Source organism: Streptomyces sp. NBC_00569, from assembly GCF_036345255.1.
GTDB lineage: Bacteria > Actinomycetota > Actinomycetes > Streptomycetales > Streptomycetaceae > Streptomyces.
Genome location: NZ_CP107783.1, coordinates 7,495,001 through 7,609,629, shown reverse-complemented (window position 1 = coordinate 7,609,629; position 114,629 = coordinate 7,495,001). Strand labels below are relative to the sequence as shown.

96 protein-coding genes, 2 rRNA genes and 2 pseudogenes (1 of these 100 cut by a window edge) are annotated in these 114,629 nt (G+C 70.5%); 36 read left to right on the top strand and 64 right to left on the bottom strand.

All coding sequences use genetic code 11. The features are described 5' to 3' along the window. The 3 genes in view from hmgA to OHO83_RS34240 are tightly spaced (at most 39 nt apart) and all read left to right on the top strand, a layout consistent with a single transcriptional unit that may run on beyond the window. Positions 1–19, top strand: partial view of a homogentisate 1,2-dioxygenase gene (gene hmgA, locus OHO83_RS34250; protein WP_266668814.1) — the final stretch only. 1,298 nt of this gene lie to the left of the window's left edge; the window shows 19 of its 1,317 coding nt (coding positions 1,299–1,317); its start codon lies off the left edge, out of view; the stop codon is at positions 17–19. Positions 20–58: 39 nt separating this feature from the next. Next, positions 59–808, top strand: a complete 750-nt coding sequence (locus OHO83_RS34245; protein ID WP_329435870.1) for a GntR family transcriptional regulator — start codon at positions 59–61, stop codon at positions 806–808. Positions 809–820: 12 nt separating this feature from the next. Then, positions 821–2,041, top strand: a complete 1,221-nt coding sequence (locus OHO83_RS34240) for a type ISP restriction/modification enzyme (protein ID WP_330280214.1) — start codon at positions 821–823, stop codon at positions 2,039–2,041. 21 nt (positions 2,042–2,062) lie between these two features. On the opposite strand, the gene OHO83_RS34235 is transcribed toward OHO83_RS34240, so the two are convergent. Continuing rightward, the gene (locus OHO83_RS34235) at positions 2,063–2,773 is read right to left on the bottom strand and encodes a TetR/AcrR family transcriptional regulator (protein ID WP_329435868.1); all 711 of its coding nucleotides are present in this window, start codon (positions 2,771–2,773) and stop codon (positions 2,063–2,065) included. Positions 2,774–2,836: 63 nt separating this feature from the next. Here OHO83_RS34235 and OHO83_RS34230 point away from each other — a divergent pair, with 63 nt between their 5' ends. Further along, the gene (locus OHO83_RS34230) at positions 2,837–3,787 is read left to right on the top strand and encodes an ATP-binding cassette domain-containing protein (protein WP_330280213.1); all 951 of its coding nucleotides are present in this window, start codon (positions 2,837–2,839) and stop codon (positions 3,785–3,787) included. 43 nt (positions 3,788–3,830) lie between these two features. After that, complete coding sequence (locus tag OHO83_RS34225; RefSeq protein WP_330280212.1) at positions 3,831–4,616, top strand: ABC transporter permease; 786 nt, start codon at positions 3,831–3,833, stop codon at positions 4,614–4,616. A gap of 17 nt (positions 4,617–4,633) precedes the next feature. Here the strand turns inward: OHO83_RS34225 and OHO83_RS34220 are convergent, their stop codons facing one another. Together OHO83_RS34220 and OHO83_RS34215 are read right to left on the bottom strand one after the other, a co-directional pair. Further along, entirely contained in the window at positions 4,634–6,382 is a 1,749-nt protein-coding gene (locus tag OHO83_RS34220) for an amidohydrolase (protein WP_266668822.1), read from the bottom strand. 505 nt (positions 6,383–6,887) lie between these two features. Continuing rightward, positions 6,888–7,160 (bottom strand): hypothetical protein, encoded by a 273-nt coding sequence (locus OHO83_RS34215; protein WP_116502944.1) that lies wholly within the window; start codon positions 7,158–7,160, stop codon positions 6,888–6,890. Positions 7,161–7,501: 341 nt separating this feature from the next. Between OHO83_RS34215 and OHO83_RS34210 the strand changes: the two genes are divergently transcribed. Then, positions 7,502–9,049 (top strand): serine/threonine-protein kinase, encoded by a 1,548-nt coding sequence (locus tag OHO83_RS34210; protein WP_330280824.1) that lies wholly within the window; start codon positions 7,502–7,504, stop codon positions 9,047–9,049. Between the two features lie 32 nt (positions 9,050–9,081). On the opposite strand, the gene OHO83_RS34205 is transcribed toward OHO83_RS34210, so the two are convergent. Then, the gene (locus OHO83_RS34205; RefSeq protein WP_266668825.1) at positions 9,082–9,891 is read right to left on the bottom strand and encodes an SGNH/GDSL hydrolase family protein; all 810 of its coding nucleotides are present in this window, start codon (positions 9,889–9,891) and stop codon (positions 9,082–9,084) included. A gap of 441 nt (positions 9,892–10,332) precedes the next feature. On the opposite strand from OHO83_RS34205, the gene OHO83_RS34200 reads away from it, so the two are divergent. The 6 genes from OHO83_RS34200 to OHO83_RS34175 all read left to right on the top strand — a co-directional run bounded on the left by OHO83_RS34200 (position 10,333) and on the right by OHO83_RS34175 (position 18,671). After that, positions 10,333–10,671: a hypothetical protein gene (locus OHO83_RS34200; RefSeq protein ID WP_330280211.1), complete on the top strand. Its 339-nt coding sequence runs from the start codon at positions 10,333–10,335 to the stop codon at positions 10,669–10,671. Position 10,672: 1 nt separating this feature from the next. Continuing rightward, the gene (locus OHO83_RS34195) at positions 10,673–11,767 is read left to right on the top strand and encodes a GNAT family N-acetyltransferase (protein ID WP_266668829.1); all 1,095 of its coding nucleotides are present in this window, start codon (positions 10,673–10,675) and stop codon (positions 11,765–11,767) included. Positions 11,768–12,117: 350 nt separating this feature from the next. Continuing rightward, positions 12,118–12,918: a glycosyltransferase family 2 protein gene (locus OHO83_RS34190; RefSeq protein ID WP_266668830.1), complete on the top strand. Its 801-nt coding sequence runs from the start codon at positions 12,118–12,120 to the stop codon at positions 12,916–12,918. After that, positions 12,915–13,928 (top strand): glycosyltransferase family 2 protein, encoded by a 1,014-nt coding sequence (locus OHO83_RS34185; protein WP_330280210.1) that lies wholly within the window; start codon positions 12,915–12,917, stop codon positions 13,926–13,928. The genes OHO83_RS34190 and OHO83_RS34185 overlap by 4 nt, the downstream gene beginning before the upstream one ends. Next, positions 13,925–14,725: a polysaccharide deacetylase family protein gene (locus OHO83_RS34180; RefSeq protein WP_266668832.1), complete on the top strand. Its 801-nt coding sequence runs from the start codon at positions 13,925–13,927 to the stop codon at positions 14,723–14,725. The genes OHO83_RS34185 and OHO83_RS34180 overlap by 4 nt, the downstream gene beginning before the upstream one ends. Further along, positions 14,718–18,671, top strand: a complete 3,954-nt coding sequence (locus tag OHO83_RS34175) for a lipopolysaccharide biosynthesis protein (protein ID WP_443066071.1) — start codon at positions 14,718–14,720, stop codon at positions 18,669–18,671. The genes OHO83_RS34180 and OHO83_RS34175 overlap by 8 nt, the downstream gene beginning before the upstream one ends. 39 nt (positions 18,672–18,710) lie before the next feature. Here the strand turns inward: OHO83_RS34175 and OHO83_RS34170 are convergent, their stop codons facing one another. Further along, entirely contained in the window at positions 18,711–20,135 is a 1,425-nt protein-coding gene (locus OHO83_RS34170; RefSeq protein ID WP_330280209.1) for a GH39 family glycosyl hydrolase, read from the bottom strand. 154 nt (positions 20,136–20,289) lie between these two features. On the opposite strand from OHO83_RS34170, the gene OHO83_RS34165 reads away from it, so the two are divergent. Beyond that, the gene (locus tag OHO83_RS34165; protein WP_266668834.1) at positions 20,290–21,384 is read left to right on the top strand and encodes a DUF5925 domain-containing protein; all 1,095 of its coding nucleotides are present in this window, start codon (positions 20,290–20,292) and stop codon (positions 21,382–21,384) included. A 36-nt stretch (positions 21,385–21,420) separates the two neighbouring features. On the opposite strand, the gene OHO83_RS34160 is transcribed toward OHO83_RS34165, so the two are convergent. Next, complete coding sequence (locus OHO83_RS34160) at positions 21,421–21,801, bottom strand: GntR family transcriptional regulator (RefSeq protein WP_330280208.1); 381 nt, start codon at positions 21,799–21,801, stop codon at positions 21,421–21,423. Between the two features lie 70 nt (positions 21,802–21,871). On the opposite strand from OHO83_RS34160, the gene OHO83_RS34155 reads away from it, so the two are divergent. Then, a complete protein-coding gene (locus OHO83_RS34155) occupies positions 21,872–22,792 on the top strand; it encodes a GNAT family N-acetyltransferase (protein WP_330280207.1) in 921 nt (306 codons plus the stop codon). Continuing rightward, the gene (locus tag OHO83_RS34150) at positions 22,773–23,273 is read left to right on the top strand and encodes a DUF402 domain-containing protein (protein WP_266668839.1); all 501 of its coding nucleotides are present in this window, start codon (positions 22,773–22,775) and stop codon (positions 23,271–23,273) included. The genes OHO83_RS34155 and OHO83_RS34150 overlap by 20 nt, the downstream gene beginning before the upstream one ends. Here OHO83_RS34150 and OHO83_RS34145 read toward each other — a convergent pair. Beyond that, the gene (locus OHO83_RS34145) at positions 23,270–23,905 is read right to left on the bottom strand and encodes a class I SAM-dependent methyltransferase (protein WP_330280206.1); all 636 of its coding nucleotides are present in this window, start codon (positions 23,903–23,905) and stop codon (positions 23,270–23,272) included. The two genes, OHO83_RS34150 and OHO83_RS34145, sit on opposite strands and share 4 nt — an antisense overlap. Positions 23,906–24,015: 110 nt before the next feature. Between OHO83_RS34145 and OHO83_RS34140 the strand changes: the two genes are divergently transcribed. Further along, entirely contained in the window at positions 24,016–24,156 is a 141-nt protein-coding gene (locus OHO83_RS34140) for a hypothetical protein (RefSeq protein ID WP_326713761.1), read from the top strand. Positions 24,157–24,175: 19 nt separating this feature from the next. On the opposite strand, the gene OHO83_RS34135 is transcribed toward OHO83_RS34140, so the two are convergent. After that, complete coding sequence (locus OHO83_RS34135; protein WP_330280205.1) at positions 24,176–24,655, bottom strand: GNAT family N-acetyltransferase; 480 nt, start codon at positions 24,653–24,655, stop codon at positions 24,176–24,178. A gap of 266 nt (positions 24,656–24,921) precedes the next feature. Next, the gene (locus OHO83_RS34130) at positions 24,922–25,251 is read right to left on the bottom strand and encodes a hypothetical protein (protein ID WP_266668844.1); all 330 of its coding nucleotides are present in this window, start codon (positions 25,249–25,251) and stop codon (positions 24,922–24,924) included. A 581-nt stretch (positions 25,252–25,832) separates the two neighbouring features. Here OHO83_RS34130 and OHO83_RS34125 point away from each other — a divergent pair. Together OHO83_RS34125 and OHO83_RS34120 are read left to right on the top strand one after the other, a co-directional pair. After that, on the top strand, positions 25,833–26,246 hold the full coding sequence (locus OHO83_RS34125) for a hypothetical protein (RefSeq protein ID WP_330280845.1): 414 nt from the start codon (positions 25,833–25,835) through the stop codon (positions 26,244–26,246). Between the two features lie 176 nt (positions 26,247–26,422). Further along, positions 26,423–27,013, top strand: a pseudogene (locus tag OHO83_RS34120) (XRE family transcriptional regulator); the annotation flags it as partial. On the opposite strand, the gene OHO83_RS34115 reads toward OHO83_RS34120, so the two are convergent. Further along, positions 26,997–27,785 carry an NUDIX domain-containing protein gene (locus OHO83_RS34115; RefSeq protein ID WP_330280204.1) on the bottom strand — a complete coding sequence of 263 codons (789 nt, stop codon included), beginning with the start codon at positions 27,783–27,785 and terminating at the stop codon, positions 26,997–26,999. The pseudogene OHO83_RS34120 and the gene OHO83_RS34115 sit on opposite strands and share 17 nt — an antisense overlap. 587 nt (positions 27,786–28,372) lie before the next feature. On the opposite strand from OHO83_RS34115, the gene OHO83_RS34110 reads away from it, so the two are divergent. From OHO83_RS34110 to OHO83_RS34100, 3 genes are all read left to right on the top strand, one after another. Continuing rightward, positions 28,373–28,735, top strand: coding sequence for a Pepco domain-containing protein (locus OHO83_RS34110; protein ID WP_330280203.1), 363 nt, complete (start codon positions 28,373–28,375; stop codon positions 28,733–28,735). A 16-nt stretch (positions 28,736–28,751) separates the two neighbouring features. Next, entirely contained in the window at positions 28,752–33,518 is a 4,767-nt protein-coding gene (locus tag OHO83_RS34105; RefSeq protein WP_330280202.1) for a wHTH domain-containing protein, read from the top strand. Positions 33,519–34,560: 1,042 nt separating this feature from the next. Beyond that, positions 34,561–35,550, top strand: coding sequence for a lytic polysaccharide monooxygenase (locus OHO83_RS34100; protein ID WP_266668846.1), 990 nt, complete (start codon positions 34,561–34,563; stop codon positions 35,548–35,550). 76 nt (positions 35,551–35,626) lie between these two features. Here the strand turns inward: OHO83_RS34100 and OHO83_RS34095 are convergent, their stop codons facing one another. Together OHO83_RS34095 and OHO83_RS34090 are read right to left on the bottom strand one after the other, a co-directional pair. Then, positions 35,627–36,490, bottom strand: a complete 864-nt coding sequence (locus OHO83_RS34095; RefSeq protein ID WP_330280201.1) for an esterase/lipase family protein — start codon at positions 36,488–36,490, stop codon at positions 35,627–35,629. A 172-nt stretch (positions 36,491–36,662) separates the two neighbouring features. Next, positions 36,663–37,109, bottom strand: coding sequence for a MarR family winged helix-turn-helix transcriptional regulator (locus OHO83_RS34090; RefSeq protein WP_266668850.1), 447 nt, complete (start codon positions 37,107–37,109; stop codon positions 36,663–36,665). Between the two features lie 117 nt (positions 37,110–37,226). Between OHO83_RS34090 and OHO83_RS34085 the strand changes: the two genes are divergently transcribed. Next, positions 37,227–37,601: a cupin domain-containing protein gene (locus tag OHO83_RS34085; RefSeq protein ID WP_266668852.1), complete on the top strand. Its 375-nt coding sequence runs from the start codon at positions 37,227–37,229 to the stop codon at positions 37,599–37,601. Between the two features lie 4 nt (positions 37,602–37,605). On the opposite strand, the gene OHO83_RS34080 is transcribed toward OHO83_RS34085, so the two are convergent. Then, positions 37,606–38,580 (bottom strand): DNA polymerase Y family protein, encoded by a 975-nt coding sequence (locus tag OHO83_RS34080; RefSeq protein ID WP_330280200.1) that lies wholly within the window; start codon positions 38,578–38,580, stop codon positions 37,606–37,608. Beyond that, positions 38,577–42,092 carry a DNA polymerase III subunit alpha gene (locus OHO83_RS34075; RefSeq protein ID WP_330280199.1) on the bottom strand — a complete coding sequence of 1,172 codons (3,516 nt, stop codon included), beginning with the start codon at positions 42,090–42,092 and terminating at the stop codon, positions 38,577–38,579. Before OHO83_RS34075 ends, OHO83_RS34080 begins: the two co-directional genes overlap by 4 nt. A gap of 164 nt (positions 42,093–42,256) precedes the next feature. Between OHO83_RS34075 and OHO83_RS34070 the strand changes: the two genes are divergently transcribed. Beyond that, positions 42,257–43,330, top strand: coding sequence for a DUF3533 domain-containing protein (locus tag OHO83_RS34070; protein ID WP_330280198.1), 1,074 nt, complete (start codon positions 42,257–42,259; stop codon positions 43,328–43,330). 68 nt (positions 43,331–43,398) lie between these two features. Here the strand turns inward: OHO83_RS34070 and OHO83_RS34065 are convergent, their stop codons facing one another. The 11 genes from OHO83_RS34065 to OHO83_RS34015 all read right to left on the bottom strand — a co-directional run bounded on the left by OHO83_RS34065 (position 43,399) and on the right by OHO83_RS34015 (position 55,602). Next, positions 43,399–44,481, bottom strand: coding sequence for a S1 family peptidase (locus OHO83_RS34065; RefSeq protein ID WP_266668859.1), 1,083 nt, complete (start codon positions 44,479–44,481; stop codon positions 43,399–43,401). Positions 44,482–44,718: 237 nt separating this feature from the next. Continuing rightward, complete coding sequence (locus tag OHO83_RS34060) at positions 44,719–45,552, bottom strand: slipin family protein (protein WP_329435833.1); 834 nt, start codon at positions 45,550–45,552, stop codon at positions 44,719–44,721. Positions 45,553–45,754: 202 nt separating this feature from the next. Next, the gene (locus OHO83_RS34055) at positions 45,755–46,660 is read right to left on the bottom strand and encodes a S1 family peptidase (RefSeq protein WP_266668863.1); all 906 of its coding nucleotides are present in this window, start codon (positions 46,658–46,660) and stop codon (positions 45,755–45,757) included. 255 nt (positions 46,661–46,915) lie between these two features. Further along, positions 46,916–47,704 carry a DUF1684 domain-containing protein gene (locus OHO83_RS34050; protein WP_266668865.1) on the bottom strand — a complete coding sequence of 263 codons (789 nt, stop codon included), beginning with the start codon at positions 47,702–47,704 and terminating at the stop codon, positions 46,916–46,918. After that, a complete protein-coding gene (locus OHO83_RS34045; protein ID WP_266668867.1) occupies positions 47,701–49,059 on the bottom strand; it encodes an NtaA/DmoA family FMN-dependent monooxygenase in 1,359 nt (452 codons plus the stop codon). Before OHO83_RS34045 ends, OHO83_RS34050 begins: the two co-directional genes overlap by 4 nt. After that, positions 49,056–50,138, bottom strand: a complete 1,083-nt coding sequence (locus OHO83_RS34040; protein WP_329435830.1) for an LLM class flavin-dependent oxidoreductase — start codon at positions 50,136–50,138, stop codon at positions 49,056–49,058. The genes OHO83_RS34045 and OHO83_RS34040 overlap by 4 nt, the downstream gene beginning before the upstream one ends. 47 nt (positions 50,139–50,185) lie before the next feature. Then, positions 50,186–51,157 carry an ABC transporter substrate-binding protein gene (locus OHO83_RS34035; protein WP_266668871.1) on the bottom strand — a complete coding sequence of 324 codons (972 nt, stop codon included), beginning with the start codon at positions 51,155–51,157 and terminating at the stop codon, positions 50,186–50,188. Between the two features lie 57 nt (positions 51,158–51,214). Then, positions 51,215–52,018, bottom strand: coding sequence for an amino acid ABC transporter ATP-binding protein (locus OHO83_RS34030; protein WP_266676234.1), 804 nt, complete (start codon positions 52,016–52,018; stop codon positions 51,215–51,217). A gap of 23 nt (positions 52,019–52,041) precedes the next feature. Further along, positions 52,042–52,938: an amino acid ABC transporter permease gene (locus OHO83_RS34025; RefSeq protein WP_266668873.1), complete on the bottom strand. Its 897-nt coding sequence runs from the start codon at positions 52,936–52,938 to the stop codon at positions 52,042–52,044. A gap of 43 nt (positions 52,939–52,981) precedes the next feature. Then, positions 52,982–54,739 carry an FAD/NAD(P)-binding protein gene (locus OHO83_RS34020; protein WP_330280197.1) on the bottom strand — a complete coding sequence of 586 codons (1,758 nt, stop codon included), beginning with the start codon at positions 54,737–54,739 and terminating at the stop codon, positions 52,982–52,984. After that, positions 54,736–55,602, bottom strand: a complete 867-nt coding sequence (locus OHO83_RS34015; RefSeq protein WP_266668876.1) for an amino acid ABC transporter permease — start codon at positions 55,600–55,602, stop codon at positions 54,736–54,738. Before OHO83_RS34015 ends, OHO83_RS34020 begins: the two co-directional genes overlap by 4 nt. 533 nt (positions 55,603–56,135) lie before the next feature. Between OHO83_RS34015 and OHO83_RS34010 the strand changes: the two genes are divergently transcribed. Beyond that, entirely contained in the window at positions 56,136–57,098 is a 963-nt protein-coding gene (locus tag OHO83_RS34010; protein WP_266668878.1) for an ABC transporter substrate-binding protein, read from the top strand. Positions 57,099–57,142: 44 nt separating this feature from the next. Here OHO83_RS34010 and OHO83_RS34005 read toward each other — a convergent pair whose 3' ends face one another. Then, positions 57,143–58,480, bottom strand: a complete 1,338-nt coding sequence (locus tag OHO83_RS34005; RefSeq protein ID WP_330280196.1) for a DUF5685 family protein — start codon at positions 58,478–58,480, stop codon at positions 57,143–57,145. Between the two features lie 290 nt (positions 58,481–58,770). Here OHO83_RS34005 and OHO83_RS34000 point away from each other — a divergent pair, with 290 nt between their 5' ends. After that, on the top strand, positions 58,771–59,214 hold the full coding sequence (locus OHO83_RS34000; protein ID WP_116502912.1) for a cell division protein SepF: 444 nt from the start codon (positions 58,771–58,773) through the stop codon (positions 59,212–59,214). A gap of 56 nt (positions 59,215–59,270) precedes the next feature. Here the strand turns inward: OHO83_RS34000 and OHO83_RS33995 are convergent, their stop codons facing one another. Beyond that, entirely contained in the window at positions 59,271–60,902 is a 1,632-nt protein-coding gene (locus OHO83_RS33995) for an MFS transporter (RefSeq protein WP_330280195.1), read from the bottom strand. A gap of 376 nt (positions 60,903–61,278) precedes the next feature. Between OHO83_RS33995 and OHO83_RS33990 the strand changes: the two genes are divergently transcribed. Both OHO83_RS33990 and OHO83_RS33985 read left to right on the top strand, forming a co-directional pair. Continuing rightward, positions 61,279–62,319, top strand: a complete 1,041-nt coding sequence (locus OHO83_RS33990) for a hypothetical protein (protein ID WP_330280822.1) — start codon at positions 61,279–61,281, stop codon at positions 62,317–62,319. Positions 62,320–62,580: 261 nt separating this feature from the next. After that, positions 62,581–63,606: a phosphatase PAP2 family protein gene (locus tag OHO83_RS33985; RefSeq protein WP_266668885.1), complete on the top strand. Its 1,026-nt coding sequence runs from the start codon at positions 62,581–62,583 to the stop codon at positions 63,604–63,606. A gap of 111 nt (positions 63,607–63,717) precedes the next feature. Here OHO83_RS33985 and OHO83_RS33980 read toward each other — a convergent pair whose 3' ends face one another. Continuing rightward, complete coding sequence (locus tag OHO83_RS33980) at positions 63,718–63,933, bottom strand: I78 family peptidase inhibitor (RefSeq protein ID WP_116502908.1); 216 nt, start codon at positions 63,931–63,933, stop codon at positions 63,718–63,720. Positions 63,934–64,344: 411 nt separating this feature from the next. Between OHO83_RS33980 and ctaD the strand changes: the two are divergent. Further along, positions 64,345–66,012: pseudogene (gene ctaD / locus OHO83_RS33975) on the top strand (aa3-type cytochrome oxidase subunit I); the annotation flags it as partial. On the opposite strand, the gene OHO83_RS33970 reads toward ctaD, so the two are convergent. The 4 genes from OHO83_RS33970 to OHO83_RS33955 all read right to left on the bottom strand — a co-directional run bounded on the left by OHO83_RS33970 (position 65,927) and on the right by OHO83_RS33955 (position 70,110). Then, a complete protein-coding gene (locus OHO83_RS33970) occupies positions 65,927–66,970 on the bottom strand; it encodes a helix-turn-helix transcriptional regulator (RefSeq protein ID WP_330280194.1) in 1,044 nt (347 codons plus the stop codon). The pseudogene ctaD and the gene OHO83_RS33970 overlap by 86 nt on opposite strands. Before the next feature lie 55 nt (positions 66,971–67,025). After that, the gene (locus tag OHO83_RS33965) at positions 67,026–67,874 is read right to left on the bottom strand and encodes a hypothetical protein (protein ID WP_330280193.1); all 849 of its coding nucleotides are present in this window, start codon (positions 67,872–67,874) and stop codon (positions 67,026–67,028) included. Continuing rightward, positions 67,871–69,139, bottom strand: a complete 1,269-nt coding sequence (locus OHO83_RS33960) for a glycosyltransferase family 4 protein (RefSeq protein WP_266668888.1) — start codon at positions 69,137–69,139, stop codon at positions 67,871–67,873. Before OHO83_RS33960 ends, OHO83_RS33965 begins: the two co-directional genes overlap by 4 nt. A 371-nt stretch (positions 69,140–69,510) precedes the next feature. Further along, a complete protein-coding gene (locus OHO83_RS33955) occupies positions 69,511–70,110 on the bottom strand; it encodes a transglycosylase family protein (protein ID WP_405636542.1) in 600 nt (199 codons plus the stop codon). A 393-nt stretch (positions 70,111–70,503) separates the two neighbouring features. Here OHO83_RS33955 and OHO83_RS33950 point away from each other — a divergent pair, with 393 nt between their 5' ends. Both OHO83_RS33950 and OHO83_RS33945 read left to right on the top strand, forming a co-directional pair. Continuing rightward, the gene (locus OHO83_RS33950; protein ID WP_266668890.1) at positions 70,504–71,331 is read left to right on the top strand and encodes a hypothetical protein; all 828 of its coding nucleotides are present in this window, start codon (positions 70,504–70,506) and stop codon (positions 71,329–71,331) included. Between the two features lie 227 nt (positions 71,332–71,558). Beyond that, positions 71,559–71,873, top strand: a complete 315-nt coding sequence (locus tag OHO83_RS33945; protein ID WP_405601803.1) for a hypothetical protein — start codon at positions 71,559–71,561, stop codon at positions 71,871–71,873. Positions 71,874–71,902: 29 nt separating this feature from the next. Here the strand turns inward: OHO83_RS33945 and der are convergent, their stop codons facing one another. From der to OHO83_RS33915, 6 genes are all read right to left on the bottom strand, one after another. Continuing rightward, positions 71,903–73,375 (bottom strand): ribosome biogenesis GTPase Der, encoded by a 1,473-nt coding sequence (gene der, locus OHO83_RS33940; protein WP_329435818.1) that lies wholly within the window; start codon positions 73,373–73,375, stop codon positions 71,903–71,905. 77 nt (positions 73,376–73,452) lie between these two features. After that, positions 73,453–74,040, bottom strand: a complete 588-nt coding sequence (locus OHO83_RS33935) for a lysophospholipid acyltransferase family protein (protein ID WP_375998506.1) — start codon at positions 74,038–74,040, stop codon at positions 73,453–73,455. Between the two features lie 59 nt (positions 74,041–74,099). Beyond that, a complete protein-coding gene (cmk, locus tag OHO83_RS33930) occupies positions 74,100–74,804 on the bottom strand; it encodes a (d)CMP kinase (protein ID WP_266668897.1) in 705 nt (234 codons plus the stop codon). 112 nt (positions 74,805–74,916) lie between these two features. Beyond that, positions 74,917–76,002, bottom strand: coding sequence for a prephenate dehydrogenase (locus OHO83_RS33925; RefSeq protein WP_266668899.1), 1,086 nt, complete (start codon positions 76,000–76,002; stop codon positions 74,917–74,919). After that, positions 75,999–76,361, bottom strand: coding sequence for a chorismate mutase (gene aroH / locus OHO83_RS33920; RefSeq protein ID WP_266668901.1), 363 nt, complete (start codon positions 76,359–76,361; stop codon positions 75,999–76,001). The genes OHO83_RS33925 and aroH overlap by 4 nt, the downstream gene beginning before the upstream one ends. A 145-nt stretch (positions 76,362–76,506) precedes the next feature. Continuing rightward, positions 76,507–76,923, bottom strand: coding sequence for a YidB family protein (locus tag OHO83_RS33915; protein ID WP_330280192.1), 417 nt, complete (start codon positions 76,921–76,923; stop codon positions 76,507–76,509). Between the two features lie 189 nt (positions 76,924–77,112). Here OHO83_RS33915 and OHO83_RS33910 point away from each other — a divergent pair, with 189 nt between their 5' ends. After that, positions 77,113–77,859, top strand: coding sequence for a nucleotidyltransferase domain-containing protein (locus OHO83_RS33910; protein ID WP_330280191.1), 747 nt, complete (start codon positions 77,113–77,115; stop codon positions 77,857–77,859). On the opposite strand, the gene OHO83_RS33905 is transcribed toward OHO83_RS33910, so the two are convergent. The 12 genes from OHO83_RS33905 to OHO83_RS33850 all read right to left on the bottom strand — a co-directional run bounded on the left by OHO83_RS33905 (position 77,785) and on the right by OHO83_RS33850 (position 91,492). Beyond that, positions 77,785–78,636, bottom strand: a complete 852-nt coding sequence (locus OHO83_RS33905) for a nucleotidyltransferase domain-containing protein (RefSeq protein WP_330280190.1) — start codon at positions 78,634–78,636, stop codon at positions 77,785–77,787. The genes OHO83_RS33910 and OHO83_RS33905 overlap by 75 nt on opposite strands. Before the next feature lie 21 nt (positions 78,637–78,657). After that, positions 78,658–79,662, bottom strand: coding sequence for an ADP-ribosylglycohydrolase family protein (locus OHO83_RS33900; protein ID WP_330280189.1), 1,005 nt, complete (start codon positions 79,660–79,662; stop codon positions 78,658–78,660). Next, entirely contained in the window at positions 79,659–80,390 is a 732-nt protein-coding gene (locus OHO83_RS33895; RefSeq protein WP_330280820.1) for an NUDIX hydrolase, read from the bottom strand. Before OHO83_RS33895 ends, OHO83_RS33900 begins: the two co-directional genes overlap by 4 nt. 95 nt (positions 80,391–80,485) lie before the next feature. Then, a complete protein-coding gene (locus tag OHO83_RS33890; protein WP_330280188.1) occupies positions 80,486–81,676 on the bottom strand; it encodes a pseudouridine synthase in 1,191 nt (396 codons plus the stop codon). A gap of 12 nt (positions 81,677–81,688) precedes the next feature. Continuing rightward, entirely contained in the window at positions 81,689–82,342 is a 654-nt protein-coding gene (gene scpB / locus OHO83_RS33885) for an SMC-Scp complex subunit ScpB (protein WP_266668911.1), read from the bottom strand. Next, positions 82,339–83,544: a segregation and condensation protein A gene (locus OHO83_RS33880; protein WP_330280187.1), complete on the bottom strand. Its 1,206-nt coding sequence runs from the start codon at positions 83,542–83,544 to the stop codon at positions 82,339–82,341. Before OHO83_RS33880 ends, scpB begins: the two co-directional genes overlap by 4 nt. 16 nt (positions 83,545–83,560) lie before the next feature. Beyond that, on the bottom strand, positions 83,561–84,112 hold the full coding sequence (locus tag OHO83_RS33875; protein ID WP_266668915.1) for a hypothetical protein: 552 nt from the start codon (positions 84,110–84,112) through the stop codon (positions 83,561–83,563). After that, entirely contained in the window at positions 84,097–85,266 is a 1,170-nt protein-coding gene (locus OHO83_RS33870; protein ID WP_116502892.1) for a ParA family protein, read from the bottom strand. The genes OHO83_RS33875 and OHO83_RS33870 overlap by 16 nt, the downstream gene beginning before the upstream one ends. 346 nt (positions 85,267–85,612) lie before the next feature. Continuing rightward, entirely contained in the window at positions 85,613–86,728 is a 1,116-nt protein-coding gene (gene ald / locus OHO83_RS33865; protein WP_266668917.1) for an alanine dehydrogenase, read from the bottom strand. A gap of 144 nt (positions 86,729–86,872) precedes the next feature. After that, positions 86,873–88,912, bottom strand: a complete 2,040-nt coding sequence (locus OHO83_RS33860) for a tetratricopeptide repeat protein (protein WP_266668919.1) — start codon at positions 88,910–88,912, stop codon at positions 86,873–86,875. 181 nt (positions 88,913–89,093) lie between these two features. Next, a complete protein-coding gene (locus tag OHO83_RS33855) occupies positions 89,094–89,723 on the bottom strand; it encodes an NUDIX hydrolase (protein WP_329435809.1) in 630 nt (209 codons plus the stop codon). A gap of 95 nt (positions 89,724–89,818) precedes the next feature. After that, positions 89,819–91,492 (bottom strand): CTP synthase, encoded by a 1,674-nt coding sequence (locus OHO83_RS33850; RefSeq protein ID WP_266668923.1) that lies wholly within the window; start codon positions 91,490–91,492, stop codon positions 89,819–89,821. Positions 91,493–91,950: 458 nt separating this feature from the next. Here OHO83_RS33850 and OHO83_RS33845 point away from each other — a divergent pair, with 458 nt between their 5' ends. Both OHO83_RS33845 and OHO83_RS33840 read left to right on the top strand, forming a co-directional pair. After that, positions 91,951–93,759, top strand: a complete 1,809-nt coding sequence (locus tag OHO83_RS33845; protein WP_266676242.1) for a glycoside hydrolase family 15 protein — start codon at positions 91,951–91,953, stop codon at positions 93,757–93,759. A 126-nt stretch (positions 93,760–93,885) separates the two neighbouring features. After that, positions 93,886–95,556, top strand: a complete 1,671-nt coding sequence (locus OHO83_RS33840; RefSeq protein WP_266668953.1) for a PucR family transcriptional regulator — start codon at positions 93,886–93,888, stop codon at positions 95,554–95,556. A gap of 24 nt (positions 95,557–95,580) precedes the next feature. Here the strand turns inward: OHO83_RS33840 and OHO83_RS33835 are convergent, their stop codons facing one another. The 3 genes from OHO83_RS33835 to recN all read right to left on the bottom strand — a co-directional run bounded on the left by OHO83_RS33835 (position 95,581) and on the right by recN (position 99,420). Continuing rightward, positions 95,581–96,750 (bottom strand): glycosyltransferase family 4 protein, encoded by a 1,170-nt coding sequence (locus OHO83_RS33835; RefSeq protein ID WP_329435808.1) that lies wholly within the window; start codon positions 96,748–96,750, stop codon positions 95,581–95,583. A gap of 165 nt (positions 96,751–96,915) precedes the next feature. Then, positions 96,916–97,695 carry a hypothetical protein gene (locus OHO83_RS33830; RefSeq protein ID WP_266668957.1) on the bottom strand — a complete coding sequence of 260 codons (780 nt, stop codon included), beginning with the start codon at positions 97,693–97,695 and terminating at the stop codon, positions 96,916–96,918. Between the two features lie 6 nt (positions 97,696–97,701). Continuing rightward, positions 97,702–99,420 carry a DNA repair protein RecN gene (gene recN / locus OHO83_RS33825; protein ID WP_266676244.1) on the bottom strand — a complete coding sequence of 573 codons (1,719 nt, stop codon included), beginning with the start codon at positions 99,418–99,420 and terminating at the stop codon, positions 97,702–97,704. Positions 99,421–99,648: 228 nt separating this feature from the next. Between recN and OHO83_RS33820 the strand changes: the two genes are divergently transcribed. Continuing rightward, positions 99,649–100,995, top strand: a complete 1,347-nt coding sequence (locus OHO83_RS33820; protein ID WP_329435804.1) for an ABC transporter permease — start codon at positions 99,649–99,651, stop codon at positions 100,993–100,995. Between the two features lie 16 nt (positions 100,996–101,011). On the opposite strand, the gene OHO83_RS33815 is transcribed toward OHO83_RS33820, so the two are convergent. The 3 genes from OHO83_RS33815 to OHO83_RS33805 are packed head-to-tail and all read right to left on the bottom strand — an operon-like array spanning position 101,012 to position 103,030. Beyond that, on the bottom strand, positions 101,012–101,917 hold the full coding sequence (locus OHO83_RS33815; RefSeq protein ID WP_266668961.1) for an NAD kinase: 906 nt from the start codon (positions 101,915–101,917) through the stop codon (positions 101,012–101,014). Beyond that, positions 101,914–102,729: a TlyA family RNA methyltransferase gene (locus OHO83_RS33810; RefSeq protein ID WP_266668963.1), complete on the bottom strand. Its 816-nt coding sequence runs from the start codon at positions 102,727–102,729 to the stop codon at positions 101,914–101,916. The genes OHO83_RS33815 and OHO83_RS33810 overlap by 4 nt, the downstream gene beginning before the upstream one ends. A 7-nt stretch (positions 102,730–102,736) precedes the next feature. Further along, positions 102,737–103,030 (bottom strand): hypothetical protein, encoded by a 294-nt coding sequence (locus OHO83_RS33805; RefSeq protein WP_266668965.1) that lies wholly within the window; start codon positions 103,028–103,030, stop codon positions 102,737–102,739. Between the two features lie 42 nt (positions 103,031–103,072). Between OHO83_RS33805 and OHO83_RS33800 the strand changes: the two genes are divergently transcribed. After that, positions 103,073–103,420 (top strand): SCP2 sterol-binding domain-containing protein, encoded by a 348-nt coding sequence (locus OHO83_RS33800; protein WP_266668967.1) that lies wholly within the window; start codon positions 103,073–103,075, stop codon positions 103,418–103,420. Here the strand turns inward: OHO83_RS33800 and OHO83_RS33795 are convergent. The 4 genes from OHO83_RS33795 to OHO83_RS33780 form a co-directional block, all read right to left on the bottom strand. Beyond that, on the bottom strand, positions 103,404–104,297 hold the full coding sequence (locus OHO83_RS33795; protein ID WP_266668969.1) for an ABC transporter ATP-binding protein: 894 nt from the start codon (positions 104,295–104,297) through the stop codon (positions 103,404–103,406). The genes OHO83_RS33800 and OHO83_RS33795 overlap by 17 nt on opposite strands. Beyond that, positions 104,294–105,322: a FecCD family ABC transporter permease gene (locus tag OHO83_RS33790; protein ID WP_330280186.1), complete on the bottom strand. Its 1,029-nt coding sequence runs from the start codon at positions 105,320–105,322 to the stop codon at positions 104,294–104,296. The genes OHO83_RS33795 and OHO83_RS33790 overlap by 4 nt, the downstream gene beginning before the upstream one ends. Then, positions 105,319–106,362: a FecCD family ABC transporter permease gene (locus tag OHO83_RS33785; protein ID WP_266668973.1), complete on the bottom strand. Its 1,044-nt coding sequence runs from the start codon at positions 106,360–106,362 to the stop codon at positions 105,319–105,321. The genes OHO83_RS33790 and OHO83_RS33785 overlap by 4 nt, the downstream gene beginning before the upstream one ends. A gap of 154 nt (positions 106,363–106,516) precedes the next feature. Continuing rightward, complete coding sequence (locus OHO83_RS33780; protein ID WP_266668975.1) at positions 106,517–107,545, bottom strand: HAD hydrolase-like protein; 1,029 nt, start codon at positions 107,543–107,545, stop codon at positions 106,517–106,519. Between the two features lie 72 nt (positions 107,546–107,617). On the opposite strand from OHO83_RS33780, the gene OHO83_RS33775 reads away from it, so the two are divergent. Next, positions 107,618–108,907: a DUF1015 domain-containing protein gene (locus tag OHO83_RS33775; RefSeq protein WP_266668977.1), complete on the top strand. Its 1,290-nt coding sequence runs from the start codon at positions 107,618–107,620 to the stop codon at positions 108,905–108,907. A 113-nt stretch (positions 108,908–109,020) separates the two neighbouring features. Here OHO83_RS33775 and OHO83_RS33770 read toward each other — a convergent pair whose 3' ends face one another. From OHO83_RS33770 to OHO83_RS33755, 4 genes are all read right to left on the bottom strand, one after another. Next, a complete protein-coding gene (locus tag OHO83_RS33770; protein ID WP_266676246.1) occupies positions 109,021–109,848 on the bottom strand; it encodes a hypothetical protein in 828 nt (275 codons plus the stop codon). Beyond that, entirely contained in the window at positions 109,740–111,104 is a 1,365-nt protein-coding gene (locus tag OHO83_RS33765) for a hypothetical protein (RefSeq protein ID WP_330280819.1), read from the bottom strand. Before OHO83_RS33765 ends, OHO83_RS33770 begins: the two co-directional genes overlap by 109 nt. Before the next feature lie 144 nt (positions 111,105–111,248). Beyond that, a 5S ribosomal RNA gene (gene rrf, locus OHO83_RS33760) occupies positions 111,249–111,365 on the bottom strand. A gap of 140 nt (positions 111,366–111,505) precedes the next feature. Then, positions 111,506–114,627 (bottom strand): 23S ribosomal RNA (locus tag OHO83_RS33755). Positions 114,628–114,629 lie beyond the last annotated feature (2 nt).

The following is a 114,629-nucleotide window of genomic DNA, read 5'->3' as shown; positions in this document are numbered from 1 at the left end:
CTTCAGGCCGTCGCACTGAGCCGTTGCACTGAACGCGCCCGACCGATACGGATAGCCCGTGACCTCTTTCGCGCCGGACTCGATCGTCCTGAACCGCAAGCTGCCGCTCTGGTATCAGGTGTCGCAGTCCTTGCGCGCCTCCATACTGGGGCGCTCCCCCGACGACCCGCTGCGCCTGCCCACCGAGGAACAGCTCGCGGGGCATTACGGGGTGAGCGTCCTGACCATGCGGCAGGCACTCAAGGAGCTGGAGGACGAGGGGCTCATCACGCGGCACCGCAGGCGCGGCACCTTCATCGAGCCGGCCGCGCGGCGGGGAGCGCCCGTGCGCCTGCTCGGCTCGGTCGACGCCATCGTGGCCCAGCAGTCCGGCATGACGACCGAACTGCTGGATCACGGCACGGTTCCGGTTCCCGGCACGGTCGCCGAGTACTTTCCGCAGGCCGAGACCGTGGCCACGTACCACCGGCTGCGCTGCGACGAGAAGACCGGCGAGCCGACGAACCACGCCCGCAACTACATCAGGGCCGACCTCGCCGACCGTGTCGATCTGGGCGACCTGGTGCGCTGGCCGATGACGAAGGTCCTGCGCGACATCGTCGGCGTGCGCATCAGCCGGATCACCGACACCGTCGAGGCCCGGCTCGCGGACCCGGAGACGGCCAGACTGCTCCAAGTGCCGCTGCTCAGCCCGATCCTGCACTACACGGGCATCACCTACGACGAGGACGGCCGGCCGCTGGACGTCGCCGTCATCCACTACCGCGGCGACCGGTTCTCCTTCACGGTCACTCTCGACGCGCACTGAGCGCGTCGTACGATGCCGGGCGTGACGCCCGACAGCCTCGAAAGCCTTGTTGACGCGCCGCTGCTCGCGGACCTCATGCCGTGGTCCGTCGCGCCCCTGCGCCTGGGCCGCGCCTGGCCGCTGGCGCCGGACCCGGCTTCCCTGAAGGCCCGTTGGTCCGCGTTCGTGAAGGCCGGGGCGGCGGAGCGCGAGTCGCTGCTGGAACCGAGCCGGGCGCGCACCCTGCGTACGGCCGTCGCCCAGCTTCCCGGCCGGCGCACCCCGACGGACGACCTGACCCACGCCGAGGGTCCCTGCCCCGAACCCGTCCGGGTGCTGCACGCGCCCTTCGACGAGCAGTGGCTGATACCGGACCACCGGCTGATCGACGCGGCCCGTCCGGAGCTGTGGCGGGTGGCGGACGGGAGCCAGCTGTTCCTCGTCGAGCAGGGGTTCGTGCCCGGGGCGGGCGGGCCCGCGGTGCTCGCCTGCGCGATCCTGCCCGAGGGCCGCTCCCCCGCGGGACGCCCCGGCCGCATCCGCCCGCTGTACCGGCGTCCCGAAGGGCGCGAACCGAATGTGACGCCCGGCCTGCTGACCGAGCTCTCCGGCCGGTTGGGGCACGAGGTCGGGGCGCGCGACCTGCTCGCCTGGACCCTCGCCGTGGCGCGGCCCTCCCCGCGGGGCCCGCGGGTCCCGCTCACGGACGACGCGGGAGTGTGGGCCTCGGGCACGGCGCTCGGCGAGCGGATCCTGTGGCTGCTGCGCCGCGGCGGCGAGGGCGACCGTCCCAGACTCCCCGGGGGCCGCCGCCCGTACGTGCGCGCCCCGCTCCCGGACCGCCCCACCGAGCTGCTCTACGACCGCGAGGAGGAGGCCCTGCTCGTCGGCGACGGCCGTATCTCCCCGGTCCCCGCCGAGGCCTGGGACTTCCAGGTGAGCGGGGTGCGGGTGATCGAGCAGTGGTTCGCGCGCAGGACCGTGGCCGCCGAGCCGGGGACGCTGGACGGGATCCGCCCCGGCACCTGGCCGCAGTCGTGGACGTCGGAGCTGCTGGAGATCGTCACGGTACTCGCGCTGCTGGCCGAACTGCGGTCGCAGCAGGAGGAGTTGATGGCGGACTTCGGTTCGCTCATCACGGCGGCGGACCTGGTCGGGGCGCGCGTCCTGCCGCCGGCGCCGGCCGCGCTCAGGCCGGCTTCGGTCCTCGACCATCACGAGGAGGGCCCGGGCGGCCAGTTCGCGCTGCTCTGAGGCCCGGTGCTCCTGCCGGAGTCAGGAGGGCACGAACCCGTCGAGGGTGCGCCCGAGGGCCCGCTCGAAGGCCGCTTCCATGTCGACGGGCCCGGTGCTCTGGGCGAACGCGGCGGCCAGGTGCGGATAGTCGCCGGTCGCGATCCGGCTGACGAGGTAGGCGGTCCGCGCGGCGAACTCCTGCTCCTGCGACCAGGGCAGCGAACGGGTCCGCTCGGCGGAGGCGATCTCGTTGGCGACGTAGAAGGTCACGACGCCGGTGAGGGACGCGACGAGTTCCATCTTCGTCCCGGCCGGCAGGTCGACCGGTTCGAGGCAGGTCATGCAGTACTCCAGGTACCGCAGCGCGTTGGGGCTGAAGCCGTAGACGGGTGACATGAGCCGGGGCATCCACGGGTGCCGGATCATCAGGGCGCGGGCCTGCCGGGCGAGGGCGAGCAGGTCGGCGCGCCAGTCGCCGGTCGGCTCGGTCAGGTCGTACTCGGCGCTCACCGCGTCGACCATCAGCTCGTAGAGGTCGTCCTTCCTCGGCACGTAGTTGTAGAGCGACATCGTGCCCAGGCCCAGTTCGCCGGCGATCCGCCGCATCGAGACGGCGTCGATCCCGTCCGCGTCCGCGACGCGCACGGCGGCGGCCGCGATGTCGCCCCTGCTGTATGCGGGTTTCGGGCCACGTCCCGCGCGCTCGGGGCGCGCCCAGATCACTTCCGGTTCGGCCGCTCGGCCCGTCATCGATCATCACCTCGCCCACCATCGTAGTTACGTACACCGTACGTAGTGCGCTACGGTGGCCCCATGACTTCTACGTACGCCGTACTTAGTGAAGGTCTGGAGAAGCGTTACGGCTCCGGGGACCAGATGGTCCACGCCCTGCGGGGCCTCGATCTCGCCGTCGAGGAGGGCACGGTCTGCGGGCTGCTCGGGCCGAACGGCGCGGGCAAGACGACAGCCATCCGGGTGCTCACCACCCTGCTGCGGCCCGACGCGGGGTCCGCGCGTGTCGCGGGCCACGACGTCCTGACCGAGGCGCCGGCCGTACGCCGCCGGATCGGCGTCACCGGGCAGTACGCGTCGGTCGACGGCGACCTCACCGGGCGCGAGAACCTGCGCCTGTTCGCCCGCCTCCTGCGGCTGCCGAGGAGCCGCGCCGACGAACTGCTCGACCGCTTCGGCCTCACCGCGGCGGCCGACCGCACGGCCCGTACGTACTCCGGCGGCATGCGCCGCCGCCTCGACCTCGCGGCGAGCCTGCTCACGCGGCCCGCCGTGCTCTTCCTCGACGAGCCCACGACCGGCCTCGACCCGCACAGCAGGAGCGCCATCTGGGACGCGGTCCGCGAGCTGACCGGCCGGGGCACGACCGTGCTGCTCACCACGCAGTATCTGGAGGAGGCCGATCAGCTCGCCGACTCCGTGGTCCTGATCGACGGGGGACGCGCCGCCCACCGCGGAACCCCCGCCGAACTCAAGGCGCAGACCGGCAGTTACGCGGAGGTGGTGGTCGCCGAGGACGCGGCCCTGCACGCCGCCGCCGTCGTCCTCGACCAGCTCACCGGCGCCGAGCCCACCCTCGACCCGGACCGCAGGGCGGTCGGCGTCGTCACCCTCGACCAGGCCCTGACCCTCCCCCGCATCGTCCGCGAACTGGACGCGTCGGGCGTCCCGATCGTCGACGCGACCCTGCGCCCGCCGACCCTCGACGAGGCCTTCCTGCGCCTCACCGGCGGCCGGGAGCTCGTCGCATGACCGCACCGCTTGCCACCCCCAACTCCCCCTCGGAGGCGACCTGATGACCACCGCGCTCCTGTACGACGGCACGGCGATGCTCGGCCGGCACCTCCAGCGGATCCGGCACGCGCCCGCGATCCTCGTGATGACGCAGACGATGCCGATCGTCTTCCTGCTCTTCTTCGGATACGTCTTCGGCAGCGCCCTGGCGATGCCCGGCGCGGACTACCGCGCCTTCCTGGTGCCGGGCATGCTCGTCGCGACCGCCGCGAACGGGATCATGACCGGGATGTTCACGGCGGCCCAGGACTCGCACCGGGGCGTGATGGACCGCTTCCGTACGCTGCCGATGACCCGCGCGGCCGTCCCGCTCGGGCAGGCGGCGGCCGACATCGTGACGACGGCGGCCGGTCTCGTGCCGCTGCTCCTCGTCGGGCTCGCGATGGGCTGGCGCATCGAGGGCGGCGCGCTCGAAGCGGCGGGCGCCTTCGGCCTGTTGCTGCTGTTCCGCTTCGCCACGACGTGGGTCGGCATCCTGCTCGGGCTTCTCTCGCACAGCGAGGAGGCGGCGGGCCAGCTCGGCGGCGCGACGTTCATGCTGCCCCTGCTGTCGAACGCGTACATCCCTACGGCGGGCTTCCCCGGCTGGGTGCGCGTCCTCGCCGAGTGGAACCCGATCAGCGCGGTCGCCACGGCCGCACGCGACCTGTTCGGCAACGCCCCCGTGCCCGGCGGCTCCTCGTGGCCGGTGGCGCACCCGGTGGCCGGCTCGCTCGCCTGGTGCGCCGTGCTGCTCGCGGTGTGCGTGCCGCTCGGCGTCCGCCGGTACACGACCGGCGGGCGCTGAGCGACCTGCGGGCCGGTCTACTTCTGCGGAGCGAGCTCGGGTCCCAGGGAGGAGAACTTCTCCTTCGAGACGACCCTCTGGGGCGGCCAGGTGATGTTCTTCGGGGGCCACTTCTGGCCCGTCTTCGCCAGGAACCACTGCGGGGGCTCGTACATGGGCGGCTCATAGCCGTCCGGCAGGGCCGTCTTCCACTCGATGCCCTTGGTGCGCTCCTTGAACTCGTCCTTGAGCGCCTTGAGCCGCTCGGGCTGCGTGATCAGGTCGACCGCCGTCGCCGCCAGGTACTTCGCGGCCGCGATCACCGCGGCCTGACCGGGCGCCGCGGCGGCGCACGCCGCGGTGGACCAGGTGTGGAACTTGCCGCCGATCGGCGCGAGCGCAGCACCCATCGACACGGTCGGCACGTTCCAGCTGATGTCGGCGACGTCCGTCGAACCGCCGCCCAGGAAAACGGGGTTCGGCGGGGTCAGTTCGGCGACCTTGTCGTGCATGCCGACCTCCGGAAGCCCCAGGGACTTCTGCAGGTCCTTCGCCAGCCGGTGCGCCTCGGCGGTGAACGCGGGCGGGCCGATCTGCCGCATGTTGTCGTACAGCAGTTCCGCGGCCGCCTTGTTGGGCAGCTGGTTCCAGCAGGCGGAGGTGATGCGGTGCTGCACCTTCGTCTGCGAGGCCTTGGCCGCGGCCTCGGAGATCGCGATCACCTTGTCCAGCAGCACCTGGACGCGGGCCGGGCTGCCCTCGCGCACGTAGTAGGAGATCTCGGCGATCTCGGGGGTCACGTTCGGGATGTCGCCGCCGTTGTTGATGACCCAGTGCAGGCGCGCGGCCGGCGCCATGTTCTCCTCGCGCAGGAACTCCGACATCGTGGCCATCATCACGGCGGCGTCCAGCGCCGACTTGTTGCCCAGCGGAGTGCCGCCGTGGCCCGCGACCCCGAGGAACGTGAAGGTCACGGCGGTCATGGCGTTGCTGGTGCCCCAGCCGGTGGCGTTGGCGGTGGAGGGGTGCCAGTCGAGGAACGCGTCGAGCCCGTCGTACACGCCCCTGCTGACCGCGTACGTCTTCCCGATCAGCGCCTCCTCGGCCGTGGAGCCGAAGAACTTCACCGTGACCGGCAGCTTGTGCTTCTTCGCCGCCTGCGCGACCGCGGCCGCGGCTGCCGCCGCCGCGGTGCCGAGGGCGCTGTGCCCGCAGCCGTGGCCGGGCCCGTAGCTCGGGGAGAAGGGGTCGTGGATGTACTCGCGCGGATCGTGGTGGCCGACACCCTTGTTCTGGGAGAGCCCGGGCAGCGCGTCGTACTCGCCGCTGAAGCCGAGGACCGGGCCACCGCTGCCGTACGAGAAGGTCGCCGTGAACGCCGTCGGGAAGCCGGCCGTCCCGAACTGGACGTCGAATCCCGCCTTTTCGAGGAACCCGGCTTCGGCGACCGAGGAGTTCCACTCGCGCAGCGACAGCTCCGCGTTCTCCCAGATCTCCTCGTTCAGGCCCGTGATGCGGGAGGAGTTGGAGGTGATCCACCCGAGGGCGGAGGACTTGGCCGCACTGTCCTCGGCGAGGCCCTCGGGCGCCTTGTACGCACCGGCCTCCTCGACGATGGAGTCGGCGGCCGCGGCCATCGCCGGGTCGGCCTCGGCGGTCATGGCGGCGGTCACTCCGGCCGCGCCGAGCAGTTGCATGATGCGGCGCCTGCTGAGCTGCGGGCCGGCGGCGGTCCGGGTCGTCCCGTGCTCGTGTTCGTGCTCGTGCTGGTCGTGCAGGTCACACACGCGCGTACCTCCGGGGGTGAGGTTTCCGTGTACAGGCCAAACGATCAGGATCAGGCGCAACATTGGCCCCGGAACATTGCCCCGTCAACATCCGTGCATGACAAAGCTGTTACGCACCGGACATGGATGACTGCACGCGGCGATGCCCGCGGGGGGCGTCAACAGGCCCCGGAACGACGAAAAACCGACCGTGCGGAGGGCACGCGTCGGGAGTGAAAGGAGATGTACGGCGGCGCAGGGGTGCCAGGGATGCGGGCGGCGCACCGGGAGTGGGAAGGGTGCGTCTCACATGCCGTGGTGGCGCGCGTCAGCGCCGTTTCAGTGCCGGGCGGTCCGATGGGGAGAGCGGTGCCGGGGCGGCAGGAGACTTCTGTCCCGCGTCAGGCGAACACACCTGAATGACGCCGCGTGCCGTGGGGATGACGGTCGCGGAGATCGCGGCGCCGTGCCGGTTGGGCATGGCCGCCTGAGCGCGGGACCGGGCTGTGCCGGTGATGACCGCCTGTCAGCGGCGGCCGCCGAACAGCGAGCGGCGCAGTCGCCGCAGTGGCGCGAAGAGCGAGACCCGGCTCACTCGCGCGCCCCTGCTGCTGCGCTCGTGCGCGACGTCACGCGAGGTGAGCTCACGCATCAGCGACGTCGCCTCGGCCGCCTCGCGCTGCGGGACGGCAGGGCCGCCGAGCACCGAGAGATGGCGGTCGAGTCGCGAGCTGGTCGCGCTGCTCCCGCAGGTGATCGCAGGCACACGTGGCCTGCTGCGCACTGTTATCTGTTCCATGTCACTCCCCACCCGTACGAGGGCACCCGGCCCGGGCAGGTTAACCCTATCGCCCCGCCGCGACACTCGTGTATCCCGGTCGCAGGATTCACCTCCCCTATAAGGAGGTTGACGATTACTCACCGAATACAACTGATTCCAGGGCGAGTTGGACATGGCGGGCAGGAACGGTCACGTCCGGAACGTGGGCGATGTCACGGACACTGGGCTAGCTTTGTGGAGAATCGCACCGCTACGGATGGGGGTCGCCCGTGAGCGAGAATCCGGGCCGTGGAGAGACCGGCGAAGCGCGTGTGATCGCGGAGCGCTACCGGCTGCTGAGCCCCCTGGGCGAGGGCGGCATGGGCACCGTCTGGCGCGCCCGTGACGAGGTCCTGGGCCGCGAGGTCGCCGTCAAGGAGGTGCGCGCCCCGGCCGGGCTCCCGACGAGCGAGGTCGACCGGATGTACGCCCGCCTGGAGCGGGAGGCCTGGGCGGCGGCGCGTATCTCGCACCGGAACGTGGTCACCGTGTACGACGTGGCGACCGAGGAGGGGCGCCCCTGGATCGTGATGGAACTGGTGCGCGGGCTCTCCCTGTCCGACCTCCTGGACGCCGAGGGCCCGGTGCCCCCGCGACGCGCGGCGCACATCGGGGCCGAGGTGGTCTCCGCGCTGCGCGCCGCGCACGAGGCGGGCGTCCTGCACCGGGACGTGAAGCCGGGCAACGTACTGATCGCGAACGACGGACGCGTCGTCCTGACGGACTTCGGCATCGCCATGGTCGAGGGCAGCTCGGCGCTCACGATGACCGGCGAGGTGGTCGGCTCGCCCGAATTCCTCGCTCCGGAAAGAGCGTTGGGTCGCACACCGGGCCCCGAGTCCGACCTGTGGTCGCTCGGGGTCCTGCTGTACGCGGCCGTCGAGGGGCAGTCGCCGTTCCGGCAGGAGACGCCGCTGAACACGCTGCGGGCGGTCGTGGACGAGGAGCTGCCGCCCGCCCACCGCGCGGGCCCGCTGGCACCCGTCATCGAGGGGCTGTTGCGCAAGGATCCGGCCGAGCGGACGCCGGCGGCCGACGCCGAGCGCGATCTGCGGCTGGTGGGCGCGGGCGGCACGCCCCGCGCGGGTACGGTCCCGGCGTCCCCGGAGTCGACGCCGACGCAGACGTCGTGGCAGAGAACGCCGCCGACCCCCGTTCCTGCCGGATTCACCTCGGGGCACGGCGCGACGCCCTCCCCGGATCCGGCCACGCCGCATCCGGAACGCCCCCGCCGCTCCGCCGCCGTCCTGCTCGCCGGCGTCGTGGCGCTGCTCCTGGCGCTCGGCGGCCTCACGTACGCGCTGATGAACCGGGGTGACGGGAGCGGCAACTCCGGGGACGACAGCGCACGTTCCGGCGGAAGCACCTCCAGCGCCCCGCGCAGCCCGTCGGACGATGATTCGAAGGGTGGCGGAGCGGGATCGCCCAGCGGGGACGACACCGGCAGCAAGGGCGGCAGCGGCGAGCACTCGACGCCGCCGCCGCAGTCCGTACGCGTCAGCGTCTCGGCGGTGCGCGGGAGTTACAGCGGTGCCTGCCCACCGCCGGCAGGTGAGGCTCCGGCCTTCAGGGCGACTTTCACGGTGGGCCGCGTGCCCGTCGACGTCCAGTACCGCTGGGTGACGGAGAGCGGCGAGTCGAGCGACCCGGGGTGGAAGACGCTCAGCTTCACGTCCGGCGGCCCGAAGACCAGGTCGGTCGATCATGTCGAGACGGGCTACACGGACGGGGCCACGCTCCACAACCAGGTGAGTGTGGAGGTGCGCGACCCCGTCCGTGCCACGTCGAACTGGGTGGCGTACTCGGTGACGTGCAAGACGGAGTCCCCTACGGGCGGGACCTCCCCTTCGCCGTCATCGTCGTACTAGGTGAGCGGACGTGCGGGGCGGTACTCGAAGTACTAGGCGGTCGCGCTGAACACGGGCAGGTAGCCGCCGGACTGGCCGGCCGCGGTGGGGTGGTAGGACTCGCCGGGGTCCAGCCAGTTGACGCTGTGCAGCCAGGCGCTGCCCGAGCAGATCTCGTGACCGGTGAAGGTCGAGGTCACGTTGCCGAACGTGAAGCCGTGGTCGGCGGCCCGCTTGGCGGTGGTGGAGTTGATCAGGTCGGCCGCGCCGTTGATCGCGGCGCGCTCGGTCTCGGTCAGGCCCGCGATGCAGGAGCCGTTGAGCTGGTAGAAGCGCGGGTATCCCAGGACGACGACATGGGCGGCCGGTGCCCTCGCGGTGATCGCGGAGTACACCGAGTCGAGCTGGCCGGGCAGGGTGTTCTGGACGTACGCCTTGGCCTGGTTGACGCGGGCGACACAGGTCGACTCGGACTGCAGGACGCAGGTGGTCATGACGTCCGCGAAGCCCGCGTCGTTGCCGCCGATCGACAGCGAGACGAGGCCGGTGCCGGGGCCGAGCGGGCCCAGCTGTCCGGCGAGAACGTCACCCGTGCGAGCTCCCGAGCAGGCGGTGAAGCTGAAGCTCGAGGGTGAGTGGGCGGCCGCCCAGAGTGCGGGGTAGGCCTTCGTACTGCGCTTGCAGGAGCCGCTGGAGCTGTCGTAGCTGCCGGCACCCACGCCGGACGAGTAGGAGTCTCCGAGGGCCACATAGCCCGTGGCCGCTGCCTGTTCGGATGCCTGGGCCGCTGTCGCTCCGGTGAGGGCGACGCCGGCCGCAAAGAGGATTGAGGTCACGTACGCCGTAATTCGGAAACGTCTCATGAAAACCTCCTTTAGCAGGATCTCTGCCACAACTGTGGTAGCACGCCCCACAGTTCACGGGAAGTGTTCATGTCAACTTTTCCTCGTACGCCTCGCGAGAGTTCGCCCGGCGTTCGATTACAGGTACATGTCAGATCTATGACATACCCTCAACTTCCTTGCGCTACGCCCGTAGACCGGCCAGCCCCAACTGCACCCGTGTGAACGCGACTTCCCCCGTGACACACCAGGTCTCCGGGGAACGTGTGTATGACATCTGCGCACTCTCTGCGCGTCTTGACTGAGGCCCCGGGACTGCGCGACATTGAAGCCCGGCATCCGGCGCTTCGGGGGGCAAAGTCGCCAATGCAGACCATCGGCATCAAGCCACCGTCATCAGACAGAGCACCGTCACCTGCGCAGTGGGGACGTAGCAGGGACGTATCACCCCTGATAGCAGGAGTGGCCGCTGCCGTCGCAGGGGTGGGCGCGGTACTGGCGCTCGCGGACATATCGTCGCCGCTGCGCGGCCCGTTGACGCTCTTCTTCCTGATCGCGGCGCCGGGCGCCGCGATCGGTTCGGCGTTGCGCGGACTCGATCCGTGGGGCCGCTGGATCTCCGCCGTCGCGGGAGCGTTCGCGCTCGACCTGCTCGTGGCCGAGGCGATGATCGCCACGCACCGCTGGTCGGTGACCGGCGGGATCGTCACGATCGCGGCGATCAGCGTCGCCGGCCTCCTCGCACCCATGGTCCCCGCGCGACGGCTGCCCGGCCGCGCACCGGGAAGGCGGGACTCCTGACGTGGACATCACCCTGCACCGGCCCGGCGAGCTGACCGCCGCCGACCGGGCCGCCTGGACCGCCATGCAGTCCAAGGCGCATCTGCACGGCACGCCGGAGCTGGCGAACCCTTTCCTCTCGCCCGAGTTCACCCTCGCGATGGGCCGCTGCCGGCGTGGGGTGCGGATCGCCGTCGCCCGCGAGGACGGCGAACCCGCGGCGTTCTTCCCGTTCCAGAGATCCGTGAGCGGCGTCGGCAGAGCCGTCGGCCTCGGCGTCTCCGACAGTCAGGGCCTGGTGCACGGACCCGGCTTCGAGTGGAACGCCCGCGACCTGCTGCGGGCCTGCGGGCTCTCGGTATGGGAGTTCGACCACCTGGCGGGAGGCCAGGAGCCGTTCGAGGCGGAGGCCTCCGGCAGCTTCCCTTCCCCGGTCATGGACGTCGACCAGGGGTACGAGACGTATCTGCGCCAACTGCGCGAGCGGTCGCCGAAGTTCATCAGGACGACGCTGGCCAAGGAACGCAAGCTGGGCCGGGACGCCGGCGAGGTGCGCTACGTGCACGACGAGCGCGACCCGCGGGCCCTGGCGACGCTGATGGAGTGGAAGTCGGCCCAGTACCGCAGGACCGGCCGCAGCGACCGCTTCGCGCACGCCTGGATCACCCGCCTCGCCCAGCAGCTCTTCCACACCTCTTCGGAGCCGTTCGCCGGGGTCCTGTCGGTCCTGTACGCGAGCGGGCGGCCGGTCGCCGCCCACTTCGGGCTCCGCTCGGAGCGCGTGCTCGCCTGCTGGTTCCCGGCCTACGACCCGGCGTTCGCGAAGTTCTCGCCCGGGCTGATCCTGCATCTGCGCATGGCCGAGGCGGCCGCCGCCGACGGCATCGCCTATCTGGATCTCGGCCGCGGCCAGAAGGAATACAAGGACTCCCTCAAGACACGGGAACTGACCGTGCACGAGGGGTGGGTGACGCGCCGTCATCCGGTCGCTCTCGGACACCGGGCGCGCCGCGCTCCGGTCCGGGCGCTGCGTAACACCGTGCTGTCCCGGCCCGAGTTCTTCGAGCCGGCCGACAAACTCCTGAGACGGGTGGGGAAAATCCGTTCGGGGAGTTGAGGACGAGAGCCAGGTAAAGGTCAAAACAACAGAAAGGTGAGGCCTGGAATACAGGCCTTGCCCTACAGTCTCAAGCATCAATACCGTCGTACATCCACCCGCATCGGACCATCGACGCAATAGCGATCTGGGGGAGGGCTCGAGATCGCGATGGTCGGGCGCGGGGCGCGGTAGGGGGGTGCCGTGCTCGGTGACCGAAATTCAGCCGAGTCGCGTGCCGCGGGGCCGATTCAGTCGATCGGTCTATTTTGCCAGCTCACCCGGCCTGTACAGAGCTCTATTTGTCATGGCCGTAAGTGAGAACCCCCCTTTCGAACCGGACAGACCACCGGACGAGAGGGACCAGACTCATGAGTTCTTTTGTGCGTCCTGCGATATCCAGCCAGTACAGGGCGATCTCGACCCATCTCGCGATTGCGCCGCCGGTGAGCGTCGTGATCCCGGCCATGAATGAGGCGGAAAACCTTCCGTACGTATTCAAGACACTTCCCGACTGGATCCACGAAGTGGTTCTCGTCGACGGGAATTCCACCGACAACACGGTGGCAGTCGCCCGCGAACTGCGGCCCGACGTGGTCGTCGTCCCGCAGCGCGGCAAGGGCAAGGGCGACGCACTGATCACCGGCTTCGAGGCGTGCACCGGGGACATCATCGTGATGGTCGACGCGGACGGTTCCGCGGACGGCCAGGAGATCGTCTCCTACGTCTCCGCCCTGGTCTCGGGCGCCGACTTCGCCAAGGGCTCCCGCTTCGCCAACGGCGGCGGCACCGACGACATGACGCCGATCCGCAAGCTCGGAAACTGGGCGCTGTGCACGGTCGTCAACAAGAAGTTCGGCGCCCGCTACACCGACCTCTGCTACGGCTACAACGCGTTCTGGAGGCACTGCCTCGACCAGATCGACCTCGACTGCACCGGCTTCGAGGTCGAGACCCTGATGAACATCCGGGTCGTCAAGGCCGGCCTCAAGGTCCAGGAGATACCGAGCCACGAGTATCTGCGGATCCATGGCGCGAGCAACCTGCGGGCCGTGCGGGACGGGCTCCGGGTCCTCAAGGTGATCCTCGCGGAGCGCTCGACCCGGCGCGCCCGGCGTCGCCGCCGGACGCAGGCGACCACGCTCAACACGGGCCGGGGAGAGGTGTCTTGAGCGCTAACGCCCCGCACGGCGGCGTGTCCGTCGTGATCTGCGTCTACACCGAGGACCGCTGGGAGGACATCCTCGCCGCGGTGTCCTCGGTGCGGGCGCAGTCGCTGCCCGCGCTCGAGACGCTGCTGGTGGTCGACCACCATCCGGCTCTCCTGGAGCGTCTCGGCAAGGAGTTCAAGCAGTCCGAGGACGTCCGTGTGCTCGCCAACGCGGGCCCCCGCGGCCTGTCCGCGGGACGCAACACGGGCATCGCGCTCTCGCGCGGCGGGATCATCGCGTTCCTCGACGACGACGCGGTCGCGGAGCGGGACTGGCTGCGTCACTTCGCCGCCGGGTACGACGATCCCCTGGTCATGGCGGTGGGCGGCCGCACGGAACCCGTCTGGGCCTCGGGCCGCCGCCCCGCGTGGTTCCCGGAGGAGTTCGACTGGGTCGTCGGCTGTACGTACAAGGGGCTGCCGCGCGGGAAGGTCCGGGTGCGCAACGTGCTCGGCGGGAACGCCTCGTTCCGGCGGTCCGCGTTCGACGCGGCGGGCGGCTTCGCGACGGGCATCGGCCGCGACGGCGACAAGCGGCCGCTCGGCTGCGAGGAGACGGAGCTGTGCATCCGGCTCAGCCGCGCCAGGCCGGACGCGGTGCTCCTGATCGACGACCGGGCGGTGATCCACCACCGGGTCCCCGCGGGCCGCGAGCGCTTCGCCTACTTCCGCACCCGGGCGTACGCCGAGGGGCTTTCCAAGGCGCTGGTCACGCAGAGCGTGGGAGCGGAAAAGGGCCTCGAGTCCGAGCGGCGCTACGCCACGCGGGTCCTGCCGGCCGGAGTGGCGCGCGGGGTACGGGACTTCTTCCTGGCGCGGCCGGGGGGCGCGGGGCGGGCCGGGGCGATCGTGGTCGGCGTCCTCACGACGGCCGGCGGGTACGCGCTCGGCAGTCTCCGGGCGCGCAGGACGGGCGCGACGTTCTCGGTCGTGGGGATCGGGGCCGCCGAGGGGAGTGGAGGGCCGTCATGAACACGCCAGTGCCCATCCTCATGTACCACTCGGTGGCGCGTGAGCCGAACGACGCGACGCGTGAGCTGTCGGTGACGCCCGAGGCGTTCGCCGAACAGCTCGCGGCGGTCGCCGACCTCGGCCTCACTCCCCTGACGACCGCCGAACTCGCCGCGATCTGGCGCTCCCCGGGGCGCGCCCTGCCGGATCGGCCCGTCCTCATCACCTTCGACGACGGCTACGAGGGCGTGCACCGCCACGCGCTCCCCGTCCTCGCCGAGCACGGCTTCCCGTCGACGCTGTTCGTGTCGACGGGCTGGCTGCGCGGGGCGTACGACACCGGGGGCGGGCTCGACACGATGCTCGGCTGGGACGAGGTGCGCGCCCTCGCCGGTGCCGGGACGGAGATCGGCGGGCACAGCCACACGCATCCGCAGCTCGACCAGCTCGACGACGACGCGCTCGGGTTCGAGCTGCTGCGCTGCAAGGAGATCGTCGCCGACGAACTCGGCTCGGTGCCGCGGTCGTTCGCGTATCCGTACGGCTACTCCAGCCGACGGGTGCGGGCCGCCGTGCGCGGGGCCGGCTTCGCCCAGTCCCTGGCGGTCGGCAACGGCCTGGCCCGGCGGCGGCAGGGCCCGTACGCCCTCCAGCGCGTCACCGTGCGCCGCGCCACCGGTATCGAGGAGTTCGCGCGGCTCGTGGAGGGCCGTGCGATCGCCCGCAACTTCGCCGGGGACCGTGCCCTCACCAAGGGGTACGCCCTGGTCCGCAGAGCCCGACAGGTCCGCCGGAAGGCAATCCGAACCCGTGTCTGACACGACCACCGCCCAGGCCGCCACGACCACACCGACGACCGAGCCCCAGCGGCCGGCCGGCCGCAAGCTGCGGCTGCCCGGCATGGGCAAGAGCGGCAGGGGCAACAAGGGCGGCATGAGGCCGGGGGGCGGGAACCAGCTGTTCCGCAATGCCTATGCCCTGATGCTCAACACCGGCATCTCCGGAGTGCTAGGCGTCGGCTTCTGGCTGGCCGCCGCCCGCTACTACTCGGCGGACTCCGTGGGCCAGGGCTCGGCGGCCATCGCGGCGATGAAGTTCCTCGCGGGGCTGACCGCGGTGACCCTGACGGGGGCGCTGGCCCGCTTCATCCCGATCGCGGGGCGGCGCACCGGCAGCTTCATCTTCCGTACGTACGCGGGGAGTTCGCTCGCCGTCGCGTGCGCGGCGCTGGTCTTCCTGCTGACGCTGGACGTCTGGGGGCCGTCGTACCGGTTCCTGCACGGCCCGGTCAACGGGCTCGGGTTCGTCGCCGCCGTGGTCGCCTGGTCGGTGCTCACGCTCCAGGACGGCGTGCTGACCGGGCTGCGCAGCGCGCTGTGGGTGCCGGTCGGCAACACCGTCTTCTCCACGGTCAAGCTGGGCCTGCTGCTCGCGTTCGCCGTGGCGATCCCCACGACCGGCGTCTTCGTCTCGTGGGTCGTGGCCATCGCGACGTCCGTGATCCCGCTGGGCTGGCTGGTGTTCCGGCGCCTGGTGCCGCGGCACGTCGAGCTCACGGCGCACCGGACGGACCCGCCGACGCTGCGCGAGGTGGGCCGCTTCCTGGCGGGCGACTACACGGGCTCCCTGTTCTCGCTCGCCGTCGTCTATCTCGTCCCGGTCCTGATCGCCTCGCAGGTCAGCTCCGCCGACAACGCGTACTTCTACATCACCACCACCATCGGCGGCACCGTCAACCTGCTCGCCATCAACATGGGCGCCTCACTGACGGTGGAGGGCTCGCACGACCCCGCGCAGCTCGCGGCGAACACCCGGGCCGCGCTGCGCCGGATGGCGCGGATCATGCTGCCGATCTGCGGGCTGCTGTTCCTCGCGGCGCCGCTGGTCCTGCACGTCTTCGGCGACGACTACGCGCACGCGGCGACGCCGCTGCTGCGCTGGTTCGCGGTCGGCGCGGCCCTGCGCGTGGTCATGGAGACGTACTTCGCGGTGCTGCGCGCGCAGAGCCGGACGGCCGGACTCGCCTGGCTGCAGGGCCTGTTGTGCGTCCTGGTCCTCGGTCTGACACTGCTGCTCCTGCCCCGGATGGGCCTGACGGGCGCGGGCGTCGCGGAGATCTCCAGCCTGGCCGTGATCATGGCGATCGCCGCCCCGAAGCTGTACCGCATCGTGCGGACCGCTCCCCCGGCGCCGGCCGTCGTGGCGGCCCCGGACGGCGACCTGGCCGACCTCGGCACCGCGGACGTGGCCCCGGGGGTCAAGTGGCAGGGCCCCGGGCAGGCGCTGCGCGGCACGCTCGACTCCGACACACTGCACCTCGCGGTGCAGCTCAATCTGGACCATCAGGAGCGGCGCCCCGACGTGCGGCCGGGGCCCGCGACACCCGCGCACGGGGCGCCGGCGGCGGGGGGCGGGGAGGTCGACATGGGGAACCGGCCGACCTGGACGCTGAAGTCCCCACCACCACCGGCGCCGAGACCGCCCGCCGAGCCGGACCCCGCCCCGTCCCCTGCCTCATCCGAAACTTCCGCCACGTCGGAGGCTTCTGAGACCTCGGACATCGCCGGCACCTCAGAGGTCGCCGGCACCTCAGAGGTCGCCGGTACCTCAGGTGTCGCCGGTACCTCAGGTGTCGCCGGTACCTCAGGTGTCGCCGGTACCTCTGACACGTCAGGCGCCTTTGACAAGGCAGTTCTCGCCCTGCCTGCCACACCCGCGCCCACCCCCCGGCCCCTGCGGGACCGGCTCGCGCTGCCGAGCCCGCGCGTCGTCGTCCTGGCGCTGCTGCTGGTCGCCGCGCTCGGGCTGTACTGGGGACCCGTACTCGGCCTGGGCGACGGCGATCTCGACGGGATGGGCGGGCTCGGGCTCATCTCGGTGCTGCCGCCCACGACGCTGCTCGGCGCGGCGCTCCTGATCGGCGTGTTCGCGTCCCTCCTGTGGCTCGAACGCCCGCACAAATGGCTGCTGTTGCTGACGCTGCTCGCCACGGTCGTCTCGCTGCACGCCCTGCCCGCCGTGATCGAGGCCGAGCCGCGGTTCGCGACGGCGTGGCAGCACCTGGGCTTCATGGAGTACATCGGCAGGACCGGCTCGGCGGTGCCCGACCTGGACGCGCGCTGGAGCTGGCCGGGGTTCTTCGCCGCCGCGACGTTCGTCGCCAAGGCGTGCGGCGTCACGGACATGACGGAGGTCATCCGCTGGTGGCCGCTCGCCATGCAACTGCTCTACCTGGCACCGATGTTCCTGCTGACGCGCTCGATGCGGGCGAGCTGGCGCGCCCGGTGGACCGGACTGTGGATCTTCGTGCTCAGTGGCTGGGTCGGCCAGGACTACTTCTCCCCGCAGGGCTTCACCTACCTCCTCTACCTGGCCTTCGTCGCCATCCTGCTGGTGTGGTTCCGGGCGCCGCGGGTGCTGTGGACCAGGCGGCGGCCCGGCGAGCTGGAGGTCGAACCCACCGACCGGCGCCAGCGGGCGGTGCTGCTGCTCGTCCTGATCGGCCTGTTCGCGGCGACGGTCCCGGCCCACCAGCTCACCCCGTTCGTGATGCTCGGGGTCCTCGCGGTCCTGGTGCTCGTGGGCCGCTGCGAGCTGCGCGGCCTGCCGATCCTGTTCGCGGTCCTGGTCGCCGTCTGGGTCTCGTTCCTCGCGGAGCCTTACTGGTCGGGCCACTTCGACGAGCTGTTCGGAGGGCTCGGCGGCGTCGGCGGCAACGTGTCGTCGTCGGTCTCCGGACGTATCCAGGGCGGCAGTTCGGCCCACAAACTCGTCCTCTACGCGCGCGTGCTGCTCGCCGGCGGCGTGATGGCGTTCGCGTGCTGGGGCTGGTGGCGGCGGCGCGAGGCCACGTACCGGGAGCGCTCCCTCCTCGTCCTCACGTTCGTCCCGTTCCTGGGCTTCGGCATGCAGTCGTACGGCGGCGAGATGGCGCTGCGCGTCTTCATGTTCGCCCTGCCGGGTGCCGCGCTGCTCGCCGGGCTCGCGCTGTTCCCGCGCACCGGGATCACCGCGAAGGAACGCGACCGCGACCGGGTGAGCCTCGCGCCCCTCGCCGCGCTGCTGGCCGGCCTGATCCTGATGGGCGGGTTCCTCGTGGCGCGCTGGGGCAACGAGCCGTTCGAGCGGATCAGGCCGGGCGAGGTCGCGGCGATGGACTACGTCTACGCGCACGACGACCCGACGGTCCGCCTCTTGTGGATGAGCAACGACACCGTCGACAACGTCACGCCCGCGATGCCGTGGGGCACGCGTGACATGGAGAAGGTGCAGTACGTTCCCACCCTCGCCCCCGTCGACCCCGTTCTCGTCTCCAGCCTGGTGAAGGCGCTCAAGGACGCCGGCCCGAACTCGTACCTCGTGATCAACAAGAGTCAGGTCGTCTATCTGCAGATGGACGTCGGCTACTCGAAGACCTGGGAGACGCGGCTCCTCCGCAACCTCGACGACCGCCAGGAGCTGACGAAGGTCCTCGTCAACGACGACGTCACGATGTACACGCTGCGCAAGCAGCCGAGCGGTGAGGTCCCGAAGGCCGCGCCGGGGCCGATCGGCCCGCAGATCACCTGGACCTCGTGGTCCGTGGTGGGCGGGCTCGCGGCCGTCGCCCTGGTCCTGCTGCTCGGGGCGCGCGAGATCGTGCGGGTGGCGGTACGGCCGGGTGTGCGGCAACTGCGCCGGCTGCAGAGCAGTTTCTGGTTCTCGCTGCCGCTGCTGGCGGTGCTGCTCGCGTCCATCCTCCAGAGGTTCCTGACGATGGCGTAGGCCCTGCGGGCCTCAAGAGCAGTCGGTGGCTCGGGTGGACTATTTCCGCTCGAGCCACTTCACTTCGTAGGCACCCATCTCGAACCGCTTCCCGTCGACCTTCGCGCTGATCTTCCGGTCCAGAGTGTTCACCACTACGGCCGTCCTGTCGTCGGCGAGCACCCGCACGTTCGGCACGTCGTCCGCGGCGACCGGCACCGTCTTGTACTCGGTGCCGGGCGGGAACGCCTTGTGGAAGCGGGAGATCAGGTCGTACATGGGCAGTTTCGTACCGCCGCCGTCCGACTGCGTGGGCGTCCACAGGCAGCCGGCGCACGTCGTGCCCGTCTTCTCCTCCGGGTTCCAGTAGAAGCCGGAGGACGCGCCTCCCTTGGCCATCGCGACGAGGCCGGACGCCTGGACGGCGACGCGGTGCGGCTCGCTCCAGCCCTTGCGGTCGTCGTTCCGGTCGCCGGGCTCGACGTAGTACTCGGCCCACCACAGGGGCAGGCCATGGGTCTGCCGCTCCACCCACCTGCCGACGGCGGTGAGTTTGTCGGTGGCCTTGAACGCGTCGGGCAGCAACTCGTCGTCGACGGTGTAGCTGGAGCCGTCGACGACGACGAAGTCGGCGCCCGCCTTGTTCTTGTTCCAGTAGTCGAAGGCGTCGAGGACACGCTGGTCCATGCTGCCCCAGGGCCCCTTCACGTCCGCCGACGCGTTCTCGGTCCGGCGCGGGTCGACGCTGTCCATCACCAGGTAGGGCCCGCCGACCATGATGTCCTTGTCGACCTTCTTGAGGGCCTTGTAGACGAGGTTGTACAGCTCCGTGTAGCCCTCGTAGTCCCAGCGCTGCTTCCCGTTGTTCCAGAAGCCCTTGAACTCGTTCCAGACGATGAAGTGGCGCACGTCCGGGTAGCGCCTGGCGACCGTCGCGGCGAGCGCGGCGAAGTCCTTGAAGTGCGCGCGGTCGGGCGCGGTCTCCAGGGACTGCCGGCTCCAGTCCGTGTTGCCGGCCCCCGCCTTGCCGCCCTTCATCCAGTCCGGGGAGCAGCACAGGGTGACGACGGGGGTGCCGCCCGACTTCCTGACGAAGTCGATCCGGCGGTCCATCTCGTCGAAGTCGTAACGGCCCTTGACCGGCTCCGGGTTCCCGGCGCCCCAGCCCATGATGTGCTGGATCTGCGGAACTCCCTGGCCGGTGAGCATGTCCTCGACCCGCCGCGTCGCGCCGTCGTCGCCCTCGTCCGCGCTGTACTGGGTGTGTGTGAAGCCCCATCCGACCGCCGGCCCCAGCCCCGCGGGCGGGTCGGACGGGGAGCCGTGCACCTTGTCACCGGCGCTCGTGGTGCCCCTGTCGTCGGCCCGGTCGTCCGGCAGTGTGCTGATCACCGTCAGCACCAGGGCCAGAGCGGCCACCCCCACGCCGAGCAGAGCGGTGAGCCGCCACCACCCTGCCCCCGAATTCCACCCATGCCGTCCCATCAAGGGCAAGAGTATCTACGGTCCTTCGCGGAGGGACAGACTCCGTTGCGACAGGGTGGTAACGGGGAACGGGGGCGGTCCGCCGTGCGGGCAAGCGTGTGACGCGCTGCGGAAATCCCGTGCGGGAGCGCCGTGCGTGGCAGATCATGGCGGCATGTCTGCGAACCCACACGACGCGCTGCCGATCCGGCTCAACGTCGACGACAGCGACTCTCCGGCCGACGTCGTCGACGCGCTGTTCCTCGGCCGTTTCGCGACGGGCGAGCAGCCGCACTCGCACGCGGCGAACATCGACCGGGTGCGGTCGGGGGCCACGCTCCTGCCGCCCGACGCGGTGGTCCTGCGCTCCGCGCGCGACGACGACCGCAGCGCGATGCTCGCCGAGGGCGACGGCTGGACCGTCCTCGTCTCCCGCTGGAACAGGGGCGCCGACGTCACCGTGACGGCGACCACCGCGGAGCTCGCCGAGAAGGTGCTCGGGCAGGCCACGGACGGCGCCGCCGACGAACCCGAACCCCAGCCGGAGAACGTGACGATGGGGTTCTGGTACGTCTCGCCCCGGCGCGGGCCGCACCGCACCACGCGGCAGATCTCGGCCGGTACGTGGGACGAGGTGCGGGACAACTACACGGCGCCGGTGGCCGGGGCCATGGACCAGCTGATGAAGACGACCCCGGAGGACATCGCGGGCCGGCTGCTCCTGCTGCACGGGCCGCCCGGCACGGGCAAGACGTCCGCGCTGCGCACGCTGGCCCGGTCGTGGCGGGACTGGTGCCAGGTGGACTGCGTACTGGACCCGGAGCGGCTGTTCTCCGACGTCGGCTATCTCATGGACATCGCGATCGGCGAGGACGACGGCACGGCGAAGGGCCGCTGGCGCCTCCTCCTCCTGGAGGACTGCGACGAGCTCATCCGCGGCGAGGCCAAGCACACGGCGGGGCAGGCGCTCTCACGCCTGCTCAACCTGACGGACGGCCTGCTCGGGCAGGGGCGGAACGTGCTGGTCGGCGTCACGACGAACGAGGACCTGGAGCGTCTCCACCCGGCGGTCGTGCGCCCCGGCCGCTGCCTGGCCCGTATCGAGGTGGGCCCCCTCACCCACCGCGAGTCGGTGGACTGGCTCGGCAGCGAGGAGGGCGTGGGCCGCGACGGCGCGACGCTCGCCGAGCTGTACGCGCTGCGCCGCGGCACCAGCCCGGCGTCGGTCCCGGACCAGCGCGATTCGGCGGACGCGGGGCTGTACCTGTAGGGGCTCAGGACCTGGGTGCCCGGAACTGCCGTGCGGTCACCCCTTGTCCCCGTACAACGCCCGCAGCGCGTCCCGTACCGCGGCGAGTGCCTGCGACTCGGAGAGACCGAGGCGGTGGGCCCGTTCCGCGAACGCGGCGGCCGCCGCCGAGGCCTCCCGGGCCGAGGCGTCACCCGCGGCGGCGACGAAGGTGCCGTTGCGGCCGCGCGTCTCGATGACGCCGTCCGACTCGAGCGCCCGATACGCCTTGGCCACCGTGTTGGCGGCCAGGCCGAGCGTCTCGGCGAGCCCGCGCACCGTCGGCAGTTTGTAGCCGACGGGCAGGGTCCCGGAGAGGGCCTGTCCGGCGATCTGGGCCCGTACCTGTTCGTAGGGCGCCGTCGCCGCGCCAGCATCGATGTCGATCTTCAAGGTCACGGGCCGATTGTCCCGCACCCGGGAAAAATGGGAGGCACCCCGGCGCGCCCCGCGCGTAGCGTGCGGCCGTATGACTGTGATCGTCCGGGCCCTGCGGCCCGAGGACGCGGCCGCGTTCGCCCGGATTCGCCGCGCCGCAGTGCCCGCCATGCTCGCCACCGCCGAGTCGGTCGCCTTCGATCTGGCGCACGCCCATCCGGACGCCCGGTACCGGCCGCTGGTCGCCGAGGCCGACGGCGAGGTCGTCGGCACCGCGCAGGTGGGGATCGCGTACGACAGCCCGGATCCGGGACAGGGCTATGTGAACGTCTATGTCGACCCCGGGCGCACGGGGCTCGGAGCCGGTTCGCTCATCGTGCGGGCGGCGGAGGAGTATCTCGCCGGGGAGGGCGCTGTCGCCGTCTACTCGTGGGTGCTCGACACCCCGCGGGACCGGGCGTTCGCCGCGCGCCACGGCTACCGGGCGAGCCGGCCGGCCCGCTTCCTGCGCCTCGATCTGGCGCACGGCACGCTGCCGCCGCTCGCCGCGCCGCCGGCCGGAGTGACGCTGCGGACCGGCGCGGACTTCGCGGACGACCCGCGTCCGCTGTTCGACCTGGACGCGGAGACGGTGAGCGACGAACCGAGCGACGTGGCCACGGAGTTCACGGACTACGAGCACTGGCTCGACGAGACCTGGCACCATCCGCTGACCGACCACGAACTGACCTCGGTGGCCGTGGCCGACGGCCGGCCCGTGGCGTTCAGCCTGGCCCGCACCGATGGCGAGACCCGCTACACGTCGGGCATGACCGGCACCGCGCGGGAGTTCCGCGGCCGGGGCCTGGCCAAGCTGGCCAAGAACGACTCCCTGCACCGCGCCCGCGAGGCGGGCGTCACGGAGGCGTTCACGGGCAACGACGCGGAGAACGGCCCGATGCTCGCGATCAACAAATGGTTCGGCTACGAGATCTGTGCAACGGAGGTACGCCATGTCCGCACCCTCACCTGAGACGACCGAGTCTCTTGAGGTGGTCCTGCTCAAGGCGGGCCGCACGAAGATCCGTTACCCCGCGGACGTCGTCCGTGACGATGGCACGCGCGTGACCGTCACCGCCGCCTGGGCCTCCCCCGGGGTCAGGGACTTCGGGTTCGTGCGCTTCGGGCCGGGCGACGTCTTCACCGAGCACTACTGGCGGGACCGGTGGTACGCGGTCAAGGAGGTGCGCACCGGCGGCGGCACGCTCAAGGGCTGGTACTGCGACGTGACCCGGCCGGCGGTCCGCGAGGGCGGCGAACTCGTCGTGGAGGACCTCGACCTCGACCTGTGGGTCTCGGCCGACGGCAGTGACGTACTGCGGCTGGACGAGGACGAGTTCGCGGAGAGCGGGCTCGCGGAGAGCGACCCGCACGCGGCGGCGGCCGCGCTCCGCGCCCTCGACGACCTCGAACTCCTCGCGCGCACCGAGGGGTTCGGCCGGCTGCTCGGCTAGGACCGTACGGCCGCGACCACCGCGTACCGGTCGTCCTCGACCTGTCTTCCCCACAACAGCGCGTCGCCGGAGAGCGGTTCGTCCCGGACGTGGGCGGCGAGCGGGGCGAGGGCGCCGGCGAGCCGGGCGGCCGGGATGCCTACGGGGCTGAGCGTTCCCCACACGCCCTCCACCAGGATCAGCCGGCCGCCGGGCCGCAGCAGCGAGAGCCAGTGTGCGAGGGCGCCGTCGAGGTCGGGCAGTGTCCACGCGACGTGCCGCACAAGGACGGCGTCGAAGGTCTCGCCCGCGACGGGCGGCGCCGCGGCGTCCCCGACGAGCACCCGGGCGGCGCGGCCGGCGAGCTTGGCGCGCGCGAGGCCGACCATGGCGGGCGACAGGTCGACCGCGGTCACGCTGTGTCCCTGGTCGGTGGCGAGCAGCGACATGTTGCCCGTGCCGCAGCCCAGGTCGAGCAGGTCGCAGGGGTGGTCCGGCAGCCAGTCCCGCAGGCGCGCGGCCCAGGCCCCGCGCACGGCGGGATCACGCAGACCGCGGTCGGGTTCGTCGTCGAAGGCCGCGGCCTCGGCGTCCCAGTCGACCCGTTCCAGGGGCGCCATGTCCCGATTCGTGGTGTCCTCGCTCACCCTCATGCCCAGATCGTGACACCTGCCACTGACAATTACGCTTCGATGCGTCACCCTCCGGGGAACACGTCTACAGCGGTACCGCAGTGGAACCGGGGTAGGCACAGGAGGCAGTCATGCGCCGTGTGACCATCAACAAGCCCGTGGCGAAGACCAGCACCACCCGTCGGCAGCAGCAGGAAGACGCCGCCGAGCGCCGCCACGACCGTCCGGAAGTGCGCAAGGACATCCGGCGCACGTGGTGGCCCGACGAGTGAGCGGGCCGGGGCGCACGCGTCACGCAGTCCGGTCGGTGGAGAGCCTCTTGCGGTAGTGGATGCGGTCGTAAGGCCCGTCGACGCGCCGCTCCGTCACCTCGTAGCCGTACCGCGGATAGATCTCCTGGTTCTCCCACATCATCGCGTTCGTGTAGAGCCGCACCTCGGGGAGGCCGAGCACGCGTGCGTGCTCGTCGACGAATGCCAGCAGCCGTCGCCCCACGCCCTGTCCATGGGCGTCGGGGTGGACGGCGATGCTGTCGAGGAACAGATGGTCCTCGCGGGGCTCGACGACCACGAGCCCGACGACGGCGGGCGCTCCTCCCTGCTCCCCGTCCACGACGTACACCCTGCCCGCGGCGACCTCGGCGCCATGGTCGGCCTCCATGGGCGCGGGCACCACTCCGATGCGGTCGATGTAGTGGCGGTACGCGGCGTCGGTCACCGTCTTCACGGCGGGCACGTCGGCTGCCACTGCGCGGCGAACTGTGTGAGTCATGGCCGCACAGTACGGGACCTGATCACAGCCTGAGCGCCTCCCCGATCGACAGGAACTCACGGAGACCAGTGGCCCCGACAGGCACCGTCCACACCGAAGGCCTGTGACCGATTCGCCTGGTCAATGCGCGGGCCCAGAACCCTGCGGCCGGAAACGGGGTGATCGTAGATCTCGGCCGGCCGCTGGTGTCTGTGCGGCGGAAGGCATGTGGAGGACGCGGAAGGGGTGCCCTCCCCCGACAGCGGAAGGGCACCCCCTAAGGACGGTCAGCGGTGGTCGTAGCGGTCGTGACCCCAGCGACCGTCACGGTGGTGACCCCAGCGACCGTCACGGCCGTCGCGGTGGTGACCCCAGCGACCGTCACGGTGGTGACCCCAGCGGTGGTCGTAGCGGTCGTGACCCCAGCGACCGTCGTGGTGGTGACCCCGGTGGCCGTCGTGGTCGCCGCGCCTGTGGTCGTCACCGTGGTCGTGACCACGGTCGTACGCGGCATGAGAGACCACCGGAGTCGCGGTGGCGGCGCTGGCGCCTGTGGCGCCGCCCACCAGGACGGCGCCCGCGACGCCCAGCGCGGCGACAAAACGGGAAACCCGCATTCGATGCTCCTTTCACGGCAGGTGCCTGATGCGCCTGCCTGGGTCGGACACATGCATATTCGCGCCCGCAATGCACCGTTACGTCCGACTCGCCATCAAGGGCGCCTTATGTAGCGAAAAATCGCTGAATGGGGAACCGGCATCCGGTGTGTCGGCGTCACGCGCGCGCGTACGGGTGGCGCCCTCGTCCATCAGGGTGAAGCGGAGCGAGCCTCTTCGGGGAGCCGAACGGGGAGCCGACCACCGCGACACCCCTGGATGCCAGTGGACTGTCATGGACCGATTCACCCATGACCCGCAGGTCGACGAGCTCTCTCCGAGCGCCCACCCTGAGCCCCCGATTAGCCCTCCCTTAAACGCACCGTAAAGGCCCAAGAGCGCCTCGCTGACCTGCGATGCAGGTCAGCGAGGCGCCACGACTTACCCCTGATCGTTGGGGAGCCAAATAGGGGGCCATCGAACGCACCATGGCCTGGCCTGCCGACTGCCGACATCTCCAGCGTCGCTACGAGCGGTAGCCATCCATTTCCTGGCCTTCACCAACATCGCCTGCACCGCATCTGCTACCGCAGACTCACCAATTGAGATGGGCTCTGAGCCTCGAACGCATCGACCGGGCGCTCGACATAGCGCGGCGGCGGGAAGCCGAGGAGCAGGAGCGCCGGGAGCGTGCGGCGGCAGAACGGCGGTTCAAGGTTGAGCCGGGTCTGGATCAGCAGATCATCCACCGTGGCGGCTGCGCGAAGTGGGCCGGGAATGGCAGCTTCCTCGACCGGGCGGAGATACTGCTAGCCATTACGATGCGCTCAACGTCCGGCCCTGCACCGTCTGCCGGCCCGACACCGCGCTCGGGGTGCTCGACTGAGCAAAGCCGTCGCACCCTGGAGATATGGCGAGGTGGCACTGGCCGATCAAGGGAAGAGCTCTACGTGAGGCAAACGGTGACTTTCTCGCTCACCCCAGTGTTCAGGTTCTTCCTCTCCTCGATCTTGTAGCTGCCGCCACAGACACCGTTGCTTTGGCCATTTCCTTGGTCATTGCCGTTGCCGTTGCCGTTCCTCCAATCGTTGCCGTTCCTCCAACCGTTGCCGTTCCTCCAACCGTTGCCGTAGCCGTTGCCACACCAGTTGTAATAGCAACCGCCGTCGTTGCCACGCTGGTTGCTACTGGGAAGCACTACGAACTCGCCAAGCGGGCAGCGCATGACGCGGCGGCTCCGATGTACCTCGCCCACGCGATGGGAGAGCAGGCGTACGTACTCTGCGAGGCTGGCCGACCTGCGCTAGGTCTGGAACTGATCCGCGATGCTCAGCGCACCCTCGGCCAGGCTGGATCGCCTCGCCTATGTGCGTGGCTTCATGCCGCTGAGGCGGAGCTGTGCGCCCATGCTGGCATGCCTGACGACTGCCGACGTGCACTCGATGCGGCTATGGCGAGCATCCCCCCGGGAGCCGAGGCTCGGGACCCCGACATGGCGAGCATCTTCTTGAACGGTGGTCACCTAGCCCGATGGCGAGGCAACATCTTGGGCCTGTTGGGGGACGCCGACGCTGTGAACAGCCTGTATGGGGCCCTGGAGGTGGTGGACCCGACTTTTGTCCGTGCGCAAGCCGGACTCCACACTGACCTCGCGCAAGCTCATCTGTCTCGTGCCGAGTTCGAGGATGCGAACACTCATCTGCGGAAGGCACGACTGCTGGCGAGCCGCACCGGTTCGGTGCGGCAGCGCCGCCGCGTCGACCTCCTCAGCGAGCGGCTGTAACTCCTGGCTTGCCGCGACTCGCGAGGATGTAAAGCAAAGCCACGAGGGTGCCGGAGCCCATCAGTTCACCGCGGGCCATGAGCCCCGGAATGTCAGCCAGGGGTACCCACTCGATGTGGCCCGCCTCTTCAAGATCGGTCGGCTCACCAACCCGCTCGGCTCCGCGTCCAACGAAGATCTCGTGAGGTGAGTCGACCATCCCGACCATGGGCTGATAGGTGACGACGTGCTCCACGGACTTCGGGCGCCACCCCGTCTCTTCCACTACTTCTCTCAGTGCCGTGGTCGCAGGATCTTCCCCTTCGTCCACGATGCCGCCCGGGAGTTCCCATCCCCACTGCTTCGGAACGAAGCGGTACCGCCACATCATCAAAACGCGGTCTTGATCGTCCAAGACCGCTGTGACGGCTACGTGGTGGAGCTTCACCACGTGGTGCTCGAAGCGCTCTACGCCGGGAGGCTCCACATCCCAAAGTTGGAGCTTCACCCAGCGGTTGTCATAGAGATCCCGTTCACCGTGAACGACCCATGGCTCCAAGCCTTCGGGCGTACTGACGCTCACCGCTCCAGGAACCCGATACGAACTTCTACCTCGAACCTCCAAGGCCCCTTCTGACAGAAGTCGGGCGAGGACTTGCCGAAGCGCCGTCCGGCCGATGCCGAGCTCCTCCGAGAGGGTTCTCTCTGAGGGCATCTTGTCGCCAGGGGCGTACTCGCCTGACGCGAGTCGAGCGCGAATCGTCTCGTAGACCTTGGCTGTCTTCGGTCCCATCCGTGGCGCACTCTCCATTCTAGGGTGGTGCGTACCAGCGTAACGGGGGAGGGGTGCAGGGTCTCCGGTCGTGTTGATGGGGAACCTCCTAGGTATCTAACGATCTATGTAAGTAGCCGGCGGAGGTCCTGGCGGGGTCGGCGGCCGGCAGACAGCTCGGTGCTCGAATCGTCGACTGGGCATCCCGCGTTGCCGCCCTAGAGGGGCGCGACTGGGCTTGTATCGATACCTGGCGCACGGACACCGGGCTGCATGCCTATTACGAACGGCTGGGGGTTCAAGTCAGCACCGACAGATTCCGATAGTTAAGCCTCCAGGTGTCAGCGCTTGCGCGCTGGTGGGGTGCCGGGCCAGGACCGAGTGAGCCGAGTGAGCCGAGTGAGCCGAGTGAGCCGAGTGAGCGATAACGGCCAGTCGCCCTAGATGTACTGTCCTGCCCCGAGGTCGGCTCACACTTCGTGCCTGCCTTGGCCGCCACGGCTCGATGCGATGCTGGGCAACTACACGAAGATTCGCGAGTAGGGCCTCGTCCAGGTACCTGATGCCTCTATGATGTGTCGATTTCCACATCTGATGCGAGGGAAGTCATGTTCGAAACAGGTCAGGCCGCATACGCCGAGCAGGACGCCATCGTAGAGGGGCTTGACGTGCTGGTGTCCATCGACGACACCGAACCGGCTTCCGGCTCAGGGGACATGGGAATCTTCGGGCGTCGGAGCGAGGACACCCTGGTTCGGCGGATCCCCACCGCCGTCCTGCGGGAGAACCTCCAACGCTCCGTGGACACCTTGCAGCAGGTACTCGCGGATCTCAGAGTGCCCGACGGCGGAATGTCGTTGCAGCAGGCGCAGGTTTCCTTCGAGATCACCGCGACCGGAGGCATCGCCATTGTAGGGACATCAGCCCAAGTGGGAGCCAAGGGAGCGATTACGCTGACCTTCGGCTCCTGAACCGCCGGAGACCGCGATGAACGGCTCGTACCGCGCCTTGCTGATTAGTGTACCGACCTACCGCGACCCCCTCATTGAAGATCTGCCCTTCGTCACGGACGATACGGCGGAGCTGGCGGAGGCGCTGGGCGGCATCGGGTATGACGTGCGCATCCACGACGTCGACGAGACAGACCGGGAGAGCATCGACTACGCCATCGAGGCCTTTTTCCAAGGCGCCTCTCCAGGTGAGACGCTGCTCCTCTACCTCAGCGGCCACGGAGTCCACCACGGCGGCAAGGACTACCTAGTTCCCAAGGGCGCGCGGACGGCCTCCCACGATTTCCGCGGCAAGTGCCTCTCGCTTGACTTCAGCAGCTACGTCGAGCGCAGCGAAGCTGGTGACGTGGTCGTGTTCGTGGATGCTTGCCGCGAGGGCATCGACCTCATGCAGATGTCTGTTGGCAACGCCGTTGGCTGGTCCGACATGCGGGTCACACGCGTCGGCGAGCGCCATTACTGCCACGTTTACGCCTGTTCTCCAGGAGAGCGCGCCCGCTACACCCGTGCGGGAAACAGCACCTTCAGCATCTTCTCCCGTGCTCTCAGCACCGTCGTGGCAGACGAGGCGGGCCCGAGCACGCTGCGCGACCTCAAGGAGCAATTGCAGAGCGCGACGGACGCGCTGACTGCCGAGCACAAGCTGTTTCGTCAGCAGATCAGGGTACGCACCGAGAAGGAGACCGATGATTTTGTCGTCTTCGAGCGACCTGACCGCACCACGCACGGAGCCGGAGGTGAGCATGCCTGGGTGACGGCGGCCCGCAACCACCCCGCATGGAAGCAGATCGGCGACGTCCCCAGCACGGAAGCCATGCGCACGGCCACCGTGGCCCTTGTCGCTCAGATCGCCCCGCAGTCCCTCCGGGACGAGGCCCGATTAACCGAGGACCCCTGGCGGCCGGCCGACTTCGCTGAGCGGATGACCGGAGGAGTGGGCTGGCTATTGTCGAAGGTCCTCAATCCGGAGAAACTGGCACTCTCTCCGGCCGAGGCTGCCCTGCTTGTCGCCGTTCCCTACCTCTACGTGTCGTGCGCGAATCGCGCTGCGGCGCAGGCGCTAGAGGCCCAGCCCACAAACCTCGGCCGCGTGCCGTGTGCAACCCCAGCCCGCGCGAACTACGAGCAGTTTCTCAACAATCAGCAGCGGTTGGTGCGCCGTGCCGCACTCGAGGTCCAGTCACCTGGCGGGAGAGACCGTGCGGCCGATATCGCTTGGTGGCTATTCCGTCGCTGGCTGACCAGAAAGCCCGGCGGATTCCAGGAAGAAATCCTGGACGGCTTGCTCGGCCCCGTGGAGAGCCTATTGGAGGACATCCCGGCCGATGCCGACCGCAAGCTTGTCACCGAACTGTTCGAGCTGAACACCCTGTCGATGCTGCTGCGCTCGCTGCGTACCTCCTACGATACGACCACCATCCGCCCCAAACGCCAGCTGGCAGGCGGTGCCGAGGCCGAACAGCACATCCGCGAGCAACTGCTAGTCGCTCTGCTGACGGTAGCCCACCACTTGGCAATCGACCCCGTCCTGCTACCGGACGTCATCGCGGAGCACCTCGGCATCAGCTACTCCGTGGACATGAAGGAGCTCCACCAAACCATCCAGACAGCACGCTGGGACCAGCATGGGCGTACCCGCGTCCTCAACGCCGCTTGCCACCACCCGGCGGTAGGCCTAGCCCTGCGGCAGCAGGCAGCCGCCCTGGACTCTCTGTTCGGCGCGGTCGACGTCCAGGCCAGCAGCGAACCCCAACTGGAGCCGTTGCAGGATCTGCCGGCGCACGCCACCGCCAACCAAGTGCGGCCAGCAGTCGACGCTGCAGGGACGCCCGCATATGAGTCGACGGACCTGCGCTTCCGTCTCGCCGACGACCGCATTCAGGAACTCCTCATGGGCGAGCAGCTGTACGGGGATCCGGCGCTGGCGATCCGAGAGCTCTACCAGAACGCCCTGGACGCCTGCCGCTACCGAGGGGCCCGCACCCAGTACTTACGGCGACGGCACCCCGAACTCGCTACCTGGTCGGGTCGCATCACATTCAAACAAGATGTAGACGAGCACGGCCGGGCTTACATCGAATGTACTGACAATGGCATCGGTATGGGGCAACGCGAGCTCCGCGAAGTTTTCTCCCACGCCGGTATGCGATTCGCCGACCTGCCCGAGTATCTCGACGAACACGCCGAGTGGCGTGAAGTAGGCATTGAGCTCCATGCCAACAGCCGCTTTGGCATCGGTGTGCTCAGTTACTTCATGATCGCTGACGACATCTCGGTGACCACATGCCGCCTGGACCGCGAAGGCCACCCGGGCCGGCGCCTGCGGGTGGACATCGCCGGCCCAGGGTCCCTCTTCTACATTCGAGACCTGGGGCGGGGCCATGAGGCAGGTACCACCGTGCGGATGTACCTCCGCCCGTCCGCCGAGCTGCCCTCCTGCACCGATCTGTTGCGGCGGTTGCTGTGGATCTCCGAGTACTCGGTGACCGCCCAGGACTTGGAAGCCCGGTTCGAGTGGAAGCCGGACGTGTTGTCGTCCGTGGCCCCATTGGCCGCCGCACAAGACCCGCATGCCAGCAATGCAGTGCGCGCCGCCAACGTCACAGTTGATGCCACGACCCGCCCCGATGTGTGGTGGACGAATGGCAGTGGTGGCATCCTCGCGGACGGCCTGTGGATCGGCGTCCCACTGTATGGAGCCGTGGTTAACCTCACCGGGGAGTATGTGCCGCAACTGACCGTCGACCGCAGACGCGCGTTGGCCTACGACAAAGTTCGTGTCACGCAACGGCTGCGCGAGGAGATCCCGACGTTGCTGCGGGAGGACACCAAGGTCTTCAGCCACAGCTGGCTATCGGAGCTGGTCTCCCACTATCCAGCGCTGGCGGACGAGATAGCCGAGGCCGCAGTAACCGGCCGATACAGCCCCTGGGTGGCGGGAGGACAGGAGCTGGACATCACCGCAGCGGGTTGCTTCCCGATGGACAAGACGCTCATGCAGGGCGATATCTGGTTCGACCGCCCCGCCGTGACCATCCCGGAACTCGTCCTTACATGGCGAGTCAAGTCGTGGGTGGCCGCAGGGGCGTTTCCCGAGGTGGGGCTTACCGACCTCGATTCGGTGGTACGTGCACGGCCCACGGACATCGGTCTGCTCATCGAATCGCCAACCGAAGAGGACCTCAGGGGCAAATTTAGCTGGGAAAGGCACTACGGGGTGGGCTTGATCGATCCCGAACTACCAGTGCCTCTCGGGCACGTGCTGCAGTTCGCATACATGGTGGGGCGCAGTCCGCAAGAAGCGGCGGACAGGCTCACAGAGCTCGGTTTGCGGCTTCAGGACGGTGTGGTGCTGCCCGAGACGGTCACGACTGACGAACTGCTCATTCTCAGCTGTGATCTCGATCAGCAGCCACCGTGGCTGGATGTGGCTGACCCGGTTTCATTGGGACACGTGCTGATGGCGGCTGAGCGGACGAAGCGTCGTCCTGCGGAGGTAGCGGCCAGACTCGCAGAGCTCGGGCTGCGGCTCGTCGAGGGAACGGTGTTGCCCGAAAGCACGGATCCGACTGACTCTTACCTCCTCGGCCGAGGACGCCTCAGAGGTCCGAGCCCGCGGCCGTGGCTGGATGTGACTGAGCCTGTTCCTCTAGGACACGTGCTGGCGGTGGCTCAGCGGACGAAGCGTCGTCCTGCGGAGGTAGTGGCTCGGCTCACGGAGCTCGGGCTGAGACTGCAGGGCGGAGCCGTGCAGCCCGCGGTTGTGAACCCTGACGACCTGATCATCCTGCGTCATAGGGTCAAGCAGCCCATGCTGTGGTGGGACGTCACGAGGTCTGTGCCACCAGCGCACGTGCTCGTAGCCGCCCACGCCGTGGGGCGGTCTCCTGAAGAGGTGGCGGCCAGGCTGGTGCAGCTCGGCCTACGTCTGCACGAGGCGGCCGAGCTCCCCTCCGCCGTGGACCCCGGAGATCTCACCTTGCTCAACGCGGGCATCGATCGAACGCCGGAATGGTTGAATTTCTCGGAGCCGGTTCCGCTGGGGCATGTGCTGGCGGTGGCCGAGCGCACGAAGCGTCGTCCCGCAGAGGTGGCGGACAGACTCACGGAACTCGGGCTGCGCCTTCCAGAGGGCACTGTGTTGCCTGAAGTCATCGAGTTCGATGATCTCTTCATCCTCAGCAAAGAGCAGGACCGGCTTACGCCGTGGCTAGATGCGGCTGACCCAGTTCCGTTGGGGCATGTACTGGCGGTGGCCGAGCGCACGAAGCGTCGTCCCGCAGAGGTGGCGGACAGACTCATGGATCTCGGGCTGCGTCTTACAGAGGGGACGACACTGCCCGAGTCGGTCGAAGTGGATGATGCGACCATCCTCAGCATGGATGTAGATCGGGCAGCGCCATGGCTGGACAAAGCGGCACCGGTGGCACTGAGCCATGTGCTGCGTGCTGCCGTTGAGTTGGGGCGTCGCCCTGCGGAGGTGGCAGCCCGAATCGTGGCACTTGGTTTCCAGGTGGCGGATGGACCTGTCCAGCTCGAGAACATCAAGCTCGAGGATCTCCGGATGTTCGCTGACCGCGACCGCAGAGGAGAGTATGAATGGCTGGACAAGAACGCGCCGGTCGGGCTGAGCCGCGTCTTCCAGGGCGCCGTCCTCAGCGGACGCCCGCTGTCGGAAGTAGTCCATCGCTTTCGTGATTTTGGGTTCGCCCTGACCGATGACGTGATCTACGCCGCCGACTAGTGCCACACTCGGGCAAATTTCGCTCTACTTTGACGGTCTGTCCGGATGCGGACCGGGGGTTCGAATTCAGCCGAGTGCACTCAGGTGAGAGGCCCTGGACTATGAGTCCGGGGCCTCCTGTGTTGAGCCGTACAGCAGCGAAGTGAGTTCCCCTCGTTGCGGATCGCGCGGCGCCATCAGTGCAGGTCAAGGGGGTACTTCCCGCCCGTTTAGTCGTGGCTTCCGGAGCCGTCTGCGCAGGTTCGAATCCTGCCGGGGCACCTTCTATCAGGTGCCCAAAGACCCCGCCATCAGCGCTTTCGCTGAAGACGGGGTCTTCGTGTATCTGGGGACATGTGCAGCCGTATGCCGCGCTGAGCGGCTCCATGTCAGTCTCTGTGGACTATTCGTGGACAGGATCTTGGTGGCATCGCCCCAGGTCAGCCCGCACAAGCGGCGAAGGCCCTCACGGATCCAGGGGCCACGCTCACTCGTTGGGGCTCAGGCCCGTATCTCTCGCAACAAGGCGCCGGCGTCGTCGCGCAATTCCAGGGTGAACCGCCGGCCGAAGCGGCTGAGCAGGCTGGCGAGCTGCGGGTCGATGGCTCCGTTGAGCAGGCCCCTTTCGCTCCTCGATCGGGTCCAGCTCGTTTTGCCCCCAGCTGGTCTCCACCTCGTAGCCGTGCCAGGACGACGAGCGTGACGACCAGCCGGCGCGGACGAAGGCGGCAGCAACGGGCGCGCCCTCGTCGAGGACACCCGAGGTCCCGCATACATGGCGGGCGCTCCCGGGGAGCCAAACGGGGAGCCAAACGACGCGTCACGTACTGGACGCCAGTGGACTGTCACGGACTGCTTTAGGCGTTTCATGCAGGTCAGCGAGCCCACCTTGAGCGCCCACCCTCAGCCCCCGATTAGCCCTCCCTTAAACGCACCATAAAGATCGCCATCGCCCGCCCTCATCAGGCGATTCCGCGGATTTCAGGGGCTAGCTTTCTCACCGCCGGGGCCGTCGCCGCGGCCCGTCCCCCCACCCCTGAACCGCCGTTGAGGAGTCCCACTCATGTCAGTTCGCCGCAAGGCCGCCACGTTCGCCGTCGCAGGTGCCGTCCCGTTCGCCCTGACCGCGCTGGCCGCCGCGCCCGCGTCGGCGCACGGCTCGATGACGGACCCGGTCAGCCGCGTCTCCGCCTGCTACGCGGAGGGCCCGGAGAGCCCGCAGTCCGCGGCGTGCAAGGCCGCCGTCGCGGCCAGTGGCGCGCAGGCCTTCTACGACTGGAACGCGGTCAACATCGCGAACGCCGCGGGCAAGTCGAAGGAGATCATCCCCGACGGCAAGCTGTGCAGCGCGGGCAACGACAAGTACAAGGGGCTCGATCTTCCGCGCGCCGACTGGCCGTCGAGCCCGATGTCGGCGGGCAGCCACACGTTCCACTACAAGGGAACGGCCCCGCACAAGGGCTCGTTCGAGCTGTACATCACCAAGGACTCGTACGACCCGACGAAGCCGCTGAAGTGGTCGGACCTGGAGGCGCAGCCCTTCGTCAAGGTCACCGACCCGAAGATGGAGAACGGCGACTACGTCTTCGACGGTGACGTCCCGGCGCGGTCGGGCCGCCACCTCATCTACTCGATCTGGCAGCGCTCCGACTCCCCCGAGGCCTTCTACACCTGCTCCGACGTGGTGTTCGGCAAGGACAGCGGGGCCGGTGCGACCGCTCCCACCGCCTCCGCGCCCTCCGACCAGGAGATCGCGGACGGCGCGGGCAAGTCGTCCGTGGAGCACCACCACGATGCCGCCGGGGGCAGCGCCGAGCCGCAGGCCGAGGAGTCCGCGGCGCCGGCCGCCGATGCCTCGACGGGCGGCAGCGGGCCCGAGGCGAAGGGCGGCGTCACGAAGCCTCTCGCCGACGAGAACCTCGCCGAGACCGGCGGCGACAGCACCACCCCGTACATCGCGATGGGCGGCGCCGCGGTCCTGGCGGTCGGTGCCGCGACGATGTTCGCGTCGGTGCGGCGCCGCTCCGTGGCGGGCGGGCGCCACAGTCGCTGACGCCCACAGCCGGGCCGCCGTCCCCCTGCCCACTCCTGGGGACGGCGGCCCTTTTGCCTCTCTCGCTGCTCCGGGCTCAACTCACCGCCGAGGCGCAGGTGGTGGCGGTGGCGTGGGCCGGGTCGAGGGCGTTCGCGACCTCGTGGAAGGCGACGCGGTCGATGGTGCCGATGGCGACGTGCTCGGACAGGTCTACGGCGCACAGGTCCTGGAGCTTGACGTTGTGGACGTCGGGGCCGCTCAGGAACTGGGTGCCGTACGGGGTGACGACCTCGTCGTACTTGGTCGCGATGACGGTGTAGTGGACGCCTGGGACGGTGTCCCCGCCCTGGTTGAGCTTGGTGATGAACGGGGAGCCCGCCATCTGGTCGGCGAGGCCGGGGGTGGCGAGGGTCAGCAGGTCACCGGCCCCGGGGAAGTACGGCAGGAGATTGGTCAGGCCGTTCAGGGTGGTGCCGTGGTTGTCGGGCGCGATACCGACGAGGGAGTTCACCTTCGCGGCGCCGCCGAGGAACTTGAGGTAGTAGCGGGGCATCATGCCGCCCTGCGAGTGGCCGACGAGGTCGGCCTTGGGGGCGCCGGTGGCGGCGAGCACCTTGTCGACGAACGTGTCGAGCTGGCCCGCCGACTTGTCGATCGGGCCGAGGCCGTTGAACAGCGGGACGCCGGGCAGCTGTCCGTAGTCGAGCGAGAAGACGCAGTAGCCGCGGTTCACCAGGTAGGGGGCGAGGACGAGCCAGTTGTCGACGGAGTTCCCGAAGGTGCCGTGGACGAGGACGACGGGGCGCGGGTGGGCGGCGGACGGCTTGCAGCTGTAGTTGTTCCAGCCTCTGCTGGGGGCGGCGGCGTGGGCGGCGGCGGGGACCGCGGTGGCCGCGGCCGTGAGCAACAGGGCCGCGGTCAGGGATCTGACCGCACGTTTCCAGTTCCGGGGCAGCATCGTGTGATCTCCTTGCGGCTCAAGGGAGTGGCGATGTGGGGTGCGTGCCCTGTGATCCGGATCACGAGGATGCTGTACTGCCAGTAAATTACGCGCCAGTAGTAAAAGAGTGAAGTTACGCGTCAGTAAAAACTCTTCGTGTCGACTGGACGCTCCCGATGCTGACGTGATGTCACCAGGTGGGCCTGATGGGCCCGTCGGGCGCGACGGCGGTCAACTGGTCGAGCAGCACCCGGGCCTTGCGCTCACCGAGCCGCTCGACCCACGGTCGCACCGCGTCGGCGGCGGACTCCTCCGCGGCCCGCGCGCACGCCCAGCCGCGTTCGGTCATGACGACGAGCCGGGCGCGGGCGTCGTCCGGGTGAGGCCGGCGCTCGACGTAGCCCTTGCGCACCAGCTCGTCGACGAGCTGGCTCGCGGCCTGCTTGGTGACCCCCAGATGCGCGGCGAGGTCGGTGGCGGTCGCGCCGCCCCAGGAGAGCCGCGCGAACGCGAATCCGTGTGCGGGCCGCAGCCCCTCGAAGCCGCGGGCGACGACCCCTTCATGGATGCGTTGCGTCAGTTCCCCGGCGGCGGAGAGCAGGGCGGCGGAGAGGGCCATGGCCTCGGAGTTCTGCACGGAGCCATTCAAACACCCTTGACGATTTGGTCAAGCTGCCTGACTATGTAGTCAAGTTGCTTGACCATTCGACTGGCCGGCCGAGCCACTTGGCCGGCCGAACCACGGGGAGTCGCCATGCCAGTCGTCCGCGCGTCCGAAGCCGCCGTCCACGAGATGCACGGCGTCCGTTTCGTCTCGTACGCCAAGCCCGCCACCGGCAGCAAGGAGCTGTGCGCCTGGCGGGCCGAGATCCCGGCGGGCACCCCGGGTGTCGCCCACACGGTGTCCCGCGAGGAGATCCTGCACGTGCTCAGCGGCAGCCTGCGCTTCACGGTCGACGGGCGCACGGACACGCTCGCCGCGGGCGACACCGCGATCGTCAATCCGGGCGCGACCCTCACCGTCGAGAACCCGGGCGACCTGCCCGCCGCCATGTGGGTCACGACGTCCGTGGGCCTGGAGGCCGTGCTGGCCGACGGCTCGCGCGTCACTCCGCCCTGGGCCCGGTAGGGGCTCACGCCGCGAGCCGGCCGGGCACGATCGCCCCGGGTCCGAACCGCGCCCGGGCCCGGTCGGCCACCGCCTCCAGCGCCCGCGCCTTCTCGTCCGCGGGGTCGAAGGTCAGCTGGCGGGCGGAACCCTCCACCGGGCGGAGCCCCTCCGCCCGCAGACCGAGCGCCCGCACCCTGGCCCGCTGCAGGCCGAGCGCCTCGTACATCCGGTACGCGGCCGTGGACAGCGCGGTCGTGTGCGCGGTGGGCTCGGGAAGCGTACGGCTGCGGGTCGTCGTGGACCGGTCGGCGTAGCGCACGGTGAGGGTCAGCGAGCGGCACACCTGCTTCCCGTCTCGGAGCCGGGCACCCAGCTCGTCGGCGAGGGAGAGCAGGGCGCGGCGGTGCCGGTACGGGTCGAGTTCGTCGCGCGGGAAGGGGCGTTCGGCGGCGGTGGACCGCGTGGCGGCGTTGGGGGTGACCCGGGTGCGGTCGACGCCGCGCGCCCTCTCGTGCAGTTCACGGCCGATGCGGGCGGTGGTGAGCCGTTGCAGGGTGCCCTGCGGGGCGGCCGCCACCCTGTCGACGGTGTCGAGCCCGTATTCGCACAGGGTGCGGGCGGTGGCGGCGCCGACGCCGGGCAGCGCGGCGACCGGCTGCCCGGCGAGGAACTCCGCCACGGCGCCGGGGTCTCCCGGAACCACCCTGGTCACCCCGGGCGAGGCCGTCCGCGCCGCCATCCGCGCCAGCATCGGGCCGGGGCCCGCGCCGATCACACACTCCACCCCGTACAGGGCGAGCGCCCGCACCCTGATCACCGCGGCGAGTTCGACGGCGTCCCGCCCGAAGTAGCGCACCGCCCCGCCCAGGTCCACGAGGGCTGCGTCGGGCGGCAGCGCCTCGACCGTCGGGCTGAACTCGCCCAGCAGAGCGATCAGTTGGGGCAGCACCGCCTCGTACATGGGCGGCAGCAGGAACCGTACGTACAGAGTGGTCATCCCGCGCTCCCGGGGCTCTGGTGCCACAGTTTGCGCGGTGGCCCGGACTGACCGTCGCCCGCCGGGCGCAGGTCGGCCCAGGGGTGCATCTCGTATCCGGTGGCCATGCGGATGCGGCGGCCGTCGACCGGGTCGTCCTCGTCGGACGGCGGCTGTTCGGGCGGCTCCGCCAGCCGCAGCGCCACCGCGTCGAGGCCGCCCTGCCGGCGCACCTCCACCAGGTCCGCGAGGTTCCACGCGGCCGCGCCCACCACGCTGAGGCTGCGCGGGCCGCGCCGCTGGACCGTGCCGCGGACGAGGAGCAGCCACGAGTGGAAGACGGTGTGCGCGCACGCGGCGTGCGCGTCGTCGAAGAAGGCCAGGTCGACCAGGCCCGTGCCGTCGTCCAGGGTCGTGAAGATGACGCGCTTGCCGGAGCGGATCGGCGGGGTCTGCGTGGCGACCTTGGCGCCCGCGACCAGTACGACCCTGCCGTGCTCGGCCTCACGCAGGCGGCGCGCTGTCAGCACCCCCAGCTCCTCGAGGAACTTCTCGTGGTCGCCCATGAGATGGCGGGAGGCGTCCATCCCGAGCACCCCGAGTTCGGCGCTGAGCCGCTCGGCGTCGCCGAGGTCGGGCAGCCCGGCCGGCGCGGTCCCGTGGCCGCCGGACAGAGGCAGTTGGGCACCGCGGGCACCCCGGGGCCCGCGCGTTCCCCGGTGCAGTTCCGTCAGGTGCAGTTGCAGGTCACGCCGGTTGGCGCCGAACGCGTCGAGCCCGCCGACCTGGGCGAGCCGCTGCGCGAGTGGCCGGCTGGGCCTCGCCCGCTCCCAGAAGTCGAGCAGCGAGGAGTACGGCTGCCCCTCCTCGATGCGGGCCGCCTCGGCCTCGCTGATCCCGTGCACGTCGGAGAGCGCGAGCCGCACACCCCACTTCTCCTCTTTGCGACCACCGTCCTCGCGACCGCCGCTCTCGCGACCGCCGCCCCCTTTATCGGACACCAGTTCGATACGGTGAGTGACCGCGGACTTGTTCACGTCCAAGGGAAGGACCGGCACCCCGCGGCGCCGCGCGTCCGCGAGGATCAGCCGCTTCGGGTACATCCCGGGGTCGTGCGTGAGCAACCCCGCGTAGAACGCGGCCGGGTGATGGGCCTTCAGCCACGCCGACTGATAGGTCGGCACCGCGAAGGCGACGGCGTGCGCCTTGCAGAACCCGTACGACCCGAAGGCCTCGACGATCTCCCAGGTGCGGGCGATGGTCTCGGCGTCGTATCCGTGCGCCGCCGCCTGCTGTGCGAACCAGAACCGGATGCGCCCCTGCGCATCGGGGTCGGACAGCCCCCGCCTGACCCGGTCCGCCTCGTCGCGGCCGCATCCCGTCATGATGTTCACGATCTCGATGATCTGCTCGTGGAAGACGACGACCCCGTACGTCTCCTTCAGGGGCCCCTCCAGGTCGCGGTGCGGATAGCGGACCGGGGCGCGCCCGTGCCGCGCCTCGATGAACGGCCGCACCATGTCGGCGGCGACGGGACCCGGGCGGAACAGCGAGATGTCCACCACGAGGTCGTGGAAGGTGGCCGGCTGGAGCCGCCCCACCAGGTCCCTCTGGCCCGGGGACTCGATCTGGAAACAGCCCAGCGTCTCGGTGGACTTGATGAGCCGGTACGTCTCCGGGTCACCGGGCGCCACCGCGTCCAGGTCCACCGTGGAGCCGGTCGCCCGCTCGGTCTCCGCGACCGCGTGCGCCATCGCCGACTGCATCCGCACCCCGAGGACGTCGAGCTTGAGCAGGCCGAGGTCCTCGACGTCCTCCTTGTCGAACTGCGACATGGGGAAGCCCTCGCCGCTGGTCGGCATGACGGGCGTACGGGCGAGCAGCGAGGCGTCCGAGAGCAGCACCCCGCACGGGTGCATGGCGATACCGCGCGGCAGCGCGTCGAGCGCCTCGACCAGCTCCCACATGCGTCCGTACCGGTCCCCGCCCTGCCTGGACTCCCCTGCCAGTTCCCGCAGTTCGGGCAATTCCTCCAGCGCGGCCCGCGCGTCGCGGGCCCTGATGTGCGGGAAGGACTTGGCGATCCGGTCGATGTCGGCCGGGTCCATGGACAAAGCGGCGCCCACATCGCGTACGGCATGGCGGACGCGGTACGTCTCCGGCATCGAGACGGTCGCGACGCGCTCGGCGCCGAACCGGCCGATGATCGCCCGGTAGACCTCCAGGCGCCGGGCGGACTCCACGTCGATGTCGATGTCGGGCAGGACGGAGCGGCGCTTGGACAGGAACCGCTCCATGAGGAGGCCGTGTTCGACCGGGTCCGCGTGCGCGATGCCGAGCAGATGGTTGACCAGGGACCCGGCGCCGGAGCCGCGTGCGGCGACCCGGATGCCCATGTTCCTTACGTCGTCGACGACTTGGGACACCGTCAGGAAGTACGTGGCGAAGCCGTGGTGGGCGATGATGTCCAACTCGCGGTGCATGCGCTCCCAGTACTCCCGTTTCCGGTCGTACCCGAGGCGCAGCATCCCCGCCGCCGCCCGCGACGCGAGGACCCTCTGCGCGGTGCGGCGACCGGCGCCGACGAGCCGCGGTTCGGGGAAGTGCACGGAGCCGATGCCGAGGTCGTCCTCGGGATCGACGCGGCATTCCGCCGCCGCGGCGTTGGTCTGTTCGAGCAGCCGGTACGCGGCGTCGCGGCGGAAGCCCGCCGCCTCCACCACCCGTTCGGCCGTCATCAGCATGGCGTCGGCGTCCTTCAGCCAGCGCTCTCCGCTGTCGAGTTCCTTCCGGGGGTCGACCGGGACGAGGCGGCGCGCGGCGTCGAGGACGTCGGCGACCGGACCGAGGCCCGGGTCGGCGTACCGGACGTCGTTGGTGAGGACGGGGCGGATGCCCTGTTCGGCGGCGAAGCCGACGGTGCGGGCGGCCAGGCGCAGGGATCCGGGGCCCGCGCCCTCGCGGCCGTGGTGGACGGCTTCGAGGCGCAGGGCGTCGCCGTAGATCTCGCGCCAGGGGGCGAGGAGGCGCGCGGCGCGGTCGGGGCGGCCCGCGGCGAGCGCGCGGCCGACGTCGGACGCGGGCCCGAGCAGCACGGTCAGACCGTCGCCGTGGTTGTCCTCCCAGGTCAGCCGGGGCTCGCCGGTGGCGTGGGCGGCGGTGACCAGACGGCACAGGGAGGCCCAGCCCCTCGCTCCCTCGCGGGCGAGGAAGGTCACGCGCGGGGTCGACTCGTCGATGAAGGCACCACCGCGCACGGGCTGCCTGCGCCGCTCGGCCGGGGCGTGGCCCGACGCGGCCGAGGCGGTCGGCGGGGGGCCGCTCACCGCGAGGTCCGTCCCGAACAGTGGCCGTACCCCTGCCTTCACGCAGGCCTTGGCGAACCTGACCGAGCCCGCGAGGGTGTCCCGGTCGGTGAGGGCGAGCGCGTCCATGCCCCGCTCGGAGGCACGCCCGGCCAGCCGCTCCGGGTGCGAGGCCCCGTATCTGAGGGAGAACCCGGAGACGGTGTGCAAATGCGTGAACCCTGGCACGCGCACCTCCTGCACACCTCGAACCGACCTGCCCTCGCCTCCCCACCACCACCATAGACCAAGTATCGAACGTGTGTACGACATCCGGACGGGGCCGCTGCCCCGGGCACCCGTTCAGACCCACCCCGCCTGCGTACGGACCGGGCTCCCCGGACCGTGAGGGCATGACCCAGACAGCCGACACCCCGCCCGGACCCCCGCGCGGGTCCTTCCCCGACGAGGTGAAGAGCGCCGTCACACCGCGGGCCGCGCTGCTCGTCATCGGCGTGATCGCCCTCCAGCTGCTCTTCATCGCTTCCTATGTGGGGGCCCTGCACAACCCGAAGCCGAAGGACGTGGCGTTCGGTGTCACCGCGCCGGTCCCGGCCGTCGCACAGCAGACCGCGGACCGGCTGGACCGGCTCCCCGGCAGTCCGCTCGACCCGCGGACGGTCACCGGGGCGGCCGCGGCCCGCGACAAGGTCATGAACAGGGACGTCTACGGGGCTCTGATCATCGACCCCCGGGGCACCACCGACACCCTCCTGGTCGCCTCCGGCGGCGGCACCGTCCTCTCCTCCGCACTCGACGGGCTCATCACCGCACTGGAGGCGGCCCAGCACCGGACGGTGCGGACCGTCGACGTGGCTCCGGCCTCACCTCAGGACTTCGACGGCCTGTCGTCCTTCTATCTGGTCGTCGGCTGGTGCGTCGGCGGCTATCTGTGCGCCTCGGTCCTGGCGATCAGCACGGGCGCCCGACCCGCCGACCCGCGGCGCACGGTCATCCGGCTGGTCACCATGGCGCTCGTGTCGATCGTCGGCGGGCTCGGCGGCGCCGTGATCGTCGGACCGGTCCTCGGCGCGCTGCCCGGCAGCATCATGGCGCTGTGGGGGCTCGGCGCACTGATCATCTTCGCGGTCGGCGCCGCGACGCTCGCCCTTCAGGGACTCTTCGGCATCGTGGGCATCGGCCTGGCGATCCTGCTCGTGGTGGTCGCGGGCAACCCGAGCGCGGGCGGCGCCTTCCCGCTGCCGATGCTGCCGCCCTTCTGGAAGGCGATCGGCCCGGCACTGCCGCCGGGCGCGGGTACCTGGGTGGCCCGCTCCATCGCCTACTTCAAGGGCAACGCGGTCACCGGGCCGCTTCTGGTGCTGGCCGCGTGGGCGGTCGCCGGCATCGTGATCACGATGGCCGCCTCCGTGTTCCGCGCCAGGCGGAAGCCGGGCCCCGGGGCGCCCCGGACACTCAGAACGTGAGGGGCCGGCCCGTCGGTGACGGGCCGGCCCCCTGTGTCGCGCTGTCGCGCCGACTCACTGTCGTTACGTCAGCCGATCTCGGCGCCGAACGTGGACAGCGCCTCCGTCACCGGCTGGAAGAAGGTCTCCCCGCCGGAGGTGCAGTCGCCGCTGCCGCCCGAGGTGAGGCCGATCGCGGTGTCGCCCGAGAAGAGCGAGCCGCCGCTGTCGCCGGGCTCGGCGCAGACGTCGGTCTGGATGAGTCCGTTGACGACGTCGCCGTTGCCGTAGTTCACGGTGGCGTCCAGGCCGGTGACGGTGCCGTCGTGGACCTGGGTCGTGGAGCCGCTGCGGGTCACCTTCATGCCGACGGTCGCGTCGCCCGCCTTGGTGATCGGCTGCGTGGAGCCGTTGTAGAGGTCGACCTCGCTCGGGTGCTCGACGCCGGCGGCGTACTTGACCAGGCCGAAGTCGTTGTCCGGGAAGCTGGACTGCTCGTTCGCGCCGATCTCCTTGCCGTCGGAGTCCGACCAGGTGGAGATCGCCTCGGTGCAGTGGCCGGCCGTGATGAAGTACGGCTGGCCGCCCTTGACCACGTTGAAGCCGAGGGAGCACCGGCCGCCGCTGCCGGTGATGGCGTCACCGCCCGCGATGAGGGGCTTGAACTCCCCCTTGGTGCGCTGGAGTTCGGCCTTGGCGCCGAGGCCGTCGACGACCTTGCCGAGTTTGTTCCACGCGGCGGTGTCGACCGTGCGGTCGGCGGTGACGACGACCTTGTTGGTGGCCGGGTCGACCGCCCACGAGGTGCCGGGGATCGTCGCGTCCTGCTTCAGGGTGGTGCGGGCGCTCTTGAGCTCGGCCAGGGAGTTCTCGACGACTCTGACCTTGGCTCCGGCCGCCCGCGCGATGTCCGCCGCGTCCTTGTTCAGGACGTTCACGACGAGGTGCTTGGCCTTCGCGTCGTAGTACGTGCCCGCCGAGTCCGCGCCGAGGTCCTTGGTCAGGGACGAGGCGAGATTTCCGGCCTTCGCGATCGACAGGGTCTGCGGGGCCACATCAGGGGTGTCCGTGCTCGCGTTCGCAGTCTGGAAGGTGACTCCCGCGGCGACCAGGGCGGCGATGCCCGCTCCTACCGCGGCGGCACGCCGCTTGGGTATGCGTCGGTGCTTCAACTCTCGTCCTCCTGTGGGGGGTCGGAACCGACCGCTGTGGGGTGAGCCGGTCCCGTAGGTTGACGCGCCCACTATCCCGACGGCCACAGGGGACACACAAGGTCGACTTCAGGACGCGCGTGCGACTGACGCTATGCGCTCCTCCGGCCGCGTGCACCCCCGTCACACGCCTGTCGCACCACGTCGATTCCCACTGCAAACACTCCGCGCAGAGGGGCGGTCCGCAAAGGGTGAGGTCTAGTCCTGTCCTGATTCCGATGTCACCGGGCCGGGAATCGGCGGCTGTTCGGCGCCCGGCTGCCGCACCGCGTCCCCCGGGGTCGCCCGCTCCAGGAAGCGCAGGAGCTCGACCGGGAACGGCAGTACGAGGGTCGAGTTCTTCTCGGCGGCGACGGCCACCACGGTCTGCAGGAGCCGGAGTTGGAGTGCCGCGGGCTGTTCGGACATCTCGGCGGCGGCCTCGGCGAGCTTTCTGGAGGCCTGGAGTTCGGCGTCGGCGTTGATGATCCGGGCGCGCCGCTCACGCTCCGCCTCGGCCTGCCGCGACATCGAGCGCTTCATGGTCTCGGGCAGCGACACGTCCTTGATCTCGACGCGGTCGATCTGCACACCCCAGCCGACAGCCGGGCTGTCGATCATCAACTCGAGTCCCTGGTTGAGCTGTTCGCGGTTCGAGAGGAGGTCGTCGAGGTCGCTCTTGCCGATGATGGACCGCAGTGACGTCTGAGCCATCTGGGAGACGGCGAACCGGTAGTCCTCCACCTGTACGACGGCCTCGGACGCGTCGGTCACCTTGAAGTAGATGACGGCGTCGACCCGCACCGTGACGTTGTCGCGGGTGATGCCGTCCTGTGCGGGCACCGGCATCGTGACGATCTGCATGTTGACCTTACGGAGCCGGTCCACGAACGGCACGATCATCGTGAACCCCGGACCGCGCACATCCGGTCGCAGCCGCCCCAGCCGGAAGACCACTCCCCGCTCGTACTGTTTGACGACACGCGCCGCCGCCGTCGCGTAGATCACGACAGCGCACGCGGCGGCTCCCGCCGCCAGCAGCTGCTCGACCATGGAGGCCTCCAGGGTTCGGACCCAGGCACTCAGGCAGGCTTCTCGAAGGTGCCGCTTTCGAAGGCGGCGCTTTCGACGGTTTCCCCTTCGAAGGTAACTCCGGAACGCGCGCAAGAGCGAGCCCCCGCACGGCAGTTGCCGTGCGGGGGCTCCCTGCTGCCTGCTGCAGGTCAGACCGTGTCCGTCAGTCGACGCCCACGGATCAGTAGACGCTCACTCCGTACGCACTCAGCGCCTCGGTGACCGGCTGGAAGAAGGTCGTACCGCCGGAGGTGCAGTTGCCGCTGCCGCCGGAGGTCAGGCCGTACGCGGTGGAGCCGCCGTAGAGCGGGCCGCCGGAGTCGCCGGGCTCGGCGCAGACCGTGGTCTGGATGAGGCCGGAGACGATGTCGCCGCCGCCGTAGTTCACGGTGGCGTTGAGCGCGGTGACGCGGCCGCTGTGGATACCGGTGGTCGAGCCGCGCCGGGTGACCGTGGTCCCCACGGAAGGCGTGGCCGCACCGGTGATGTCCTGGCTGCCGACCGTTCCGGGCGGGGTCCCCGTGGTGCTGTACCTGACGATGCCGTAGTCGTTGCCCGGGAAGCTGGATCCCGCGGTCGACCCGATCGTCGTCGAGTGGGACGAGTTCGACCACCAGGTACCGGCGCCGTCGGTGCAGTGGCCCGCGGTCAGGAAGTAGTAGGTGCTGCCCGAGCGGACGTTGAAGCCGAGCGAGCAGCGCCAGCTACTCGCATAGATGGCGTCGCCGCCGGAGACCAGCTTCTTGAACGTGCCGGGGGTGCGCTCGATCTTCAGGGCGCCCGCGTTGCTGCCGGCCGCCTTCTGGATCCTGGCGATCTCGGCCTGGGAGACCGTGCTGTCGGCGGTGACGACGACCTGCTTGGTCTTCTGGTCGACCGCCCAGGCGGTGCCGGGTACATCGGACTTCAGGACGGACGTGCCGGCCTGGGTGAGCTGGGTCGCGCTGAAGGTGTGCGCGACGGGCGCGTCCGACGCGCTGGCCGTGGGGACGGCGAGTGCGCCGATGGCGACGAGTCCGGAGGCCACGGAGATCATCCGGGCGCGTCTCGATATGCCACTGCGGGGGGTGGTGCGCTTGATCCTCACTGGTCGTTCCTCCCGAGGGAAGTCGGGGGCCCGCGTGGGGTCGGGGCCCGTGAGGCGCAGCCAGCGGCCCGTCGTTCGGATTCCGGATTCCGGAATGTTCCGAAGATGCGGTGCCCCTGACAAGCGCTGCTCGGGAGTATTCGGCGTTTCAACTGACCGGCACAAGGGCGCCTTTCGGCCGTCCGTCCGGTACACGTCCACATGCCCCGGCGGCTGCTGCGGTGGTTCGCAGGCCGCCGGGGCTCGGCTCCCCTGTCAGACGGAGGTACGCGCGACGAGGTTCCGTTCGCCGGCCTCGATCTTGACCGGCAGGGTGTTGCCGGGCGGTGGGAAGGGGCAGACGAAGTGCTCCGCGAAGGCGCAGGGCGGCAGCACCGCGCGGTTGAAGTCCACGCCCGTACGACCTTCGGCGTCGGGCGCGGCGGGCCGCAGGAAGCGGAACCGGAAGGTCCCGTCGCCGCTGGTGGCGTCGGCGAACACGGCCCACAGCGAGCCGTCCGCCTGCACGGCGACCTGGAGCGTGAGGTCCTGTCCTTCGAGCGTGAAGGCCAGTTCACCGCCCAGGCCGAGGCCGCGCACCTTGCCGTCGGCGTTCTCGACACGGACCGTGCGGCTGGTCCCGTACGGCGTGAAGCGGCCCTCGACCGTCCAGCGGGGGTCGTGGGCGGTGGCCTCGATGCCGCGGAAGCCGCGCCGCGGCCCCGACTGCGGGTCGAAGTCGCGTACGGCCCACAGTCCTTCGCGCACGATCGCGACGAGGCGGCGCTCGCCGAGGCCGACCTGCGCGTCTGCCGTGAGCCGCACCTCACCGGTGAGCGGCTGCCCGTCGCGGGTGAGTCCGTCCCCTGGGGCGGCGGTCAGGACGACCCGGTCGCCGTCGGCCCGCCACTGCCCGGGAATGGCCGGAAGTTTGCCTTCCGGATAGTCGTCGAGCCAGAAAGTGCCGGTGAGGGCGAGCGGTCCGTAGGGCTCGGAGACGGATGCGGTCCGCCGCTCGTGCCACTGCTGCCAGGCGCCGGCTGCGCCGGTCGCGTCGTCGGTCATACGGTCAGGCCTTCCTCGCGTGCGGGGCGTACGGGTTCTCTCAGCCCCAGATGGGAGCGCAGCGTCGTACCGGTGTATTCCGTGCGGTACGCCCCGCGTTCCTGGAGCAGGGGCACCACTTGGTCGACGAATTCGTCCAGGCCGCCCGGGGTCAGGTGCGGTACGAGGATGAAGCCGTCGGCCGCGTCGCTCTGCACGAACTCGTCGAGCTCGGCGGCGACGGCCTGCGGGGTGCCGATGAACGACTGGCGCGCGGTCGTCTCGATGACGGTCTGCCGGATGGACAGGCCCTTGGCGCGCGACAGAGCCCGCCACTGCTCGGCGACGGCACGGGGGTCGCCACGCTTGGTGCGGCCCTGCGAGAGCCCGGAGTCGACGACCGGATCGATGTCCGGCAGCGGCCCGTCGGGGTCGTACGAGGACAGGTCGACGCCCCAGATCTGCTCCAGGGTGAGGAGCGCGTTCTGCGGGGACACCTGCCGGCGCCGGATCCCGGCGGCCCGCTCCTGGGCCTCGGCGGCGGTGTCGCCGAGGACGACGGTGACACCCGGCATGATCTTCAGGTCCCCGGCGGTGCGCCCGTACTTCGCGAGCCGGCCCTTCACATCGGCGTAGAACGCGCGGCCCGCCTCCGGCGTACCGTGTCGCGTGAAGATCACGTCGGCCGCCGACGCCGCGAACTCGCGCCCCTCGGGTGAGTCCCCGGCCTGGATGACGACCGGGTGCCCCTGAGGGGAGCGCGGCAGGGTGAACTCGCCCTCGATGTCGAAGTGCCGACCGGTGTGCGCGAAGGGCCGCGACTGTCCCCCGGGCGTCCAGGAGTCCCACAGTTCGCGGGCCGTGGCGACGAACTCGGCGGCGCGCGTGTACCGGTCCGCCCGGTCGAGGTAGCCGCCGCGGCGGAAGTTCTCGCCGGTGAAGGCGTCGGAGGAGGTGACGACGTTCCAGGCGGCGCGGCCCCCGCTGAGGTGGTCCAGCGTGGCGAACCTGCGAGCGGTCTCGTAGGGCTCGTTGAACGTCGCGTTGACGGTCGCGGCGAGGCCGAGGCGCTCGGTGACGGCCGCGAGGGCGTTCAGGACGGTGAGGGACTCCGGCCGCCCGACGACGTCGAGGTCGTGGACGCGCCCCTTGTGCTCGCGCAGCCGCAGCCCTTCCGCGAGGAAGAAGAAGTCGAACAGGCCGCGCTCGGCGGTTCGGGCGAGGTGCTCGAACGACGCGAAGTCGATCTGGGAGCGCGAGAGCGGATCGGTCCAGACGGTGGTGTTGTTGACCCCCGGGAAGTGGGCGGCCAGATGGATCTGTTTGCTGAGCGGCCTGTGGCCGCGGGGCTTGCGTCGTCCGGCAGTTGTGGTCATGAAGGGTCCCCCGCGAGCGCGGCGTACTGGTTGGCGGGCCGGGCGAGCCCCAGATGCTCCCTGAAGGTGCTGCCCGGATAGAACGTGCGGAACAGGCCGCGGTGCTGGAGCAGCGGCACCGTGCCGTTGACGAGCCGCTCCAGGTCACGGCGCGGCTCGACCGGCGTGAGGTGGAAGCCGTCCACGGCGCCGGCGCGGTGCCAGGCGGCGACGAGGTCGGCGAGGTCGACCGGGCCGCCCCGGTAGAGCGGGCCGAGCTCGCTCGGCAGCGGCCCTCCCCCGCCGTGACCGGGCACGGCCGCGTGCTCCCCGCCGCCGAGGTCGATGCGCAGCGCGGCCAGGACGCGCAGGGCGTCGGGATCGCGGCCGTACTCGGCGGCGCGGCGGCGCAGCCCGGCGCGGACGGCGGCGGCCTGCGCCGGGCCCGCCGCGTTCACCAGGGCGACGTCGGCGTGGCGGGCGGCGACGTCGAACGCGTGCTGCTGCGCGGTGTCGACGACCGTGACGGGGTGGCCCTGCGGCGGGCGCGGCACGATGGAGGGACCGCGCACGGAGAACGTGGCGCCCTGGAAGTCGACGTGGTGCAGCTTCTCCCGGTCGATGAAACGTCCGGTCGCCACGTCGCGGATCTCCGCGTCGTCCTCCCAGCTGTCCCACAACCGGGTTGCCACGTCGGCGACTTCACCGGCCTCGCCCCACAGCTCCGCGGCGGGCGCGGCGGCCCTGCGTCCGAAGAGGCGGGCCTCCTCCTCGGTGGCGGACACCTCGGGCCGCCAGCCGGCGCGGCCCCGGCTCACCCAGTCGAGGGTGGCGACGGCGGCCTGCACATGGAAGGGCTCGGTGTGCGTGGTGGTGACGGTGGGGACGAGGCCGATGCGGGCGGTCGCCGGGGCGACCCGGGACAGCACGGCGAGCGCGTCGGGCCCGGGCCGGCCGAAGGAGTCCCCGAGGGTGACGAAGTCCAGGGCGCCGCGTTCCGCGAGGCGCGTGAGCGTGAGATACGGATCGGCGTCGTAGGTGTCGGGCTGGTCGACGGCCGCCGCGAGATGCAGCAGGCCGCGCCCGGTTGACGTAGTCATGAGCAGGTCCTTGGACGAGGAGAGGAAGGACGGGGGCAGCGGGCGGGCTACGGCTTGGGCAGGCCGGGCGGGTTGATCTCCGACTTCTCGACCGCCTCGGTCGACAGACCCCAGCGCTTCAGGACGCGCCCGTACGACCCGTCCTTGATCACGTGGTCGAGGGCTGCGGCGTACGCGTCGACGAGTCCGCTGTCCTTCTTCGTCGTGGCGGCGATCTTGCCCTGGATCCGGTCCCCGGCACCGGAGAGCGTGCCGATGATCTGCGACTGGCCCGCGGACTCCACGTGGTAGGCGGCGCTGGGGCTCGGGCCGAGGTAGGCGTCGATGCGGCCCGACTGGAGGGCGAGGTAGTAGTCGGTGTCCTTCTGGAAGTACTTGATGGTGACCGGCTTCAGGCCCGCCTTCTCGTCCTGCTTGCTCCAGTCGACGAGGATCTTCTCCTGGTTGGTGCCGGAGGAGACGGCGATGGTCTTCCCGGCCACGTCCTTGGGTTCCTCGACCCGCCAGCTCGTGCCCTTCTTCGCCTCGAACGCGATGTTGTCGAGCCGGTAGGTCGCGAAGTCGTACTTCTCCTTGCGCTCCTCCGTGACGGTGACGTTCGAGAAGACGGCGTCGAACTTGCCGCTGTCGAGGCCGACGAAGAGGTTCTCCCAGGACACCGGGGAGAACTCGATCTTCAGGCCGAGTGTGTCGGCGACCAGGGTCGCGAGGTCGATCTCGGAGCCGATGCGGGTCTTGTCGTCGGTGGCGTAGAAGCCGAGTGGCGGCGAGGCGTCGGCGCTGCCGCCGAGCCTGAGCGTGCCGCGCTTGCGTACCGCGGCCGGCAGCTCGGCCGCGATCGCGTCGACCTTCCTGGCGCGGATGCGGTGCTGGTCGGGCCCGATGTTGATGCCGCCCACCTTCTCGGAACCGCCCTTGCCGGTGCCGGTCGCGGCATCGCTGTCACCCCCGCAGGCGGTGAGCAGGGGCGCGGCCACGAGCGCGGCGACGGACAGGGCGAGGGTGCGGCGGGACAGCATGTGCGAACTCCTGGGTGAGAAAGGCGAGATGGAAGGAGGGTGGAATGGGCGCGAGGGTCAGAGGACCTTGGAGAGGAACGCCTTCGTGCGGTCGTGGCGCGGCGCGTCCAGCACGTCGCCGGGGGCGCCCTGTTCGACGATGCGGCCCTCGTCCATGAAGACGACGGTGTCGGCGACCTCGCGGGCGAAGCCGATCTCGTGGGTGACGACGATCATCGTGGTGCCCTGGAGCGCCAGGTCCTTGATGACGTCGAGGACCTCGCCGACGAGTTCGGGGTCGAGCGCCGACGTCGGCTCGTCGAAGAGCAGCAGCTTCGGTTCGAGGGCCAGTGCGCGGGCGATGGCGACGCGCTGCTGCTGCCCGCCGGAGAGCTGCTTCGGGTAGGCGCCGGCCTTGTCGGCGAGTCCGACCCGGTCGAGCAGCCTGCGCGCGCTGTCGAGCGCGTCTTTGCGGGGACGCTTGAGGGCGGAGACCGGGGCCTCGGTGATGTTCTCCAGGACGGTGAGGTGCGGGAACAGGTTGAAGTTCTGGAAGACGAAGCCGATCTGGGTGCGCTGCCTGAGCACCTCGCGCTCGCGCAGCTCGTACAGCTTGCCCGCCCGTCGCCCACCACCGCCCTTGCCGGAGGCCCTTCGGGCCGAAGCCCTGCTGTCGCGCCGGTAGCCGACGAGGGAGCCGTCGACGCTGATCCAGCCGCTGTCGACCTTCTCCAGGTGGTTGATGGTGCGCAGGAGCGTGGACTTGCCGGAGCCCGACGGGCCCAGGACGACGGTGACCTCGCCGGTGCGCACCTCCAGGTCGATGCCGCGCAGCACTTCCAGCGTGCCGAAGCTCTTGTGGACGGCCTTGATGTCGACCATGGTCCGGTCGGCGCCCGCGTCGCTCATCGGGTGGTTCCCTTCGAGAAGTGTCGTTCTACGTAGTGCTGGAGGACGGAGAGCGCGCTGGTCAGGAGCACGTACCAGACGGTGGCGACCATCAGGAGCGGGACCACGCGCCCGTTGCGGCCGTAGATGACCTGGACCTGGTAGAAGAGCTCGCCGATCGCCATGACGGAGACGATCGAGGTGCCCTTGAAGAGGGAGATCACCTCGTTGGCCGCGTTCGGCAGGATCGAGCGCATGGCCTGCGGCAGGACGATGCGGCGGATCTGCCGCAGCCGGGGGATGCCGAGCGCGGCCGCGGCCTCCAACTGGCCGCTGTCCACGGCCAGTACACCGCCGCGCACGATCTCGGCGGCGTACGCGGCCTGGTGGAGCGCGAGCCCGAGGACGGCGGCGCTCATCGCGCCGACCAGGCCCATCGTGTCGAAGGAGAGGAAGCCGGGCCCGAAGGGGATGCCGAACTGCAGCTCCTTGTACAGATAGGCCAGGTTGAACCAGAAGAGCAGCTGCACGATCAGCGGGATCGAGCGGAACGCCCAGATGTAGCCGAAGGCGACGGCCTGGAGGAACCGGCTGGCGGACAGGCGCATGAAGGCCAGGACGAGGCCGAGCGCGAACCCGAGCGCCGTTCCGTAGAACGTCAGCTGAAGGGTGACCCACACCGCCTTGAGGACCACGTCGGCGGTGAAGTAGTCGGCGAACACCCCCCATTCCCAGCCGCTGTTGGTGATGAATCCGTGCGCGAACTGGGTGAGCAGCACGGCGGTCGCGACGATGGCGGCCCAGCGCCAGGGGTGGCGGACGGGCACCACTTTCAGCGCGGCGGGGTCTTCGGCGCCGCCGGCGGTCGTGGCCGGTGTCGTTCTGTCGATGGGTGGATCACTGGTCAGGGACATGGCGGTTCCTCCGGAACAGGGGAGAGGAGGGGGCGAGCGGGGTTCAGGCTGCGGCGCGACAGGAGAGTTCGCGCAGGAGCGCCAGGACCGCGCGGGCGGTGGCGTCGTTCTGCCGGAACGAGGGGCTGTTCGTGCGCGGCCGTGTGAACGCCCCGGCGCCGCGGGCGTTCGTGTGCGGGCCGAGCGCGAAGCGGCGCGGGTGTGCCGTACCGTCGCGGTGCAGAACGCGCCCGTCCTCGGGGTCGACCGCGAGGAGCCCGGCCGGGGTGGCCCGCGCCCCCTCCTCGTACAGCTCGCGCAGGAGCTGGTCGCGGGTGCGGGCGAGCGTGGGGTGCGGCAGGCGGGCCTCGACGAGGGCGCGGGCCTCGATGACGGATCCGGGCACGGTGGCGCTCGTGGCGCGGAAGACGCCGTCCTCGGCGGTGACCCGCATGTCCGCGCCGGCGAACTTCACGACGCCCGCCCGGGAGAGCGCGAGCAGTTGCCGCAGCCGCGGTCCGGGCGGCCCGGAGGCGAGACAGCTGAAGAAGCCGTGCCACCAGGACCCGATGTCGCCGAGCCGCACGACCTGCCCGTACACGGAGAGCAGACCGAGGAACACGGCGAGGTCGGGGCTGTGCGCGGGGTCGTGGCGGCGTTCGAGGTCCGCGGTGATGTAGCCGCGCAGCCCGTCCTGGAGCTCCTCGTACGAGGTGTGGCGTACGCCGTCCAGCGGATGGTCGAGGGCCGTGAGGTCGAGGCGGTCCGCCGGATCGGGCACGGCGGAGGCCACGAGGGCCTGGAGTTCGGCGCTCAGGGGTTCGACGGCGGCGTACTTCTCCTCGAAGTCGGCCCAGGCGACGGCGGTGCGCCCGGGGTGGGCGGTGAACAGGCGGTGGTAGTGGGCGAAGCCGAGTTCCTTGTCGATGAGGGGCCACACGTCGCGGCGGAAGTCGTATCCGTCGGGGCGGGCGAGGAGTTCGTCGATCTCGGCGGGGCCGAGGAAGCGGGGCAGCGGCGGCCGTTCGCCGGTCCAGTCGTAGCCGATCTTGGAGTGGTAGGGGACGCCGCGCCGCGAACCGACGTGCAGGACAGGCTCGCGTCCCGAGGGGACGTACGTGTCCCCCTCGTACCGCCCGCCGCGCCCCTCCGTCAGGAGCACCATCAGGTCGACGAAGGCCAGGCCGAAGCCGCGGACGAGGACGTCCTCGCCGGGCGCGAGCGCGGACAGGTCACTGTCCGCGGTGAAGTCGGGCGGCAGGTGGACGAGTCCGTGCTCGCGTGCGTACGCGCTCAACTCCCGCTGTTCCTGGTCGAGTTCGGCGTCGAGGTGGCCCTGGGCGAGGACGACGGTGTCGGCGAGGAGGGGGCGGGCACGCCCGTCGAGCCACACCTGCTGGCGGCCCTCGCGGGGGCCGCTGACGCGCAGGGCGCGGCACGGATGGTGCCGGACGGTGACCCCCGGCGGGAGCGCGGCAACGGACCGCTCGTACACCCAGCGCAGATAGGCACCCTGGAGCTGCCGGCCGGCGAACGCGCGGCCGTCGAGGTCCGCCCACTCGTGCAGGGCGGGCCCGGGGAGTACCGGACCGTCGAGTTCGACCGTGTCGTCGGTGAACATCGTGACGTCCTGGGACTGCGAGTTCATCCAGAGCAGCGAGGTCTGCGCCTGCCGCCAGACCCGTCCGCCGCCCGGCGGGAAGGGGTCGACGAGATGGATGTCGAGTTCGAGCCCGGCGTACTCGGGTGCGTTGGCGGCGATCCGCTCCAGGATGCCGGTCCCCCGCGGACCGGCTCCCACGATCACCAGCGAGGGCCTCATCGGGTGCGCTCCGAACCGCGCGCGTAGTGCCGCTCGACGTAGAACTGGCCGGCGCTCAGGAGCGAGGTGACCACGACGTACCAGATGGTGGCGACCAGGAGCATCGGGATGACCTGATAGGTGCGGTGGTAGACGAGCTGCACCGAGTAGAGCAGGTCCTGGACGGCGATGACGCTGACGATGGAGGTGCCCTTGAGGGTGCCGATCAGCATGTTCCCGGCCGGCGGCACGATGGAGCGCATGGCCTGCGGCAGGATGATCCGCCGCCAGCGCCTGAACCGGCTCAGGCCGAGCGCCTGCGCGGCCTCGATCTGCCCGCGGTCGACGGAGAGGATGCCGCCGCGCACCACCTCGGCGGCGTACGCGGCCTCGTGCAGGGTGAGGCCGATGATGGCGACGGTGACCGGCCCGAACAGGTCGACGGTCCTGATGCCGAGGATGTGCGGGTACAGCGCTCCGATGTTGAACCAGAACAGCAGCTGCACGAGGATCGGCATCGACCTGAACAGCCAGACGTAGCCCCAACTCACCGCGCGCAGAACAGGGTTGGCGGACAGACGCATGACGGCGAGCAGGGTGCCCAGGGCGAAGCCGAGCACCATGACGAGGGCGGTCAGCCAGAGAGTGAGACCGAGTCCGCGCAGGACGGACGCCGATGTGAAGTAGTCGGCGACGACGTCCCACTGGAAGGCGTCGTTGCGGATCACCGAATGGGCGGCGAGCGCGAGGAGTGCGAGGACGACGGCGGCGGCGAGCCACTGGCCGGTGCGGGGCCGGCGGACGATGCGGGGCTGTGCCTCACCGGTCTCGGCGGGCGGTCCGGCCGCGGCAGGCGTGGTTTTTGCGAGTGTGTTCGAGGACATGCGAAGGCTCCGTGGGCACTGGAATCCAGCACGGTCTTGCCTTCACACGGAACTTGCGGGCCGAGCCCCTCAGCAGCGGTCCCCTCGCCGAGAGTACGGGGCTCGCTCCGCTCGCTGTCAAGGCTGTCCAGAGTGTGAGCCGTACGTCTCAAGTGAGTTGACGCGGAAACGGATGCCTGTTCCACTTGCCCCATGCATCCGCAGCAGTGGCTGGTCACGCGCTCCCACATCGACTTCGGTCGAGTGTGGTCGGCGTCCTGTTGATGCCCTTCTGACGCCCGCTGCGCGTCTGCTTCTCTCTCTTCTCGGCGCTTTCTGACGCTTCGAGACACACGCTGCGTTTTGAACGTTTCTACGTCTCCCGCATCTCCTGCGTCTTCCGCGCCTTCCCTGTCTTCCGCGTTTCCCGGTGCGCCCAAGTGCGCGCACTCGTCCGCGCCTTCACACACCCACGCGTCCCTCGCGTACCCCTCCCCTCAGCTGTCTCCCCATCCCCGCGTGCCTGTTGTCTTCGAAGGGCAGAACTCCACGCCATGCGTACGACTTTGACGTCCCATCAGCGGCTCACCGCCGCCTTCACGCTGATCACCGCGGCCACGCTGGCACTGACCGGATGCGGCACCGGCGACCCCGGAGCCTCCGCCGGCGGAGCCGCGCCCGCGGGCAAGAGCGGCAAGATCCCCACGACCGACGTGGTGAAGGCCGTCAGGAAAGACGAGGCGGCGGCGAAGCTGCTGCCCGCGGATGTCCGGGCCGACGGCAGGCTGACCGTCGGCGCCTCCGTCGGTGGCACCCCGCCCGGCGCCTTCTACCTGGAGGACGGCAGGACCGCCGCCGGCCAGGACATCGACTTCGCCGACGCCGTCGCCAAGGTCCTCGGGTTGAAGCTGAAGCGGGAGGCGGCCGGTTTCGAGGCGATCCTGCCCGCGCTCGGCAGCGGCAAGTACGACCTGGGCACAGGCAACTTCGGTGTCACGGACGAACGGCGCAGGACGATCGACTTCGTCACGTACATCAATGACGGCCAGGGCTTCGCCGTGCGCAAGGACAGCGACCTGAAGAAGGTCACCGACCTCCGACAGCTGTGCGGCCTGAACGTGGCGACCGGCGCGGGCACCACCTTCGAGGCGACCCTGGAGGAGAACAAGCACCTCTGCACGGACGCCGGGAAGAAGACGTACAGCGTGAAGACGTACGCCGACCAGAGCGCGATCTGGTCGTCCCTCCAGCAGGGCCGGTCCGACGTGGTGATGAGCACCATCAACGGGCTGCGGTACGCCGTCGCACAGCAGGAGGGGCTGAAGTTCCTCAACGAGTACCACCGCCTCGACGTCGGCTTCGCCTTCAAGAAGGGCACGAAGCTGGCGCCGGCGTTCCGGGCGGCGGTGAACAAGCTGATCGCCGACGGGACGTACGACAAGATCCTCAAGAAGTGGGGCACGAGCGAGTCCGCGATCGAGAAGTCGCAGATCTCACCGCCCGAGATCAAGGACTGACCCCGAACCCACGAACCGCGCCCGGCGACCCGCGCCCCGGGGGCTCAACAGTCGCAGCAGGAGCAGCACTCACAGCATTCGCAGATGGAGCACGCCTCGCAGCAGCTGCAGTCGGTGGAGCAGCATTCGCTGCACCAGCCTTCGCGCCTCTTCCGGGACCAGGGCCCCTCGAACTCGTCGGCACAGCACACCTTGCAGGTACAGCAGAGCCCGATGGCCGCGGCGCACCCGGCGAAGAACCCGCGCTTGCCGGGCTTCGGCGGCTGAAAGGACGGCCCGCCGCCGAAGCCACCGGGCCCTCCCGGACCACCGGGACCACCCTGTCCGCCGCCGTACGGATTCTGCGTGCCGTACGGGCCCGAGGACCCGGGCGGCACGTACGGGCCCGATCCGGTGGGCACCCAGGGGCCGGGCGCACCGGGTCCCTGTTGCGGCGTGGACGCGGCCGGAGCGTGCGCGCCGCGCGCGGGGCCGCCGCCGTGAGACGCGTCGGTGCCGTGGGACGCGTCGGTGCCGTGCGCGCAGCCCGACGTACCGAAGGCGCGGTCGACCGAGCGGCGCAGTTCGTGGACGAGCAGCAGGTGCGCGAGCGTGCCGTCGACGAATTCGGCCTCGCGCAGGGCGAGGCGGATGCCGCGCAGTGCGTCGTCGGCGAGGCGGCGTGCCTCGGCGAGGTCCGTGCCGGTCGCCGTGAGCGGGTTCCAGGCACCCGACGTGGCGTCAGCTTCCTTGTCCTCCACGGCGTCCAGGAGGTGCGCGAGCCGCCCGAAGAGCCGGCCGGCCTCGGCGAGCGGCGCCGCGTTGCCGGGGCGTCCGGCGAGGACCGCGGTGTGCGCGAAGGCGGCGGCGGTCGCCGTCTCGGTCGGTTCGGTGACCGTGAGTACCGGGGTGCCGAGGCCGGCGAGCGCCTCGATCCCGATCTGGCGCTCCACGGCGTCGACCAGGACCGCCGTGTCGAACCCCACGTCAGAACCCGTACGGGAACCGGCCTTTCCCCACTTGGCGGCGACCCGGCGGGCCGCCGCGGCCACCGGCCTGCGGGCCAGGAGGCCGTCGCCGTCGGCGACGTGGTCGCGGACCTTCGCCGAGGCGAGGACCAGTGAGACGGCCGCGGCGAGCCGGGCGCCCTCGCCCTGCGCGACGGACGCGGTGCGCATCCCGCGCAGCGGACAGGGCCCCGCCGTGCGCCGTCCCCCGGCGGCGTGTTCGGCCTGAGCCTCCGTCAGAACCGAGATCAACAAACCGTCATAGTTCGTGACGACCCGGGCGAACTGCCCGTGGTCACCGCGCAGCGCCAGGCAGAGTCCGCACAGATGAGCCATCCATTGCGCCTTGAGCCCCTCGCCGAGACGATGGCTGCAAGGCCGGACTATTCCGAACAAGACGACTCCCCCGAGGGTCTCGAAGACGTAAGCTGCGGCATCGTATCGAGGGTGCCGTTCACCCGTACGCCCCGGCCGTCACCCATACGCCGCGAAGAATCATATTTCACTCACTGTCAGCAGCCGTACGGGGTACGACCCTTGGGATTCACGGGACAGCGCTGTGTTGACTCTGCACCAGTAGCGTCACGAAAACCCCGCGCGGCGACTATCCACTTGGCGCACCATCCGCATCATGGACGACCATAGGGATACGAAACGCAGAGGAACCGCTGTGAGAGGAGGCGTCCATGGGATCGGTGCGCAAGGCGAGTGCCTGGCTTGGCCTCGTCGACGACAACGATGACGAGCGTTACTACGACGACGACTACGCCGAGGGGTCCGAGCCCCACACCGGCGCCGCCTGGGTCACGGACCCACGCGTGAAGGTGGCGGCCGACGCCGCCGAGGAGCAGGGCCGCCGCATCGGCACGGTCACCCCGGACGGATTCCGGGACGCCCGTGGCATCGGCGAGATGTTCCGGGAGGGTGTCCCGGTCATCATCAACCTCACGGCCATGGAGCCCGGGGACGCCAAGCGCGTCGTCGACTTCGCGGCCGGGCTCACGTTCGGGCTGCGGGGTTCCATCGAGCGGGTGGCGAACCGGGTGTTCCTGCTGAGCCCCGCCGACACGCAGGTGGTCAACGGTGAGGCGGAGAGCCGTCCGACGGACGGTTTCTTCAACCAGAGTTGAGCGTCACGGGTGGGTAGGGCCCGGCCCCTCGGCCGGGTCACCGCCCGCGGCAGCCGTCACGCGACGGTGGACTCCACGCCGACCCGCTCGGGACCGCGCTGGGGCCCGATCTTCGCCGTGCCCTCCGCGTCCTGCGGGGCAGTGGCTTCGCACTCCATCCGCCGGGGCAGCCGCAGCGCGGCCACCGCACCGAGCAGCAGAAGCCCGGCGCTGACGAACAGCGTCACGTGCAGCCCGTGGACGAAGGCGACCCGGGCGGCGCTGCGCAGCGCCTCACCGGCGGTGCCGCCGAGCCGTGTCGCGACCTGGTACGCCTCGCCGAGCGAGTTGCCCGCGTGGGCGCTCGCGGATCCGGGCACTCCGGCGACCCGGGCGATCCCGGGTGCGTACGCGGCGTTCATCACCGAGCCGAGCAGGGCGATGCCCATGCCCGCGCCCAGCTGGTAGGACGTCTCCCCTATCGCCGCGGCGCCACCCGCGTCCTGCGCCGAGGCCTCGGTGAGCATCGACTCGTACGCCCCGAAGAGGGTGGTCTGCAGGCCGAAGCCGAGAAGGACGAAGCCGAAGGTGAGCAGCGACGGACGGTCGTGCTGTCCCATCAGCGTGAGCATGAGCACCGCGGCCGCGGTGAGGACGAAGCCGGCCGAGACCATGCGGCGCGGTCCGAAACGGCGCAGCTGCGCCGAGCCGAGGACACCCGCGGCCATCGCCGCGAAGGTGAGGGGCAGCAGCCGCACCCCCGTCTCCAGGGGGCTCAGGCCGAGTACCAGCTGGAGATACTGGACGGCGATCAGCTCCAGCCCGACCAGGGCGAGCATGGCGAGGACGATGCAGCCGACCGCGGTGGAGAAGGCCGGCCTGGCGAACATCTTCATGTCGACGAGCGGATGCTCGCGGCGCTTCTGCCGCCGCACGAACACGATCAGCACGGCCGCGCCGACGAGGAGGGGGCCGACGGCGGACGGGTCGAGCAGGTCACGGTCGACGCCGAGCCGCTTCACGCCATAGACGACACCGAGCATTCCGACGGCCGCCATGAGTGCGCCGACCACGTCCCAGGGCCCGTCGGAACGGCCCTTGGACTCGGGAAGTATGAGACGGCCGAGGGGCAGCATGACGGCCATCAGCGGGATGTTGATCAGGAAGACCGAGCCCCACCAGAAGTGCTCGACCATGAAGCCGCCGAGTACCGGTCCGGTGGCGGCGCCTATCGCGGCGACCGCGGACCAGACGCCGATGGCCACGGCCCGCTCGCGCCGGTCGGGAAAGACCGCGCGCAGGATCGACAGGGTCGCGGGCATGATCATCGCGCCGCCAACGCCGAGCAGCGCGCGGGCCAGGATCAGGACGTGCGGTGTCGACGCGAACACGGCGAGAGCGGAGGCCACGCCGAAGAGGCCGTATCCGAGGAGCAGGACGCGTCGGCGTCCGACGCGGTCGCCGAGTGTGCCGAAGAGGATCAGGAGCGCCGCGCAGATCAGCGGATAGGCGTCGACGATCCACAGCAGCTGGACCGCCGAGGGGCGCAGGTCCTGGGTGACGGCGGGGACGGCGACGTGCAGCACGGTCGCGTCGAGGGCGACGAGCAGCAGGCTGGTGCACAGGACGACGAGGACGACCCAGCGGTTGGCGCCTGGCCCTGCGGTCCGCAGGCGAGAGGGCACGGCGGCCGTGGTCGTCCCTGACATATGCGTACCTCCCAGTGGTCCCTCGCGCTCGGCGGATCCGCGGGGTGGGGACTTCCCCGCGGTTGCGGCCGGAAGGAGCGGACTCCCGTGCCCACGCAACGATTGGCGAGTGAGCCGCCAGAGTACGCGAGTCCATTGTGGTGACACGTGGCGGACCTCTCATGTGCCTGACCGTGGAGTGTGGTGTACGCCACGCTCCACCCTGCGACCACGCACCGCGCGTGCGGTCCGGTTGCGCCCGGCGCCGATAATCGACGCCGTGACCGAAGTCGACCTGCAAGAACTGCGGCGTGCGCGGGCCCGGGCGGCCGGTGCGCTGCGCCGTGCGGCGCCCGCGCTCCTTGCCTATGCCGGGGTGCGCGCCCTGGGCCTGCTCATGCTCGCCGTGTGGAGCGCGGCGAAGGGGAAGAGCCCGCACACGCTGCTGACCGCCCGCTGGGACTCGCTCTGGTACACCCGGGTCGCGGATTTCGGCTACGGCTGGGAGGTGCGTCTGCCGGACGGCACCGTGCACTCGAACCTCGCGTTCTTCCCGCTGCTGCCGTGGCTGGAGCGGCTGGTGTCGGCGGTGAGTCCCCTGTCGTACGCGGACGCGGGCCTGCTGGTGAGCTGGCTCGCGTCGCTCTGCGCGGCCTGGGGGATCTTCCTGGTGGCCGAGCTGCTGTACGGGAGGCGGGCCGGGGTCTGCGCGGTCGCGCTGTGGGCGGTGCTCCCGGTCGGGATCGTGCAGTCGATGGCGTACAGCGAGTCCTTGTTCACGGCGCTCGCGGCCTGGTCGCTGTACGCGGTCCTGACCGGACGGTGGGTGAGCGCGGGCCTGCTCGCCTCGCTCGCGGGGCTGACCCGGCCGGTGGGGGCGGCGGTGGTCGCCGCACTCTGGGCGACGGCCGCGGTCCACGTCGTGCGCGACAGGAAGGTCTCCTGGCGCATGGCCGTCGGCGTGCTGCTCGCCCCGCTGGGCGCAGCCGCGTACGTCCTGTGGGTGGGGCACCGCACCGGAGGCGGCCTCTTCGGATATCTCGACGTGCAGGGCCAGTGGGGCAACGGCTTCGACGGCGGCCTCGCCTTCGCCCGCTTCGTCGGCGACAAGTTCACGTCATTCCCCTCGGCGCTCGCGGGGCTCGGCCTCATCGTCGGGGTCGCGCTCGTGATCTGGCTCTACGTGCTGTGCGTACGACGAGGTCAGCCGCTCGCGCTGCTCGTCTACTGCGGGATCGTCGTCGCGCTCGCCCTGTGCGCGTCGGGGTACTTCGGCTCGAAGCCGCGACTGCTCCTGCCCGCCTTCCCGCTCCTGCTGCCGGTCGCGGTGGCGCTCGCCCGCCTGCGAACGAGCAGATCGGCGGCGGTGCTCGGCGGCGTGGCCGTGGCATCGGCGGTCTACGGGGCCTTCTGGCTGAACGGCTCGGGTCCTCCTTGATCGACTCGGCGGGCCCCGGGAGGCCGTCCGATCGCCCCGGGTGATCGGAGGGGGAATTCCGAGGAAGCCGACGGTGAACGAATTCGGGCGCGGCGAAAAACGAATACAAGAAATGATCAATGAAATTGAAGGCGGCACCCCGGTCGGATAGTGATATCCGCAGGGATAATCGCCCCGCTGAGAGCAATCCCACATCACATCGTCATCACAAACCGAGTGATTCGGCCGGGTTCGGCACTCACTCGCTGTAGCGTCGATTGGGTGCGTACCGAACGAAACCTCACCCGTCTGGAGCGGCTCTTCGCCCGCCTCGACCGTGAGCCGGAACGACCGGTCAACCTGGATGTGCCCAGGATGAGCCGGCACAGGGTCGTGCTCTTCGGGGCCACCCTGTCCTTCTACCTCGCCATCGTGGTGGCGGTGTTGACCACGTCCTGGCTGGTCACCTTCGACTGGCAGGTCATGTTCTTCCGGCCGTACCAGCAGTGGCCCGAGATCCACGCGTTCCTGGACTACTGGGTCGTGCTCGGCCAGCGCGGGCCGACCGCGGTGATGGTCATGGCCTGGCTCGGCTGGCGCTCATGGCGCCAGCACACGCTGCGGCCGCTGCTCACGTTCGGTGCCGCGCTGCTGCTCCTGAACATCACCGTGGGCGCCGCCAAGCTCGGCATGGGCCGCCTCGGCCCGCACTACGCGACCACCATCGGCTCGAACGAGATGTGGCAGGGCGGCGATATATTTCCTTCCGGCCACACCGCCAACGCCGTGGTGACCTGGGGAATCCTCGCCTACCTGGCCTCGACGCCGCGCGCCAGGCGCTGGCTGTCGGCCGCCTCCGCCGTGATCTCGCTGAGCGTCGGCCTGACCACTGTCTACCTCGGTACGCACTGGCTCAGCGATGTCTTCCTCGGATGGGCCGCCGGACTGCTCATCCTGCTCGCGCTGCCCTGGGTCGAACCGCTGATCACGCAGGTCGAGGCCTGGATCTTCTCGCTGCGCGAGCTGTGGCGCAACCGTCGTTCCGGTGCGCTCCCGGCGCCCGCCCCGGCCGCCACCACGCCCACGATGGTTCCGCAGCGCGTCTCCCCGCCCGCATCGGAGGAGCCGCCGGTACGCGAACCGGTCGCCGCCTCGCGGGCCGTGCGGCCTCCCGGGCTGCTCGCCCCGGGCCCGCACACCGCGCGCTCCGAGCGCACCCCGGTCACCCCGGCCGGCAGCCGCAGGCCGCCGCACGCCGACCGGGTGCCGCGCGGCACCACGTCCGCCCGCCCGGTCGCCGGCGGCTGACCGCCGCCGGCGCGAGAGCGTCGAAGACCGTGGGGCCGGTACGCACCGCCTGCCCCGCACGCCGAAGGCCCCCGGTTCCGTGACGGAACCGGGGGCCTTCGCGTTGTCCCGTCAGCCCTTCCAGCAGCGGGTCACGGTGCCGTCGGACACCTCGAAGTTCAGGCGTCCCGCGCGGTACTCCATGGTGATGATCGCGCCCGGGGGCAGCGACCTGACCGTGGACCAGCCGCGCTCACGGGCCCGCCGCTCGGCGCCCGGCGCATCGAGGCCGACGTATGTGTCGAGGGTGTCCTGGGGTTCTGCGGGAGGGGTCGGAATGGGTGCCATGACCGCCACGTTAGGCGGCCGGGCCGACGGACACCAGGGCGGACCGCGCCCCGTCACCGGTCCCCCTCCGGTCACGCTTCTGTCACAGGTCCACGACACGCGTTTCACCCGAACTCCGTCACACGTACGAGCGATTCAATGCTCCTTCTGCGCATGTTCTGCGCGCGCCACGGCATAATTCCGCGACTTCACAGAAAGGGTCCGGATAACGTTCCCGAAAATAGCGTCACGACCGCGCCCGGGACCCGCTGAATTCTGATTCCCGGGCGCTCTTCATCAGCTGACGCCCCATCGGAATTGCATGAACGCGACACAGAGCTCCCGTACGCCCCCTGTCGGAGTCGTGGGGACGCGAGCATCATGGCGTGTGCTCGAGGCAGGCCCGGGGCGCGAGAAGCGAGGGGGCAAGCGATGGGTACGACGGACGTGCAGCCCGTGCAGCCGGCGGCAGGAGCGGCGCGGACGAGGACGCCGGGCCGGATCGTCGTGGACTGGCTGACCACCACGGACCACAAGAAGATCGGCCACCTCTACCTGATCACGTCGTTCGCGTTCTTCCTCGCCGGCGGCATCATGGCGCTCCTGATGCGGGCGGAGCTGGCACGGCCCGGCCTTCAGATGCTGTCCAGCGAGGAGTACAACCAGCTCTTCACGATGCACGGCACGATCATGCTGCTGCTCTTCGCGACCCCGACCTTCGCGGGCTTCGCCAACGAGATCATGCCTCTGCAGATCGGCGCCCCCGACGTGGCGTTCCCCCGGCTCAACATGTTCTCGTACTGGCTGTTCCTCTTCGGCGGGCTGATCGTGATCAGCTCCCTGATGGTGCCCGGCGGGGCCGCGGACTTCGGCTGGTTCGCGTATGCCCCGCTCAACAGCCTGACGCGCTCGCCGGGCGTCGGCGCCGACATGTGGATCATGGGTCTGGCGCTCGCGGGCTTCGGCACGATCCTCGGCGCGGTGAACTTCCTGACGACCATCATCGGGATGCGGGCGCCCGGGATGACGATGTTCCGGATGCCGATCTTCACGTGGAACACGCTGTTCACGTCGATCCTCGTGCTGATGGCCTTCCCGGTGCTCGCCGCGGCGCTGCTCGTCCTGGAGGCGGACCGGCGCTTCGGGGCCGTGGTCTTCGAGGCCCAGTTCGGGGGTGCGCTGCTGTGGCAGCACCTCTTCTGGTTCTTCGGCCATCCCGAGGTCTACATCATCGCGCTGCCGTTCTTCGGCATCGTCTCCGAGATCCTCCCGGTCTTCAGCCGCAAGCCGATCTGGGGCTACACGATGCTGGTCGGCGCCACGATGGCCATCACCGGGCTCTCGATCGTCGTGTGGGCGCACCACATGTTCGTGACGGGCGGGGTGCTGCTGCCGTTCTTCTCGTTCATGACGTTCCTGATCGCGGTGCCCACGGGCGTGAAGTTCTTCAACTGGATCGGGACGATGATCAACGGGTCCCTGTCCTTCGAGACCCCGATGCTGTGGTCCGTCGGCTTCCTGGTGACGTTCCTGTTCGGCGGCCTGACCGGCGTCATCCTCGCCGTGCCGCCGCTGGACTTCCATGTGACGGACTCGTACTTCGTGGTCGCGCACTTCCACTACGTCGTGTTCGGCACCGTCGTCTTCGCGACGTTCGGCGGCTTCTACTTCTGGTGGCCCAAGTTCACCGGGAAGATGCTCGACGAGCGGCTCGGGAAGATCCACTTCTGGACGCTGTTCGTCGGCTTCCACACCACGTTCCTGGTGCAGCACTGGCTCGGCGCCGAAGGCATGCCGCGGCGCTACGCCGACTATCTGGCGGCCGACGGGTTCACGGCGCTCAACACGCTGTCGACCGTCGGCTCGTTCCTGCTCGGCCTGTCCACGCTGCCGTTCCTCTACAACGTCTGGAAGACGGCCAGGTACGGCGAGAAGGTCGAGGTGGACGATCCCTGGGGGTACGGGCGTTCGCTGGAGTGGGCGACACCGTGCCCGGCGCCGCGGCACAACTTCGTCACGCTGCCCCGGGTCCGCTCCGAGTCCCCGGCGTTCGATCTGCACCATCCGGCGTTCGCCTCGGCCCGTCCGCTGAGCCGGCCCGTTCCAGTGCCCGGGACAGACGGTCCCGAGCTGACCTGATCACGTCCGTGAGCCCGTCGGGTTCGAGCACCTCGAACTCGAAGCCCGTCAGGATCACGTGGATCGCCATCGCATCGAGGCTCGCCGCCCCGGTGCGCAGCACGCACCTGTCGTCGCCGTCGGCCTCGAGCGTGCCCGCCGACGGGCTGATCCGCTGTGCCGCCTCCTCGACTGGCACCAGGAGCCGGATCGTCGCCGCGTGGGCGTACGGGCCCTGCGAGACACCCTTGGAGACGTACGCGGCGAGGTCGTCGGCGGGTGGCGTGCGCGGGGTGAAGCGCGGCCCGTGCGGCGGCCTCGGCGTGATGCGGTCGACGCGGAACGTGCGCCAGTCCTCCCGGTCGACGTCCCAGGCGACCAGGTACCAGCGGCGCTCGCTGCACACCAGGCGGTGCGGCTCGACGGTGCGGCGCGTGGCGGCGCCCCCGCGGTCCTCGTAGGCGAAGCGCAGCCGCTCCGAGTCCCGGCAGGCGGCGGCGAGTTCGGTCAGGACGGACGGGTCGGCGTCGGAGGGATCCGGGCCGCGGAGCATCGGCACGGTGAACGCGTTGAGGGCGGACACGCGGCGGCGGAGCCGGTCGGGGAGGACCTGTTCGAGCTTGGACAGGGCCCGTACGGATGTCTCGCCGATGCCCTCGACGCCCTGGTCCGCCGAGGTGCGCAGACCGACGGCGACGGCGACGGCCTCGTCGTCGTCGAGGAGCAGCGGCGGCAGCTCGGCGCCGGCGCCCATCCGGTAGCCGCCGCCGGTGCCGGGGCTCGCGTCGACGGGGTAGCCGAGCCCGCGCAGCCGGTCGACGTCACGGCGGACGGTGCGCGGTGTGACGCCGAGCCGGTCCGCGAGGTCGGCGCCCGACCACTCGCGGCGGGCCTGCAGCAGCGAGAGGAGCCGCAGGAGTCGGGCCGAGGTCTCCAGCATGGGCTAGAGTCTGCCCGCGCTCGCGGACACGGAGTCCGCCGGGGTGCCGCGCGGACTACTCGTCGGCCGCCGCGGTCACGAGGACCGCCAGGTCGTTGTCTCTCGTGTAGTACGGCTCCACCGCGATCCGGCCGCGCCCGGTGTCCAGGCGTGCGGTCGGGTAGGTGAAGATCGGCTTCTTGTCGGCGACGTCGTCCAGGAGCCGGGCGACGCGTACCGCGAGTCCGTCCTCGCCCTCCGGGCGCACCCACAGGTCCCAGCGTCCCGCTTCCAGCTCCTCGTACCCGACGCGAAAGGTGAACTCGTCGCCACGCGCGGTCAGTTCGCTGCGGAGCGCCGGCCCGCCGTCCGTGCGTGAACGTATCTCCGCGTACGCCTTGGGGGTGATCGCGGTGCCGTAGATCCGACCGCTGACGGTCATCTCGCCTTCCGTGACGAGCAGTTCGCCCGCCTCGGCGTGCGGGGCGCGCAACCAGCTCCGCACGGTGAGGTTGCCGTGCTTGGTCGCGTAGGGGATGCGGACGGCGACGAAGCCGCGGGAGCCGCTGGGTACCCGGTCGACGAGGGACCGCAGGTCGTTGAGGCCGGGGGCCAGACGCCGCGGCTCCTCGCCGGCCACCTGCGCGAAGACGTCCCAGCGCCCCTCGGGCAGCCGCACGCTGCTGGGCAGCGCCGCCCGGAGGCTGCCGTCGCCCGCCGGGGTCAGCGGCAGGCACACGTCCTCGCCGCTGTCTCGGTCGGTGAGGACCAGATGGGCCGGGTCGGGCCCGCCGTGGTCGGTGACGTCGAAGGTGAGACCGCCCGCCGAGTCGGCGATGCAGTCGGCGCGGGGCGCCGTGGTCCCGTCCCCCACGGACGGCTCGGACGAGGCCGGGAAATCGGCCGAAGCGGTCGGCGGCGTCATGCCGTGCGCTCCTTTCTCTGTTTCGTTCCCTGGGCCGTGGACGCGGAGCGTCCCGCGTCCCGCACCGCGTACACGCCCCCGAGCAGCGCGCCGCGGGTGCGGTGCAGAAGGCCCCTGCCGCGGCGGGCCGTCAGCGAGCCGAACAGCGATTCGTAGCGCTCGGCGATGTGCGCCGGGTCGAACCGCTCGGAGTCCTTGAGCGCGGCGCTCGCCATCCGGGCGCGCAGCGCGTCGTTGTTGATCAGTTCGAGGAGGCCGCCGGAGATCGCCTCGACGTTGCCCACCTCGACCAGACGCCCGTCGACACCGTTGTCGATGATTTCGCCGGGGCCGTGCGGACAGTCGGTGGCGACCACCGGGAGGCCGCAGCGCATCGCCTCGACGATCGTCATGCCGAACGACTCCAGGCTGGAGGTGACGGCGGCGATGGAACCTTTCGCCCACTCCGGTTCGATGGGGTGGGCGGGGCCCATCAGGTACACGTGGTTGTAGAGACCGAGGTCGTCGATCAGGGCGCGGAGCTTGTCCTTCTGCTTTCCGCTGCCGTAGATCCGCAGGCGCCAGTCGGGCCGCTCGGCGCGGACCCGGTCGAAGGCCCTGACCAGCAGGTCGTACCGCTTCACGGGCGCGAGCCGGCCGGCCGCGACCACCCACTTGCCCGAGCCGTCCGCCGGCTCGACGCCGGGCGCGGGAACGGGGTTCGGCACGGACTCGATCCGCACGCCGGGCAGCCGCATCTTCGCGCGGTACGCCCGGGCGTCGGCCTCCGTGGTCGTGGTGAGCGCGTCGAGCCGCGGGTAGACCGCGCGCAACTGCCGGCGCAGCGCGGTGGGGTGGCTGTCGAGCGTGAGGTGTTCCTGGCCGACGCGCAGGGGACCGCGCCGGGTCTGGCGGGCCAGGTGCACATTGAGCCCCGGGCGGGTGCCGACGACGACGTCGGCGTCGATCGCGCGCAGGTGCTCGGCGATCCGCCGGTCGGTGAGCGCGTTGTACTGGTCGTATCGGCCCTCGGCGCGCGGGAACGTCGCGGCGGGGGCGCGGTATTCGGGGCTGTCGCCCTCGTAGCCCGGTGTGCCCTTGCGGATGTCGATGAGGTGCCGGACCCGGATCCTTGGGTCGGCCCTGAAAACCGGCTCGTCACGGTGGCGCAGGACGGAGACCACCTCGACGTCGTGCTGTTCGGCAAGCGTGTTCGCGAGGTTGTACGTCGTCCGAATCGTCCCTCCGATTCCGTACGCGTTGTGAATCAGGAAAGAAATCTGCATGCATCCCCGTATTCCACTGTTCCTCGCGGACAGTCCGTCTCGTCCGCCTACCGCAGGGTTAGACAGGAGTGCGGAGGCAGAGGTTGGGCGTCCTCATCATCTTGTTCCAGAACAGATGCGTGATTGAGAGACGATTCGTGGAACCTTTTGACGATTTCCGACATCAAGGCAGGTAGGAGGGTCGAGGCACCTCGAAGCGGTTCGTGGTCATGTCACCCGCTTGAGTGACCCATCCCGAGCCGTCCTCCCAGCGCGCCACGACATGCGGATGCGACACGTCTTCGGGGGCTCCGGCGGCCGCGCACGCGCGCGGGCGTGGTGATGTACGAACTGCGGCGGGGCGGTCGTGTTCGCCGGTGGGACGGCCGAGCTCAGCCGAGGCTCTTGGCCGACGTCTTCGGGATGAGCAGCACGGTGCCCTTGTTGAGGCGGTCGGGGTGGGTCCCGACCATCTGCTTGTTGGCCTTGTAGAGCGCCCGCCAGCCGCCCTCGAGGCGGTACCGCGTGGCGATCGAGCTGAGGGTCTCGCCCGGCTCGACCACATGGACGCGGCCGTCGAGCGCGAGGACCTTGGAGCAGATCGGCCAGGCACGCCAGCCCTGGGTGCGCAGCACCTTCTCGGCGACCGCGATCTGTTCGGCGCGCGTCGCGAGGTCCGCGCGCGGGGCGTACCCGAGGCCGCCGTTCTCCTTCCAGGTGGACTGCCGGAACTGCAGCCCTCCGTAGTAGGCGTTGCCGCTGTTGATGTGCCAGCGCCCACCGCTCTCGCACTCGGCGAGGCAGCCCCACGGCCACTGCTCCTTGGCGCAGTCGTCCAGCCCGAGGATCAGGCGCCCGGGGCCGGGAGCGGGTGGGGGCGGGACGGCGGCCGCGGCCGCGGGGGTGAGCAGGACGGCGAACAGGGCGGCCGGCAGGGCCGCGAGACGGAAGCGGCGTACGGGGCGCGTGCGGTTCACGGACATGGGGCGCATCGCGTCACGCTAGGCACGCGAGCCCGCGCCCGCGCCGAGCCGCGCCCTGCGCGGACCCGGCCCCACCCGGTCGGCCGCCTCCCGGCCCGCCGTAGGCACACTTTCGCCAACAACTGTTTTCAGCCACCTGCTTCATTACACGATTTCAGGATTTGTCGACCTGTGGGCATGGCGACCTCGCGCTCACCTCTCCGTATCAATCTCCTTACGCGCAAAGGGAGTTGATGTGGAGCAATTCATTCCGGCCGCCGGTTCGCGCCGTGCGTCGGACGGGTCGATTCCGTCCCCTTCCGGGCGTGACCCCCGGCCCAGATCATCCGTTGTCTTCTTTATGAGCCGGGGACCGCCCGGTCGCATTCGCCGCAGCAACACACCGAATCCGAGGAGCCACCCGTGCCGCGCATGCTCGACGTCAGCGACGACGTACGCGCCGAGATCGGCGACGCAGAAGCCGACCGGCTGCTCGCCGGAGAGAACGCCCCGGGTACGTACGACTGCACGTCCTGCCGTACTCCGGGCGATTCGGAACAGGAGCGCACCAGCACCGTCCTGTTCATCGGCGACGAGACCGCCGTCCTGGCCTTCGCCCACTCCACCTGCCTGCCCTCACAGGTCGTCCAGGTGTCCGAGGAACAGCTGCAGGGAGCCGTACGTTCCATCACCGGCGACGGCGGCGCCCCCGCCGCGGCCCCCGCCCCCGCGGCGCAGTCCATCCCCGGGCAGTCCATGCCGGGGCAGGCCGTTCCGGAGCAGGCCGTGCTCGGCGTGACCAGCGGACTCGTCCTGATCTCCGGCGAGCTGCACCCCGCGCTCGTCGTCGAGCCGACCGGGCCGATCGCCCGCCCCGGCTCGACGGGCGGCATCGACGAGTTCCTGACCCTCCTCGTGGAGCAGGGCTTCATGCCGACCGCCCAGGTCGGCGAGGTGCCGCCGGTGCTGCACGGCTGGTCCGTGCTGCTCGCCATGGGCCAGCTGCACGCCGTCCTGCAGCCCGGCACCTTCGGTGCGGGTCAGGTCGCGTGGTGGCAGGCGCACCAGCCGCTGCACGTCACCGACAGCTGGCGCGCGGCGGCGAACAAGACGAACTCCGTCCTCGTCTTCGCCGCCCCGGCCGGCACGATCGGCCGCCAGCCCCGCGAGGACCTGCTGCGCGGCGCCCTCGACAAGGCCGCGGCGAACGGGCTGCTCGTCGGCGCGACGATGCCCCTGGCAGGTACGTGACCCTCAGCCGTGAACCGAGGTGACCGTGGGCCGGGCGCGCGCCCGGCCCACGGTCGTACCCGGCCCCGGACACCGGCCCGTGCACCTCCACGTGCGCTGCCCGCGCCCCCGTCGGCCTGCGAAAGCGCGGACCGGACCGCATCCGCGAGGGTGTGCGGGTCGTTGGCACCTACGTGCACGCATACGACCCCCCTCGCCGCCCGCAGTATCCGACCCCGATCCCCGCCATGCGCGGGACGCACGAATCGGTGGGTGGCCGTTCGGCCACACCGATCTACGACGCCCTGTACTCGGAGTACCGCAGGTCCTTCCGGGCCCTGCCGGGCGACCGCAGCGGCGAAGAGAACCTCTCGTTCTCCGCGTTCGTCTCGGGCGCCTACGCCGTGCACCACAGCAGCAGCCGGCACGGCTCGTCGTACCACGAACCGCAGCAGGTCCACAGCTCACCGCCGACCGGTTCCTGGCACACGAACGGGCGGCAGCACAGCACCGGGAGCAACCTCCCTGCCGCACTGCCGCCCGCTCCACGCCGCGAGCGCTAGGCGCCAAGTCCTTGGCGCCTAGCGCTAGTTCACTTCTTGCGACCGCGCTTCTCGCGCACCCGGACCGAAATGTGGATCGGCGTCCCCTCGAAACCGAACTCCTCGCGGAGGCGCCGCTCCACGAACCGGCGGTAGCCCGCCTCGATGAAGCCGGAGGCGAAGAGCACGAACCGCGGCGGCTTCGTGCCGGCCTGCGTACCGAAGAGGATGCGGGGCTGCTTGCCACCGCGGACCGGGTGCGGGTGCGAGGCCACGAGCTCACCCAGGAAGGCGTTGAGGCGGCCCGTCGGAACGCGCGCCTCCCAGCCGTCGAGGGCCGTCTCGATCGCGGGGACGAGCTTCTCCATGTGACGGCCGGTCGTCGCCGACACGTTCACCCGGGGCGCCCACGCGACCTGCGCGAGCTCCGTCTCGATCTCGCGCTCCAGGTAGTAGCGCCGCTCCTCGTCGAGCGTGTCCCACTTGTTGTACGCGACGACGATCGCGCGGCCCGCCTCGACGGCCATCGTCACGATGCGCTGGTCCTGGATCGAGATCGACTCGGACGCGTCGATCAGAATGACCGCGACCTCCGCCTTCTCGACGGCGGCGGCGGTGCGCAGGGACGCGTAGTAGTCGGCGCCCTGCTGGAGGTGGACCCGCTTGCGGATGCCCGCCGTGTCGACGAACTTCCAGGTCTTGCCGCCGAGCTCGATGAGCTCGTCGACCGGGTCGCGGGTGGTGCCCGCCAGCTCGTTCACGACGACGCGGTCCTCGTTCGCCACCTTGTTCAGGAGGGAGGACTTGCCGACGTTCGGGCGGCCGATGAGGGCGACGCGGCGGGGGCCGCCGATCACGGTGCCGAAGGTCTGCGCCGGAGCGTCGGGCAGCGCCTCGATGACGGCGTCCAGCATGTCGCCGGTGCCGCGGCCGTGCAGGGCCGAGACCGGGTACGGCTCGCCGAGACCGAGGGACCACAGGGCCGTGGCGTCCGCCTCGCCGCTCGGACCGTCTACCTTGTTGGCGCACAGCACCACCGGCTTGCCCGCCTTGCGCAGCAGCCGTACGACCGCCAGGTCGGTGTCGGTGGGGCCGACCGTGGCGTCGACGACGAAGACGACGGCGTCGGCGGTCTCGATCGCGTACTCGGCCTGCGCGGCCACGGACGCGTCGATGCCGAGGACGTCCTGCTCCCAGCCGCCCGTGTCGACGAGCCGGAAGCGGCGGCCCGCCCACTCGGCCTCGTACGAGACGCGGTCGCGGGTGACGCCCGGCTTGTCCTCGACGACGGCTTCACGGCGGCCGATGATGCGGTTCACCAGGGTCGACTTGCCGACATTGGGGCGGCCGACGACGGCGAGTGCGGGCAGCGGGCCGTGGCCCGCCTCCTCGATCGCGCCCTCGACGTCCTCGATGTCGAAGCCCTCTACCGCGGCGAGCTCCATGAACTCCGCGTACTCCGCGTCGCCAAGGGCCCCGTGCTCGTGCTCGGCCGAGCCCTCCGGCTGGATCTGGTCGTTCATGAAGTCCGTACCTCGTTCATCGTGGTGATCGGTGGACCGTCTGATCGCTTACGGCGGTCCACTACTGAAAGTCTCGCTCAGTGCCCGGTGAGGCGCCTGGCGTTTTCCAGGTGGGCGGTGAGCCGTTCCTGGATGCGCACGGTCGCCTCGTCCAGCGCCTTGCGCGTACGCCGCCCGCTGCCGTCGCCCGCCGGGAACGGGTCCCCGAAGACGACGTCGACGCGGCTGCGCAGCGGCGGCAGCGCCTTTATCAGCCGACTGCGCTTGTTCGTGCTTCCCAGGACCGCCACCGGCACGATCGGCGCCCCGCTGCGCACCGCGAAGTACGCGAGGCCGGCCCGCAGGGAGGCGAAGTCGCCGCCCCCTCGGGTGCCCTCCGGGAAGATCCCGAGGACTCCCCCCTCGTCGAGCACGCTCAGCGCACGCGTGATCGCCGTACGGTCCGCCGTCGAGCGGTCCACCTCGACCTGGCCGATGGCGCCCAGGAACGTGCCGAGCGGTCCGACAAAGGCTTCCTTCTTGATCAGGAAGTGCGTCGGCCTGGGCGCGACGCCCATGACCATCGGCCCGTCGACGTTGTGCGCGTGGTTGACGGCCAGGATCACCGGGCCGGTCGCGGGGACCTTCCAGGCGCCGAGGACACGGGGCTTCCACAGCCCGTACATGAGACCGACCCCGATGCGGCGGCCGACCTCCGCGCCTCTTTCCGAAGGGGAAGCCGCGGTCACTTCGCCGCCCGCTTCTCCCCGATGAGGGTGACCACGCACTCGATGACCTGCTGGAGCGTGAGCTCGGACGTGTCCACCTCGACGGCGTCGTCGGCCTTGGCCAGCGGGGACGTCTTGCGGCTGGAGTCCGCGGCGTCGCGCTTGACCAGGGCCTCCTGGGTCGCCTTCACGTCGGCGCCCTTGAGCTCACCGCTGCGGCGGGCCGCGCGGGCCTCCGGCGACGCGGTGAGGAAGATCTTCAGGTCGGCGTCGGGCAGGACGGTCGTACCGATGTCACGGCCCTCGACGACGATGCCCTGCTCGGTCGAGGCGGCGATGGAGCGCTGCAGCTCGGTGATGCGGGCACGCACCTCGGGGACGGCGCTGACGGCGCTGACCTTGGAGGTGACCTCGGTGGTGCGGATGGGACCGGCGACATCGACGCCGTCGACCGTGATCGTCGGGTCGGACGGGTCGGTGCCGGAGACGATCTCGGCCTTTCCGGCCACGGCGGCGATGGCCGTCGGGTCGGTCAGGTCTATGCCGTTGTTCACCATCCACCAGGTGATCGCCCGGTACTGGGCGCCGGTGTCCAGGTAGCTGAGCCCGAGCTGGGCGGCTACGGCCTTGGAGGTGCTCGACTTGCCCGTGCCGGAGGGGCCGTCGATGGCGACGATCACTGCTGCCGGGGCGGCGCTTGCGGCGGTTGCGGCGGTTTCCACGGGGCTGCGGACACCTTTCTCAGTGCACGGGACAGGGAGGCGGGGCGCAAAGGCGCCCCGCACAAGGTTACTGGCTCAGGCACCCTGCCCTTACAGCCCCTGAAGACAGGACCTACTGGCGCATCGCCCAGCCCCGGTCGCGCAGTGCCGCGGTCAGCTTCGGGGCCGCCGCCGGCTGGACCATCAGCTGGACGAAGCCCGCCTGCTGGCCGGTCGCGTGCTCGATGCGGACGTCCTCCACGTTGACGCCCGCGGCGCCCGCGTCGGCGAAGATCCGGGCCAGCTCGCCGGGCTGGTCGGAGATGAGGACCGCCACGGTGTCGTACGCCGCCGGGGCCGCGCCGTGCTTTCCGGGGACGCGGACCTGGCCCGCGTTCCCGCGGCGCAGGACCTCCTCGATGCCGGTGGTGCCCTCGCCACGCTTCGCCTCGTCCGAGGACTGGAGGGAGCGCAGGGCGCTCACCGTCTCGTCGAGGTCGGCGGAGACCGCGGAGAGCAGGTCGGCGACCGGGCCGGGGTTCGCGGAGAGGATGTCGATCCACATGCCGGGGTCGGAGCCCGCGATGCGCGTCACGTCCCGGATGCCCTGGCCGCACAGGCGTACGGCCGACTCCTCTGCGTGCTCAAGGCGGGCCGCGACCATGCTGGAGACCAGGTGCGGCATGTGGGAGACGAGGGCGACGGCGCGGTCGTGGGCGTCCGCGTCCATGACGACGGGGACGGCGCGGCACAGCGCGACGAGTTCCAGCGCGAGGTTCAGGACCTCGGTGTCGGTGTCGCGGGTGGGCGTCAGTACCCAGGGGCGGCCCTCGAAGAGATCCGCGGTGGCCGCGAGGGGTCCGCTGCGCTCGCGGCCCGACATGGGGTGCGTACCGATGTAGGGGCCGAGGTCGAGGCCGAGCGCCTCCAGCTCCCGGCGCGGTCCGCCCTTGACGCTGGCGACGTCGAGGTATCCGCGGGCCACCCCGCGCCCCATCGCGTCGGCCAGGGTCGTCGCGACGTGCGCGGGCGGCACGGCCACCACACAGAGGTCTACGGGTCCCTCGGGCGCCTCGTCGGTGCCCGCGCCGAGCGCGGCGGCGGTGCGGGCCTGCGCCGGGTCGTGGTCGGCTAGGTGCACGTGCACACCGCGCGAAGCGAGCGCCTGGGCCGCGGAGGTGCCGATGAGGCCGGTGCCGATGACGAGGGCGGTCCTCACTGGGCGATGTCCTTGCGCAGGGCGGCTGCGGCGCCGAGGTACACGTGCGCGATCCCGGACTTCGGCAGCTCGGACTCGATGTGGGCGAGGACGCGGACGACGCGCGGCAGCGCTCCCTCGATGTCGAGTTCCTGCGCGCAGATCAGCGGCACGTCGACGATGCCCAGCTTGCGCGCGGCGGCGGCCGGGAAGTCGGAGTGCAGATCGGGGGTGGCCGTGAACCAGATCGAGATCAGCTCGTCGGAGGTCAGCCCGTTCCGCTCAAGGATGGCGGTGAGCAGCTCGCTGACCTGCTCGTCCATGTGTCCGGCTTCGTCCCGTTCCAGTTGGACGGCGCCACGGACCGCTCGTACCGCCACGGTGTCGCTCCTTGCTTGCGTACGTACAGCTGATGAGGTGCCAAGCCTAGTCAGCCCCGCAGTCACCGGCGCGCGGCGCCCGCCTGCCGAGACGGACGCCGCGCACGGTGCGGTACATCGGAGCTTGCGGTCTCCGGCCGGCCGGTCAGAACTTCTGCTCCTTGACCAGCTCGTCGAGCGAGAGGGCCGGCACCTCGCCCCCCGGGGTCAGCTTGTCGACGGCCGTGGGCAGGGCGCTCGCGATGTCGTTCGCCGCCTGGTCGGGGCTGACGCCCGACTCCGCCGCGACCTTCTGCAGCGTGGCGTCCGGCAGGGCCTCCTTGACCTGGTCCGGGGTCACCTGCTCGTTGGAGCCGGTGCCGACCCAGGACTGCGCCTGCCCGCCGAGGCCCGACTTGGCGAGCGTCTCCAGGAGGCCGCCCAGCGGGTTGCCGCCCGCGGAGCCGCCCTGGCCCTGGGTGAACGCCGCCAGGAGCGAGGTGAGGACCCCGCCCGCCGAGCCGCCCGCCTTGTCACCGAGGAGGCCGCCGAGCAGGCTTCCCAGATCGTTGTCACCCGTCATGGTCACGCCTTTCGGGACGTTCTCGAGTCCTTCGTGGACTCGCTTCCGGAGCCCACACAACCCTGCCAATGTGACCCGAAGCACACCTTGCCGCCACTCGGGCGGCCCAGGCCGGCCCGCCCTCCCAAAGATCACGGACGCCCGGAAATTCGCTCCGCTCCGGCCGGGCGCGGACCGTACGCTCCGTTCATGACAGAGGCCCTGGACCTGGTGCGCGACCACACGATCTACTCCTGCGTGATGGGGTCGCGGGCGTTCGGCCTGGCCACGGACGGCAGCGACACCGACCGCCGGGGCATCTTCGTGGCACCTACGCCGCTGTTCTGGCGGTTCGAGAAGCCGCCGACGCATGTGGACGGTCCCTCGGACGAGCAGTTCTCCTGGGAGCTGGAGCGCTTCTGCGAGCTCGCCCTGAAGGCCAATCCGAACATTCTGGAGTGCCTGCACTCGCCGCTCGTCGAGCACGTCACCGACACGGGCCGCGAACTGCTCGCCCTGCGCGAGGCGTTCCTGTCCCGACAGGTCCACGCCACGTTCACCGGCTACGCGATGGGCCAGCGCAAGAAGCTCGACGCGGATGTCCGCCAGTACGGCGCCCCGCGCTGGAAGCACGCGATGCATCTGCTGCGCCTCCTCGCCTCCTGCCGCGACCTGCTCCGCACCGGCCGGCTGACCCTCGACGCCGGCGGGGACCGCGAGGCGCTGCTCGCGGTGAAGCGGGGCGAGGTTTCCTGGGACGACGTGGTGGCCCGGATGGCGCGCCTGGCCGCCGAGTCGGAGGAGGCCGCCACCCGCACCCCACTGCCGGCCGAGCCGGACCGGGCGCGAGTGGCGGACTTCCTGTTCGGGGTGCGCCGGGCGTCAGCCCTTCAGGCGGAGCCGTACGACGAGATCGTGCAGGGCATCGTGCGCGGTCGGGGCGTCCGGCAGCGCTGACCCCTCCTGCGCCGCGTCGAGGACGGCGTGCAGCGCCTCCACGTCGGCGGCCACGCGCGCGTGGTCGATGTCGGCCGCCCCGTGCTCGGCCTCCGCCTTCGCGGCGATGAGCTCCGGCAGATACGCCGGGGCTTCCAACTCGCCCAGGAGCGTGGGCAGATGGGCCTGCACCTCGCCGGAGCGCATCAGGAGGACGCCGGTGAGCAGCGCCCGGAAGGTGTACAGCAGCGGCTTCAGCTCCCGCGTCCTGTCGTACAGCCGCCACTGTGTGGTGGCGAATCCCCGGTAGTGGTGGGCGTGGTGCGGGGTGAGGACGCCCGGCGCGAGCGCCGCGAGTTCGCCGTGGGCCTCGGTGGTGTGCACGACGAGCGGGGACAGCAGCTGCTCCAGCACGTAACCGTTGCGCCGGAGCAGCAGGCGGACGAACTTGCGCAGGTCATGGGTGACGAGGTCCATCTCGAGACCTTCGGTGTCCCACATCCGGGTGCGGGTCTCCTCCGGCTCGCGCAGCCCGAGGAGGGCCTCGGCGGGCAGCAGGTGGACACCGCGCAGGTCGACGTCGGAGTCCCGGGAGGGGAACCCGTAGAGGTGCGCCCCCGAGACCGTCGCGAACAGCAGCGGGTCCGCCTGCCCAGCGACGATCTCCCCGAGCTCGGCGTCAGGCACACCCGCGGCACGCAGGGCGCCCGCGTCACATGCCGCAGGGGACCCATAGGCCGCCAGGGGTCCGCGAGCGGCCATGGGTGCCCCCGTCGTCATGGGTTCCCCCGTCGTCATGGCTTCTTCTGTCGTCATCGATCACGCGTCCCAGAGCGCTCCGAGCGACAGCAGGTCGCTGCGGTACTCGATCCGTTCCGACCAGTCCGCCGGCCACACCTCGTCGCCCAGGTACGCCCCGGCGAACGCTCCCGTGAGGCAGGCGATCGAGTCCGAGTCGCCCGAGGTGCAGGCGGCGCGGCGCAGGGCCGTGACGGGTTCGTCGACGAAGAGCAGGAAGCAGAGCAGGCCCGTGGCGAGCGCCTCCTCGGCGATCCAGCCCGCCCCGGTGGCCAGGCACGGGTCGGTCTCGGGCGACGGCGAGCGCAGCGCTTCCCGGAGCCGTTCTAGCGCGGCCAGGCAGTCGTCCCAGCCGCGCGCGATGAAGTGCTCCGGGCTCGGGTCGGCGGCGTGCGCCCACAGGTCGCCGAGCCACGGCGCGTGGTACTTCTGCCGGTTCTCGTACGCGTACGAGCGCAGCATCCCGACGAGTCCGGCCGGCTCGGCGCCCTGGGCGAGGAGGTGGACGGCATGCGCGGTGAGGTCGGACGCGGCGAGGGCCGTGGGGTGTCCGTGGGTGAGTCCGGACTGCAACTGGGCGGCGCCCGCGCGCTGTTCGTCGCTGAGGCCGGGGACCAGGCCGACCGGCGCGACGCGCATGTTGGCCCCGCAGCCCTTGGACCCGATGCGGCTGGCCTCCTGCCAGGGCTTGCCGCGCGTGAGGAGGTCGCACGCCTGGAGGCAGGTGTTGCCGGGGGCGCGGTTGTTCTCCGGGGACTGATACCAGTCGATGAACTCCTCGCGCACGGGCCGCGTCATGCGCAGCGGCGCGAGCACCCCGCGTTCCATCGCGGTGCGCAGGCCGCGCCCCAGGGCGAGCGTCATCTGGGTGTCGTCGGTGACGATCGCGGGCCTCGGCAGGGCCATCTGCCGCCAGGGCCCGCACTTCGCGAGGATCGACGGCACGTCGTTGAACTCGGTCGGGAAGCCGAGCGCGTCCCCCAGGGCAAGCCCGACGAGGGAGCCGGTCGCCGCACGCTTCTTCATGAGGGTCGTCCTTCCGCGGGGGGCCTGAGCAGGGGCGGGTGCAGGGCGGTGGCGGGCCCTGCCTTGTAGAGCGCGGCGGGCTTGCCGCGGCCGCCGGTGAGCCGGGCGGCGCCGTGTACGGGTTCGACGAAGCCGGAGGTGGCGAGGACCTTGCGCCGGAAGTTCGCGGGATCGAGCCCGGCGCCCCACACCGCTTCGTAGACCCCCCGCAGCTCGCCGAGAGTGAACTCGGGCGGGCAGAAGGCCGTGGCCAGGCAGGTGTTCTCGATGCCGGCGCCGACGCGCTCGTGGGCGTCGGCGAGGATCCGGTCGTGGTCGAAGGCGAGCGGGCCGTACGCGCCCGTGCCGTACGGCAGCCAGTCCGCGCGGGCCGCGTCACCGCCCCCGCGCACCTCGGGCGGGTCGGGCACGAGGGCCGCGAACGCGACGGAGACGACCCGCATCCGGGGGTCGCGGTCCGGGTCGCTGTAGGTGCGCAGCTGTTCCCGGTGCAGCCCGGTGACGTCGGACAGGCCGGTCTCCTCGGCCAGTTCGCGCGCCGCCGCCGTCTCCGCGGACTCGTCGGGCAGGACGAAGCCGCCGGGCAGCGCCAGGCGTCCCGCGTACGGGTCCTGCCCCCGCTCGACGAGCAGCACCCTCAGCGCGCCGTCCCGGATCGTGAAGACGGCCAGATCGACGGTGACGGCGAAGGGCTCGAAGGCGTACTTGTCATAGCCCTGCACGCACACCACCCCCCTCTCTTTATGGTCTTACCGACTATAAAGAGAGGGGGGTGGCACACACAAGGGCCAGGCCCCTGCCGGGGCGGGGTGCCCGGGTGCTTCTAGAGGTCGACCTCCTGCATCAGCATGCCGACCTCGGTGTTGGACAGGCGTCGCAGCCAGCCCGACTTCTGGTCGCCCAGCGCGATCGGCCCGAAGGACACCCGCACCAGCTTGTCGACCGGGAACCCGGCCTCCGCGAGCATGCGCCGCACGATGTGCTTGCGGCCCTCGTGCAGGGTGACCTCGACGAGGTAGTTCTTGCCGGTCTGCTCGACGACGCGGAAGTGGTCCGCCTTCGCGTACCCGTCCTCCAGCTGGATGCCGTCCTTGAGCTGCTTGCCCAGGTCACGCGGGATCGGACCCACGATGTGCGCGAGGTAGGTCTTCTTCACGCCGTACTTGGGATGGGTGAGGCGGTGGGCGAGCTCTCCGTGGTTGGTGAGCAGGATGATGCCCTCGGTCTCGGTGTCGAGCCGCCCGACGTGGAACAGCCGCGTCTCGCGGTTGTTCGTGTAGTCACCCAGGCACTGGCGGCCGTCGGGGTCCTCCATGGTGGAGACGACACCGGCCGGCTTGTTCAGCGCGAAGAACTGGTGCGACTGGGTCGCCACGGTCAGACCGTCGACCTTGATCTCGTCGTTCTCCGGGTCGACACGCAGCCCCTGCTCCAGCACGATCTGGCCGTTGACCTCGACCCGAGCCTGCTCGACGAGCTCCTCACAGGCGCGCCGGGAGCCGTAACCGGCCCGCGCCAGCACCTTCTGGAGCCGCTCGCCCTCCTGCTCGGCGCCCGGGAAGGTCTTGGGGGTCTTGATGTCCGGCCTGCCCGCGTACCGGTCGCGGTTGCGCTCCTCCTGCCGGGCGTCGTACTCCCGAGAGGTCCCCGGAGCGCCGCTGCGACCGCCGCCGCGGGCGCCGGTGCCCTGGGACGTGCGGGGGCCGCCCTTGGCGCCGCCACGCGCTGCCGCGCCGCGGCCCCTCCTCGGTGCGCCGCCGCCGCCGTCGGCGGGGCTCACGTCGTAGCGGCGCTCCTCGGGACGCGGCTTGCTCGGCCGGCCCTGCTTGTCGTCACGGTCGTTGCCGGCACCGCGGTAGTTCCCGCGACCGCCGCCACCGCCGCCACCGCTGCCGCCGCGGCCACCACCGCTGCCGCCGCGACCGCCACCGCTGCTGCCTCGGCCGCCGCTGTTGCCACCACGGCTCCCGCCGTTGTTTCCGCTGCTGTTCCTGCCGCTGCTGCTGCTTCGCATCAAAAGTTCCGTCTAGTCGTCTGCGTCCTCGTAACCCGGTGCATCGGGTGCGTCCGGGTCGAACGACGGGACCCCTTCCTGCGTCTCGGCCTCGATCGCGTCCGCCTCCGGAAGGAAGGGCGCGAGTTCCGGGAGCTCGTCCAGGCCGCGCAGGCCCATCCGCTCCAGAAAGTAGTTCGTCGTCCTGTACAGGATCGCACTTGTTTCGGGTTCCGCGCCCGCCTCCTCGACGAGGCCCCTCTGGAGGAGGGTCCGCATCACGCCGTCACAGTTCACTCCGCGCACGGCGGAGACCCGCGACCGGCTCACCGGCTGGCGGTACGCGACGACCGCGAGGGTCTCCAGAGCCGCCTGGGTGAGCCGGGCCTGCTGCCCGTCGAGCACGAAGCGTTCGACCGCCGCCGCGTACTGCGGCCGGGTGTAGAACCGCCAGCCGCCCGCCACGAGCCTCAGCTCGAATCCGCGGCCCTGGACCGTGTACTCGTCCGCCAGGGCCCGCAGGGCGTCCGCCACGGCCCTGCGCGGCCGGTCCAGGACCTTCGCGAGGTGCTCCTCGGTCGCGGGCTCGTCGACGACCATCAGTACGGCCTCCAGGGCCGGCCCGAGATCCAGCTCGGCGACCCGGTCGGCCCCGGCGACGGCTTCCTGCCCACTCGTGCCCGTCATGACTGCTCCTCCTCCGCCCCGCCCCGCCCGGCCTTCTTCTCTTCACCGTCTTTGTCTGCCGTCCCGGGAGGCCTGTCGAACTCGTCCGTGACCGTCGGCTCCCCGTCGCTCTCCCCACCGGTCCAGCGCACGAGAAGCTCCCCCAGGGCCTCCTCCTGCTCCAGGCTGACGGCCTTCTCCCGGTACAGCTCGAGGAGCGCCAGGAAGCGGGCCACGACGGTCAGGGTGTCGTCGGTGTCCTCCACCAGCACCCGGAAACTCGCCTCGCCCAGCTCCCGCAGCCGCGCCACGACGAGCCCGGCCTGCTCGCGCACGCTGACCAGCGGGGCGTGGATGTGGTCGACGTACACCTGGGGCTTCGGCCTGGGCTGCATCGCCTTCACGGCGAGCCGGGCGAATCCTTCCGCCCCGATGCTGATGACGACTTCCGGCAGCAGCTCGGCGTGGTGCGGCTCGAGACCGACGGTCCGCGGGTAGCGCCGCGCCTCCTCGTCGAGCCGTTCGCTGAAGATGTCGGCGATCTTCTTGTACGCGCGGTACTGGAGCAGCCGGGCGAACAGGAGGTCACGCGCTTCGAGGAGCGCGAGGTCGGCCTCGTCCTCGACCTCGGCGGTCGGCAGCAGCCGGGCGGCCTTGAGATCGAGCAGCGTGGCGGCGACGACGAGGAACTCGGTGGTCTGGTCGAGATCCCACTCGGGCCCCATGGCGCGGATGTGCACCATGAACTCGTCGGTCACTTTGGAGAGCGCGACCTCGGTGACGTCCAGCTTGTGCCTGGAGATCAGCTGGAGGAGCAGGTCGAAGGGCCCCTCGAAGTTGGCCAGCCGTACCTTGAACCGCCCGTCATCGGGCACCGGCTGCTCAGGTTCGGATTCCGGGTCGGAGCCGGCCGCCTTCTCCTGAGGCCCCGGATCAGACTCAGCTACGAACTCCGCCGGAAGTCCAGGTTCTGGCTCTGGCTCTGGCTCTGGCTCTGGCTCAGGAACGAGGTCCGACTCAAGAACGGTCTTTGACCCAGGAACAAGCTCCGGCTCAAGCACGGCCTCCGGCTCAGGACCGAGTGCCGGCTCAGGACCGAGTGCCGGCTCAGGCACTTCCCCCGGCCCCGGCGCCGGGAGGCTCGTCGCCCCCGGGCCCCGGCCCAGCGCGCGTCGCCGCGCGCCCCGGCCGGGCGTGGAGGAGTCGTCGTCGTTCGCGGGCATCAGGCGGACGCTACCGCTACCGCCCGCGCAGTCGGCGTACGAGAATGCTCGCGTCTCCGCGCGATTCCAGGTCGGCCAGCACCACGGCGACCGCCTCGCGGACGATGCGGCCGCGGTCCACGGCGAGCCCGTGCTCCCCGCGGAGCACGAGGCGCGCGTGCTCGAGGTCCATCAGCTCCTCGGCGGAGACATACACCGTGATCTTCTCGTCGTGGCGCTCACGCCCGCTGGGCCGCCGGTTGGCGGCCGCCCGGGAGCGCTTGCGCGACGACCCCGCGGAGGCAGAACCTTCCTGCGCCTGCGGCGGGCGGCGCCCCGCGGGCTTGTCGCCCTCGGTGGCGCGGCTGCGCGACTCGCCCGACTCTTCGTCCGCCGCCGCGTGTTCGGCGCTCTCGCCGCCCTCGCCGCGCTGCTTCTCCTCGGCGGCGACGGCGTCGCTCTCACCCGCCGGTGCGGGCACCCGCGCCTCGCCGTTGACCGGGCGCCTCGGGGAGGAGGCCTGGAGCCCCATTCCCCCGGTCGTACGGAACAGTTCGTCGGCCCCCGGCAGACTCACTCGGCGTGACACCGGGCGAGCACCTCCCTGGCGAGCTGGCGATAGGCGGCCGCGCCGACCGAGTTGGAGGCGTACGTCGTGATCGGCTCACCGGCGACCGTGGTCTCCGGGAAGCGCACGGTCCGGCCGATCACGGTGTGGTAGACGTGATCGTCGAACGCCTCGACCACGCGCGCGAGCACCTCACGGCTGTGCACCGTGCGGGAGTCGTACATCGTGGCGAGGATCCCGTCGAGCTCCAGGTCGGGGTTGAGCCGCTCCTGGACCTTCTCGATCGTCTCCGTGAGGAGCGCGACACCGCGCAGCGCGAAGAACTCGCACTCGAGGGGCACGATCACCTTGTGAGCCGCCGTCAGGGCGTTCACGGTGAGCAGGCCGAGCGAGGGCTGACAGTCGATCACGATGTAGTCGTAGTCGGCCATCAGCGGCTTCAACGCCCGCTGGAGCGTGGACTCGCGCGCGACCTCGCTCACCAACTGCACCTCGGCGGCGGACAGGTCGATGTTGCTCGGCAGCAGGTCCATGTTCGGGACCGCGGTCTTCAGGAGGACCTCGTCCGCGGCCATGCCCCGCTCCATGAGCAGGTTGTAGACCGTCAGGTCGAGTTCCATCGGGTTCACGCCGAGACCGACCGAGAGCGCGCCCTGCGGGTCGAAGTCGACGAGCAGGACCCGGCGTCCGTACTCCGCGAGCGCGGCACCCAGGTTGATGGTCGACGTGGTCTTGCCGACGCCGCCCTTCTGGTTGCACATCGCGATGATCTTCGCGGGGCCGTGGTCGGTCAGCGGGCCTGGGATCGGGAAGTACGGGAGCGGACGCCCGGTCGGGCCGACGCGCTCGCGGCGCTGACGGGCAGCGTCGGGCGCGAGCGTGGCCGCGTACTCGGGGTCCGGCTCGTACTCGGCGTCGGGGTCGTAGAAGTGCCCCTCGGGCAGTTCGTCGTAGTCGGCGAAGTGGGAGCGTTCGCCACTTCGGTCGCCGGCCATGGCGTTCACGTGATGGCCATCCATGCTCTGGGGTGCTGTCTGCGTCTGCAGGGGGCTGCTCTGACGGGCGGCAAAGGTACGGACCGCGACGGAGCCGACAGCCTCGAGCCCCGCGGGACCTTGCTCCCTCGCAACCGTTCCTGGTTGACCACCCCCGGGAGTAAATGTCGACTCATTCACAAGTCGTCTTACCTCCTTGGTGACCAGGAAACTTCTAGATAGGTCAGCGTGGCACCATGCCGACGGTTGGCGACTCTATGGCGTGTCACCACTCCGCAGCAACACAATCCGCCGGACCCGGCCCGATGTGTCGGCAACGGAACACCCTTGTGTCAAGGGTGCACGGCGTCGGTTCGAAGCGTTTCGCGGGTGCGCGAATCGGTTAAAGGGTTACGTTCGAGGCGAGTTGACCAAGTCCGTATTGATGCCCAAGTGATACGCATACGGCCGGACCCCTCACAAGGTCCGGCCGCAGGCGTGAGATTGACGACTTCCGTTGACGGAAGTGGTCGAAGAGTCGTCGACGTCAGCCGAGCAGGGACTCCAGCTCGGTGTACTCGAGGCCGTGGGACTCGGCGACCTCGCGGTAAACGACCTTGCCGTCATGGGTGTTGAGGCCCAGGGCGAGCGCCGGGTCGCGGCGCAGCGCCTCGGCCCAGCCGCGGTTCGCGAGCTCGACGATGTACGGCAGCGTGGCGTTCGTCAGCGCGTACGTCGACGTGTTGGGCACGGCGCCGGGCATGTTGGCGACGCAGTAGAAGACCGAGTTGTGGACCGGGAAGGTCGGCTCGGCGTGCGTCGTCGGGTGCGAGTCCTCGAAGCAGCCACCCTGGTCGATCGCGATGTCGACAAGGACACTTCCCGGCTTCATGCGGGAGACGAGCTCGTTGGTGACCAGCTTCGGGGCCTTGGCGCCCGGGATGAGGACGGCACCGATGACGAGGTCGGCCTCGAGGCACGCCTTCTCGAGCTCGAAGGCGTTGGAGACGACGGTCTGGATCTTCGTACCGAAGATCTTGTCGGCTTCCTTGAGCTTGTTGATGTCGCGGTCGAGCAGGGTCACGTGGAAGCCCATGCCGATGGCGATCTGCGCGGCGTTCCAGCCGGAGACGCCGCCGCCGATGACGACGGCCCTGGCGGCGAGCACGCCCGGGACACCGCCCGGCAGGACACCGCGGCCGCCGTTGGCGGCCATCAGGTGGTAGGCGCCGACCTGCGGGGCCAGGCGGCCCGCGACCTCGGACATCGGGGCGAGCAGCGGGAGAGCGCGGTTCGCGGTCTCGACCGTCTCGTAGGCGATGGCGGTGGTCCCGGACTCCAGGAGCGCGTCCGTGCACTCCTTGGAGGCGGCGAGGTGCAGGTAGGTGAAGAGCGTCTGGTCCTTGCGGAGGCGGTGGTACTCCTCCGCGATCGGCTCCTTGACCTTCAGGAGCAGGTCGGCGGTGGCCCAGACCTCGTCGGCGGTGCCGAGGATCTGCGCACCGGCCGAGACGTACTCGTCGTCCGTGATCGAGGAGCCGACACCGGCGTTCTGCTCGACGAAGACCTGGTGGCCGTTGCGCACGAGCTCGTGCACACCGGCGGGGGTGATGGCCACCCGGAACTCGTTGTTCTTGACCTCGCGGGGGATGCCGACCTTCATCGTCGATCACGGTCCTTGGCTCAGGGATTTCTCGGGCAATGCACTACATACCCGTGCGCTTGGGGGCGCATCGGGAGACACCACGGAAGTACGCGGCGGAGCCAGTCTAATGAAGGATTTCTAGCTGTCTAGCCTTTCAAAGCATCAATCTTCTTCGGATGCACTACGGATTTCGTAGGCATCAGCACCCTGTTCTGGAGTCATTCCTTCGATCGGTAGCTCCTCTCCCAGCATGCGCTCGGCCGCACCGCGGTGCAGCTTCGCCGCCGCGGGGTCGCCGAGCCGGTCGAGCGTGTCGGCCAGGCGGAGCTGCAGCGCGGCCTGCAGCCGCACGTCCTTGGCCTGGCGCGCCCACTCGACCGCTTCCTGGCAGGTGTGCAGCGACTCCTCGGGCCGGCCCGCGTACTCCTGGACACGCGCCATCTCGCTCAACGCCCGCGCCTGCGCCGCGACATCGCCCTCCTTGCGGTATCCGGCGGCGGCCGAGCGCCAGCTGCGCAGCGCGTCGCCGTAGCGGCCCGCGTAGGTGTTCACCGTGCCGATGCGGCCGTGCAGCCGCGCGGCGTCGGCGCGCTCGCCGCGGGTGAGCCGCTGGGCGAGGGCGCGCCCGTACCAGTCGGCGGCCCGGTACCAGTCCCCCAGCTCCTGGTACGTGCCGCCTACGGATTCCATCGCGCGGCCGGTCGCGTACGGGTCCCTGGCTTCGCGCCCGGCGTCCAGAGCGGCCCGGTAGCGGGTGAGCGCCTCCTGGGTACGGCCGGTCCGCGCGTCGAGGTCGGCGAGGTTGAGGAGGGCCGCGGCCTTCTCGCGGGGCAGGTTCCTGCGCTCGGCGACATCGAGGACGAGGCGGTGGATGCCGTAGAGGTCGGGGGCGGCGGCCTCGGTGCCGACGTGCGCGGCCAGGGCCCGCGCCAGGGCCGCCATCAGGCGCCTGGCCAGGGTGTCGAGCTCCCCGTCGGCGACGGCGAGGCGGGCCGCGGCCAGGAGCGCGGGCCGCCGGACCCGCAGCCACTCGGCGCCCGCCGCGGGGCTCGGGAAACGCAGGGCCCGGGGCAGCCCCGCGAGCTTCTTGCGGGCGGGCGAGCCGTCCGGTTCGGTGATCGCGCGGCAGGACTGGAGCAGCCGCACCGTGCGCTCCAGCATGCGGGCGCGGGCGAGCTGCACCTCGCCCGGCCGGTCGTGGGTCTCGGTCAGGCCCCGCAGGAGCGGCATCAGGCAGCCGGGCACCTCGTACTGCGGCAGTTCGGAGTCGATCCGCCCGACGAGGCCGAGCACCGTGAAGTCGTCGAGGGTGGTCTGCGCGGCGGAGACGGAACAGCCGGCCAGCGCGGACGCGGTGTGCGGGTCGACATGGCCCTCGGGAGCGAGGGACAGATAGCGCAGTATCCGGGCGGCGGGCACCGGCAGGGACGCGTAGGCGAGCTGGAAGACGCGGGCGAGCGCGGACCCCTCGTCGGCCTGGGCGTGGAGCTGCTTGGCCAGGTCAGCCACGGCCTCCTTGGGGCGTACGGCGAGCCAGCCGCCGGCCAGCATCAGCGCCGAGGGCTGCGATCCGCACTCCTCGACGAGGGACTCCGCGGAGCGCGGATCGACGGTGATGCGGACCGATCCGGTGTGCCGGCCGAGCAGCTCGAGGGCTGATTTTGTGTCGAGGCCGCCGAGTGTGCAGGGCCGCACGTCGGAGATTCCGGTCAGCGGCCCCTCGGACACGGCGACGACCAGGCAGTCGGGGGTTTCGGGGAGGAGCGGGTCGACCTGTTCGGCGTCCGCCGCGTCGTCGAGGAACAGCACGACCCTGCGGACGGAGAGCCCTTCGCGCAGCCGCTCGGTGAGGTCGTCCTCACTCTCGCCGGGAGGCGCCGACAGATCGAGGGCGTCGAGGAGTTCGCGTGCGGTGCGTTCGGTGGGGACGCGGGTGCCGTCCGGGGCGGTGAGGCGGGTCCGCAGGATGCCGTCCGGGTAGCCGGCGGCGACCTGGCCCAGGAGTTCCTCTGCGAGCGCGGTGCGACCGGATCCCGGGCGGCCCGCGATGAGCAGGACGCGCGCGCGTGGCGCTTTGCGCCCGGCGATAGTGTCGAGTCCCGCGCGCTCGATGTCCGCGCGCAGTTCCTTCAACTCACGGCTGCGGCCCAGGAACTGACTGTTCTTCAGTCCGTCCTTCGGTTCGACCGCCTGATCCGTCACGGGCCACGCTCCGTCCACCTGCGCCGAACCCGCCGGGGTGCGGGCGGGACGCTTTCAGAGCCTAGTTCAGGCGGATCGGCGTTCCCTGGCGGGCGGCGCGGCGGTGTCCCTCAATCGGATCAGCGGATGGTGTGACCGGAGGGGCTGATGGGAATCAGCCCCTCCGGTGCACAGCCCTTACCTATGCCTCGAACGGCCGGGCGGGCCAGGGCGCCTCGGCCGGCCGTAGCGACTCCACGCCGCCACCGGCCTGCACCGCGGTCAGCGCAAGCGCTCCCACCACCAGGCAGTTGTTGTGCAGATCACCGGCCAGCACACCGCGTACGAGCTCCTCCAGGGGGACGCGGGCCAGCTCCATGTCGGCCTCCTCGTCCTCCACCTCGAAGCGCTCGCCCTCCGCCTCGGACAGGTCGCGGGCCAGGAAGATGCGGACGGCCTCGGAACAGCCGCCGGGCGTCGTGTAGACGTCGGTGAGGACGCGCCAGTCCTCCGCCTTGACGTGCGCCTCCTCGTAGAGCTCACGCTGGGCCGCGTGCAGCGGGTTCTCGCCGGGGATGTCGAGGAGTCCGGCCGGGATCTCCCAGAGCTTGTGCCGCACGGGGTGGCGGTACTGCCTGAGGATCAGGACGCGGCCCTGGTCGTCGAGGGCGAGTACGGCGACGGAGCCGGGGTGGACCTGGTAGTCGCGGCGGACGACCGAGCCGCCGGGCATGACCACGTCGTCGGTGCGCACAGAGGTCTTGTTCCCGACGAAGGGGGTCTCGGTCGCCCGGACCTCCCACTCCTCGGCGGTGTCCTTGATCGTCGTCATGTCGACACGTCCTCCTACGCACGTAAACAGAAACCGGGGCACGCACCCCAAAAGGCACGCACCCCGGCAACCGTACAACCCATGTCCTACACGGCTTACTTGGCCTTCTTGCCGTTCACCGCGGCGCCGGTCTTGCGCTCGACGGCCGCCTTCACCAGGCCCGCGAAGAGCGGGTGCGGGCGGGTCGGGCGGGAGCGGAGCTCGGGGTGCGCCTGGGTCGCGACCAGGTAAGGGTGCACCTCGCGCGGGTACTCCACGTACTCCACGAGCTTGCCGTCCGGCGACGTGCCGGAGAACTGCAGACCGGCCTTCTTCTCCAGCTCGGCGCGGTAGGAGTTGTTCACCTCGTAGCGGTGACGGTGGCGCTCCTCGACGTACTCCTTGCCGTCGTACACCTCGCGCGCGATGGAGCCCTCGGCGAGCTTCGCCGGGTACATGCCCAGACGCATGGTGCCGCCCATGTCGCCCTCACCGGCGACGATGTCGAGCTGCTCGGCCATCGTGGAGATGACCGGGTGCGCGGTGGCGGCGTCGAACTCGGTGGAGTTCGCGTCGGGGATGTCGGCCAGGTTCCGCGCGGCCTCGATCACGATGCACTGCAGGCCGAGGCAGAGGCCGAGCAGCGGGATCTTGTTCTCGCGGGCGAACTGGATCGCGCCGACCTTGCCGGACACGCCGCGGTCGCCGAAGCCGCCGGGGATGCAGATCGCGTCCACGTCGGCGAGCTGCTTCTTGGCGCCGGCCGCGGTCTTGCAGTCGTCGGACGCGACCCACTTGATCTTGACGCGGGCCTTGTTGGCGAAGCCGCCGGCGCGCAGCGCCTCGGTCACCGACAGATAGGCGTCGGGCAGGTCGATGTACTTGCCGACGAGCGCCATGACGATCTCGTGGTCGGGGTTGTGGACGCGGTCGAGCAGGTCGTCCCAGGTCGTCCAGTCCACGTCGCGGAACGGCAGGTCCAGCTTGCGGACCACGTAGGCGTCCAGGCCCTCGGTGTGCAGGACCTTCGGGATGTCGTAGATCGACGGGGCGTCGATGGCAGCGACGACGGCCGCCTCGTCGACGTCGCACATCAGGGAGATCTTGCGCTTGATCGCGGTGGGCACCTCGCGGTCGGCGCGCAGGACGATCGCGTCCGGCTGGATACCGATGTTGCGCAGGGCGGCGACCGAGTGCTGGGTCGGCTTGGTCTTCAGCTCGCCGGAGGGGCCGATGTAGGGCAGCAGCGAGATGTGCACGACGAAGACGTTGTCGCGGCCGACCTCGTGACGGACCTGGCGGACGGTCTCCAGGAACGGCAGGGACTCGATGTCACCGACCGTGCCGCCGACCTCGGTGATGACGACGTCGACGTCGTCCGTGGCCATGCGGCGGATGCGGTGCTTGATCTCGTTCGTGATGTGCGGGATGACCTGGACGGTGTCGCCGAGGTACTCGCCGCGCCGCTCCTTGGCGATCACCTGGGAGTAGACCTGGCCGGTGGTGACGTTGGCCGTGCCGTCCAGATCCACGTCGAGGAAGCGCTCGTAGTGGCCGATGTCCAGGTCGGTCTCGGCGCCGTCGTTGGTGACGAACACCTCACCGTGCTGGAACGGGTTCATCGTGCCGGGGTCGACGTTCAGGTACGGGTCGAGCTTCTGCATCGTGACCCGCAGACCACGCGCCTTGAGGAGCGCACCCAGGCTGGATGCCGTCAGGCCCTTGCCGAGGGAGGAGGCGACACCCCCGGTGACGAAGATGTGCTTGGTCGTCGTGGATTTGGGCGTCATGGCCAAGAGGGGGCTCCCGTGGTCGCGGTCTGGAATGCGTACCGGCTTGCCTGGTCCGGAGATTTCCGGGGGTGCCGTCGCTGCGGGTTCGGGGGCTTCGACTGCTTGCAGAAGCGCACCGGTCCACGGGCTACCAGGGTATCAGCGAGTGGGCGAGGCTGCTTCCGGCCACGCTCCGCACATGCCTCACCACAGCATCACCGAAACCTCACCCACCGCTCACCCTTTCGGCCCACCTTCGTTGCCGGGACCGGCGCGCGGATCACTGTGCTGCGTCGTATCCTGCTCGGACACTCGCTGCCGAGCCAGGCCGGCAAACGGCACTACCCCCGCCCGTTACTCCCGGAACAAGAGCTCGTCAGTTCGTTTCTCACGACGACGCACCAACACGAACCCTTGACCGCAGAGACCGCAGAGCGATCGCCCTTCCGGGGGCGTACGTGGCCGTTCGACTGGAGATGCACGTGGCCGGGCGCATCGAGGACTACGCACTCATCGGAGACATGCAGACCGCTGCCCTGGTCTGCCGGGACGGAACAGTCGACTGGCTGTGCCTCCCACGCTTCGACTCGCATGCCATTTTCGCCGGCCTGCTCGGCACCGAGGAACACGGCTTCTGGCGGCTGGGACCGGCGCACGCGCCGGAGGCCGAGCCGCCGACCGCGGCACGCCGGACGTACCGCGGCGATTCCCTGATCCTCGAATCCGAGTGGGACACCCCCCGCGGCACGGTCCGCGTGACCGATTTCATGCCGCCGCGTGACGGCGCGCCGCAGCTGATCCGGATCGTGGAGGGCATCAGCGGCCGCGTCCCGATGCGCTCGGCACTGCGTATGCGTTTCTCCTACGGCCGGATCGTGCCGTGGGTGCACAAGGTCGACGGCCGCACGGTCGCGGTCGCGGGCCCCGACTCCGTGTGGCTCGACTCGACCGCGGAGACGTACGGCAAGGACCTGACGACGTACTCGGACTTCACGGTGGCGCCGGGTGACCGGATCGCGTTCACCCTCTCGTGGCAGCCCTCGCACCAGAGGCCGCCGGCCCTCCCCGACCCGGAGGGGTCCCTGGAGGCGACGGAGGAGTTCTGGGGCGAGTGGGTCGAGCACTGTACGTACCACGGGCCCTACCGCGAGGCCGTGGTCCGTTCGCTGATCACGCTCAAGGCCCTGACGTACGCGCCGACCGGCGGCATCGTCGCCGCTCCGACGACGTCGCTGCCGGAGGAGATCGGCGGTGTCCGCAACTGGGACTACCGCTACACCTGGCTGCGCGACGCGGCGATCACCCTGTCCTCCATGCTGCGCACCGGCTACCGCGAGGAAGCGCGTGCCTGGCGGGACTGGCTGCTTCGCGCGGTCGCCGGCGACCCCGAGAACCTGCAGATCATGTACGGGATCGCGGGCGAGCGTGAGCTCGGCGAGGCGGAGCTCGACTGGCTGCCCGGCTACGAGAACTCGGCGCCGGTGCGGGTCGGCAACGGCGCGGCACACCAGCTCCAGCTCGACGTGTACGGCGAGGTCACCGAGGCGCTGCACCTGGCCCATATGACGGGCCTGACCCGCAACGACTACGCGTCCCTGCTCCAGCTCAAGCTGATCCGCTACCTGGAGAAGCACTGGGACGAGCCGGACGAGGGCATCTGGGAGGTGCGCGGGCCGCGCCGGCACTTCGTTCACTCGAAGGTGATGGCGTGGGTCGCCGTGGACCGCACGATCAAGCTCATCGAGTCGGGTGACGCGGACGGGCCGCTGGAGAAGTGGCGCGAACTGCGCGACGACATCCACCGGGACGTGTGCGAGCGGGGCTACGACAAGGAGCGCAACACGTTCACGCAGTCGTACGGCTCGAAGGAGCTGGACGCCTCGCTGCTCCTGATCCCGCAGATGGGCTTCCTGCCGCCCGACGACAAGCGCGTCATCGGCACGATCGAGGCGATCCAGCGGGAGCTCTCGACGCCGGACGGGTTCATCCTGCGTTACCCGACGACGGGCGAGGACGCGGGCGTCGACGGCCTGGAGGGCGACGAGGGCGCGTTCCTCGCCTGCTCGTTCTGGATGGCCGACGACCTCGCGATGATCGGCCGCGTGGACGAGGCCCGCACGCTCTTCGAGAAGCTCCTGTCGCTGCGTAACGACCTGGGTCTGCTCGCGGAGGAGTGGGACTCGCGTCTGCAGCGCCAGGTCGGCAACTTCCCGCAGGCGTTCAGTCACGTTCCGCTGATCGACACGGCCCTGCGGCTGACGGCCTCGGGGGCATACGGCGGCTAGAGCGGCTTCCTGATCACCGTTCCGGCGGCGCGTTCCCCTGCGGGGCGCGCCGCCGGTGGCATGAACGGCGTCCTGCCTGGTGGCCGGAGGTTTTCCCGCACCGTGCGCGCAGGTAGCGTCCGCACCATGGACACTCAGGCCCCCCACAGCAGCGCGCCCGGCACCCAGGGCGGCATCACCGTGCAGCGGGCCCTGGAACTGCCAGGTCTGCGCAGCGGGCTCCCGGAAGTGGTGGCGGGCGGGGACCGGCTGCAGCGCACCGTGCGCTGGGTGCACGCGGGCGAGGTACCCAACATCGCCTCGCTCCTCAAGGGCGGCGAGCTGCTCCTGACCACCGGGTTCGGCATCGGTACACGCCCCGCGGAGCAGCGGGCCTTCGTCCGCAAGCTCGCCGACCGCGGGATCTCCGCGCTCGTCATCGAGCTGGGCCAGCGCTTCGCGCGGCTGCCCGCCGCGCTGGTGGAGACCGCGCGCGCGGCCGGCCTCCCCTTGGTGCAGCTGCACCGTGAGGTGCCGTTCGTGACGGTCACCGAGGAGGTCCACACCGAGATCGTCAACGGGCACTACGCGCTGCTCCAGCGCGCCGAGGAGGTGCACCGGCGCTGCACGGAGGCCCTGCTCGGCGGCGGCGGAGTGCCCCAAGTCCTGCGTATTCTCGCCGAGTTCAGCGGCAACCCGGTGTTCCTGGAGACGGCCGACGGGCAGCTCCTGTACGCGGCCGGGGGCGAGCCCGAGGTCGCCGACCCGCTCCAGGTGTGGGAGGGGATGCGCGGCAAGCCCGCCGACCGGGACGAGCCGCCGGCCGGGGCCGTGCTCGTCGACGTGCCGGGCGGCGGGCCCGGCACCGGGTCCGTGCGGGCGCGCCTCGTCCTGCTGCCGGTCGCGGCCCCGCTGGCGCCCGTGCACCGCATCGCGGCGGAACGGGCGGCGAGCAGCCTCGCCGTCGTCCTGATGCAGGCCCGCCAGGAGGAGGAGCTGGCGGCGCGCGGCCGCGGTGACTTCCTCACGGATCTCGCGGAGGGCAGGATCACGCCCGACGACGCCCCGGCGCAGGCGCGCGTCCTCGGGTTCAAGCCGGGCGGCCAGGGGCCGCTGCTGCCGGTCGTGATGCGGCTGCCCGAGGCGTCGGTGGGCTCGGTGGGCCTCTCCCCCGGCGGCGGCTGGGCGGTGCTCGCCCGGGCGGTCGCCGAGGAGCTGGCCGCGGTCGGCGTTCCGGTCCTGCTCGGCGTACGGCCCGTCGAGGGGCGCGTCCCCCTGCTGCTCGGGCTGCGGTCGGACTCGGAGCGCACAGCGGTCGCGGACCGGGTGGCGGCGGCGCTGCGGGCGGGGGTCGAGCGGGCGGGCATGCAGCGCGCCGGGGCGCAGCCGCCGGTCGTCGTGGTCGGCGGCGCGGGCGGCTGGGCCGCGGCCGCGGCCGGCCTGCGGCACGCGGCCGAGACGGCCACGGCGGCGCAGGGTCTGTCGGACCGGCCCTGGTACGACGCGCGGCGCCTCGACATCGACCTGCTGCTGTGGCGGCTGCGGGACCATCCGGACCTGGCGGCGTTCGTGGAGCGCGCGATCGGCCCGCTCCAGGCCCACGACCGCCGCGCCAAGCCCCCGCTCCTTCCCACGCTCCAGACGTATCTGGCGCACGCGGGCCGCAAGGCGGAGACGGCCCGCGAACTCCACCTGAACCGTCAGACGCTCTACAACCGCCTTGCCCGCATAGGGGAGTTGCTCGGCACGGACCTGGACGACCCGCAGACGGTACTCGCGTTGAGCCTGGCGCTTCGGGCGCGCAGGCATGTGGGGTGAGCGTGCCGTCGGGCGCCGGTCAGGTCAGCCCGGCGGCCGGGCTCCCGTCAACTCGTCGTAGACGCTGAGCACTTGGGCCACCGTCTCGTCCTCCGTCGGCCACGACGCCGCCTGCAGCGTGCCGCGCTCCTTGAGCCGGTCGCGGCGAGCGGGGTCGGACAGGAGGCGGACGACGGTGTCGGCGAGGGCGCGCGCGTCGCCGTAGGGGACGAGTTCCGCCGCGTCGCCCACGAGTTCGGGGATGCCGCCGACGTCGGTGGCGACGAGCGGTACGCGCGCGTGGAGCGCCTCCTGCGCGAGGACCGAGCGGGACTCCCAACTACTGGTCAGCAGAGCCACATCAGCGGCAGCGAGCAGCTCGGAGACGTCGTCCCGGCGCCCCACGAGCCGTACGGGCAGCTCCTCGCTCTCGATGCGGCCCTGGAGCGCGCGCCGCTCCGGCCCCTCGCCCGCGATGACGACGAGCGGCACGGGGTCGAGGTGGCGCCAGGTGCGCGCGGCGTCCAGCAGCGTCCCGTAGCCGCGGTGCTTCACGAGGCTGCCCACGGCCATCAGCAACGGCCGTTCCACGGCGCCGAGTTCGGCCCTCGCCTTGTGCTGCAGGCGCTCCGGGTCCTCGGGTCCCTCGGGTCCGGACACCGGCGCGGCTTCCGACGGGTCGGGGCCGCGCGGCGCCGGGAAGGCGACCGCGGCCAGCCTGGCGTCACGGGCGCCACGCACACGCGCTCGCTCGACGAGGTCCGAGGACGTACCGAGGACCACGGACGCGGCCCTCGCCACGCGCCGTTCGAGCAGCCGGAGCAGATGGGCGCGGGCGCCCTCGGCGTGGGAGCGGGTGTGCCAGGTGACGACGAGGGGCGTGGTCCGGCCGCTGAGCGCGAGGGACGCACGGAGCCCGGCGTGCAGCCCGTGCGCGTGGACGAGGTCGGCGTCGGCGCAGGCGAGCCGGAGCGCCGCGACGGATCCGGGATCGCTGCTGCGGGGCACGGTGACGTGCTGCGCGCCGACGTCCGCGAAGCCGTAGACGTGCGCGACCTCGGTGGGGGCGCAGACGGTGACGCGTACTCCCCTGGCGACGAGTCCGGCGGCCAGCGACCTGACGTGCGTGCTGCTTCCGGCGCTGCCGCCGCCCAGCACTTGCACGGTGCGCAGCGGCGAATGGCCGTGCGCTGGCTGGCTGCTCACGTGACTCACGCGGCCGGGGCTCCTGGGTCGGTCGGTGCGGGACGCGCGGGGATGTCGCGCCGTAACGGTCTGGGCCAAGGATGCCAGCCCGTACGGGCGTTCCGGCACCGGGCCGGAGTCCTGACCGTGTCGGAGTGGGCAACACGTCGTACGGGATCACCCACACGCGTGAATTCACGCGTGCCGGGCTGACTCCGCCCCGCGGGCCAGTGCGGTCACTTTGTCCCCGTATGCCGCGGCGAGAACCAGTCCGGCCGCGTGCGCGAGGAGTCCGGCACGCCCGTTCCCGGCGACGACGGCGACGCCGAGTGCCGCGCCCAGGGCGTGCGCCCCGGTGTCGCCGATCATGGTGCGCCCGTCGAGATCCTCCGGCAGGACCGCTGCCACCGCGCCCATGGGGGCCGCGGCGACGGCCCCCTTGAGCAGTCCGGGCGCCCCGAGCGCGAGCACGGCCGCGGCCGCCCGCCCGGGCCGTACGTCCACCAGGTTCACGAGGTGCGCCGCACCGGCGATCACGACACCGGCGAGCGCCTTGTCCACGGCCCGTTCCTCGAGCAGCGCTCCGGCGACGAGCCCCGCGGCGGAGATACCGATCAACTTCACGGCCCCGCTGGTCACTTCGCCGTCGCGCAGCGCCGACAGATGGGCACGGAACCCGCTGCGCGGATCACCGGCGCCCGCCACGTCGTCGTACGCCCCGCAAGCCCCCGCGGCGAGCACGGCCAGGACGGCGGCCCGGCGACCGGGCCCCGAGGTGGCGGCAGCCGCACCGGCGACGGCCCCGGCCACGACGGCCGGCCCGGCGTACAGGTCGACCGCCCGGCCCGCGTGGTTCGTCCGCTCCCACAGGGCGGACCCACCCGGTCTGGCCCTCCGCAGCGCGGTATACCCGGCCCGGGCCACGACCGCTCCGGCCGCGAGAGCCGCGAACCGGCCCACCACACGCTTCTCCATGGGCGGTTACGCGTCCGCTCGGGCGGTGGCGAGCAGTTCCTCCGCGTGCGCGCGCGCCGTCTCGGAGTCCTCCTGGCCCGCCAGCATCCGGGACAGCTCGCGGACCCGGTCCTCGCCCTCGAGGACGGTGACACCGGACCGGGTCACGGTCCCGTCGTTCGTCTTCTCCACGAGGAGCTGCCGGTCGGCGAACGCCGCCACCTGCGGAAGGTGCGTGACGACGACGACCTGCGCCGACCTGGCGAGCTTGGCGAGCCGCCGCCCGATCTCCACGGCCGCCTTGCCGCCGACGCCCGCGTCGACCTCGTCGAACAGATACGTGGGCACGGGATCCGTCCCCGCGAACACGACCTCCACGGCGAGCATCACGCGTGACAGCTCACCGCCCGAGGCCCCCTTGGCGATCGGCCGCGGCGGGGCGCCGGGGTGCGGGGCGAGCAGCAGCTCGACCTCGTCCACACCGGAGGGGCCGTACGCGACCGTGCGCCCGTCGAGCTCGACGCCGTCCGGGTCGTCGGTGCGCCGGATGTCGAAGGACACGCGCGCGTGGGGCATGGCGAGCGAGGCCAGCTCCTGCGTGACGGCTTCCGCGAAGCGTGACGCCGCCTCCGTGCGGGAGTCCGTCAACGCCTGTGCCAGGACGCCCAGTTCGCTGCGGAGGCCGTCCCGCTCTGCGGTCAGCTCACCGACCCGGTCGTCGTCTCCGTCGAGTTCGAGCAGCCGCGCCGATCCCTGCTCGGCCCAGGCGAGCACCTCGTCGATGGACTCGCCGTACTTGCGCGTGAGCTGTGTCAGCGCGGCCCGCCGCTCCTCGACCGCCGCGAGCCGCAGCGGGTCGGCGTCCAGGTCGTCGGCGTATCCGGCGAGTTCCCCCGCCACGTCGGACAGGAGGATGCCGATCTCGCCGATCCGGTCGGCGAGCGCGGACAGGGCCGGGTCGTGCGAACGCACGGCGTCGAGCGCGCGGTTCGCGCCGCCCACGAGGGTGGTGGCGTCGACGCCCTCGGGGTCCTCGGGGTTGCCCGCGAGCGCGGCGTGCGCGGCGGAGGCGGCCGAGGCGAGCGCCTCCGCGTGACCGAGCCGCTCGGCCTCCGCCGACAGCTCGACGTCCTCGCCGGCGCGCGGCTCGACGGCCGCGATCTCGTCGAGTCCGAAGCGCAGCAGATCCGCTTCCTGGGCGCGTTCACGCGCGCGCGTCACGATGGTGTCGAGCTCGGCGCTGACGGCCCGCAGCCTGCGGTACGCGGCCTGGTACTTGGTGAGCGGCACGGCGACGGCGTCGCCCGCGTACCGGTCGAGGGCACCGCGTTGCCGGGACAGCTTGAGCAGCCCCTGCTGGTCGGTCTGGCCGTGCACGGCGACGAGCTCGTCGGCGAGCTCGGTCAGCATGCCCACCGGCACCGAACGCCCGCCGAGATGCGCCCGTGAGCGTCCCTCCGCCGAGACGGTCCGGCTGATGAGCAGCGCCCCGTCGTCGAGTTCCGCACCCGCCTCCTGGGCGCGCACGACGGCCGCGGTGCCCTCGGGCACGGTGATCCGGCCCTCGACGACCGCCGCCTTCGCGCCGATCCGTACGAGGGCGGGGTCCGCGCGCCCGCCGAGCAGCAGGCCGAGGCTGGTGACCACCATCGTCTTGCCGGCACCGGTCTCGCCGGTCACGGCGGTGAATCCCGGCGACAGCTCGACCACCGCGTCGTCGATGACTCCGAGCGACCGTATCCGCATCTCCTCCAACACGGACACGACCTTACGAGGTCCGGAGCCATGTGTGCGACGGGCCCTGCCCCGCTTCCCTCCCGGCGGACCGAAATCGCAGGTCGTGCGTGGCTCTGTCCGGTCCTCCCGTCGCGCGTTGTCACCTGTTGTCACCCGTGAGGGTGGGGACAGCCCCCGGCCGAAGCGGCCTGCCCGCCGGATGGTGCGCACGCCCCGCGCGCCCGCACGCTTGATCCCATGAGTACCGGACTGGCCCGGGCGGCCCTGCGCGCACACCGGCCCGCGTTCGTCGGCACGGCGGTCGCCGCGCTGTTCGCGGCGACGGTGGTGAGCGCGTCGACGACGGTGCTGCTCGCCACGGGCACCGACGGACTGCCGGCCGGCGCGCGCCACCGCATCACGCAGAACGGCGTCGGCGACATCGCGGCCGTCCTCCTCATCGGTTCGATCTACATGTCGATTTTCGTGGTCGTCTCGACGATGGGCACGGCCGTCACGCAGCAGCACCGCGAGCTCGCCCTCGTACGCGCCATCGGGGCCCGGCCGCGCCAGGTGCGCCGCGCGGTGGCGAGACAGGCCCTCGCCGCGTCCGTCCCCGCGGCGCTCGCGGGTTTCGCGGCGGGCGGGCTGCTCGCCAGGGCCTGGTTCTCCGGCATGGTCACGCACGGCCTGATCCCGCCGGGGGTGCCGTTCCGCTTCAGCTGGGCCGCGCTGCCGGTCTGCCTCGGGGTGGCCGTGGTGACGTCGACGGTCGCCGCGCTGCTCTCGTCGCTGCGGTTCTCGCTCCTGCGGCCCGCCCGCGCCCTGTCCGAGGCGGCGGCGGGCAGGCGGCGTCTCGGGCTGCTCAGGGCGCCGCTCGGCCTGGTCGCTGTGGGCGGGGCGTGCGCCCTCTCGGTACTGCTGTCCCGGCAGGACGCCGAGGAGGCGGGTCAGGGGGCGTTCCTCGTCCTGATCCTGTTCTGCGTGGGCGTGGGCCTGCTCGGCCCGCGGATCGTGGGCCCCGCGGCCTGGCTGGTCTCGGCGCTCGTGGGCCGCTTCGGCGCGAGTGCACGGCTCGCGATGCTCAACGTCCGCTCACAGCCCCGCCGCTTCTCGGCCGCCGTCGTCCCGCTCGTCCTCGTCGTCGGCTTCGGCCTCACCAAGGTCGCCCTGCACACGACGGCACAGCACCGCACGGGCTCGGCGGGCAGCACCGGCGAAGTGTGGCTCGACTACATGGGTACGGCGCTGTACGCGGGGTTCGCCGCCATAGCCGCCGCCAACACGCTCGCCATGATCTCGTTCGAGCGACGCCGGGACGTGGCCCTGCTGCGCGTCGTCGGCACGCAGCGCGGCCAGGTGCGTTCCATGGCCGCCTGGGAGGCCGTCGTCGTCGCCGGAACGGCGCTGCTGCTCGGCGCCCTGATCGCGCTCGCCACGCTCGCGCCGATCCTCGACACGGCGTTCGGCTCGCCGCTGCCGTACGTCCCGTGGACCCTGGCCGCCGGGACGGTCGCGGGCACGCTCCTGCTGACGCTGCTCGCGACCGGTGTCCCGGTGCGGTCGGTGATGCGCCACCGCGCGATCACCGTCGTACGGACGTGATCACCTGCGGGATGTCCTAGTGGGGCTTCCCGCGCCAGCCAGACACGGGCAGCGCGAACTTGGCGACGAGCCGATCCGTGAACGAGGCGTGATGCAGCCGCGCGAGCCGCACCGGCACCGCTCCGCGCCGCACCTCGACGCGCGCGCCGGCGGGCAGTTCCACGGTCCGCCGTCCGTCGCACCACAGCACCCCGTGCGGGGTGTGCTGCTGCACCTCGACGGCGAGCACCGAGTCCGGCGAGGTGACCAGCGGCTTGGCGAACAGGGCATGCGCGCTGATCGGCACCATGAGGAGCGCCTCGACCTCGGGCCACACGACGGGACCGCCGGCCGAGAACGCGTAGGCCGTGGAGCCGGTGGGCGTCGCGCACACGATGCCGTCGCAGCCGAAGCCGGTGACGGGACGCCCGTCGATCTCCAGGACGACCTCGAGCATCCGCTCGGCCGACATCTTCTGCACGGCGGCCTCGTTGAGCGCCCAGTCGCGGTGCACGACATCGCCGTTGCTGTGCACGACGACGTCGATCGTCATGCGCTCCTCGACCTCGTACGCCTTGGTGACGACGCGGTCGACCACCTTGTCGAGGTCGTCGCGCTCGGCCTCGGCGAGGAAGCCGACCCGGCCGAGGTTCACCCCGAGCATCGGGACTCCGGAGGCGCGGGCGAACTCGGCGCCGCGCAGCAAAGTCCCGTCGCCGCCGAGGACGACCAGCAGCTCACAGCCGTCGAGGCACTCCGGCGTCGCCTCCTTCACGAGCTTCACCGACGCCGGGAGCGGCAGGTCCGCCGCCTCCGACTCCAGGACCCGTACGCCGATGCCGCAGCGCAGCAGCCCCTCGACGACTAGTTCGGCACTCCGGATGGCGGCGGGCCGCCCGGTGTGCGCGAGCAGGAAAACAGTACGAGCTCGAGTCTGTGTCAACGCGGCCCCTCCGCCACTGCACGGTCAACGTCCGCCGGGTCGAGTTCGGGCGCACCGGCGCGGAGCCACAGAAAGTACTCGACGTTTCCGGACGGCCCGGGCAGCGGGCTCGCCGTCACGCCCCTTGCACCGAGGCCGAGTTCCCAGGCCTGCCGGGCCACCGTGCGCACCGTCTCGGCCCGCAGTTCCGGGCTGCGCACGACACCGCCGCTGCCGAGGCGGTCCTTGCCGATCTCGAACTGCGGCTTCACCATGAGCACCAGGTCCGCGTCGGGCGCCGCGCACCGCGCGAGTGCGGGGAGCACCAGGCCGAGCGGGATGAAGGACAGGTCTCCGACGACCAGGTCCACGGGTTTTCCATCGATCGCCTCCAGCGTCAATTCGCGTACGTTCGTACGGTCCTTGACGGTGACGCGTTCATCGCTCTGGAGTGACCAGGCGAGTTGTCCGTATCCGACGTCGACGGCGACGACATGGGCGACGCCGGCCCTCAGCAGTACGTCGGTGAACCCGCCCGTGGACGCCCCCGCGTCGAGCGCGCGGCGCCCCTCCACGGCGAGCCCCTGCGGTACGAAGGCCGCGAGGGCCCCCGCGAGCTTGTGGCCGCCGCGCGAGACGTAGTCGGGATCGTTGTCGTCCTGCGTGACCACGATCGCGGCGGCGGTCTCCACCTGCGTGGCGGGCTTGGTCGCGGTGGTCCTGCCGACCGTGACGCGCCCCGCGGCGATCAGCTGGCTCGCGTGCTCGCGCGAGCGGGCGAGCTTCCGGCGGACGAGCTCGGCGTCGAGGCGGCGTCGTGCCACTCCTGCCACGTTCGGTTCAGCTCCTGTGTCGGTTCGAGGGTGAGGGCTCGGGGCGTGCGTCCAGCGCGGTCAGCGCGTCACGCAGGCCCCGGTGTACATCCTCGTACACCTCGATGTGTCCGTCGGCAGTGAGGTGGTCGACGTCGGCGAGCCGGTCGAGCCCGGCGTCCACGTCCGCGTTGCCGGTGGGGGCGCGCGGGATGCCGAGGGGGGCCGGGGCCGCAGGCTCGTACGACGGTTCGTCCCAGACCTCCGGGACCCCGGCCGCCTGGTCCGGCACCTGGTCGGGGTCCGGATGAGAGTCGTTCATGCCACGACGCTACCGCGTAGCACTGGGGTACGGTCGACCGCGATGGCGACGACGCAGGAGTGCCGTGCCGCACTCGACAAACTCTCGGACAATCTGGCGGGCGCGGACGGCGGGGTACGCAGCGCGGCCGCGCTCGACCGCTCGCTGAGCTGCCATGTCACGGACCTCGGGATCACGTTCACGGGCCGGCTCGAGAACGGCCGGATCGAGGTGCTCGACACGGTCGACGGGCCACCGCCCGAACGGGCGCAGATCCGGCTCGCGATGACCGGCGACGACCTGGTCGCGATGGTGGACGGCAGGCTGAACTTCGCGAAGGCCTGGGCCTCCGGCCGGATCAGGCTGGAGGCCGGCTTCCGCGATCTGCTGCGGCTCAGGACGCTGCTCTAGCCACCGTCTTCGCGGACGTCTCCGCGTCCCGGGGCTGGGCCTTCCTGGCCTTGCGCGCGGCCGGCACCACCAGCGGAGTACCGGTCTCCGGATCGTCGATGACCTGGCACTTCATCCCGAAGAGCCGCTCGACGAGGTCCGCGGTGACGATGTCGCCCGGCGCTCCCTCGGCGATGACCTCGCCGCCGCGCAGGGCGATCAGGTGGGTGGCGTAGCGGGCCGCGTGGTTGAGGTCGTGCAGGACCGCGACGAGCGTGCGCCCCTGCTCCTCGTGGAGCTCCGCGCAGAGGTCCAGTACGTCGATCTGGTGCTGGATGTCGAGATACGTGGTCGGCTCGTCGAGGAGCAGCAGCGGGGTCTGCTGGGCGAGCGCCATGGCGATCCAGACGCGCTGGCGCTGGCCGCCGGACAGTTCGTCGACAAAGCGATCGGCGAGTTCGGCGACTCCGGTGGAAGCCATCGACTCCTGCACGATCCGCTCGTCGTCGCGGGACCACTGGCGCAGCAGGCCCTGGTGGGGGTAGCGGCCGCGGGAGACGAGGTCGCCGACAGTGATGCCGTCCGGCGCGATCGACGACTGGGGCAGGAGCCCCAGCGTGCGCGCCACCTTCTTCGCCGGCATCGACTGGATGGCCTGCCCGTCGAGGAGCACCCGGCCCGTCGACGGCTTCAGCATCCGCGACAGGGCGCGCAGCAGCGTGGACTTGCCGCAGGCGTTCGGGCCGACGATCACGGTGAAGGAGTTGTCGGGGATCTCGACCGAGAGCTCCGACGCGATCACACGCTGGTCGTAGCCCAGGGTGACGTTCTCGGCGGACAGTCGGTTCACGGTGGTGCTCCTCCGGTTGTTGCTCTGGCTGGGGTTCCTGTCGCTCATATCCGGCCGGCCTTCCGCTCGGAGACCAGGAGCCACAGCAGATAGACACCGCCGACGACTCCGGTGACCACTCCGACGGGCAGCTGGTCGGCGCCGAAGGCACGCTGCGAGATCCAGTCGGCGGTGACGAGCAGGGCCGCGCCCATGCCCATGGACGCCGCGATGTTCGGACCGGGCGAGCGGGTCAGCCGCCGGGCCAGCTGGGGGGCGGTCAGCGCGACGAATCCGACCGGTCCCGCGGCGGCGGTGGCCGCGGCGGTGAGCAGCACGGCGGCCACGAGCAGGACGAGCCGCGTCCGCTCGACGCGCACCCCGAGCGCGTTCGCCACGTCGTCGCCCATCTCCAGCATGCGCAGCGGCCGCGCGTACGTGAGGACGACGGGTACGAGGACGGCGCACAGGGCGAGCAGGGGCCAGACCTGGTTCCAGTCGCGGCCGTCGAGCGATCCGGTCATCCAGACCGTCGCGCGGGCGGCGTCGACGATGTCCGCCTTGGTCAGCAGATAGCCGTTGACCGCGGTCATCACGGCGGACATTCCGATGCCGACCAGGACGAGCCGGTATCCGTGCACGCCACGCTTCCAGGCGAGCAGATAGATGGCGAAGCCGGTCACCAGACCGCCGACGAGCGCCCCGAGCGCGACCTGGGCGGCACCCCCCGAGAACAGCACGATCATGACGAGCGCACCGGCCGTGGAGCCCTGGCCGAGGCCCAGAATGTCCGGACTGCCCAGCGGATTGCGGGAGATGGCCTGGAAGAGCGCGCCACCGAGCGCGAGCGCCGCGCCCACGAGGAGGCCCACGAGGACCCTGGGCAGCCGCAGCTCGTTGACGATGAACTCCTGCCCCGGGTCACCGTTGCCGAGCAGCGTACGGATCACGTCGGTGCCGGAGATGGGGAAGTCGCCGGTGCCGATCAGCGCGACGCTCGCGGCGAGCGCGACGCACAGCAGCACGAGGACGATCACGAGCGCGCGGATGTCGAGGCGCAGGGAGATCCCGCCCCGGGTACGGATCGCCTTCACAGCTGGGTGACCTTCCGCCGGCGCACGAGGTAGATGAAGACCGGACCGCCGATGATCGCGGTGACGATGCCGACCTGGACCTCGGCGGGCCGCGCCACGAGCCGGCCGACGACGTCCGCGCCGAGCAGCAGCACGGGCGACAGGACGGCGGAGAACGGCAGGATCCAGCGCAGGTCGGGGCCCGTGAAGGAACGGACGACGTGCGGCACCATCAGCCCCACGAACACGATGGGCCCGCAGGCGGCGGTCGCGGCGCCGCACAACAGCGTGGCAGCCACCATGGACAGCGCACGCGTCCTGTTCAGGTTCGCGCCGAGGGCGCGCGCCGTGTCGTCGCCCATCGCCATGGCGTTGAGCGGCCGCGCGAGGGCGAGGGCGAGCACCGAACCGACAGCGATGAACGGCAGCACCTGCCGGATCGTCGACATGTCGGCGGAGACGAGCGAACCCACCGTCCAGAAGCGCATCTTGCCGAGCGCCGCGTTGTCCATGATCATCACGGCCTGGAGATAGCCGTAGAGCGCGGCGCTGATGGCGGTCCCGGCGAGGGCGAGCCGCACCGGCGTCGCACTGCGGGTCCCGCCGAGGACGTAGACGAGGACGCCCACGGCCGCGGCCCCGAGGAAGGCGAACCACACGTAGCCCGTCAGCGAGGTGACGCCGAAGAAGCTGACGGCGGTGACGACGGCCGCCGAGGCGCCCATGTTGATGCCGAGGAGCCCGGGGTCTGCCAGCGGGTTACGGGTCAGCGCCTGGAGGACCGCACCGGAGAGCCCGAGCGCGACACCGGCGAGAAGCCCGAGCAGCGTGCGCGCGAGCCGCTCGCCGACCACGACGTCGCTGAACGTCCCGGTGTCGTCGAACAGGCCGTGCCACACCTGGTCCACGGACAGGGGTTTCGCCCCGATCGCGATGCTCACGACCAGGAGCGCGACCAGTACGACGACGGCTCCGAGGAGCCCGACCGTACGTATCGCCCGGCGGTTCGGGGGCGCGGCGGCTGTGTCCGCGCGCTGTTCGGGGGGACTGTCGACCAACACGGGGTTAGGTTAGCCTACCCTCCTTACTCTCTTCGAGGTCGCTACCGGCAGAGAAGCGAGGGGAAGCATCGGAGACGCACCGGAGAGCACCGAGAAGCTCGGGAAAGCGCAGAGAACCCCACCCGCCGGTCCGCGCCTTCCCGCCCGCGCCGCCTCAAACCCCCAGTCGCGCCAGCGCCTTCGCACCGTCGAGCCCGCAGGCCCCGTCCCCGCCCGCCGTCCAGGCCGCCGCGCACAGCGCCCTCAGGCCGTCGATCGCCTCGCCGTCCCCCTCCAGCTCAAGGCGCTCGTCACCCGCGGTCGCGACCCAGCCCCCGCACGCGAACCCGTCCCCCCGCGCCTCGACCTCCGGCTGCCCGGTGAGCAGCCCCCGCAGGTCGACGTCGACATACGTGGGCCGGTGCTGGGGCGGCGCGGCGAGCAGCTGCGCGCCGTCGGTGACACCGGTCAGGACGAGCAGCGAGTCCACCTCCCCGTTGAACGCGCCCTCGATGTCCGTGTCGAGGCGGTCCCCGATCACCAACGGCCGCTCCGCGCCGGTGCGCAGGATCGTCTCGCGGTGCATCGGAGGCAGCGGCTTGCCGGCGACCTGCGGCTGCGCACCCGTCGCGATTCGGACGACCTCGACCGCCGCGCCGTTGCCCGGAGCGATGCCCCGCGCGCTCGGAATCGTCAGGTCCGTATTGGACGCGAACCACGGCACACCGCGCGCGATCGCGTAACAGGCCTCCGCGAACCGCCCCCAGGCCATGTCGGGCCCGCCGTATCCCTGCACCACCGCCACCGGCTCGTCGTCGGCGGAGTCCACCGGCTCGAGCCCGCGCTCTCTCAGCGCGACCCTCAGCCCCTCCCCGCCGATCACCAACACCCGTGACCCGTCCGGCACTTGCTCACTGATCAGGCGCGCCACCGCCTGCGCCGACGTGATGACGTCCGCCGCGTCCGTCGGAATCCCCAGCTCCGTCAGATGCTCGGCCACGGCGTCCGGCGTACGCAGCGCGTTGTTCGTGACGTAGGCGAGCCCCATGCCCGAGTCGCGCGCCACGGCGAGCGACTCGGGGGCGTGCGCGATGGCGTCACCGCCCGCGTACACCACCCCGTCGAGGTCGAGCAGCGCCGTGTCGTACGCCTCGTTCAGCGCCCGCCGGCTGCCTTCGGGCCACGTCCTGACGGTCTGGCTCATTACACATCGCTCCTCGTTCGATCCCACTCCCCCGATCATCGCTCATGCCACTGACACACATACGATGCAGCCATGAACACTGCAGGTCCCCCAGGTCCGACGGACAGTGACGGCCTCGACCTGATCCCGTTCAGGGGTGTGCGTTACGTCCCCGAGCGCGTGGGCAGCCTCGCCGCCGTGACGTCACCCCCGTACGACGTGGTCGTCCGCCCCGACGGCCTGCACCACCTGGAGTCCGCGGACCCGCACAACATCGTCCGCCTGATCCTCCCGCAGGCCGTCTCCCCGGACACCCGTAACGCCCTCGCGGCCGACACCCTGCGCCGCTGGCTGTCCGAGGGGATCCTGGCCCCGGACGAGATTCCCGCGCTCTACGTCTACGAGCAGCGCGACGGCGACCATCTCCAGCGCGGCGTCATCGGTGCCCTGCGCCTGTCCGAGCCGTCCGAAGGGGTCGTCCTGCCCCACGAGGACGTCATGCCGCACGTGGTCGCCGACCGCGCGGGCCTGATGCGCGCCACGGCCGCCAACCTGGAACCCCTGCTCCTCACCTACCGCAGCGAAGGCAACGCGACGGGCGCGACCGCGGTCATCGAACGCACGGTCAAGCGCCCCCCGCTCCTCGCGACGACCACGGAGGACGGCTTCGCCCACCGCCTGTGGTCGGTCACCGACCCGGCCGAGCTGGCCGAGGTCCGCGCGGGCCTCGCCCACCACCAGGCCCTGATCGCGGACGGCCACCACCGCTGGGCGACGTATCTGCGCCTGCGCTCCGAACAACCGTCCCCCACCCCATGGGACTTCGGCCTCGTCCTCCTGGTGGACACGGCCCGCTATCCGCTGCGCGTGCGCGCCATCCATCGCCTCCTGCACCGCCTCCCGGTCCCGGCCGCCCTGGCCGCGCTGAAGGGCTCCTTCCGCCTGCGCGAGATCCCCGGCCCTCTGCCGCACGCCCTGGAAGCCCTCGCCGACGCGGCCGCCCACGGCAACGCCTTCCTCCTCGCCGGCACCGGCTCCTTCCACCTCGCGGACACCCCGTCCCCGGACCTCCTGGCCCGTACGATCCCTGCCGACCGCCCGGAGGCCTGGCGCACCCTGGACGCGACGGTCCTGCACTCCACGCTCCTGGACCATGTCTGGCGCATCCCCGAGGACTCGCCGGAGCACATCGCGTACATCCACGACGCGGCCGCCACGGTCGCGAAGGCGGAACGTGACGGCGGCACGGCGGTCCTCATGCACCCGGTCCGCGAGGAAGTGGTCCGCGACCTGGCACGGCAGGGCGTGACGATGCCCCGCAAGTCGACGTCGTTCGGCCCGAAACCGGCGACGGGTCTGGTGCTGCGCACACTCGCCGACTGACCGTGGCGCCCACGCGCGCGTGGGCGCATACGACGAACGGGCGGGACCCCATCGCTGGGATCCCGCCCGTTCGTCGTGCTTCCTCATGCGCGGCCGGCAGTCAGCCGCTGAGCTCAGCCCTTGTCGTTCTCGGGCTCGAACTCCTCGTCGTCCTCGTCGTAGAACTCTTCGGCGTCCTCGTCGTCCTCGACCCACGGCTCGTCGTCGTCACCCGCGGCGGCCTTCGGCCCCGCGACGGCGGCGGGGGCCTCGTCGGACTCGCCCTCGAAGGCGTCGACGAACTCGACCCCGTCCATCTCGGCAAGCCGGTCGGACGCGTCGGTGCTGCCGTCGCGGTCGGACTCGATGGCCTTCGCGAACCACTCGCGCGCCTCGCCCTCACGACCGGCGGCGAGCAGCGCGTCGGCGTACGCGTACCGCAGACGCGCGGTCCACGGCTGTACGGAGTTCGAGGCGAGCTCGGGGCTCTGCAGCGTCACGATGGCGGCGTCGAGCTGGTCCATGTCACGCCGGGCACCGGCCGCCACGAGCCGCATCTCGACCTGTCCGGCCTTGTCCAGCTTGGCCACCTCGGGCGCACCGGCCATGTCGAGGGCCTTCTCGGGGCGCCCGAGACCGCGCTCGCAGTCCGCCATGACGGGCCACAGCTCGACGTTGCCGGTCATGCGCCGGGCGGCGCGGAACTCGGCGAGCGCCTCGCTGAACTTCTGGTTCGCGTACGCGGCGAAGCCGGCGGCCTCGCGCACGGCGGCCACCCTGGAGGCGAGCCGCAGCGCGATCTTCGAGTACTCGTAGGCCTGCTCGGGGTCCTCGTCGATCAGCTTGGCGACCATCACCAGGTTCTTGGCGACGTCCTCGGCCAGGCCCTTCGGCAGGCTCTGGAGCTCCTGCCGTACGTCCTTGTCGATCTCGTCGCCGGTGACGTCCTCGGGGATCGGCAGCCGGCGGATGGGCTCGCGGTCGCGGTCACGCTCGTCGCGGAAGCGGCCACCGCCACGGCGGTCGTCGCGCCCGCGGTCGTCACGCCCACGGAACCCACCGGGACGCCCACCACGGTCGTCGCGGCGCGGCCCACGGTCGCGGTCGTCACGCGGCCGGTATCCGCCACCACGGCTGTCGTCACGACGGAAGCCACCACCGCGGCTGTCGTCCCGGCGGTCATCGCGCCGGTCATCACGACGGTCGTCGCGGGGACGGTAGCCACCACCGCGGCTGTCGTCCCGGCGGTCGTCACGCCGGTCATCACGACGGTCGTCGCGGGGACGGTAGCCACCACCGCGGCTGTCGTCCCGGCGGTCGTCACGGCGGAAGGCGGGACGGTCGCCACCGGGACGGTCACCGTCACGGCGGGGTCCACGGTCACGGTCGTCACGGGGGCGGTAACCGCCACCACCGCGGTTGTCGCCACCACGGTCGTCACGGCGGTCATCACGACGGAAGCCGCCACCACGGGTGTCCCCGCCACGGTCATCACGACGGAAGGAGGGACGGTTGTCGTCACGGCGGAAGGCGGGACGGTCGCCACCGGGACGGTCACCGTCACGGCGGGGTCCACGGTCACGGTCGTCACGGGGGCGGTAACCGCCACCACCGCGGTTGTCGCCACCACGGTCGTCACGGCGGTCATCACGACGGAAGCCGCCACCACGGGTGTCCCCGCCACGGTCGTCACGGCGGAAGCCACCGCCACGGTTGTCGCCACCGCGGCTGTCGTCGCGACGGAAGCTACCACCGCGGCTGTCGTCACGGCGGTCATCACGACGGTCGTCACGGGGGCGGTAGCCACCGCGGTCGTTGTCACGACGGTCGTCGCGCCGGTTGTCGTCACGGCGGTCATCGCGTCGGAAGGGAGGACGGTCGCCGTCACGACGGGGTCCACGGTCACGGTCGTCACGGGGGCGGTAACCGCCACCGCCACGGTTGTCGCCACCGCGGCTGTCGTCACGGCGGAAGCCACCACCGCGGTTGTCGCCGCCGCGATCGTCGCGACGGTCATCACGACGGAAGGCCGGACGGTCGCCACCGGGACGGTCACCGTCACGACGGGGACCACGGTCACGGTCGCCGCCGCGGTCGTCCCGGCGGGGCGCCTGGCCACCGCGGTCGTTGTCGCGTCGCGGTCCGCCTCGGTATCCGCCCCGGTCGCGGTCCCGGTCACCACTGTCCCGGCGTCGCTGGTCGCGATCCGGTCGATCATCGGGAGAGTTGGTGGACATGGGTGACTCCTGTCTTCGGTACCGCAGTCATTCTCGCGCAGCCGGGTAGCCGGCGCGCTTCGACAAAACAAAAAAGGACCCTTGGCCCCAGCGTGTGTGCTGGGACCGAGGGTCCTCTAAAAATTGTTCGGCGGCGTCCTACTCTCCCACAGGGTCCCCCCTGCAGTACCATCGGCGCTTTGAGGCTTAGCTTCCGGGTTCGGAATGTAACCGGGCGTTTCCCTCACGCTATGACCACCGAAACCCTATCAGTGTCCCGTTTCAAGGAAACGGGTTCCCGAACAAGGCAGCGAACAAGCACACTCTTCAATTAAGTAGTGCGGCCGTTCAGCCGACACAATTGTTCGTTATCTGAGAACAAACACAGTGGACGCGAGCAACTGAGGACAAGCCCTCGGCCTATTAGTACCAGTCACCTCCACCCGTTACCGGGCTTCCAGATCTGGCCTATCAACCCAGTCGTCTACTGGGAGCCTTAACCCCTCAAGGGGGTGGGAATACTCATCTCGAAGCAGGCTTCCCGCTTAGATGCTTTCAGCGGTTATCCTTTCCGAACGTAGCCAACCAGCCATGCCCTTGGCAGGACAACTGGCACACCAGAGGTTCGTCCGTCCCGGTCCTCTCGTACTAGGGACAGCCCTTCTCAATATTCCTACGCGCACAGCGGATAGGGACCGAACTGTCTCACGACGTTCTAAACCCAGCTCGCGTACCGCTTTAATGGGCGAACAGCCCAACCCTTGGGACCGACTCCAGCCCCAGGATGCGACGAGCCGACATCGAGGTGCCAAACCATCCCGTCGATATGGACTCTTGGGGAAGATCAGCCTGTTATCCCCGGGGTACCTTTTATCCGTTGAGCGACGGCGCTTCCACAAGCCACCGCCGGATCACTAGTCCCGACTTTCGTCCCTGCTCGACCCGTCGGTCTCACAGTCAAGCTCCCTTGTGCACTTACACTCAACACCTGATTACCAACCAGGCTGAGGGAACCTTTGGGCGCCTCCGTTACTCTTTAGGAGGCAACCGCCCCAGTTAAACTACCCATCAGACACTGTCCCTGATCCGGATCACGGACCCAGGTTAGACATCCAGCACGACCAGAGTGGTATTTCAACGACGACTCCCCCTGAACTGGCGTCCAGAGTTCAAAGTCTCCCACCTATCCTACACAAGCCGAACCGAACACCAATATCAAACTGTAGTAAAGGTCCCGGGGTCTTTCCGTCCTGCTGCGCGAAACGAGCATCTTTACTCGTAGTGCAATTTCACCGGGCCTATGGTTGAGACAGTCGAGAAGTCGTTACGCCATTCGTGCAGGTCGGAACTTACCCGACAAGGAATTTCGCTACCTTAGGATGGTTATAGTTACCACCGCCGTTTACTGGCGCTTAAGTTCTCAGCTTCGCACACCCGAAAGTGCACTAACCGGTCCCCTTAACGTTCCAGCACCGGGCAGGCGTCAGTCCGTATACATCGCCTTACGGCTTCGCACGGACCTGTGTTTTTAGTAAACAGTCGCTTCTCGCTGGTCTCTGCGGCCACCCCCAGCTCATGAAGTAAATTCAATCACCGGTGATGGCCCCCTTCTCCCGAAGTTACGGGGGCATTTTGCCGAGTTCCTTAACCATAGTTCACCCGAACGCCTCGGTATTCTCTACCTGACCACCTGAGTCGGTTTAGGGTACGGGCCGCCATGAAACTCGCTAGAGGCTTTTCTCGACAGCATAGGATCATCCACTTCACCACAATCGGCTCGGCATCAGGTCTCAGGCACAAGCTGTCCGGATTTACCTAGACAGCGCCCTACACCCTTACCCCGGGACAACCACCGCCCGGGCTGGACTACCTTCCTGCGTCACCCCATCACTCACCTACTACAAGTCTGGTCCGTCGGCTCCACCACTTTCCTTTCCCCGAAGGGTCCGGAACGGCTTCACGGACTTAGCATCGCCTGATTCAATGTTTGACGCTTCACAGCGGGTACCGGAATATCAACCGGTTATCCATCGACTACGCCTGTCGGCCTCGCCTTAGGTCCCGACTTACCCTGGGCAGATCAGCTTGACCCAGGAACCCTTAGTCAATCGGCGCACACGTTTCTCACGTGTGTATCGCTACTCATGCCTGCATTCTCACTCGTGAACCGTCCACAACTCGCTTCCGCGGCTGCTTCACCCGGCACACGACGCTCCCCTACCCATCACGATCCCCGTTGGGGGTATATATCGCAATGACACGACTTCGGCGGTACGCTTGAGCCCCGCTACATTGTCGGCGCGGAATCACTAGACCAGTGAGCTATTACGCACTCTTTCAAGGGTGGCTGCTTCTAAGCCAACCTCCTGGTTGTCTGTGCGACTCCACATCCTTTCCCACTTAGCGTACGCTTAGGGGCCTTAGTCGATGCTCTGGGCTGTTTCCCTCTCGACCATGGAGCTTATCCCCCACAGTCTCACTGCCGTGCTCTCACTTACCGGCATTCGGAGTTTGGCTAAGGTCAGTAACCCGGTAGGGCCCATCGCCTATCCAGTGCTCTACCTCCGGCAAGAAACACACGACGCTGCACCTAAATGCATTTCGGGGAGAACCAGCTATCACGGAGTTTGATTGGCCTTTCACCCCTAACCACAGGTCATCCCCCAGGTTTTCAACCCTGGTGGGTTCGGTCCTCCACGAAGTCTTACCTCCGCTTCAACCTGCCCATGGCTAGATCACTCCGCTTCGGGTCTTGAGCGCGCTACTGAATCGCCCTATTCGGACTCGCTTTCGCTACGGCTTCCCCACACGGGTTAACCTCGCAACGCACCGCAAACTCGCAGGCTCATTCTTCAAAAGGCACGCAGTCACGACTGCATGTGCAAGCACATACAGCGACGCTCCCACGGCTTGTAGGCACACGGTTTCAGGTACTATTTCACTCCGCTCCCGCGGTACTTTTCACCATTCCCTCACGGTACTATCCGCTATCGGTCACCAGGGAATATTTAGGCTTAGCGGGTGGTCCCGCCAGATTCACACGGGATTTCTCGGGCCCCGTGCTACTTGGGTGTCTCTCAAACGAGCCGCTGATGTTTCGACTACGGGGGTCTTACCCTCTACGCCGGACCTTTCGCATGTCCTTCGCCTACATCAACGGTTTCTGACTCGTCCCACAGCCGGCAGACTGTGAAAGAGAGATCCCACAACCCCACATGCGCAACCCCTGCCGGGTATCACACGCATATGGTTTGGCCTCATCCAGTTTCGCTCGCCACTACTCCCGGAATCACGGTTGTTTTCTCTTCCTGCGGGTACTGAGATGTTTCACTTCCCCGCGTTCCCTCCACATACCCTATGTGTTCAGGTATGGGTGACAGCCCATGACGACTGCCGGGTTTCCCCATTCGGAAACCCCCGGATCAAAGCCTGGTTGACGGCTCCCCGGGGACTATCGTGGCCTCCCACGTCCTTCATCGGTTCCTGGTGCCAAGGCATCCACCGTGCGCCCTTAAAAACTTGGCCAC

What these genes read in the sequence shown, in the direction of transcription:
- OHO83_RS34240 (WP_330280214.1), top strand. Translation starts at nt 821, where the DNA reads ATGCCGGGCGTGACGCCCGACAGCCTCGAAAGCCTTGTTGACGCGCCG.
- OHO83_RS34235 (WP_329435868.1), bottom strand. Translation starts at nt 2,773, where the DNA reads ATGACGGGCCGAGCGGCCGAACCGGAAGTGATCTGGGCGCGCCCCGAG.
- OHO83_RS34230 (WP_330280213.1), top strand. Translation starts at nt 2,837, where the DNA reads ATGACTTCTACGTACGCCGTACTTAGTGAAGGTCTGGAGAAGCGTTAC.
- OHO83_RS34225 (WP_330280212.1), top strand. Translation starts at nt 3,831, where the DNA reads ATGACCACCGCGCTCCTGTACGACGGCACGGCGATGCTCGGCCGGCAC.
- OHO83_RS34215 (WP_116502944.1), bottom strand. Translation starts at nt 7,160, where the DNA reads ATGGAACAGATAACAGTGCGCAGCAGGCCACGTGTGCCTGCGATCACC.
- OHO83_RS34210 (WP_330280824.1), top strand. Translation starts at nt 7,502, where the DNA reads ATGGGCACCGTCTGGCGCGCCCGTGACGAGGTCCTGGGCCGCGAGGTC.
- OHO83_RS34205 (WP_266668825.1), bottom strand. Translation starts at nt 9,891, where the DNA reads ATGAGACGTTTCCGAATTACGGCGTACGTGACCTCAATCCTCTTTGCG.
- OHO83_RS34190 (WP_266668830.1), top strand. Translation starts at nt 12,118, where the DNA reads ATGAGTTCTTTTGTGCGTCCTGCGATATCCAGCCAGTACAGGGCGATC.
- OHO83_RS34180 (WP_266668832.1), top strand. Translation starts at nt 13,925, where the DNA reads ATGAACACGCCAGTGCCCATCCTCATGTACCACTCGGTGGCGCGTGAG.
- OHO83_RS34170 (WP_330280209.1), bottom strand. Translation starts at nt 20,135, where the DNA reads ATGGGACGGCATGGGTGGAATTCGGGGGCAGGGTGGTGGCGGCTCACC.
- OHO83_RS34165 (WP_266668834.1), top strand. Translation starts at nt 20,290, where the DNA reads ATGTCTGCGAACCCACACGACGCGCTGCCGATCCGGCTCAACGTCGAC.
- OHO83_RS34155 (WP_330280207.1), top strand. Translation starts at nt 21,872, where the DNA reads ATGACTGTGATCGTCCGGGCCCTGCGGCCCGAGGACGCGGCCGCGTTC.
- OHO83_RS34150 (WP_266668839.1), top strand. Translation starts at nt 22,773, where the DNA reads ATGTCCGCACCCTCACCTGAGACGACCGAGTCTCTTGAGGTGGTCCTG.
- OHO83_RS34145 (WP_330280206.1), bottom strand. Translation starts at nt 23,905, where the DNA reads ATGAGGGTGAGCGAGGACACCACGAATCGGGACATGGCGCCCCTGGAA.
- OHO83_RS34140 (WP_326713761.1), top strand. Translation starts at nt 24,016, where the DNA reads ATGCGCCGTGTGACCATCAACAAGCCCGTGGCGAAGACCAGCACCACC.
- OHO83_RS34135 (WP_330280205.1), bottom strand. Translation starts at nt 24,655, where the DNA reads ATGACTCACACAGTTCGCCGCGCAGTGGCAGCCGACGTGCCCGCCGTG.
- OHO83_RS34130 (WP_266668844.1), bottom strand. Translation starts at nt 25,251, where the DNA reads ATGCGGGTTTCCCGTTTTGTCGCCGCGCTGGGCGTCGCGGGCGCCGTC.
- OHO83_RS34115 (WP_330280204.1), bottom strand. Translation starts at nt 27,785, where the DNA reads ATGGGACCGAAGACAGCCAAGGTCTACGAGACGATTCGCGCTCGACTC.
- OHO83_RS34110 (WP_330280203.1), top strand. Translation starts at nt 28,373, where the DNA reads ATGTTCGAAACAGGTCAGGCCGCATACGCCGAGCAGGACGCCATCGTA.
- OHO83_RS34105 (WP_330280202.1), top strand. Translation starts at nt 28,752, where the DNA reads ATGAACGGCTCGTACCGCGCCTTGCTGATTAGTGTACCGACCTACCGC.
- OHO83_RS34100 (WP_266668846.1), top strand. Translation starts at nt 34,561, where the DNA reads ATGTCAGTTCGCCGCAAGGCCGCCACGTTCGCCGTCGCAGGTGCCGTC.
- OHO83_RS34095 (WP_330280201.1), bottom strand. Translation starts at nt 36,490, where the DNA reads ATGCTGCCCCGGAACTGGAAACGTGCGGTCAGATCCCTGACCGCGGCC.
- OHO83_RS34085 (WP_266668852.1), top strand. Translation starts at nt 37,227, where the DNA reads ATGCCAGTCGTCCGCGCGTCCGAAGCCGCCGTCCACGAGATGCACGGC.
- OHO83_RS34080 (WP_330280200.1), bottom strand. Translation starts at nt 38,580, where the DNA reads ATGACCACTCTGTACGTACGGTTCCTGCTGCCGCCCATGTACGAGGCG.
- OHO83_RS34070 (WP_330280198.1), top strand. Translation starts at nt 42,257, where the DNA reads ATGACCCAGACAGCCGACACCCCGCCCGGACCCCCGCGCGGGTCCTTC.
- OHO83_RS34060 (WP_329435833.1), bottom strand. Translation starts at nt 45,552, where the DNA reads ATGGTCGAGCAGCTGCTGGCGGCGGGAGCCGCCGCGTGCGCTGTCGTG.
- OHO83_RS34050 (WP_266668865.1), bottom strand. Translation starts at nt 47,704, where the DNA reads ATGACCGACGACGCGACCGGCGCAGCCGGCGCCTGGCAGCAGTGGCAC.
- OHO83_RS34045 (WP_266668867.1), bottom strand. Translation starts at nt 49,059, where the DNA reads ATGACCACAACTGCCGGACGACGCAAGCCCCGCGGCCACAGGCCGCTC.
- OHO83_RS34040 (WP_329435830.1), bottom strand. Translation starts at nt 50,138, where the DNA reads ATGACTACGTCAACCGGGCGCGGCCTGCTGCATCTCGCGGCGGCCGTC.
- OHO83_RS34035 (WP_266668871.1), bottom strand. Translation starts at nt 51,157, where the DNA reads ATGCTGTCCCGCCGCACCCTCGCCCTGTCCGTCGCCGCGCTCGTGGCC.
- OHO83_RS34030 (WP_266676234.1), bottom strand. Translation starts at nt 52,018, where the DNA reads ATGGTCGACATCAAGGCCGTCCACAAGAGCTTCGGCACGCTGGAAGTG.
- OHO83_RS34025 (WP_266668873.1), bottom strand. Translation starts at nt 52,938, where the DNA reads ATGTCCCTGACCAGTGATCCACCCATCGACAGAACGACACCGGCCACG.
- OHO83_RS34020 (WP_330280197.1), bottom strand. Translation starts at nt 54,739, where the DNA reads ATGAGGCCCTCGCTGGTGATCGTGGGAGCCGGTCCGCGGGGGACCGGC.
- OHO83_RS34015 (WP_266668876.1), bottom strand. Translation starts at nt 55,602, where the DNA reads ATGTCCTCGAACACACTCGCAAAAACCACGCCTGCCGCGGCCGGACCG.
- OHO83_RS34010 (WP_266668878.1), top strand. Translation starts at nt 56,136, where the DNA reads ATGCGTACGACTTTGACGTCCCATCAGCGGCTCACCGCCGCCTTCACG.
- OHO83_RS34000 (WP_116502912.1), top strand. Translation starts at nt 58,771, where the DNA reads ATGGGATCGGTGCGCAAGGCGAGTGCCTGGCTTGGCCTCGTCGACGAC.
- OHO83_RS33995 (WP_330280195.1), bottom strand. Translation starts at nt 60,902, where the DNA reads ATGTCAGGGACGACCACGGCCGCCGTGCCCTCTCGCCTGCGGACCGCA.
- OHO83_RS33990 (WP_330280822.1), top strand. Translation starts at nt 61,279, where the DNA reads ATGCTCGCCGTGTGGAGCGCGGCGAAGGGGAAGAGCCCGCACACGCTG.
- OHO83_RS33980 (WP_116502908.1), bottom strand. Translation starts at nt 63,933, where the DNA reads ATGGCACCCATTCCGACCCCTCCCGCAGAACCCCAGGACACCCTCGAC.
- OHO83_RS33970 (WP_330280194.1), bottom strand. Translation starts at nt 66,970, where the DNA reads ATGCTGGAGACCTCGGCCCGACTCCTGCGGCTCCTCTCGCTGCTGCAG.
- OHO83_RS33965 (WP_330280193.1), bottom strand. Translation starts at nt 67,874, where the DNA reads ATGACGCCGCCGACCGCTTCGGCCGATTTCCCGGCCTCGTCCGAGCCG.
- OHO83_RS33960 (WP_266668888.1), bottom strand. Translation starts at nt 69,139, where the DNA reads ATGCAGATTTCTTTCCTGATTCACAACGCGTACGGAATCGGAGGGACG.
- OHO83_RS33955 (WP_405636542.1), bottom strand. Translation starts at nt 70,110, where the DNA reads ATGCGCCCCATGTCCGTGAACCGCACGCGCCCCGTACGCCGCTTCCGT.
- OHO83_RS33945 (WP_405601803.1), top strand. Translation starts at nt 71,559, where the DNA reads ATGCGCGGGACGCACGAATCGGTGGGTGGCCGTTCGGCCACACCGATC.
- der (WP_329435818.1), bottom strand. Translation starts at nt 73,375, where the DNA reads ATGAACGACCAGATCCAGCCGGAGGGCTCGGCCGAGCACGAGCACGGG.
- OHO83_RS33935 (WP_375998506.1), bottom strand. Translation starts at nt 74,040, where the DNA reads ATGTACGGGCTGTGGAAGCCCCGTGTCCTCGGCGCCTGGAAGGTCCCC.
- OHO83_RS33915 (WP_330280192.1), bottom strand. Translation starts at nt 76,923, where the DNA reads ATGACGGGTGACAACGATCTGGGAAGCCTGCTCGGCGGCCTCCTCGGT.
- OHO83_RS33910 (WP_330280191.1), top strand. Translation starts at nt 77,113, where the DNA reads ATGACAGAGGCCCTGGACCTGGTGCGCGACCACACGATCTACTCCTGC.
- OHO83_RS33905 (WP_330280190.1), bottom strand. Translation starts at nt 78,636, where the DNA reads ATGACGACGGGGGAACCCATGACGACGGGGGCACCCATGGCCGCTCGC.
- OHO83_RS33900 (WP_330280189.1), bottom strand. Translation starts at nt 79,662, where the DNA reads ATGAAGAAGCGTGCGGCGACCGGCTCCCTCGTCGGGCTTGCCCTGGGG.
- OHO83_RS33890 (WP_330280188.1), bottom strand. Translation starts at nt 81,676, where the DNA reads ATGCGAAGCAGCAGCAGCGGCAGGAACAGCAGCGGAAACAACGGCGGG.
- scpB (WP_266668911.1), bottom strand. Translation starts at nt 82,342, where the DNA reads ATGACGGGCACGAGTGGGCAGGAAGCCGTCGCCGGGGCCGACCGGGTC.
- OHO83_RS33880 (WP_330280187.1), bottom strand. Translation starts at nt 83,544, where the DNA reads ATGCCCGCGAACGACGACGACTCCTCCACGCCCGGCCGGGGCGCGCGG.
- ald (WP_266668917.1), bottom strand. Translation starts at nt 86,728, where the DNA reads ATGAAGGTCGGCATCCCCCGCGAGGTCAAGAACAACGAGTTCCGGGTG.
- OHO83_RS33855 (WP_329435809.1), bottom strand. Translation starts at nt 89,723, where the DNA reads ATGACGACGATCAAGGACACCGCCGAGGAGTGGGAGGTCCGGGCGACC.
- OHO83_RS33850 (WP_266668923.1), bottom strand. Translation starts at nt 91,492, where the DNA reads ATGACGCCCAAATCCACGACGACCAAGCACATCTTCGTCACCGGGGGT.
- OHO83_RS33845 (WP_266676242.1), top strand. Translation starts at nt 91,951, where the DNA reads ATGCACGTGGCCGGGCGCATCGAGGACTACGCACTCATCGGAGACATG.
- OHO83_RS33840 (WP_266668953.1), top strand. Translation starts at nt 93,886, where the DNA reads ATGGACACTCAGGCCCCCCACAGCAGCGCGCCCGGCACCCAGGGCGGC.
- OHO83_RS33830 (WP_266668957.1), bottom strand. Translation starts at nt 97,695, where the DNA reads ATGGAGAAGCGTGTGGTGGGCCGGTTCGCGGCTCTCGCGGCCGGAGCG.
- recN (WP_266676244.1), bottom strand. Translation starts at nt 99,420, where the DNA reads ATGCGGATACGGTCGCTCGGAGTCATCGACGACGCGGTGGTCGAGCTG.
- OHO83_RS33820 (WP_329435804.1), top strand. Translation starts at nt 99,649, where the DNA reads ATGAGTACCGGACTGGCCCGGGCGGCCCTGCGCGCACACCGGCCCGCG.
- OHO83_RS33805 (WP_266668965.1), bottom strand. Translation starts at nt 103,030, where the DNA reads ATGAACGACTCTCATCCGGACCCCGACCAGGTGCCGGACCAGGCGGCC.
- OHO83_RS33800 (WP_266668967.1), top strand. Translation starts at nt 103,073, where the DNA reads ATGGCGACGACGCAGGAGTGCCGTGCCGCACTCGACAAACTCTCGGAC.
- OHO83_RS33795 (WP_266668969.1), bottom strand. Translation starts at nt 104,297, where the DNA reads ATGAGCGACAGGAACCCCAGCCAGAGCAACAACCGGAGGAGCACCACC.
- OHO83_RS33780 (WP_266668975.1), bottom strand. Translation starts at nt 107,545, where the DNA reads ATGAGCCAGACCGTCAGGACGTGGCCCGAAGGCAGCCGGCGGGCGCTG.
- OHO83_RS33775 (WP_266668977.1), top strand. Translation starts at nt 107,618, where the DNA reads ATGAACACTGCAGGTCCCCCAGGTCCGACGGACAGTGACGGCCTCGAC.
- OHO83_RS33765 (WP_330280819.1), bottom strand. Translation starts at nt 111,104, where the DNA reads ATGATCGACCGGATCGCGACCAGCGACGCCGGGACAGTGGTGACCGGG.